This window comes from Streptomyces spectabilis, assembly GCF_008704795.1.
GTDB classification, from domain to species: domain Bacteria; phylum Actinomycetota; class Actinomycetes; order Streptomycetales; family Streptomycetaceae; genus Streptomyces; species Streptomyces spectabilis.
Genome location: NZ_CP023690.1, coordinates 8,794,140 through 8,908,847, shown reverse-complemented (window position 1 = coordinate 8,908,847; position 114,708 = coordinate 8,794,140). Strand labels below are relative to the sequence as shown.

Here is a 114,708-nt window from a genome sequence, read left to right as displayed (position 1 = left end):
CGCGCGCACCACGCGACACCCGGGAACTCTCAGTCACGCAGCGCGTTGAAGCGCCCCTGGTGGTACAGCAGCGGGCGGCCCGCCCCCGCGGGATCGCCGACGACCGCCTCCGCGAGGACGACCCGGTGGTCCCCCGCGGGCACCCGGGCGACCACGCGGCACACCAGCCACGCGAGGACGCCGTCGAGCACGGGCACGCCGTGCGGCCCGTCGAACCAGCGCGTGGACGGGCCGAACCGGTCGGCGCCGCTGCGCGCGAACGTCGCGGCGAGCTCTTCCTGGTGCTCGCCGAGGATGTGGACGCCGACGTGCTCGGCCCGGGATATCGCGGGCCAGCTGGAGGCGCCGGTGCCGATGCCGAACGAGATCATGGGCGGCTCGGCGGAGACCGAGGTGAGCGAGGTGGCGGTGAAGCCGACCGGTCCCGAGCCCCGCGCGGTGATCACGGCCACCGCGGCCGCGTGCCGCCGGAAGACGGAGCGCAGCAGGTCGGGAGTGGCGAGCTGAGGGGTGTCGAGGTCGGGCGAGGCCGTCATGGAGTTGTCCTTCTGCAGGAGGTACGAGCGGGTCCGTGGCTGCTCAGCTGGACCAACAGCGCGCACTGGCATGACGGGCGAGGTCCACGTGGACGCGCTCGTAGAGAAGGAGCTCCGGTGGCATGGCAGCAGGCTGTCGATACATGGCCGGTGCAGTCAAGCCCTCGCGGGCGCGGGAAAGATCACTGCGGTGAAGATCACTCAGGCGCACGGGCGCTCCTTCCGGGACCGCGGCCCGCCGCCTCATACGGCCGCCCCGAGCGCCGCGATGACGTCGGCCCTGCGCGGCTGTCCCACCGCGCGCCGCACCACGCGCCCGGCGCGGTCGAGGACGAGCACCGTGGGCGTCTTGAGGACGCGCAGTTCCCGGACGAGTTCCAGGGCGCCCTCGGCGTCGATCTCCACGTGCGCGACGCCCGGCACCATGGCGGCCACATCGGCGAGGACCCTTCGGGTCGCCCGGCAGGGCTGGCAGAAGGCGCTGGAGAACTGCACGAGCGTGGCCCGCTCGCCGAGCGGTTCGCCCAGGTCCCCCGCACCGAGCGTCCGTTCGCTCCCGCGTGCGCGCGCCGCTGTCACCCGCGTCTCCCACCCTTCTCCGTCGCCCGCCCGGGCGCTGTCGCGCCCCCGGCCGGGGGCGCACATACCTCATTCCCCTCAGCGCGCGCGGGCGCTCAAAGATTCCGACGTGACGAGAATCTCCCGCACTACGGGCACTAGCGCTGGCCAGTCGCTCGTTCTTCGGGCACGATCTGCGGAGCCGTATACCTACGGATCCGTAACTTGGTTACCTGCCAAAGGCCCTCTCCTCTGGCAGTGATGAAGGGCCTCCCCACCCATGGCAGAACTCGTGTACCGACCGATCGTCGGCGTCGCCAAGACCTTCTTCAAGGCACTGGACCTGAAGATCGACTGCAAGGGTTCCGAGAACATTCCGCGCACGGGTGGCGCGGTCCTCGTCAGCAATCACATCAGCTATCTCGACTTCGTCTTCAACGGCCTGGCGGCGCTGCCGCAGAAGCGCCTGGTGCGCTTCATGGCGAAGGAGTCGGTGTTCCGCCACAAGATCTCCGGTCCGCTGATGCGCGGCATGAAGCACATTCCCGTGGACCGCAAGCAGGGCGACCAGGCCTATGCCCACGCCCTGGACTCGCTCCGCTCGGGGGAGATCATCGGCGTCTTCCCCGAGGCGACGATCTCTCAGTCGTTCACCCTGAAGTCCTTCAAGACGGGCGCGGCGCGCCTGGCCCAGGAGGCGGGCGTCCCGCTGATCCCGATGGCGGTGTGGGGCACGCAGCGGGTCTGGACGAAGGGCCACCCTCGCAATTTCAAGCGCCAGCACCTGCCGGTGACCATCCGGGTCGGCGAGCGCGTGGAGGCGCCGAAGGACCAGTACGCGGGCGCGATCACCCGGCGTCTGCGCGAGTGCTGCCAGGAGCTGCTCGAAGCCGCGCAGCGCGCCTACCCCAGCCGCCCCAAGGGCCCGGACGACACCTGGTGGCTCCCCGCCCACCTCGGCGGCACGGCCCCGACCCCGGCGCAGGTCCGCGCGGCCGAGGCGCACTGACACCGCGAGCCCGGGCCCCGGGGGGGCCGAGCCGACTAGCCCACCGGCTCGTGGACGACGATCCGCGAGCCGGGGCTGAACTTCTCCAGGAGCTCGACCAGTTCCGCGGCCGCCGCGTCGAGGCCGGCGTGCGGGCCCATGCCTTCGAGCAGGAAGACCGCGTTGACGGTCCGCTCGGTGAGGCGGGTGCGCGGGCCCTGCCGCCAGTTCCAGCGGCGGCAGGTCACGCCCTCGTCGTCGCACCAGACGATTTCCCCCGCGTCGGGGTGCTCGACGGCCGGCTCGCCCCCGGCCGTGGTGACGAAGTCCTCGTCCCCGGTGGCGCGGACGAGCCGCATGCCGCCCTTGATGTGGTCCAGGTCCTCGCCGCCGACGGGGATCAGATGGGCCACGCTGATCGCGTTGTAGACGTCGACCAGCGTGTTGATCCGGGGCAGCCCGGCGTCGGTCAGGGCCCGCTTCGCCAGGGCCTCGGCGGAGTTGCGGGTGCGCGAGGGCTTGGCGCCGAAGGCCGTGTAGGCGGCGCGCCAGTCCACCATGTGCGGGTCTTCGTGCGGGGCGCGGCCGTCGAGGCGCGCGGCGAGGCGCCGTGCCGCGTCGTCCAGGAGGGCCGACGTGCCGTCGGAGCTGGGGCCGTTCACGAGGTCGTACGCCTCGATGGCGATGTGGGTGAAGCCGGGCGCGAGCGTCCGCACCTCGTCGGACACGGTGAGCGTGAGCGTCATGATCTGCCTTGGGTCGCGGACATCATCAGCGGAAGTACAGCATAAAGCACTGCCGAGTACATCGCACTGAACTTTGGCGCACGGTAGGTCTACGGCAGCCCCCAGGCCGGTTCGGTCGCGTTGCCCGGCACGTCACGGGGCCCTGGCGCCGGGCGGGCGCCCTTCGGGGTGACCAGGGCCGTCTGCCCGCGCCGCAACGGCACGCTGATCACGTCGCTCCCCCGGTACGGCAGGTGCCGTCCCCGCTCGTCGCGTACGTCGATCTCCCCGGCGATGCCGTGCCGAAGGCGCAGCGGTTCCCCGGCCTCGCCGCGCACCCGGATCCACTCCGTGCGCCCGGCGCGCCGCGAGGCGTCGACGAGGAACGCGCCCTGGGTGCGGACCTGTTGGAGGCTCACGTCCCGCCAGCCTTCGGACACCGCGGGGAAGACCTTCACCACTCCCCCATGGCTCTGCGTCACCATGTCGAGCAGGGAACGGGCCGCCGCGACGGGGCTCTCCAGGGCGAAGTTGGAGCCCTCGCGGTACATGGTGTTGGGCGTGAGGGCGCAGTTGTCGGTGACGTTGCCGTCCACGAAGAACCGCAGGTGCCGCAGGGCCCGCTCCGGCTCGCCGAAGAGCGTCTCCATGGAGGCGGCCGCCGCGTAGCTGTAGCCGTGCCAGCGGTCCTGTCGGCCGGCCCAGTGGTCGAAGCTGCGCCGGTCGAGGCCTTCTTGCAGGGGGTGGAGCCACAGCAGGTGGGAGAAGTGGCGGTGCGAGTCGGCGAGCGGGACCCCGGCGCCGATCATGACCCCGTTCTGATCCCGGTGGTACGGGACCAGGCGGTCGCGGATGTCCCGCCACCGCTGCTCGTCCGGGTCCCGCAGGCGCAGCCGCCGCACGGAGTCGAGCAGAGCGGTGACGCCCCACCGCAGCAGCGAGAGGTCGTAGGTGCAGTCGGCCGCGTTGGCGTACTCGGGCGAGCGGGTCTCGGGCAGGTGCAGTCTGCCGTCGGAGCCCTCGGTGAGGTGCCGCGCGTAGTAGCGGACCGCCTTGGCCAGGACCGGCCGGATGACGTGCCGCAGGACGTCGTCGTCCATGTGGTGGCGGTAGCTGACCCACGCGTTGTGCAGGGCCCAGACGAGATTGCCCGTGTGGTCGTTGGGGCTCACGCCGGGCACGCCGACGTAGCGCGGTCCGGAGCGCAGCCGCCAGTCGCCGGGGTGGCACAGCGCGTAGGTCTCGCCGTCGCGCAGCTCCGGGCGGACGTTGGTCTCCAGGTTCGCGTGGTCGCGGGCGAACGTCGGTGTGACGGCGTCGAGTTCGCGGTGGTTGGAGCCGTCGGCAAGCGGATACGTCACCTGGACGTTGGTGTTCCACCAGATGCTCGTCCAGTTGTTGCCCCGCTCCGGGAACCACGGTCCGAAGACCGGTGTGACGGGCCCGTCGGCGCGGGTCGCGCACGCCAGCTTGTAGAGCTGGATCCAGTAGAAGCGCTGGAGCTTCTTGTCGGGCACGGACACGAAGCTGCGCCGGTGGAAGGCGTGCCACCAGCGACGGTGGCGGGCCACGGCAGCCTCGGCCGAGCCGTCCAGCGCCTTGTCGACGGTCCGGAGCGCCCGCTGCCGGCCGGTGGAGTCCGGGTGTCCGTACGCGATGGTGGCCGCGAGGAGGCGTCGGGTGCCGGAGCGCCGCTCGCGCCAGGCCGTGGTGTAGCCGCCGCCCGCGTGCAGCGGCTGCTCGACGAGGCCGGGGCCGGTGGCGGGGTCGGGGTTGGCGGTGTAGTCGGGCGGGACCCGGACGGTGCGGGTGGTGCGCGAGGGCAGCGCGGTGAAGCCCCACGCCGTCGCCTCCTCGCCCGCGCTCGGCTCGGTCGAGACCAGCAGGACGTCCTCGTGGCTGAGGATCAGGGCGGAGAAGGCGACGCTGCCGCGGGTGGTGGTGACGGTGCCGGCGAGTTCGGCGTCGTCCAGGTCGAGGCGCCAGTCGACGCCGGTGACCGTCCCGGCGAAGGTGAGCGTCAGGAACCCGACGCCGAGCCGGGAGTAGCCGATCGCGGCCTCCCACTGGCCGCGCTGGTCCTGTACGTGGGAGTGGTTGACCATGAAGCGCAGGACGTTGCCCTCGCCGGGCTCGGCGTACACGTGGGCGGCGAGGAAGCCGTTGCCGAGGAACGGCCCCTCCTGCCAGCCGCGCGGGAGCCTCTTCCACACCATGGCGGCGTCCCGCAGGAGCGCGCCGTGCGCGTCCGCGCGGGGCGCCCCCGCGGGTGCGGCCCAGGCGACGGGCGAGCCCGCCGCGACGAGGGCTCCGGAGGCGCCTGCGACGAAGGCGCGCCGTGAGATGGGGGTCATGGCGTGGGCCTCTCCAACAGCGGTGCGGACGGGGTGAGTTGGCGTACCGCAGCATCGGGGTCGCGCCGTGCCGCGTCAAGCGATCCGACAGGAATAGATCGGATGACTCACCACCCTGTGTGCCGCACACACCTCTCAGAGAAGCTCGATCGCCATGGATCCGGCCACCACATCCGATGTTTCGGTCACGTGCCGGGCGGCAGCTCCTCCGGCAGCCTCTCCCAGAGGTAGGCGCGGTCGGGGGCCGACTTCAGGACCTCCAGCATCACCGGGTTCGGCTCGGCGTACAGCGTCGGGTAGTCGACCTCGCCGGCGGCCGCGTCCACCGGGAAGGCGAGCCGCTCGCCGCCGAGGGAGAACCGCGCGTCCACACCGGGCTTGTTGCCCCGCGCGTCCTGGCGGTGCCAGGCCCCGTCGAGGCGCACGGCGACGAGGCCGTGGAGCGCGAAGGCGCTGTCGTCGTCGTGAAGGAGCCGCTGGTAGCACAGGGCCGTGGGGATGTCCTCGGCGCGCAGCAGCGCGGTGAGGGCGTGCGCCTTGGCGTGGCAGATGCCGGTGCGCCGTTCGAGGACGTCGGAGGCGCGCCACGTCACGCGCGGATCCCCGGCGTCGGCGGAGTGCGGGATGGTGTCGCGGACGAACTCATAGGCCGCGCGGGCGTATACGTATGAGTCGGCGCTGGTCTCGGCCAGGCGCGCGGCGGTCTCCCGGACCACGGGGTGCGTGTGATCGATGGCCTCGTCCGCCGCGAGATAGGCGGAAAGATCTGGGTTCTCCTGGATCAGCTCCATGGGCCGCGAGCATAGGAAAGCGGCCGATCGCGAGTCAATGACTTTTCGATCGACCGCATACCCATGCGTACTCAAGGATGGCTGTGCCGGGTGGCCCCGCTGCGGAGAGGGGCGCGGCTAGCGCGCCATCTCCTCCTTCAGGGCCGCCACGAAGGCGTCGACGTCGTCCTCCGTGGTGTCGAAGGCGCACATCCAGCGGACGTCGCCCGCGGCCTCGTCCCAGAAGTAGAAGCGGAACCGCTTCTGCAGGCGCTCGCTGACGTCGTGCGGCAGGCGCGCGAAGACGGCGTTGGCCTGCACGGGGTAGAGGATCTCCACACCGTGCACCGCGCGGACGCCCTCGGCCAGGCGCTGGGCCATCTCGTTGGCGTGCCGGGCGTTGCGCAGCCACAGGTCCTTGGTGAGCAGCGCCTCGAACTGCACCGAGACGAAGCGCATCTTGGAGGCGAGCTGCATGGACAGCTTGCGCAGGTGCTTCATGTGGCGCACCGCGTCGCGGTTGAGGACGACGACGGCCTCACCGAACAGCGCGCCGTTCTTCGTGCCGCCCAGCGAGAGGATGTCGACGCCGACGGCGTTCGTGAACGTGCGCATCGGCACGTCGAGCGAGGCGGCCGCGTTGGCCAGGCGGGCGCCGTCGACGTGCACCAGCATGCCGAGCCCGTGGGCGTGTTCGACGATCGCGCGTATCTCGTCCACCGAGTACAGGGTGCCCAGTTCGGTGTTCTGCGCGAGCGAGACCACCTGCGGCATCGCGCGGTGCTCGTCCTCCCAGCCGAACGCCTGCCGGTCGATCAGCTCGGGGGTGAGCTTGCCGTCCGGCGTCGGCACGGTGAGCAGCTTCAGACCGCCCATGCGCTCGGGGGCGCCGCCCTCGTCCACGTTGATGTGCGCGCTCTCCGCACAGATCACCGCGCCCCAGCGGTCGGTGACCGCCTGCAGGGCGACGACGTTGGCACCGGTGCCGTTGAAGACCGGGAACGCCTCGGCGCCCGCGCCGAAGTGGCCGCGGATGACCTGCTGGAGGTGGTCGGTGTACTCGTCCTCGCCGTAGGCGACCTGGTGGCCGCCGTTGGCGAGCGCGAGCGCGGCCATGACCTCCGGGTGGGCGCCCGCGTAGTTGTCGCTCGCGAAGCCGCGGACGCCGGGGTCGTGATGCCGCCTGGCGTCGGTCTTCGGAGGGTTCACGGCTTCTCGGTCAGCCACAGACGTTTCCCGTTCACATCCGATGCGGGTCGCTCCCAGACGCCGGCGATGGCCTCGGCCAGCTCCTTGACGTCGGTGAAGCCCGCGAACTTCGCGTTGGGGCGCTCCGCGCGCATCGCGTCGTGCACCAGCGCCTTCACGATCAGGATGGCAGCCGCGGCGCGCGGGCCCTCCTCGCCCCCCTCCTTGCGGAAGGCGTCGCCGAGCGCGAGCGTCCAGGCCTCGGCCGCGGCCTTCGCCGCCGCGTACGCCGCGTTGCCCGCGGTCGGCTTGCTGGCGCCCGCGGCGCTGATCAGCAGGTAGCGGCCGTTGCCGCCGCGCTGGAGGCCGCCCTGGAAGGCGAGCGACGTGTGCTGCACCGTACGGATCAGGAGGTCTTCGAGGACGTCCCAGTCGCCGAGGTCGGTGTCGGCGAAGGAGGAGCTGCCGCGCCAGCCGCCGACGAGGTGCACCAGGCCGTCGATGCGGCCGTACTCCTTCTCCGTGCGGTCGGCCCAGGCGCGGGCGGCGCCGAGGTCGAGCAGGTCCACCGTGTCACCGGTGACCGTGGCGCCGCCGTGCGCGTAGCGCGCCGCGTCCACGGCCTCCGCGAGGCGCGAGGCGTCGGCGTCGGATGCGACCACGGTCGCCCCGGCCTCCGCGAGGCGCAGCAGGGTGGCCCGCCCTGCGGGCCCAGCGGCCCCCGCCACCGCGATCACGGCTCCGTCGAGTGCGGACATGGCCCTCGCCTCCTTGTTACGGCCGCTCACGCGGCCACCGTCTCGGCGCCGGACTCAGCGGTGATCCCCTTGGTGGAGGCGATCACGTGCTTGAGCTTCTTGGAGAGCGCCTCATAGAACATGCTGAGCGGAAATTCGTCGGGAAGCACGTCGTCGACCAGTTTGCGCGGCGGGAGCGACGTGTCCAAGGCCTCCGGGCCCTTGGCCCAGCGCGAGCCGGGGTGCGGGGCGAGATAGGAGGAAACCAGCTGGTAGCCGGCCAGCCAGTGCACGAGCTTGGGCCGGTCGATGCCGTCGCGGTAGAGCTTCTCGATCTCCGCGCAGAGCTGGTTGGTGATCTCCGGGGCGCGCCGCCAGTCGATCTTCAGCTTGTTGTCGGTCCAGCGGACGACGTCGTGCTTGTGCAGGTACGCGAAGAGCAGCTGGCCGCCGACGCCGTCGTAGTTGCGCACGCGGTCGCCGGTGACCGGGAAGCGGAACATCCGGTCGAAGAGCACCGCGTACTGCACGTCACGGGCCTGGGGCACGCCCTCGGCCTCCAGCTTCACGGCCTCCTTGAAGGCGGTGAGGTCACACCGCAGCTCCTCCAGGCCGTACATCCAGAACGGCTGCCGCTGCTTGATCATGAAGGGGTCGAAGGGCAGGTCGCCGTGGCTGTGGGTGCGGTCGTGGACCATGTCCCACAGGACGAACGCCTCCTGGCAGCGGGCCTGGTCGGCGACCATGGCGCGAATGTCGTCCGGCAGCTCGATGCCGAGGATGTCCACGGCGGCCTCGGTGACCCGGCGGAAGCGGGCGGCCTCGCGGTCGCAGAAGATGCCGCCCCAGGTGAAGCGCTCGGGGGCCTCGCGCACGGCGATCGTCTCCGGGAAGAGCACCGCCGAGTTCGTGTCGTACCCGGCCGTGAAGTCCTCGAAGGTGATGCCGCAGAACAGCGGGTTGTCGTAGCGCGTGCGCTCGAGCTCGGCGAGCCACTCGGGCCACACCATGCGCAGCACGACCGCTTCGAAGTTGCGGTCCGGGTTGCCGTTCTGCGTGTACATGGGGAAGACCACGAGGTGCTGCAGGCCGTGCTCGCGCCGGGCCGCCGGGTGGAAGGCGAGCAGCGAGTCGAGGAAGTCCGGCACCCGGAAGCCGTCGTCGGCCCACTTCCGCAGGTCGGCCACCAGCGCCGTGAGGTACGCGGCGTCGTGGGCGAGCAGCGGGGCCAGCTCCTCGACCGCGGCTATGAGGCGGTCGACCGCCTGCCCGGCGTCGGCCTTCGACGGCGCGTCCTCGCGCTCGAAGTCGATCGAGCCGTCCTTGGACTGCCAGGGCCTGATCCGCTCGACGGCACCCTTGAGCACCGGCCAGGCCGGGTGGTCCACCACACGTCCGTCACGGGAAGCCCCAGGGCTGTCCGCCGCCGTCCGCACAAGAATTTCCGTCATGTCCCATCCTCCACGGGAGAACCTCGCGTATGAGCAGCGTATGTGTGTGAGCTTCTCCGTTACAAGAGGGGATCCGGGAAATTATCCTGCCCACCCTCCGCTGGGCCGCTGTTTTTCCTGTCGATCGACGACGGGCTGGCCGCCTCCTCCACTGTTTCCCGCTCCGGGCGGGCGGACACCCCCCGCCCCGGGCGACCCACGCCCACGAGGAGGGGGCACCGGCCCGCGCAAGACCGCACCCTTGCCCCGAAGGCAAAATTCGCGAGTACGGCCACGCACCAGAGGTCCGTACCCCGGAAAACGCGCCGGGAATGCGCGGAGAAATGCGGAGGCAAGGAGAGCGGCGCACCACGGAACACCCCGCCGCCCGGGAATCAACCGGCACCCTCCACACCCCTCCGAGCACCACCCTAATCGGCATCACCCCAGCTCAGCGACCACATCCCACCTCGTATACAGGCGCTACGAATCCGAACCTTTCACCCCTCCAATTGTTCGTCACACCATGATCAGCGCGCTTTTCAGCCGCATTCCCCACGCCTGGCCCCTGGCTCGAATCGCCTTCTCCCTCCCGCCCCGAAAGGCCGCTAACGTGCCCGGGCGCGGGGGCAGTCCAGGAGGGGATCAGCGGAATGTTCTATGCCTTGTTCAGGTGCGTCGTCCTGATACCGGTGCTGCGGTGGCTGTTCCGGCCGCGCGTCGAGGGGCTCGCCAACGTCCCGGCCCGCGGCGCGGCGATCGTGGCGGGGAACCACCAGTCGTTCTGCGACCAGTTCCTGCTGGGCGTGACGCTGCGGCGGCGCATCAACTTCCTTGCCAAGAAGGAGTACTTCACGGGCAAGGGCCTGCGGGGCCGCCTCGCCGCCGCGTTCTTCCGGGGCATCGGCGCGATCCCCGTGGACCGGTCGGGCAACGGCGCCGGGCAGGCCGGCGTCGAGGCCGGGCTCGGCGTGCTCGACCAGGGCGGTGTGCTCGGCATCTTCCCCGAGGGCACGCGCTCGCACGACGGACGCCTCTACAAGGGCAAGGTGGGCGTCGCGGCGATGGCGCTGCGGTCCGGCGCGCCCGTGATCCCGTGCGCCATGATCGGCACGTTCGAGGCCCAGCCCGCGGGCCGCCGGGTGCCGAGCATCGTGCCGATCACCCTGCGCTTCGGCAGGCCGCTCGACTTCTCCAAGTACGCGGGCATGGAGGACCAGCGCGCCGCGCTGCGGGCCGCCACGGACGAGATCATGTACGCGATCCTGGAGCTCTCGGGCCAGGAGTACGTCGACACGTACGCCATGGAGGCCAAGGCGGCGGCCCAGGCCCAGGAGCTGGCGCGCCGCACCCGCAGGCGGGCGGGTCAACCCCCGGCCGACGCGCCCACCCACGGGTGAGACGGCTCGCGGTTCCGGTGTCCGCGGCGGTAGGACGGGCCGGGTCAGCCGTCCCCGCCGCAGGGAGCGCCGAACCGTTGAGCACCCGCGCCGTTCTAGTCGCCGCCGTCATCACCGGACTCATCCTGGGCATCGTGGGCACCAGACCGGATGATTCCACTCCGCCCCGCAGGGACGGTCCCGTCGTGGAAGCGGGCGATTAGGCTGCGGCCGAGCCGCGCGGTCCCCTGCCTCCGCACCGCGCGGAGCCGAGCCGCCGTCGACGGAAGCGAGTGACCTTGAACTTCCTCACCATCGGGCATCGCGGTGTCATGGGCACCGAACCCGAGAACACCTTGCGGTCGTTCGTCGCCGCCCAGGCCGCGGGCCTGGACGTCATCGAACTGGACCTGCACCTCAGCAAGGACGGCGCCCTCGTCGTCATGCACGACGCCGACGTGCGCCGCACCACCGACGGCTCCGGGCCCATCGCCGAGAAGACCCTCGCCGAGCTGCGCGAGCTCGACGCGGGTCTTGGCGAGCGGATCCCCGTCTTCGAGGAGGTCCTCGACGCCGTCCGGGCACCGCTGCAGGCCGAGATCAAGGACGTGGCGGCCGCGCGCGCCCTCGCCGACGTCATGCACGCGCGGGACCTGGTCGGCCGGGTGGAGGTGCTCTCCTTCCACGACGAGGCGATCGCCGAGATCGCCCGGCTCGTCCCCGGCGTGCGCACCGCGCTCGTCGCCAGCCGCTACGGCGTGGACGTGGTGCAGCGCGCCACCGCGGTCGGCGCCGCCACGCTGGTCCTGAACATCCGCCGGCTGACCCTGGAGATCGTCGAGCACGCGCGCAAGGCCGATCTCAGGGTCATCGGCTGGGTCGTGAACACCCAGGACGATCTGCGCCTGGTGCGCGCGCTCCAGCTCGACGGCGCGACGACGGACTACCCGGACATCAAACGGACGGGACGTTTCACCGCCTGAGGGCCCCGGCGGCGGTCCGTTTCAGCCGATCTGCTTCACCAAGAGCTCGAACTGCAGGTCGTCGCGCTGCGGAATGCCAAAGCGCTCGTCGCCGTACGGGAAGGGGCTCATCTTTCCCGTACGGCGGTAGCCGCGCCGCTCGTACCAGGCGATGAGTTCGTCCCGTACGGAGATCACGGTCATGTGCATCTCACGGGCGCCCCACGTGGTCCGCGCGGTCCGCTCCGCCTCCGCCATGATCGCCTTGCCCAGGCCCGCGCCCTGGAGCGCCGGGCTGACGGCGAACATCCCGAAGTAGACGTGGTCCCCGCGGTGTTCGAGCTGGCAGCAGGCCACGATGCGGCCCTCGCGCTCCACGGCGAGCAGCTTGCTGTCCGGCGAGGCGATGACCTCGACGACGCCCTCGGGGTCGGTGCGCCGGCCGTCGAGGATGTCCGCCTCGGTGGTCCACCCGGCACGGCTGTCGTCACCGCGGTACGCCGACTCGATCAGCCCGACCAGGGCGTCCACGTCGGCTTCGGTGGCGTCCCGGAAGGTGAGGTCGCCGTGCGTGCTCGGGTGCGGGGCGGTCGCCATGTGAGCGTGTCTCCGATTCTGCCGGTGCTGTGCTGGTGTCACGTGGGGAACTCTTGAGCCCTCGCACGCACCGCCGAGCGTAACCCGGGGCTAAGGTGCGGCCGCATGGTGCACGTACTCAGCAGCAGAATCCTCCTGCGCCCCACCGACCCGGAGCGCTCACGGACCTTCTACGGCACGGACCTCGGCCTCGCCGTCCACCGCGAGTTCGGCACGGGGCCCGAACGCGGCACGGTGTACTTCCTCGGCGGGGGCTTCCTCGAGGTCTCCGGCCGCTCCGCGGAACCGCCGTCACCCGGCCTCCAGTTGTGGCTCCAGGTCGCGGACGCGGACGCCGCGCACGAGGACCTCGCCGCGCGCGGCGTGGAGATCCTCCGGCCGCCGGTCAAGGAGCCCTGGGGCCTCGTCGAGATGTGGATCGCCGACCCGGACGGCGTGCGCATCGCGGTGGTGGAGGTCCCGGAGGACCATCCGCTGCGCTATCGCCCCTAGGGGCCGTCAGCCGCGCGGGAGCCCGAGCCGTCCCTCCAGCTGGCCGAGCAGCTCGCCCAGGAGCGTCCCGAGGCGCTCCTGGCCGTCGCCCGCGAGGCCCGCGAGCACCGTCGTCTCGTACGCCAGCTGGTCGGGCAGGACCGCGTCGACGAGGTCGCGGCCCGCGTCGGTGAGGCGGACGTGCGTGACGCGGCGGTCGCGCGTGTCGGGGCGGCGGTCGATCAGGGCGCGCTCCTGGAGCTGCTTGAGGCGCTTGGTGACCGCCGCGCCCGAGGAGAAGGTCTCGCGGGCCAGCTCGCCGGGGGTCAGCTCGTGGCCGGTGCGGCGCAGGGCGCCGAGCAGGTCGAACTCCGGGCGGGTCAGGCCCGCCCGGCGCAGCGGGGCGTCCTCCGCCTGCTGGAGGAGGGCCGCACAGCGGTTGATGCGGCCGATGATCTCCATCGGCGCGGTGTCGACGCCCGGATGCACCTGCTGCCACTGGCGCACCACCGCGGCCACCGTGTCGCCCGCACCCGCCCGGCCGTACCCACTCGTCATCCCCGCGCCCACTCCTCGTGCTCATGCCGCCGGTGTCACGGCCGCGCGCCCTCGGCGGGCAGCGGCCCACCACGTACCGTAGCCGCGAGCGTACGGTGCCCGGCGCGCTCGGCGTCGGCCACCCGGCGGGCGGGGAGCTCGCGCTGCCACCACTCGCCCGCGGCCGTGTCGTGGGCGGCGCGCAGGGCGACGAGGCTCGCGGTCAGACGGCGCCGGGCCCGGGGCAGGTCGGGTGCGGGCCCGGACAGGGCGCGTTCGGCGTGGGCGCGGGCCCGCTCCGCGGCGGCCAGGGCGTGCTCGATGTGGTCGGCGGCCCTCCGGTTGGTGACGGCCACGGCGGCGACGAGGCCGAGCAGCGCGCCGAGCAGGGTGTCCACGACGCGGTCGGCGATCAGCGCGCCGGGGTCCTGGAAGCGGCCGAACTCGGTGACGAGCAGCGCCATCGGTGTCACGCACACACAGCCGAGCCAGTAGTTGCGGGAGATGAGCGCCTCCGCGCCGAAGGCGCAGAGCAGCCCGCACACGATCAGCGCGGCGTGGCCGTGGTGCGCGAGCGGCACGAGCGCGGCGAAGGCGACCACGCCCACGACGTTGCCGACGACGCGCTGCACACCGCGGCTCCAGGTCAGGGTGACGTTGGCCTGGTAGAGGGACGCGGCGGTGACCAGCGCCCAGTAGGGGCGGCCGACTCCGAGGGCGAGCGCCGCGTACCCGGCGAGGGCGCAGCCCACGCCGGTGCGCAGCGCGACGGGCAGCAGCGGCGACCCGGGCGCGAGCCGCCGCCACAGCGGCAGCGCGGCCTCGGCCGCCTCGGCCCGTTCCAGCGAAGGGTGCGGGGCCGCGGCGCCGGCGCCCGGGACGGTTCCCGTGCCGCGCAGCGCCCCTGCCAGGGCCCGCAGCCGCGCGGGATCACCGGCCGCGGGCGCGGCGAGGGTTCCCTCGGCCCTCGCCGCGAGGCGGTGCAGCGCGGCCCGGGTCGGATCGGTGCGGGTGGCGTGCAGGGACTGCCAGGCGGCGTGGACGGCGTCCGTGGCGGCGGCACGGGCCCGGTCGGCCGCGGATCCGCCCGCGTCGGCCGCAACGACGTCCGCGTACGCGGCGGCCGCGCGCAGGGCCCGGGCGGTGGCGCGCCGCTCCGGGCCGTGCGGGCGCAGCGGCGCGGGCGCCATGCCGACGAGCCAGGCCACGGCCCCGGCGCCGAGCGTCAGGGCGAGATGGCCGGGCACCTGGCCCGGGTGCTGCGGTGCGAACAGGCTCGCGGAGCTGACGAAGGTGAGGATCAGATGGCCGGGCGGGCCGATGCGGGTGGCGTCGCAGAGCGCCTTCTGGGCGGCGGCGAGCAGCGCGCCCACCGCCACGAGCACCACCGCGCCGGGCGCGAGCGCCGCGGTGGTCAGGGCGACCGCCACGCTCGCGGCCATCCCCACGACGACCCAGGCGAGGGCGCGGGCCCGCGCGGCGTACGGCAGTTGGTGGGCGTACAGGGCGCAGAGGGACCCGGCCATCGTGTACATCACGAGGTCCAGGCGGCCGAGGGCGAGCAGCGTCAGATGCGGGATCGCCATGGCGACGAGGACGCTCGTCGCGGGCTTGAACCAGATGTCCGACGGCTTGCCGAGGCGCAGCACACCGGCGAGCGGCAGCCGACGGGCGTGCGCGCGCAGCGAGGGGCGGGACGGGGTGCGGGGCGGAGGGCTGCTCATGACAGAGAAGGTTAGCAAGTGTTTTACCTGCAAACTATTCTGTGGAATATATGGCTCGAGCCCCTCCCGCTCCCCCGTCGCGCTCCCGCCGTACACCCGTGCGCTCCCGTACGCCGCCCTCGCGCCGGGCATCGACTCGTCATCGGCGTCGACCGTCGATCGAGTCGATCGAGGAGGTGCCCGGTGCACGGACCCGGTTCGGCGAGCTGGCTGCTCGTGTCGCTCTGCGCGGCGAGCGGCACCTACTGCCTGCTGCGGATGCGCAGCCGCGTCGAGGAGCAGCGCCGCGCGGCGGGCGGCGAGGCGCTCATGGGCTTCGGCATGGCCCTGATGGCCGTCCCCGCCGCCGCACTGTCCCCTCCCCGGGGTGCGTGGTTCGCGTACGCGGCGGTGTTCGCGGCCATCGGGCTGCGCGCGGCCTGGACGACGCGGCGCTCCGCCCACCACGCCCACCACCTGGTGGGCGCGGCCGCGATGGTCTACATGTCGGCGGCGATGCTCGCCGCCCCGGGCGGCGGCCACGGCGACACGGGCGTCCCCGCGCTGACCGGCGCCCTGCTGCTGTACTTCACCGCGCACGTGCTCGCCTCGGGCGCGCGGCTCGCGCCGGTGGGGGCGGTGGTGACCCCGGAGGCCGGTGTCATCCGCTGGGCGGACCGGCCGGAGCTGGCCCTGGTGTGCCGTCTGGCGATGAGCATGGGCATGATCGCCATGCTCCTGACCCTGTGAGCGCGGCCCGCACGCCGCGGGGGCGCCCCTGAACCCGCGGCCCCGGTCGTGGCGTACGTCACTTCACGGCGGGGGTCCATACCCTCACACGGCATGCCCCTCATAGGGTTGACCCATGATGGTCCCCGTCGCGCTGTTGCTGCTCGGCGCGCTGACCGCCGTCGTCGCCCCCCGGATGCTCGCGCGAGCGGACTGGCCGGAGCGCGAACCGGTGGTCGCGCTGTGGGCTTGGCAGTGCGTGGTGGCGGGCGTGCTGCTCTGCTGCGCCCTGTCGATGACGTTCAGCGCGGCCGCCGCCTGGCAGGCCGTGCGCGGACAGCTCTTCGCGCCCGCGCCGCACGACGTGGTCGAGGCGTACGCGCTCGGGCCGACGCCCTGGGCCACGGTGACAGCGGTGGCGCTCGCCTGCGGCGGCGTCTGGACGGCCGTGATGCTCACGCGCGAGATCGCCCGGGCCCGGGCCCGGCGGGCCAAGCGGCGGGCCGAACTGGTCGTGCGCGCCCCGCTGTTGCCCGGCGAGGAGCCCGGCGCCGACCGGCTCGTCGTCCTGGAGGGCGAGCGCCCCGACGCCTGGTGGCTGCCCGGCACGGCGCCCCAACTGGTCATCACCACCGCTGCGTTGCGCCGCCTGAAGGGCCGTCAGCTCGACGCGGTGCTCGCCCACGAGCAGGGCCACGCCGAGGCCCGGCACGACTGGCTGCTGCACTGCTCCGGCGCGCTCGCCGCGGGCTTCCCGCAGGTGCCGGTGTTCGCCGCGTTCCGCGGCGAGATGCACCGGCTCGTGGAGCTGGCCGCCGACGACGTGGCCTCGCGCCGCTTCGGGCGCCTGACCATCGCCCTCGCCCTCGTCGAACTCAACGAGGACCGGGGCGTGTTCGGGCCCTGCCCGACCCCGCAGGCACATGTGCCGGCCCGGGTGCACCGGCTGCTCGCCGCCCGCCCCCGGCTCACCGCGGGGCGCCGGCTGCGGCTGACCGCGGCGGCCGCGCTCGTGCCCGTCGTACCGCTCCTGGTGGCGTTCGTCCCGGCGCTGCGCGCGCTCGGTTAGGTGTCACCGCGGGGCATCGGTCAGGATCGACCCATGGATTCCGCGCCTCCCCCGACGCCTTCCCCGCCGTCCCGCACCACCCGTGCGGCGGTGCTGCTCGCGCTCCCCTCGCTGCTGCTGATCGTCCTGGTGTCCGCCGAATGGCAGCCACTGCTCACCCTGGACGACGACATCGCGCGGACCACGCACCGCTGGGCGGTGGCCCACCGGGACCTCACCCACGTCGCCCGCGTCCTCACGGACTGGGTGTGGGACCCGTGGACGATGCGCGTCCTGTGCACGGCCGTCGTGCTGTGGCTCGCCGTGCGGCGGGCCCGGTGGCTCGCCCTGTGGCTCGCGGCGACCTGTCTGGTGGGCACGCTGCTGCAGCAGGCCCTGAAGGCGGCGGTCGGCCGGGAGCGCCCGGTCTGGCCGGATCCGGTGGACTCCGCGCACTACGCGGCCTTCCCCTCCGGGCACGCGCTGACCGCGACCGTCGTGTGCGGCCTCCTGTTGTGGCTGCTCCGCCGGTACGGCGTGGGGGCGGCGCTGTGGCGCACCGCCGTCGCCGTGGCCGTGGTGTCCGTCGTCGGCGTCGGCCTCACCCGGGTGTGGCTGGGTGTCCACTGGGCATCGGACGTCGTGGCGGGCTGGCTGCTCGGCGCCTTGATCGTCACCGTGGCGATCGCGCTCTTCGACCGCTACGCACCCGCCGTAGAGCTCCGGGCGACGGACGGAAGGGCCGCCCGCAGCCGCCGGTGACCGCGCGCCGGGCCCGTGCACGGCGCGGTGCTTGACCCGGCGCCGGACGGTCCCGGAGGATCGCGGCATGGCGATCAAGGCCGTGCTGTTCGACTTCTCCGGGACGCTGTTCCGCGTCGAGTCCACCGCGTCCTGGCTGCGGGCCGCGCTGACCGCGCGCGGGGTCGCGCTGCCGCCGGACGAGGAGGCGCGGCTCGCCCTGGCCCTCGACCGCGCGGGTGCGCTGCCGGGCGGCTCACCGACCCCGGACGCCCCCGGGCACCTGGCGGACCTGGTCGCGCGCCGCGACGAGAGCGCGGAGCTGCACCGCGCCGCGTACACCGGCCTCGCCCGGACCGTGCCGCTGCCCGACCCCGGCCTGTACGACGCGCTCTACGACCGGCACATGACACCGGAGGCCTGGCAGCCCTACCCCGACGCGCTCGACGTCCTGCGGAGCCTGCGGGGGCGCGGGGTGCGCGTCGGCGTCGTGAGCAACATCGGCTGGAACCCGCGGCCCGTCTTCCGCGCGCACGGCCTCGACCCGTACGTGAACGCCTATGTGCTGTCCTACGAGCACGGCGTCCAGAAGCCCGACCCGCGCCTCTTCGCACACGGCTGCGACGCCCTTGCCGTCGACCCCGCGGACACCCTGATGGTCGGCGACGACCGGCGCGCGGACGGCGGCGCGGCCGCGCTCGGCTGCGCCGTGCACTTCGTGCCCCACCTGCCGGTGTCCCGGCGCCCCGACGCCCTGCGCCCGGTCCTGGCCCTGGCAGCCGTCGGGGGCACCGCGGGCCCGGCGTGAGCGCACGGCCCGCACGCTAGGACTCGTAGTTCTCCACCTGCGCGACGGGACGCACCCGGACCGCGTCCGGATCGCCGCCGAACTCCTCCTTGGCCCGGCGCCTGCGCAGCAGGTCCCAGCACTGGTCGAGTTCCCGCTCCAGATCGCCCAGGCGGGCCCGCTCCGTGGCCTCGTCGATCGCCCCGGACGCGAGCGATTCCCGGAGGGTCTTCTCGGCGTCGACCATCTCCGTGATCCGCGCCAGAATCTGCTGTTGGTCCATGTTCAAGCGCCTCCTCGACCCCCCCGGCCCCACTGTAAGGAGACAGAGCCGGATCGGCGAGGAGAGAAGGGAAGAACGGGGTGAACGGGGACAGCAAGGGGGATGAGGGGGAAATGCGGAGGAAGAGGATGGCCGCGACGGCCGAACGCCGGGCATGCCCGAAGGCAGGCAACACTCCCCCGCGGTGTTGCCTGCCCCAGGCAGCCCCGGCCCATGTCGGCCCGGGCCGGGATGCCCTGAGTATATTGGCTGTGAGCCAGTCAACGCAGGAGTTACAGGATGTCCCCGCGTAGCCCATCGGTCAATGAAGAGTTGCGACGGCGTTCCCGCGAGCGGCTTCTGCAAGCCACGGTGGACCTGGTGGGCGAGCACGGATACGAGGCGACGACGCTCGCGGACATCGCCGACCGCGCCGGCTCCGCGCGCGGCCTCGTGTCGTACTACTTCCCGGGAAAGCGCCAGCTCCTGCAGTCGGCCGTGCACCGCCTGATGCATCTGACCCTCCAGGAGGCCCTGGACCGGGAGCCGCGCACCGAGGACGGGGACGAACTCCTGGCCCGCGCCGTCGACGCGATCCTCGGCCTCGCCCGGGACCGGCCGGTCCTGATGCGCACGCACATGGCGGGCATCCTCCAGGCCGACGGGTTCGTGCAGTGCCCCGAGCAGCAGCGCCTCGCGTTCCTGCTGCGCGACGCCATGGTCCGGTACGGCTCGCCGGACGTGGAGACGGACTACCCGATGCTGCGCGCCCTGCTCATGGGCGCGGTGTTCGCGCTGCTCATCCCGGGCGCGCCGATGCCCTTCGAGCGGCTGCGCGCGGAGCTCTTCCAGCGCTACGGACTCGACTGGAAGCTCGGCGTCCCGCCGGGCGAGAAACCGCCCGACGGGACGTTCTAGACCGCGCTCCGGCGCGACGGCCCAGTGCCGGTCAGCGCCGGTCAGTGCCGGTCAGTGCTTGTTGAAGTACTCCGGCTGCGTCTGCACGTTGAGCTCGCGCAGCCGCACGCGCTTGGCCGGGTCCGTGCGCTTGTCGTTGAGCTTCAGCACGTCGAAGCCCTTGACCATGTCGTTCGAGTAGATGTGGCCGTTGTAGTAGTACGCCGACCACGAGCCGCCGCCGACGAGCTGGTCCGCGGAGAGCGGGCCGCGCTCGAAGTAGGCGATCTCCTTGGGCTTGGCCGAGTTGGTGAAGTCCCATACGGAGACGCCGCCCTGGTACCAGGCCTGGACCATGAGGTCCTTGCCCTTGACCGGGATCAGCGAGCCGTTGTGGGCCACGCAGTTCTCGGTGTCCGCCTGGTGGCGCGGGATCTTGTAGTAGCTCTTGAAGACGAGCTTGCGCTTGTCGCCCCAGCCCTTGATCTCGTAGATGCCGTCGGCGCCGCGGTTCGGCCCGATCTCGGCGTTGCAGGTGGCGCCGCCGCCACCGCCGAGCTCGTCGGTGAAGACGACCTTGTCGGCGTCCTGGTTGAAGGTCGCCGAGTGCCAGAACGCGAAGTTCACGTTGTCCTGGACGCGGTCGATGACCTTGGGACGTTCGGGGTCCTTGATGGAGAACAGGATCCCGTCACCCATGCAGGCGCCCGCGGCGAGGTCCTCCGACGGCAGCACGGTGATGTCGTGGCAGCCGGTGGTCTTGGAGACGCCCGGGTTGGTGGGCGAGCCCGGGTTGCCGCCGCCGTCCGGGCCCTCGCCCGGGAACAGGACGGGGAAGCCGACGACCGCCGCCTTCTGCGGCGCCTTGCGCGGCACCTTGATCACGGAGATGCCGTCGTGCGGCGGCTGGCAGTCGGGGAACGCCGCGCTCGGCGAGTACGAGGAGACGTAGACGTAGACGTTGCGGCGCTCGGGCACCAGCGTGTGGGTGTGGGAGCCGCACGCGGTCTCGACGGCGGCGACGTAGCGCGGATTGCGCTTGTCGCTGATGTCGAAGACCTTCATGCCCTCCCAGGAGGACTTCTCCGTGGCGGGCTGCGTGGTGCTGGCGCAGGAGCTGTCGCTGCGCGAGGAGTCGGTCGACAGGAACAGCAGGTCACCGGAGACCGAGACGTCGTTCTGGGAACCCGGGCAGAGCACCTGCGCGACGGTCTCGGGCTTCTTCGGGTTGCTGATGTCGAAGATGCGGAAGCCGTCGTAGTTCCCCGCGAAGGCGTACTTCCCCTGGAAGGCGAGGTCCGAGTTGGTGCCCGGCAGCGCGTCCTTGGGGATGTTGCCGAGGTGCTCGATGTTGTCGGAGTGGACTATCTCGTCGGGCGCGGGGATCTTTCCGTCCGCTATGGCCCGCTTGGTGTCGGCGGCATCGGACTTCGACACCTTCTTCGGCGCCTTGGGCGCGTCGCCGGGGTCGGGCGTCGCCGCCGCCGGGACCGCGGTGAGCAGCGCGGCGAGGAGCCCGGCGGCCGCCGTGGCGACTCCCAGGCGTCTGCGCCGGGTTCGGGGTTCGTTCAGCAGAGTCACTGCGTCCTCCCTTGTGGCCGTTCAGGAGTGAACGGTGCACGGACACCCGCAGTATCGTGCTCCTCATGTACAAATCAACAGATGGAAACACGGTCGTGATGAACACTTCCGATCACTGATGCTCATCGGCGTGCTAGGACGGACCCAACTGACCCGCGCGTCCCAGGAGGTTGCCGTGCCCCACCGCCGTACGCCCGCCGCCCGTACGACCGTTGCCCGCGCCTCCGCCGCGACCGCGCTCCTCGCGGCCGCCACCCTCGCCCTGGGCGCCTGCGACTCCGACTCGGCATCGGGTCCGAAGGCCAAGTCCGGTTCCTCGTCCGGGCCTTCGGTGATCGCTCCGGGCAAGCCCGGGGAGACGGCCGCGACCCTCTCGGCCGAGGAGGCGGCGAAGGAGAGAACCGACGACGACAGCCCGAACTCGGCGGACTTCGACTACGTCGAGAAGATGATCCCGCACCACGCCCAGGCCCTGGAGATGACCCGACTCGTGCCGAAGCGGGCGAAGTCGACGAAGGTGAAGCGGCTCGCCGACCGCATCACGGCCGCCCAGAAGCCGGAGATCGGCGCCATGGAGCGGTGGTTGAAGAGCCAGGGCAAGAAGGCGGAGAAGCGCGGGCACGGCGCTCACCACGACCACGCGGGGATGCCGGGGATGGCCACGCCCGCGCAGCTCGAGCAGTTGCGCGCGGCCAAGGGCGAGGCGTTCGACGAACTGTTCCTGAAGCTGATGATCACGCACCACTCGGGGGCCGTCACCATGGCCACGGACGCGCTCTCGGAGGGCAACAACCTCCTGGTCGAGGAGATGGCCAACGACGTCGTGGCGCAGCAGACGGCCGAGATCAACCGGATGCGCGGCATGGGCTGAGCCCCCACCGGCCCGCCCGCCCCTACCGGCCCGTCCGCCTCGACCGGCCCGCGCGGTCCGGCCGCCGCGCCTAGCGGCGGCGGTGACGCGGCGACAGATGCCCCGCGTCCCGCGCCCCCGCGATCAGGCGCAGGGACTTGCGGCGGCTGTGCCCCGTCGCGCACATCACCGCGAGCACCGGGTCCCGCCCCTCGTCGCGTGCCGTGCGGTACGCCTCGACGGCGGCCTGGCGCACGGTGTCGCCCCGCTGCTCGGCGGGCCGGGCCCGGTGGGCGGCGGCCGCCTCGTCCGCGAGCGCGCCGCGGCAGGAGGCGTCGGCGGGACCGTACTGCTGGGCGACGCCCCGGCAGACGTCCGCCAGCGGGCCCTCGATGCGGTCGGCGAGCGCGACCAGATCGGGCAGCGGCAGCGGCGGCCGCGCCCTCAGGTCCTCGATCGCGACGCGGCCCTCGCAGACGGCCGCGAGCACGTCGACGTGGGCGCCGTCGAGGTCGAGGCGGACGTGGAGCAGGGACGCGGGCTCGCTGCCCGGCCTGCGGGCATCGAGCCGGCCGTCGGTGCTGGTGATCAGCTGGAGCGTGTCGGCCGAGGGGTCCGCGGCCCACCGCGGCGCCTCGTCGTACGCCATGGGGTCCAGCGGCTCCTGCGGGGCCGGAGGCCACTCCTCCAGCGGGTCCGCACCGGGCCATCCGGCCCCCTCGGCCACACGCGGGTAATGATCACTCTCGTCGAAAAATGAGCTTTCCAGCACAGCGGCACGGTAGCCCTACAGTCACACTCCGCCAGGGCGGCACGCACGCGGCGGGCGGCAGGGCACCCTGTCAGCGGCACGGGCCGACGCGTCCGGCGGACGGCCGCCCGCGGCCCTCGGCGGCCCTCCCGCGGCACGTCCTTCCCCTCCCCCTTTGCCCGTACCGGTGCGATGCTGAAGCCAGCCAGGCATCAGGGCGTCCCGGGGACACCTCGCGGAAGGAGCTCCGCCGTGCACGTCGCCGTCGTGGGATCGGGTCCGAGTGGGGTCTACACCGCGCAGAGCCTGGTCCAGCAGGACCGCGTGCCCGGTGTGCGGGTCGACGTGCTCGACCGGCTGCCGTGCCCGTACGGCCTGGTGCGCTACGGCGTGGCGCCCGACCACGAGAAGATCAAGTCCCTGCAGACGACGCTGCGCACGATCCTGGAGCACGAGCGCGTGCGGTTCGTCGGGGGCGTGGAGATCGGCCCCGGCGCGGTGGCCCCGGCCCGGCTGCTCGACTGCTACCACGCGGTGGTGTACTGCGTGGGCGCCGCCACCGACCGCAGGCTCGGGGTGCCCGGCGAGGACCTGCCCGGCAGCCACTCGGCGACGGAGTTCGTGTCCTGGTACAGCGCCCACCCGGACGTGGCGGTGAACGGCTCGGGGCCGCCGGACCGCTTCGTGCGGGACGTGGCCTCGGCCGTCGTCATCGGCGTCGGGAACGTCGCGGTGGACGTGGCGCGGATGCTGGCGCGCGGCGTCGCGGAGCTGTCGCCCACCGACATGCCGCACGAGGCGCTCGGCGTCCTCGCCGCGAGCCGGGTGCGCGAGGTCCACATGGTGGGGCGGCGCGGGCCCTCGCAGGCGCGCTTCACCACGAAGGAGCTGCGGGAGCTCGGCTCCCTTCCGGACACCGAAGTGCTCGTGGATCCAGAGGAGTTGGCCCTCGACCCCGCCTACGCCGACCCCTCGGGCCTGCCCGCGGCGAGCCGTCGCAACGTGGACGTCCTGCGCGGCTGGGCCGAGCGGCCCGCGCGCGGGCTCCCGCGCCGGATCCGGCTGCGGTTCTTCCTGCGGCCGGTGGAGCTGACCGAGGCGGCGGGCCGGGTCGGCGGCGTGCGGTTCGAACGGACGCTGCCGGACGGGCACGGCGGCGTGAGCGGCGCCGGCACGTACGAGGAGATCGGGGCGCAGCTCGTGCTGCGGTCGGTCGGCTACCGCGGGGTGCCGATCGAGGGCCTGCCGTTCGACACGTCCAGCGGCACGGTGCCGCACGCGGCGGGGCGGGTGCTGCGCGACGGCGCCGTGTCCAGCGGCGAGTACGTCGCGGGCTGGATCAAGCGCGGGCCGACGGGAGTGATCGGCACGAACCGGCCGTGCGCCAAGGAGACGGCGCTCTCCCTGCTCGACGACGCGCCCGCTCTCGCGCTCAGGACGGTGGCGGACGAGCCGCTCGCGGCGCTGCGGGCGGCGGGCGCCGAGCCCGTCGAGTGGCCCGGGTGGCTGGCGATCGAGCAGGCGGAGGCGAGGCTGGGGCGGCTGCTCGGGCGCGGCGGGCCGGTGAAGATCCCCGACTGGGCCGGGCTCCGCGCGGCGGCGGCCGAGAGCGGGGAGCGCCCCCAGCCGCAGCCCTGATCGGCCTGCGGCCTCGCCCTCACCGTCGTCGGCGCACACGGACGGGCTCTCGCCCGGGCCGGGTCAGCCGTCGTGCGCCGAGCGGTCCGCCTGGAGTGCCGCCGCGGCCAGGACGCTGTCCAGGAGGCCGGGGAACAGGGCGTCCAGGTCGGCGCGGCGCAGCGCGTTGAGCTTGGCGGTGCCGCGGTAGCCCTGCTGGATCACGCCCGCCTCCCGCAGCACGCGGAAGTGGTGCGTGCAGGTGGACTTCGTGACCGGCAGGTCGAAGTGCGAGCAGGAGAGTCCCGCGTCGTCCCGGGCCAGCTCGCGGACCACGAGCAGGCGCAGCGGATCGGACAGGGCGTGCAGCACGCCTTCGAGGCGGATCTCGTCACGCGCCGGGTGCGCGAGCACCCGCGAGCTCGGGGCGGCGGTCGTCATGGCGGCTCCACTGGGGCGGGGCGTGCGCGGCTGCGGGGGCGCGCCGCCGAGCTGTGTACGCGGTGCGTACAGGACGCCTCCATTGTACGAGAGGCATCGTAGTTTGACATTCTCCGTACTACGGTGCCTATCGTACGAGCGGCAGGGGACGTCCGGAGCGGCCTGTGGCGCTCCCTGCCCCGTTCCACTCGCCGCCCCCCGAAGGGAGCACGCCGTGAGCGCGCTGTTCGAGCCCTACACCCTGCGGAACCTGACCATCCCCAACCGCGTCTGGATGGCGCCGATGTGCCAGTACTCCGCCGAGGCCACCGGCCCTGCCGCGGGGGTCGCCACGGACTGGCACCTGGCCCACTACGCGGCGCGCGCCACGGGCGGCACGGGGCTGCTCCTCACCGAGGCCACCGCCGTCAGCCCCGAGGGCCGCATCAGCCCCTGGGACCTCGGCATCTGGAACGACACCCAGGTCGCGGCGCTTCGCCGGATCACCGACTTCGTCAAGGGCCAGCACGCGGTGCCCGGCATCCAGCTCGCGCACGCGGGGCGCAAGGCGGCCACGGACGCCACCTGGCGCGGCGGCGCACCCCTCGCCCCGGACGCGGGCGGCTGGCAGCCGGTCGCCCCGAGCGCGGTGGCCTTCGACGAGCGCCACCCCGTCCCCACCGAGCTGGCGGAGGCCGACATCCGGCGGATCGTCGGCGAGTTCGCGGACGCGGCGCGGCGCGCCCTGGACGCGGGCTTCGACGTCGCGGAGATCCACGGCGCGCACGGCTATCTGATCGGCGAGTTCCTCTCCCCGCACAGCAACCGGCGCACCGACTTCTACGGCGGCGACTTCGCGGGCCGCACCCGCTTCGCCCTGGAGGTCGTCGACGCCGTGCGCGCGGTGTGGCCCGAGGACAAGCCGCTGTTCTTCCGTGTCTCGGCCACCGACTGGCTGCCGGACGGCGCGCCTGGCTGGACCGCGGACGACACCGTCCGGCTCGCGCCGCTGCTCAAGGACCACGGCGTGGACCTCCTGGACGTCTCCAGCGGCGGCAACGCCCCGGGCGTGCGCATCCCCACCGGGCCCAACTACCAGGTCCCCTTCGCCACCCGGGTGAAGACGGAGACGGAGCTGCCCGTCGCGGCGGTGGGACTGATCACCGAGGCCGCGCAGGCCGAGAAGATCCTCGCCAACGGCGAGGCCGACGCGATCCTGCTCGGCCGGGAGCTGCTGCGCAATCCGTCGTTCGCCCGTCAGGCCGCCCGTGAGCTGGGCGCCGACGTGCACGTGCCGAACCAGTACCTGCGCTCCGTCTGAACATCTGAACAGGCGAGCGCCGCCGGGAGGAAGCCCTCCCGGCGGCGCTCGGCGGCTACCGGTCCGGTCAGGTGCCCGGCTTGCGGCCGTAGACGAAGACGTCGTCGCCCTTGCGCAGCATGTTCCAGTACTTCACGGCGTCCTTCTTCGTCATGTTGACGCAGCCGTGCGAGCCCGGCGGGGACCAGACGCTGATGCCCACCGAGTGGAAGGCCTGGCCGCCGTCGAAGAACTGGCTGTACGGCATGGGCACGTGGTACAGGCTCGACACGTGGTCGATGTCCCGCCAGTAGACCTTCTTCAGGCCGGTGCGGGTCTCGTGGCCGTTGCGGCCGGTGCGCACCGGGACGGGGCCGTACTTGAGCTGCTTGCCGTCCTGGATCCAGCTGAGCTGGAGCGTCAGGTCGACGCAGGCGATGCGGCCCTTGTTGGTCGGGCACTTGCCCGCCTTGTTCGGGTTGTCGCCCACCTTCTTCTGCTTGTTCATCAGGTCCATCACGCCCCAGGTGACGGCGCCCGCGTAACCCGCGTTCGGGGTGATCTTGTGCTTGGTCTGGAAGGCCTTGATGGCCTTGCAGTCGGCGGCCGACTGCTTGCCGTCCACCGGGCGGCCGAGGAACTTCTCGACCTGCTTCTGGTACGGCCCGGTCTGCGTCGAGCACGACGCGGCCTGTGCGGTGCCGGTGCCCATCACGATCGCGAGCGGGGCCACCATTCCGGCGATCCCCAGTGCGACGGCTCCTCGTCTGACTGTCTCCCCCACGGCTGCGCGCTCCTTCTTGGTACGTATGGCGAATTCCCCCTGGTAGACAGCGCGCGGCCCAGGTTCGTTGTAGGGGGAATTGACACAGGTCTGTAACAGCGGCCGGGTGGCGGCGGGCCCGGCCGTGGAGGGCCGGACCCGCCGCCCCGCCTCACGTCCCCGGGTCGCAGCAGCCGTCCCTGCGCATGAGCCGGCCCACCGCCGACCAGTCGGTGTCGCGCGGGGTGCGCCGGGCCGCCGACGCGAAGGCGTCCACCAGCTCCTCGGTCTCGTACGGCGTGCCGCCGCGCAGCACCCCGACTGTGCGCACCAGCGTGGCGAAGTCGGTGAACGGGTCGCCGTCGACGATCGTCAGGTCGGCGACGCGGCCCCGCTCGACGGTGCCGAGGTCCTTGTCGAGGCCGAAGAGCCGGGCGGGCAGGACCGTCGCCGTGCGCAGCGCCTCGACCGGCGAGAGCCCGCCCCGGTGCAGCGCGCGCAGACCCATGTGCAGGGCCAGGCCGACGGGTACGAGCGGCTGGTCCGTGCCGAGCGCCACGAGTCCGCCCGCGGCGAGGATCCGCCGGTAGACGTCGGTCTCCGTGCGCAGCGTGGCGAGCTGGGCGGCGGTCGGCGGCGTCGCGGCCTGCTTGCGGACGCTCTCCACGTCCCACGGCGGCATCACCGCCGTGACCCGGGGGTCGTCGGCGAGCGAGGGATCGGCGCCGATCAGGGGCACGGACGTGAACGGCGTCGCGACGAGCGCGAAGGCCGCGCCGCGCGCGGTGTAGATCTCGGTGACGTCGTCGTAGGCGCGGCCCGACGCGGTGATGGCGTGCCCGAACTCGGCCCGCTGGGTGGCCTGCAAATGGCTCGTCAGGTCCTGGCCCGTCTGGATGCCCGGTGACAGGAAGTGGCTGCCGCTGCGCACGCCGAGCCGCTCGTGGGCGAACCGCGCCGCCTCCTCCATGATCCAGCTCGGCGCGCGTACGTACGTCTTGACGAAGTCCCAGTCGAGTTGCTCGGCCCGCTCCAGGGAGCGTCTGAGCCCCGCCCGGGTGCGGTGGGCGCGCCCCATGCTGTACGCGACGCGGCCGCCGTCCAGGAGTTCGCCCGTGGTCAGCAGGCGCGGCCCGGCGAGCTGTCCGGTGGCCACCGCCTCGCGGATGCGGGCCTGTTCGTGGGCGAAGCCGCCGAGGGAGACGGCGGTGGTGATGCCGTACGTGAGCTGACCCGCCGTCTGCCGTCCGCCGTACGTGCTCTGCCAGGGGTGGGTGTGCGTGTCCCACAGGCCGGGGAGCACGGTGCGGTCGGAGGCGTCGATCCTGCGCTCGGCCGTCCGCGCGGCCCGGTGCGGCGCGACCTCGGTGACACGGCCCCGGCGCACCACGATGTCGACGTCCTCGCGCACGGTGGTGCCGGTGCCGTCCCACAGCCGTCCGGCGTGCACCACGGTGTCGGCGGGGGCGGGGCGGCGCTGGTCGAGCGGGACCCGCACGGTGCGGGCCCGGCCGCCGTCGACGCCGATGAGGCGCAGGCGGGCGCCCGACAGATAGAGCAGGGTCGTGGAGTCGCCCGACCAGGTGGGGTGGTCGGCGGGCTCGGTGGTGAGGGTGCGGAGCTTGCCGCGCGGGGTGCCGTCGGCCGCCACGGGCAGCAGGCACAGGGCGGATTCGACGATCACGGCGAGCCAGCGCCCGTCAGGCGACCAGACGGGCCCGGAGTCGTAGCGGTCGGCGATGGAGGTGTGCGGCGCGACCGGGTGGAGGCGGGCGGTGCCGCCGGCGGTGTCGACGACGCGGACGAGGTTGTAGCCCTCGCGGAAGCGCAGGTTGAGCCGGTTGCGGTCGCAGAACGCGAGGTGGCGGCCGTCGGGCGACCAGCTGGGGCGGCCGGGGAGGCCACCGCCGCCCAGCGGCTCCGCGAGGACCCGTTCGGTGCCCGTGTCCAGGTCGCGGACGACGAGCCGCCCGGTCAGGTCGAGGCAGGCGAGCCGCTTGCCGTCGGGCGAGAGCGCCGGGTGTACCCGGCCGCCGGTGGCAAGGGTGGTCTCGGCGCCGCTGTCCAGGTCGTGCCGGTAGACGCCGAGCAGTCCGTCGCGGTCGTCGGCGTACACCAGGGAGCGGCCGTCGCGCGCCCACGACGGGCCGAGCAGATAGCGGGTGGGCGCGGCCCTGCGCAGACGGCGCGGCGCCTCGCCGCCCGACGTGCCCGCGAGCCACAGCGAGTTCAGGGCGGCGAACGCGATGTGCCGGCCGTCCGGCGAGAGGGCGGGCAGGTGGATGCCCCGCACCGGGCGCACCCGGTCCTCGCCGAGGTCGTACTCCTTGACCCGGTAGCGGGGCCGGTCCACGGGCAGGACGCCCTCGAAGGGGAGCGGCCGCGGAGTGCCGGGGGCGTCGGGGCGCACGAGGGTGAAGCGGCCGTCGACGGTGAGCAGCAGGTCGCCGTCCTTCGTCCAGCGGGGCGGGACGGGTGCGATGTCGCCGGGGACGTCGACGGGCGCGCCGTCCACGACGAGCGCACAGGAGCCGTTCGGGGCCGCCGTGGTCCGCAGATAGGCGAGGCGGCGGCCGTCCGGGGCCGGGGCCGGGGTCATCACCTGGGCGTTCGCGGTCTCGGTGTGCTCGACGCGCACCGGTCCCGGGCCCCGGGCGGGTACGGCGGCGACCGTGCGCGCTTCGAGGGTGACACCGGTGGGGCCGGTGACGCCCTTGGCCCGGACGAAGAGGATGCGTTCGCCGTCCGGGGTCCACGCGGGGTCGAAGTCCTCCCAGCGGCCGTCCTGGAGGGGGCCTTCCTGGCCCGGCACGCCCGTGACCCGGGTCAGCTCGCCGGTGCGCAGGTCGAGGACGTGCACGCGGTAGGCGCTGCCCGCCACCGGGTCGCCACCCCGCTCGGAGGCGAAGGCGATCCTGGTGCCGTCGGGTGACCAGGCCGGGCCCCGGTCGTCCCAGGGCCCGTCGGTGCGCCGCCGCAGGTCCGTGCCGTCGGCGCGCAGGGTCCAGATGTGGAAGCCGCCGCCGCGGTAGGCGCAGAACGCGATGTGCTCGCCGTCCGGCGCGTACACCGGCCGGTTGGGTTCGAGCCCGGCCGGGGTGAGCGGCACGGCCTCGCCGCCGGTGCGCGGGGCGGACCACAGGACGTTCTGCACCTCGGCGATCAGCCGGTCGCCCGCGGGCGAGAGGGTCGCCGAGCCGTTGGTGGCGCGGGTGAACGACAGGGGAACCCCGGTGGCGGGGCGGGCCGCGGCGGGCGCGGGGGCCACGACGCCCGCCGCGCCCGTGGCCGCGACGCCTGCCGCGCCCGCGACGACGAGCAGTTGACGGCGTGTCAGGGAGACCGGGAGGAGGGGTGAGGAAGACAACGAGTCAGTGTGACTGTCACGGTCCATGACACAGCACACTCGCGCACCGCGGAGCCCTGGGCAACACCGCCTTCACGCACCGTCACCCTCGTATCAGGGCACAGGAGTCACCCGGAGAGAGCGCCTCGGGGCCTGGACGTCACGGCGGGCGTGCACCCGGCGAAACTCGGTTCGTGCCGCGCGCCTCATCTGCCACGATCGGCGGCATGCTTCCCGGCACCGCCCCTGGTCAGCCCACCGCCGCCGACGTCCGCGACCTCGTGCGCGAGGCGCTGCCGCGCGAGCGCGACCTGTCCGTCGCACCCGTGGACGAGGGGGGAGAGCACTCCACCTGGTGGGTCGGCGGCCGGTACGTGCTGCGGATCGCTCCGGACGCGGACGCGTCGGCACGACAGCGGCGCGAGCTGGCCCTGCGGGACGCGCTGCGCCCGTTGCTGTCCGTGGAGGTGCCCGCGAGCGCCGCGTCCGGCTCCTGGGCGCAGGGGCGCGCGTACACCGTCGACGTACGGCTGCCGGGCGTTTCGGCGGAGCGGCGCCCGGTGGGGCCGGAGGGCGAGCGGGACCTGGCGCGGCTGCTCCGGGTGTTGCGCACGGCCACCGCTCCCCCGCTGCCCACGGCGGCGCCGCGCACGCCGGACGCGCTCGGGGCGGCGGCCGGGCGCGCCCTGGCCCGGCTCGCCGCCGACGGCGAGATCCCCGGCGGGCTCGCCGTCGGCGCCACGGCGGACCCCGCTCCCGCCGCCTCCACCGCACTCCTGCACAACGACCTCAAGGGTGAGCATCTGCTGGTGAGCGCGGCGGGCCGGGTGAGCGGCGTGCTCGACTGGGCGGACGCCGTCGTGGGCGACCCCGCCGAGGACGTCGCCGGGCTCGCCCTGTCCGTCGGCGCCGCGGCGGCCGCGCGGGTGGCCGCAGCGGCCGGACACGCGCGGGACGTGGCCGAGCGCGGGCTGTTCCTGGCCCGCTGCGACACCGCGGTCCGGCTCGCCGACCGGCTGTACGGGGACGACGACAGCCCGGTGCCCCTGCTGCGGGCCCAGCTGGCGCGCGCCTGGGAGCGGTGAGCGCGGCCCCGACAGGCCCTCGCCGCACACCGAGCCGCTACGCCACCCACGTAACTCCCCTGCCGCCCTAGGGACTTCCCTAGGTGCCGCACCGAAGCGGCGGCCACGCCGGGGCTCCTATCCTGGTCGCCCTTGCCATGCGTCACTGCTGTGCACGCGTCACGTCCTTCGCCGGCGTCACGCGTCACGGCTCACGCCCCGCAGCGACCCCGGGAGGCGTTGTGCGCTACGTCATCGAGGTGTACCGGTCGCACGACGGGGTGTGCGGGAACGTCGTGTGCGAGACCGCGGAGAACTCCGAGCATCCCGACAGTCCGCCGCGGCCGTTCCACGGCTGGCTGGAACTGCTCTCCCTGCTCGAACCGCCGCTGCCGGAGGCCTTCGCCCTGGGGGACGCGGCGCCCGACGACACGCCGTAGTCCACCGGCCCGCCGGGCGCCCCACATGGCCACGGATCCGGGCATTTGGCTTGTGCACCGGGTGTGTTGGCCACCATCGTGGGGTCCATGGCCATGTGTTCGGCACGGGTCGCCCACTCCCACAGGCCCCCCGTGGCCGCTGCCGGTGCCCGGGGGCGGCGATGACACTTGAGGACGCTGCGCACGACCTCCGCCACCCCGCCGTGCCCGACATTGCCTTCTGCGGGCGCGCCCCCGAACTCGCCGCGCTGCGGGCCGACTTCGCCGCCGCCGTCGCGGGCACCCCGCGCCTGGTGCTGCTCGAAGGCCCCGGCGGCATCGGCAAGACGACCCTGGTGCGCCGGTTCCTCGACACGGTGGACGACGGCACGTGCGTGCTGCACGCGAGCGGCGAGGAGAACGAGAGCGCGCTGCCGTGCGGCGTCCTCGCCCAGCTCGTCGGGCAGAGCCCGCTGCCGGTGCCGGACACTCTGGCGGGCCTCCTGGTGCGCACCCCGCAGTCGCTGCACGCCAACCTGCCGCCGCTCTCCGCCGGTTTCGGGCTCATCGACCTGCTCAGCGAGGTGCAGAGCAAGGGCCCCGTCGTCCTCGTCGTCGACGACGCGCACTGGGCCGACCCCGAATCGCTGAACGCGCTGACGTTCGCGCTGCGCCGGCTGCGGCACGACCGGGTCCTCGCCGTCGTCGCCCTGCGCGACCCGCACGTCCCCGAACTGCCCGAGGGCCTGCGCAGACTGCTCACCGACGCGCGCACGCGACGGCTCGCCCTCGACGGGCTCAGCCCGGACGAACTCGCCGCGCTCAGTGACCGGTTGGGCGTGGCCCGGCTGCCGCACTCGGCGTCCCTGCGGCTGCACACCCACACCCACGGCAACCCGCTGCACGCCCGTGCGCTGCTCGACCAGGTGCCGTCGGCCGTGCTGCTCGACGTCACGACACCGCTGCCCGCGCCGCGTTCGTACGCCATGCTGGTGCTCGCCAACCTCGCCGGGTGCGGGACGCAGGCCCAGCGCCTGGTGCAGGCGGTCAGCGTGCTCGGGCTCTCCTGCCGATTACAGGTCGCCGCGCGCCTCGCCAAGGTCGCGCAGCCGCTGCCCGCCCTGGAGCGGGCCGTCAAGGCGGGGCTGCTGCGCGAGACGCACGGCGGGGCCTCCGCGCCACAGATCTGCTTCCCGCACCCGCTGGTGCACGCGGCCGTCTACCAGGACATCGGGCCCGCCCAGCGCGCGGCCCTGCACACCCGGGCCGCCGCTTTGGTCGCCGACGAGTACTCGAAGCTCCGCCACCGCGTGCTCGCCGCCACGGGGCCCGACGAACAGCTCGCCGCCGCGCTCGCCGCCTGCGCGCGCCGCGAGGCGGCCACCGGCCAGTGGGCCGTCGCCGGAACCCATCTGCGGCACGCCTCACGGGTGGCGACCAGCTCCCGGGAGCGGGACCGGCTCGCCGTGGAGGCTGTCGAGGCGCTGCTGCTCGACGGCCGCGTCCAGGAGGCCGCCGAGCTGGCCACCGGCCTTCCGGAGTCCGCGGACCCGGCCCTTCGCGGCTACGTCCGCGGCTATGTGGCCCGCGTCCAGGGCCGTACGCAGGCGGCGTGGACGCTGCTCGTCGACGCCTGGGAGCAGTGCGACCAGGAGCGCGAGCCCGCCCTCGCGGCGCGCGCGGCCGAGCAGTTGAGCTACGCGGCCGTGATGTGCGGGCAGGCCGCGTCGGCGGCGCGGTGGGCCGAGCGCGCCCAGCGGCTCTCCACCGCGCAGGGGCCGAGCCGGATGCTGCGCTTCAACCACCTCATCGCGCTCGGCCTCAGCGGCCGCGCCAAGGAGGGCATCGCGCTCGCCGCGGACCTGCCGGACCCGATGATCGTGCCGCTCAAGAGCACCGACCTGCTGCTCGCGCGGGGCGAGCTGCGGCTGTGGTCGGACGATCTGCACGGGGCGCGCCACGACCTGCGCGGCGCCGTCGCCAACTGCCGTGCGACGACGGTTCCGCTGCGGCTCCTGTCCACCTCGGCGCTCGCCCAGACCCTGCACCGGCTCGGCGAGTGGGACGAGGCGCTGATCCACGCCGAGTCCGCGGCCTCCATCGCCGACGACGCCGACCAGTGGTGGCTGAAGCCCGTCACGCACGGCGTGGCCGCGCAGATCCTCGCCGCCCGCGGCGCCTTCGGCCGGGCGGCGGAACACCTGCGCACGGCGGGCGAGGGGCCCGGCGGCGCGGAGACTCCCGTGGCGTACGCGTACGGGGTGTGCGCCCAGGGCCACTGCGCCGACGCGCGCGGCGAACCCCGGGCGGTCGTGGAGGCGCTGCGTCCGCTGCTCGGCTTCGCCGAGCAGGACGGGGTCAACGAACCCGGCGTGGTGGACTGGCAGCCGCTGCTCGTCGACGCCCTCGTCCAACTCGGGGAGCTCGACGAGGCGGAGGCGGTGCTCGGCCCCTACGAGGAGCTGGCGCGGGCCCGCGGACGGCACTCGGCGCTCGCCGCGGCCGCGCGGATCCGCGGCAATCTGCTGGCCGCACGGCGCGAGCCGCAGCGCGCCCAGGCGGCGTACGTCCGGGCGCAGGACCACGCGGCGCAGGCCCCGCTGCCGTTCGTCCGGGCCCGGGTGGCGCTCGACCACGGCGCGTTCCTGCGCCGCATCGGCCGCCGGTCCCTGGCCATCGCCCAGCTACAGGCGGCGCACACGGTCATGACCGAGCTCGGGGCGCTGCCCTACCAGGCCCGGTGCGTGCGCGAACTCAGCGCGTGCGGCCGGGCGGCCCCGCCGCTGCCCACCGACGAGCGGGCGCGCGAGGGCGCCGACGACAGCCTCGACGGGGCGCTCACCCCGCAGGAGCTCGCGGTGGCGCGGCTCGCCGCGCAGGGCCTCACCAACCGCCAGATCGCCACATCCCTCGCGCTGAGCGTCAAGACCATCGAGTACCACCTGGGCCATACCTACGCCAAACTCGGCATCACCTCGCGCATCGGCCTGGTCCAGCGGCTCGGCCCCCAGGAGCGGTCGTCACCCTCGGCGGGCTGACGGGCGCCGGGCGCCCCGCCGCGCGCGAGGGCACACCGGGGTAAACCCCGGCACGCTCCCGGAGGCGCGCGGCCGCCCGGGCCCGTACGTTCGTGCCCGACGGCAGGGCGTCGGCCAGACCCCTGGAGGTGGCTCGATGGCTTCGTTCACGTGCGCGGCGGCCGGTGCCGAACGGCCCACGCTGCGCCTGCGGCTGCTCGGCGGCTTTCTCCTCACCCGTGAGGGCACGGCGAGCGGCGACGACCGCGGCACCGACGGGGACCTCGCGTGCTGTTGCGGCTGGGGCGGCGAACCGGTGGAGGTGCCCACCAGCGGGCAGCAGGTCCTCGCGCGGCTCGCCCTGTGCGGCACGGCCACGCGCTCCACGCTCGCGGGCATGCTGTGGCCGGACGCCACCGAGGCGCGGGCCCGCGCCAGTCTGCGCACCGCCATGTGGCGTCTGAACGGCGCGGGTTCGGCCCTCTCGGACGCGCGCGGCGGCGCCCTCGCGCTCAGCCGCAAGGTGCGCGTCGACATCCAGGACTTCACCGCGACCGCGCGCCAGGTCCTCGCGGGGGCGCCGGTGCGGCCGCGCTCGGCGTACGAAGTGCTGCTCTGCGGCGGCGAGTTGCTGCCCGGCTGGCAGCAGGACTGGGTGGCCTTCGAGCGGGAGCGCCTGCACCAGCTGCGGCTGCACGCCTTGGAGGCGCTGTCGGAGCGGCTCGTGGCGATGCGCGCCTACGGCCCGGCCCTGGAAGCGGCCCTGGAGAGCACCCGCATCGACCCGCTGCGGGAGAGCGCCCATCGCGCGGTGGTCTCCGTGCACCTCGCGGAGCACAATCTGACCGAGGCGGTACGGCAGTACGAGACGTTCCGCGGACTGCTGCGCGGCGAACTCGGCGTCGAGCCGTCCGGGATGTTCGCGGAAATGCTGCGGCACGCGATGGTGTGAGGCGGCGGTGTGACGCCGCGGTGACGCCCGCACGTCACGATGGACCTGCCTCGTCCAGGATGCGGGGAGAAGGGGGAACTCCCCTGGTTGAGCGAAGCGCCGGCCGACCGGCCGCCACCTCGGTGGCGCGCTCACGCCCTGGACGGGGCTTTCCCGCGCCCGTGGCCGCCGGGAGCCGGACATGTGGAGGGGCTGAACCACCCCCCGCGTGGCTCAGCCCCCGCTCCCTGCGAACCCGCCGCACCGGCGGGCACGTCCCTCACCCGGCCCCGGTCCCCCGCAGCCCCTCGATCGCCCGCTCCACCGGCCGGTGCGGCAGACCCGTCCTGCGGCACAGCTCGTCCCGCGGCACGTCGTGCAGGACGTCCGCCACGGCCCGGCCCTCCAGGTCCGCGATCTCCTGGACGTAGGCCTGGACGCGGCCGACCACGTCGGACGCCAGCGGGCGGGCGCCGGCCGTGCCGCGCGGCACGGGGCCGCCGCGCGACCCGAGGGTGCCCGGCCAGCGCTCCTGTTCCAGCCACGTCGTCCACACGCCGCGCCCCACCAGGCGCTCGGCGGCGTCCTCCGCCGGGGAGCCGTCCTCGATCACTCCGGGGTCGGCCGCGTCCGCCTCGATGAGCAGTCGGCAGGAGGCGGCCAGCATGGGCGGCGACGCGACCCGCGCGGGCGGCCCGTCGGTCAGGGTGCACAGCGCGGCGACGTCCGGGTGGCCCGGCAGATGCGGGGCGAGCCGCCGCACGACCTCGTCCAGGCGCCGCAGATCGGGCTTGTGGTCGAGCAGCATCGCGTGCGCGCCGACGACACCGAGGAACGGATCCACGCGCTGCGAGTCCAGCATCGGGAACAACTGCTGGTCCGAGATGAGGTCGATGCCCTGGCGCAGTCCGGAGAGCGCCGCCTCGCGGGCGAGGCCCAGCTCCTCGTCGACGGGGCTCCAGCCGGTGCCGAGCGGCGCCATCTCCACGGTGGCGTGCTGCGGCTGGGCGCCGCGCGGGCCGTTGCTGACGAACACGAGAGTGGTCCAGCCCTCGGACACCCACAGCGCCTGGGCCAGCGGAAGCCCCTCGCCGGACGGCTTGCGCAGCCGGAGCCGGTAGCCGCCGGGGGCCAGCGGGCCGCTCCACGCCGACCAGCCCTGCTGCTCGTCGACGCGCCAGCCGACCTCGCCGCCGTCCACGGCCGCGCCGCTCTCCGCGGTGAGCTGCAGGGCGTACGGGTCGAGCCGCGAGGCGCGGCGCAGATTGCGGAGCAGCACCATCAAGCTGGGCGCGCCCGTCCGGTGCGTGGACTCCCGGCTCCAGCGGAGCGCGGCGGCCCGGTGCTCGTCGTGGGTGGTGGCGGTCCGCCGGACGGGCACCGGGGCCGGGACCCGGGGCAGCGGCAGGCGCTCCGTGAACGCCTCGCCGCCGACCTCGACGAACCGGGTGGCGACGGCGCCCGCGAAGCGCTGCTCGATGCGGTAGATGCCGGGCGTCACGGTCGTCTCGATGGTGCCCATGCCGTGCGCGACCTCGTGCAGCGCCTCGTCGGTGACGGTGACCAGGACGGACGGCGTGTCGGGGATGACGACGAACGGCACCTCGGGGCGCGGCGTGCCGGAAGCCGGGTCAGAACTGGACACCGTGGCCACCTCCGCTGACGACCTCGAAGAATCCGCCGTCCCTGAAGTCCGGCGCGGCCGGGCTCTCCGGCACGACCTTGTACAGGCCGGGCACGAGCGGCTCGACGTGGTCGGCCCCGCCGGCCCCCGCGGCCCCGTCGACGTACAGCCTGCGCGGCTCGCTCATGTCGCGCCCGCGCAGCTCCACCCAGCCGCGGAAGCCCGCGGGGAAGCGCAGCGTCACCGGGTAGGAGCCGATGCCCTGGAGGCCTTCCGCGAAGACGATGGGCGTGCTGGTCTCGCGCAGGAACCGGGCCTCCTGCGGGACGAGTTGCTGGGAGGTGCGGTCCCGCACGTGGCGGCGCACGTAGTCGATGAGGCTGTCGGAGGTGACCTTGCCCTCGGACGTGACGGTGCCGCCGCCCGCCCCGCGCAGGCCCTCGATCAGCGCGCTGGTGAAGTGCCCGCGGGACCGGTTCGGGTCGGGCGCCTGCTGTTCGTAGGCCGGGTCGCCGAGCGACGTCGCGTACCCGGCGAGGCACTCGACCTTGTCGGGCGCCTCGATGGTGTCCGTGAACGGCGGGCCGAAGGCGGCGACGCCGCCGAAGCGGGTGCGGCAGCAGTCGGCGAAGAAGACGATCTCGTGGAACGGCGACGCCGACTCGTACCAGGACAGGTAGGGACGCACGGCGATGTGGTTGCCGAGCAGATCGATCGCCGCGTTGGCCATGAGCAGCGCGGCGTCGCCGCCGAACGGTGCGATGCCGTGGCCCGCGAGGAAGAGGTACAGGCGCGTGTCGGCCCAGTTGCCGCCCTCGTCGACGGCTCTGCGGACCGCTCGGTGGGCCAGGTACAGGGCCCGGTTGACGTTCTCGCGGGTCGGCACCGCGGTCATCACGTCGGCCTCGCGCTCGTCGCGCTCGGTGGCCGTGACCAGGGCGATGTTGGTCGCCGGTACGTTGCCGCCGGTCGGGTCCACCAGCCAGTCGCGGAACCGGCCCGCGTCGCCGCGGGCGCCGCGCAGGTCGCTGATCGCCGGATAGCGGTTGATGCCGACGACCACCGCGTAGTGCAGGTCGTTCATCGAGTTTTCCCCCTGATGGAGCTGTCCCCCCGGCCGCGCGGCCGTCAGTCTGCGAGCATCCGGGCCAGGCTGGCCAGGACCTCCGGGTCGTCGTCGAATCCGGCGTGGCTGCGGGCGCCGGAGGTGAGGCCCGGGCCGCCGTCCACCGGCGACCACACGGTGCGGGTGGCGTCCGCGCGCAGGAAGGCCCGCAGGTCCCGCGCGTCCGCGCCGCCGGTGTCGTCCTCGGCCGTGAACCAGCGCTGCATGCCCGCGAGGGGCGACACCGCGGTCTCCCCCTCCGGGCCGCGCTCCAGGACGCCGGAGACGAAGTAGAGCAGGGAGCGCGGGTACAGGAAGGGCACCAGCTGGTCGGCGCGTTCGGCCGCGTCGGTCATGGTGAACATCCGCAGCCTGTCGAAGAGTTCGGTCTGGCGGCGCACCATCCCCGCCAGGTGGCCGACGGTGCAGGCGGGCGCGAGGAGGACGACGTCCTGGACGCGGAAGTCCTCGGGCAGCGGGTCGTCGGCGTCGGCCCGCCTGCGGGCCAGGTCCGTGAGGAGGTTGCCGATGAAGACGGCGCCCGCGCTGTGCCCGACCAGGGTCACCCGGGGCCTGCTCCCGGAGGCGAGCAACCGGCCGAAGCGGTCCAGGAAGTAGTGTCCGGCGCGGGGTTCGGCGGCGGCCGCGAAGGTGTCCGCGGTCTGCCGCTTCATCGCGTCCCAGACGGCCGCCCCGACGTTGGCGAGGTAGAACTCGCGGAGTATCTCCTCGACGACGGTCGGGTACAGGCCGTGGTCGGTGCGGTGGCGGAAGCGGGCGACGACGGCGGAGACGACGCGCACCGTCTTGCGCACCAGGAGCGCGGAGGTGACCACGGCCCGGCGGTTCTCCGCGTCGGCGGTCTCCGCCGCGAGTTCGGCCACCGTGTCGGGGGACATGAGAGTGGCGACCGCCGCGCGCCCCCCGTCGATGTCGCGCGCGGCGGTCGTCGCGGGAGCCGAGCGCAGGACGGAGCCCACGATCTCCCGGTTGCGCTCGGCGAGTTCGGTGTCCGCCGCGAGGTCGGCGGTGATGCGCACCCGCTCGGCCTCGCTCATGGCGGGGACCTCGGCGGGTGGCGTGAGGCGCGCGTACGGCTCCTGCCCGGTGCGCAGCAGGGCCAGTTCACGGGCGACGGCCCGCGTCGACGGGGCGGTGAAGCCGCCGAGCGCGCGGCTGCCCGGCTGCGGGAAGACGACGCCGGAGGCGAAGCGCACGACCCGGTTCAGGAGGGTCTGGAAGACGCCCTCGCTGAGGATCTGCGGCAGATTGCCGCGCAGCACCTCAAGGAGCCCGCTGCTCCAGACGAAGAACACCGGCTCGGCGCCCGCGGCCTCGTAGACCGGGGCGAGCCGCTCGGCCGTCACGAAGCCGAGCGCGTCGTCGACGAGCCCGCCGTGGAAGTGCAGGACGACCCGCGGCCGGTCCTTCAGGCGCGCGACGAGCGCGTCGATGTCGTCGGTGGTGGTCGAGGCGAGCCGCCCGCTCGTCCCGCTGTGGACACAGTGCCTGCGGGCTTGGTGCATGGCGAGAACCTCCGGACCGCCCGGAGCTCACCGCAGCCGTCTGCGGCGCCCCTCAGCTCCTGGCAGCAGCCACCGTAGGCCGCCGAGCGGCGGCTCGGCATCGGGGACGGGCCCAGGGATTACCCCGGGGTGCGGCGTCCACGGGGGCGCCGCTGTCAGAACTCGGCCCGAGCGAAGGGCTTCTCGCCGTTCTGGGCCTGCTGGGCGCGCTCGGCGAGCATGCGGGTCAGGACGTTGAGGTCGCCCGGATCCAGCGAGGAGCTGCCGGCGCGGTGCACGACCCAGGTGACGACCGTGCCGACGCGCGCGCCCGCTTCCGCCTCCGAAGCGTTCACGATCTTCTTCCGGTATGCCATGCTCTCGTCTCCCACGGGCTCGATCGACATGGGTTCGTAGGCGCCCGTGTTGCGGTTCTGGTCCTCGCGCGCGGCCTTGAACCGCGCGGCGGCGTGCTCCGCCGTGTCGTAGGTCTCCACCGCGAAGTAGGCGCCGTCGGACGGCTCCATCTCGTGGCGCACCGTGCCGCTGAACAGCACCCCCGTGCAGGACGATCCGCAGTCGTCGTCGATGGCGCCCTTCTTGACGTCCGGCGGGTCCGTGATGACCCAGCCGCCGGGCAGGGTGCCGGAGTCCGGCAGGATCGCGTTGACGTCCGAGGCGTTCTTCAGCGCGGTGACCCGCTTGCCGTCAGAGCCCTGCGGCCCGCCTCCGTCATCGTCCGTGAGGCTCTGGAGCACGGTGCGGAAGCCGAGCACCAGCAGGACGGCGAGGACGACGCCGATGCCGGTGAGGGCAATGAGCACGCCCCGTGTGCGGGGCAGCTCGACGGGGCCGATGACGATGGTGCTGTGGTTGGCGCTGCCGCCGATGGTGATCTGCTGGTGAACGGTCGGCGGGGCGGCGGGCGGCGGCGGCACGTCCGGCTCCAGGGCGGCCTGGAGCCTGCGGGCGAGCTCCGGATCCTCTTCGAGCAGCGCGGTAAGGCGGGCGCGGACGTCGTCGGCCGCGCCCTCGGGCCTCGGTTCGGCGTCGAGACGGCGCAGCGCGCCGCGCCCCTCATCGGACCCTTCGAGGCGGCCCCGGACCAGCTCTCGGACTTCGTCCACCACCGCGGTTCCCGCACCGGAGGCGACCCCCGTCGTCATGGCGGTGACGGCCATGCTCGCCAGCTCTGCTAAGGACATGCGCACAGTTTGGCGCGTGCATGCAGAAACTGTCAGGGCTTCGGGCCCCCTCCGGCCCGCGCCGTTCCACGTCCGTCACTCCCTCGCTCCCTTACTCCATCCACTGCGCCTCGTAGGCCGCGTACGTCCCGTCGTGGGTGGCCAGGTGCACGAACTGGTCGACGTACTCCTTGAACTCCTCGTCCCCGCGCGGCAGCGCGTAGGCCTTCTCGGCGAAGGTGAAGGGCTTGTCCGGGTGGACCGAGCACAGTTCGGGGTGGAGCCTCGCCTGGTAGCGGGTCTCGCTCGCGTCCGTCATCATCACGTCCGCGCGTCCGTCGACGATCTCCTGGAAGATCGTGGTGTTGTCCGGGTGGACGGTGATCGTGGCCCGCTTGATGCGGTCGCGGGCGAACTGCTCGTTCGTGCCGCCGGGGTTGACGATCACCCGGGTGCCCGGCCGGTCGATCCGGTCCAGGGTGTCGTACGTGTCCTTGTCCGCGCAGCGCGTGATCGGGGTCTTGCCGTCCTCGCGGGTCGGCTCGCTGAAGTACGTCTTGCGGGCGCGCGGCAGGGTGATGGAGACGCCGCCGACGGCGATGTCGCAGCGGCGGTCGGCCACGTCGTCGACAATCTCCTTCCAGGTGGTGGCGGTGAACTTCGGCTTGGCGTCGAGGGACTTGGCCAGGTCCCGCGCCATGTCGATGTCGATGCCGCGGTAGCCGCCGTCGGCCTCGCGGTGCGTGAAGGGGCGGTAGTCGCCGGTGGTGCACACGCGAAGGACGCCCCGCTTCGGCACGGAGTCCAGGAGGCTGCCCTTGTCCCGGCCCTTGCCGTGCGCGGTGCCGTGGCCGCCGGGCGCGGCGGGCGCGGCCGCGGTCACGGCGAGCAGACAGACCAGGGCGGACAGGGTGGCGGCACGCTTCATGGCGGTCGGTTCCTCTCGTACGGGCGACGCTGGCCGGAACTCTCGCGGACAGGCTCTCAGGGGGTGAGCGGCGGCAGGTGGACCGCCGTCAGGTCCGGGCCCGCGCCGTTGTCGTACGCGTCCTCGTCGAAGGGGTAGAGGGGCCGCTCCACACGGTGGTGGCCGAGCCGCTCGAGGTCCTGGTCGACGCCGCCGGGCGTGAGCGCGAGGAGCCAGTCGGCGGCCATGTCGTACAGCTCCGGCTCCAGATAGCCGATCTTCACGACGACCAGGTCGTACGTCCTCGGGTCGATCCCGAGGCCGCCATCGGCCGGGCCGAGGAAGTCGGCGAGGGTGTGGAACGGCTTGCGGTGCGCGACGAGGATCAGGGTGAGCCCGCCGACGCGGACCGCCGCCATGTCGACGCCCCGGTCGTAGGCGCCGCCCTCGGCCCGGTCCTTCTGGTCGGTGGCGCGCTGCAACGCCTCGACGGTGCCGGTGAGTTCGTACGGTCCGCCGTGGCCCGCGTCGACCTTGCCGCCGACGGACAGCGTCACCTCGGCGCCGACGCCCGCCGCGAAGCACCGGGCGACGGCGGCGGGGTCGGTGATGCCGGGGTGCACGGCGGTGACGCGCCCCGAGCGGATCTCGTCGTTGGCCAGGAGCCGGGCCAGCATGTACGCGAGGTCGCCCGCGCCGCCCGCGGTGGGGTTGTCACCGGAGTCGCTGATGAGGAAGGGCCGCCTGGCCGAGGCCACCGCCTTCTCGATGCACTCGTCGGCGCTGCCGGTCGGCCCGACGAAGGCGAAGTCGCGCCGCGCCTCCCAGTAGCGGCGGGCGAGCCGCCCGGCCTCGGCCGCGGCCCGTCCGGCGTCGTCGCCGGTGACGACGACGGCGGCCCGGCAGCGCGGCTCGTCGGCCCAGGCGTAGCCGACCCACAGGGCCGCGTCGAGGATGCCGGGCAGCTTCTCGACGGCGGCGAGCGAGGCGTACAGGGACTTGGCGGGTTCCAGGCGCGTGCTCGTCTTCTCGCCCGGAAGGAGCACCGGCACCTGCACCCAGGCGCGGTGCGGCCGCCTGCCCTCGCGCAGACAGCGCACCAGGTTGCGGGCGGCGCGCTCGCGGGTCTCCCAGGCGTCCTCGTGCGGGGCGAGGCGGTGCGCGGTGAGCAGGTCGACGGGCTCGGCGAAGCGGCGCGAGACGTTGCCGTGCAGGTCCATGGCCGCGGAGATCATGGGGCGCCGCCGGCCGTCCGGGGTGCCCACGAAGTCCAGGGCCGCGCGCACCGCCTCGGTCAGGTCGGCCTCGGCGTCGGTGAGGCCGACGACGCTCATGGCGCCGTGGATGTCGTACACGAGCCCGTCGAGCGGGCCCGCCCCCCGGACGCGGGTGACGAGTTCGTCCTTGAGGGTCAGATACGACTCGGCCTCCACGGGACCGCCGGGCAGGGACGTGGCGTGCAGCAGCGGCACCCACTCGACGGGGCCGCCGAGGCAGGTGAGGTCGCTGTCCGCGCGGGTCCACGCGTAGCGGTCGAGGAGCTCCTGGCCCCGGGTCTGGCGGAAGTCTCCGGTGGTGGAGCGGTGCGGACAGAACGTGGAGGACTCGATGCCGATGCCGCCGATGCCGATGCGCAGCGGGCGGCCGGTGACGGGCTCGGTCCTTGTCATGGTCAGGCACTCTCTTCCTGGCGGAGGGCGGACTGCTCGCGCGGTGGTGCGCCCGGCTCCCGGGGCGGCGCGGCCAGGTGCTCGCGCAGGGCGGTGAGGCCCGCGCCGAGCAGGCCCGCGTCGGGCCCCGTCACCGTGGTGGTGATCTCCAGGTCTGCCGTGGCGAGCGGCAGACAGCGTTCGTACAGGACACCGCGCACGGCGGCGACCAGGGGCTCGGCGGTGGCGAGCACGCCGCCGAGCGCCACGGCCTGCGGGTTGAAGAAGTTCACGACGACGGACAGGACCGTGCCGATGTGGCGGCCCGCGGTGCGCACGAGGGTCGTGGCGCGGGGGTCGCCGTCGGCGACGAGCCGCAGGAGTTCGCCGGTGGACCCCACCTCGACGCCCTGCGCGGCGAGCTCGCGGATCAGCGCGGCGCCGCTGGCGACGGTCTCCAGACAGCCGATGTTGCCGCAGCTGCACGGGCGTTCGCCCGCCGCCTCGATGCGGACGTGGCTGATGTCCCCGGCCGCGCCGTTGGCGCCGTCGTGCGGGCGGCCCGCCGCGATGACGCCGCTGCCGATGCCGCGGCCCGCCTTGACCACGACGAGGTGGTCGAGTTCGGGCCGGGCCGCGCGGTGTTCGCCGACGGCCATCATCGTGGCGTCGTTCTCGACGGTCACGGGCATGCCGAGGCGGTCGGCGAGGGCGTCCCGCAGCGGGTAGCGGTGCCAGCCGGGCATCCGCGAGGGGCTGAGCACACAGCCCTCGCCGGGGCGGACGGGGCCGGGGAAGGCGACGCCGAGGGCGCGCACGGTGCGGCCCGCCGCGCGCTGCCGGGCGGCGAGTTCGGCCACGCGGTCGCACAGCCAGTCGACGACGGGTTCGGGCCCCGCCGTGATGTCGTGCGGCAGGTCCACCGGGTCCAGGACGCCGCCGCCGAGGTCGACGGCGCCGAGCCGGGCGTGGTGGCTGCCGAGGTCGGCGGCCAGCGCGACACCGCCCTGGGTGCGCACCCGAAGGAGCCGGGGGCGGCGTCCGCCCCGCGACGCCCCCTCGCCGGACTCGGTGAGCACGCCCGCGGCCACCAGCTCCTGCACGCGCAGCGAGACGGTGGACGGGGCGAGGCCCAGCTCCCGTACGAGATCGGCCCGCGACGTGGCCGCGCCCGACGACACCAGATGCACGATGTGCTGCGCCGATCCGGGCTCGCCGTGTGCGCCGCTTGCCATATCGCCCCCGTACGTTCGACGAGTTGTTTCGGATGCCGACCGAACACTAGGGCTCAACAAAGGAAGTTGACCAGTACTTCGAAGAAATGGCCACAGGGCCCCGACTTTTCGCAGTCTTTGCCGAACGAAGCTCTTGACTTGCTTTTCGCCTCAGGCCTAGCGTGCGGCCCTCCCACCGCTCACCCGTGCGGACCCGGTCCCGGCAGCTCCTGGAGGCTCCCGAACCATGCGTGCACTGAAGGCGGCCGCGGCCGCGGGCCTCGCGCTCGCGGCCCTCACCGGCTGCACCCGCGAAGGCGGCCGCGTCGACATGGGCCCGACCGGCGGCACCCCGGTCGAGGGCGGCACCGCCACCATGGCCCTGCCCCCGGCCGCGACACCCAACTGGATCTTCCCGATCGGCGCGCCCGGCTACGGCGCCTCGTACAACTACGGCATCCAGAGCCTGCTCTTCATGCCGGTGTACGACGCCGTGCAGGACCGGCGGAAGGGCGAGCTGACCACGCACGGCCCGAGCACCCTGGGCCTCGAGCCGACGTACAGCGAAGGCAACAGGACCGTCACCGTGCCGCTGCGCAAGGGCGTGAAGTGGTCCGACGGCACCCCGGTCACGGCCCGCGACCTGGAGTTCTGGTTCAACCTCGTCAAGGCCAACAAGGCCTCCTGGGGCAACTACTCGGTCGGCACCATGCCCGACAACGTCAAGCGCTTCGAGACGCTCGACGACCACACCGTGCGGCTGCGCCTGAGCCGCGCGTACAACCCGGACTGGTTCACCGCCAACCAGCTCACCCTGATGCGGGCGCTGCCCCAGCACGCCTGGAGCGCCACGTCCGACGGCGGCGAGGTCGGCGACTTCGACCGCACGAAGAAGGGCGCCAAGGCGGTCTTCGCCCGCCTCACCCGGCATGCCAAGAGCCTCGGCTCCTACGGCGGCGACCCGCTGTGGAAGACCGTCAACGGCCCCTGGAAGCTGGCCGGGTGGCGCGACAACGGCCAGGTCACCATCGTGCCGAACGAGAAGTTCACCGGCCCGCGGTCCCAGCGCCCGCACCTGGACAAGGTCGTCTTCAAACCCTTCACCACCGCCGACTCCGAGTACAACGTGCTGCGCTCCGGAGGCGTCGACTACGGCTACATCCCGCCGTCGGTGATGGCGCAGAAGGAGAAGTTCGAGGACAAGGGCTACCGCGTCGACCCCTGGGAGGGCTGGGCGGCCACGTACATCGTCTACAACTTCAACTCCACGCACGCGGGCCCGCTGCTGCGCCGGCTCTACATACGGCAGGCCATGCAGCACCTCGTCGACCAGAAGGCGATGAGCGAGGTCATCTGGCAGGGCAGCGCCACGCCGACGCTCGGCCCGGTGCCCGTCACGCCGAAGAGCCAGTACCTGTCGCCCGCCATGGAGCGCAACCAGTACCCGTTCTCCGTGGCCAGGGCCAAGGCGCTGCTCGAAGCCCACGGCTGGCGGACCGGCGACGGCACCGCGCGCTGCGAACGCCCCGGCACGGGCCCCGACGAGTGCGGCGCGGGCATCGCGAAGGACACCCCGCTGAAGCTGACGCTCCTGTCCCAGTCCGGCTCCACGGAGACCACGAACATGATGCAGGAGCTCAAGTCGTCCCTGTCCAAGGCGGGCATCGAGCTGACGGTACGTCAGCAGCCGCTCAACTCGGTCCTCGGCAACTCCGTGCCGTGCACGGCCAAGGACCCCGGCTGCGACTGGGACATGTCCTTCTTCGGCACGGCGGGCAGCTGGTACTACCCGCTCAACCCCAGCGGCGAGCAGCTCTTCTCCACCGGCGCCTCCGCCAACTTCGGCAACTACAGCGACAAGAGGGCCGACCGGATCATCCGGGCCGTGCAGTACGCGCCGGACATGAAGGCCGTGCACGCCTACGGCGAGTACCTCGCCGAGCAACTGCCGGTCATGTGGATGCCCAACCCCGCCTACCAGGTGTCGGTGATCCGCAACGACCTGCGGGGCGTCGGGCAGAACCCGACGGTCACGTTCGCGCCGCAGGACTGGTACTACGTCAAGAAGGCCCCGCGGGGCGAGAAGGGCGGGGCCAAGTGACCGCGTTCCTGCTCAAGCGCTTCCTCCAGGCGCTCGTCGTGCTCTTCCTGGTCTCGATCATCGTGTTCGCGCTGCTGCACCAGCTCCCCGGCGGCCCCGCACGCGCCATCCTCGGCCCCAAGGGCACGCCCCAGCAGATCCAGGACTTCAACCACCAGCAGGGCTACGACCGCTCCCTGCCCACGCAGTACGGCATGTACCTCAAGCGCCTGCTCACCGGCGACCTGGGCGACTCCTACAAGCTCAACTCGCCCGTCTTCGAGCTGCTCAAGCAGCGGCTGCCCAAGACACTGCTCCTGACGGTCCTGTCCACCGCGCTCGCGGTCGTCATCGCCGTGCCCCTTGGGCTGCTCCAGGCGGTGCGGCGCGGCAAGGCGTCCGACTACGCGCTCACCGGCCTGGCGTTCCTGCTGTACGCCACGCCGGTGTTCTTCCTCGGCCTCGTCATGATCATCGTGTTCGCGCAGGTCCTGCCGGTCCTCCCGGCCGAGGCGCCGCAGGGCGAGTCGATCGGCGATCTGCTCGGGGACTTCACGGGCCTGGTGCTCCCGGTGGTGACGATGGCGTTCGGCATCGTGGCGATGTTCAGCCGCTACATGCGCTCGGCCGTCCTCGACAACCTCACCGAGGACTACGTCCGCACGGCCATGGCCAAGGGGCAGTCGAGCCGCCGCGTGCTCGTCCGGCACGTCCTGCGCAACGCCCTGATCCCGCTGGCCACCCTCCTCGGCCTGTATCTGCCGACGCTGTTCAGCGGGGCTCTCGTCGTCGAGTCGATGTTCAACTACCCGGGCATGGGGCTGCTGTTCTGGAACGCCGCCCAGGGCTCGGACTTCCCCGTGCTGCTCGGCGTGACGCTCGTCGTCGGCATCGCCACCGTCGTCGGCTCCCTGCTCACCGACATCCTGTACGCCGTCCTCGACCCCCGGATTCGGAGCGTGGCATGACCACCACGACGGCCCCTGTCCCGGCTCCCGGGACCGCGCCGGGCCACGAGGAGGCCGCGCTCGCGACGCCCTCGCTCGCCCGCCGCACCCTGCGCGTGTTCACCGGCAACAAGCTCGCCCTCACCGGCGTGGTCGTCCTGGCGCTGCTCCTCGCCTTCAGCTACCTCGGCCCGCTCCTGTACGACACCGAGCAGGTCCACACCGACCTGTCGCAGGCCAACCTCTCCCCCGGCACCGACGGGCACCTGCTCGGCACCACCGACCTCGGCTACGACATGGTGGGCCGCCTCATGGTCGCCGGGCGGACCTCGCTGGAGATCGGCCTCGCCGCGGGGCTCCTCGCGACGCTCTTCGGGACCGTGTACGGAGCGGTGTCCGGCTACTTCGGCGGCTGGGTGGACGCCGCGATGATGCGGATCACCGACGCGGCGCTCGCCATCCCCGCGATGTTCCTGCTCGTCGTGGTCGCCGCGATCATCACGCCGAGCAAGGGCGTGCTCGTCCTCGTCATCGCGGCCGTCGCCTGGCTCTCCCCGGCCCGCCTCGTGCGCGGCGAGGCGCTGTCGCTGCGCGACCGGGAGTACGTCCAGGCCATGCGGATGATGGGCGGCGGTGGCGCGCGGGCGGTCTTCAAGCACATCGTGCCGAACGCGATCGGCACCGTCATCGTCAACTGCACCTTCCAGATCGCCGACGCCATCCTCTACGTCAGCTATCTGGCGTTCCTCGGCCTGAGCATCCCGCCGCCCTCGGCCGACTGGGGCTCGATGCTGTCCGCCGGGATCACGTACACGCAGAACGGCTACTGGTGGCTGATCTTCCCGCCGGGCATCGCGATCGTGCTGGTCGTCGCCGCGTTCAATTTCATCGGTGACGGGCTGCGGGACGCCTTCGAAGTACGGCTGCGGAAGTAGGGACTCGACGACATGGCTCACGCTCTGCCCCACGACACCTCCGCGCCGCGGTCCACGGACGGGCCGCTGCTGCGCATCGAGGACCTGCGCGTCGACATCGAGGCGCGCGACCGCACCGTGCACGCCCTCGACGGCGTCTCGCTCGACGTCTCGCCCGGCGAATCCCTGGGCATCGTCGGCGAGTCGGGCTGCGGCAAGACGATGACCGCGCTGAGCGTCCTCGGGCTGCTGCCGCCCGGCGGCCGGATCACCGGCGGCCGCGTCCTGTTCGCGGGCCACGACCTGGCCGCCGCGCCCGCGCCCGTGCTCCAGGACATCCGCGGGAACACCATCGGGATGATCTTCCAGGACCCGCTGACCTCGCTCAACCCCACCATGACGATCGGCGCGCAGATCGCCGAGCCGCTGCTCCTGCACCGCCCGGGCATCGGCCGCAAGGAGGCGTGGACACGCGCCGAGGAGATGCTGCGCCTGGTCGGCATGGGCCGGCCGTCCGAGCGCGTGAAGGCCTATCCGCACCAGCTGTCCGGCGGCATGCGCCAGCGCGTGGCGATCGCCATGGCCCTGGTGTGCGAGCCGAAGCTCCTGATCGCCGACGAGCCGACGACGGCGCTCGACGTGACGACGCAGGCCCAGATCCTGGAGCTGGTGGACGATCTGCGCCGGACGCTCGGCATGGCGATGATCCTCGTCACCCACGACCTGGGTGTCATCGCGAGCCGGGTGGACCGCGTCGCGGTGATGTACGCGGGCAAGGTCGCCGAAGAGTCCGACGTGCGGGGCCTGTTCGCCCGCCCCCGGCACCGCTACACCGAGGCGCTGTTCGCGGCCCTGCCCGAGCGGGCCGCCGACAGCGGCACGGAGCTGCACACCATCCCCGGCCTGCCGCCGAGCCTGACGACCCGCCTCACGGGCTGCCGCTTCGCCCCGCGCTGCGCCTTCGCGACGGACGCGTGCCACGAGCGCGAACCGGAGCCGGTGGACGACGAACTCCAGGGCCCGGAGCACCGGTTCGCCTGCTTCCACCCCGTGCCGCACGACGCCGAGGCGTCCGAGGACGAGCTGGTCACACCGCCTCCGGCCGTGGCCGCCGAGCCGGGCGGCGTCCTGCTGGAACTCGACGCGCTCACCAAGGAGTTCCCCCTCCCCGGCGGCGCGTTCGCCCGGCGCCGGGGCACGGTCAGCGCGGTCGGCGGCGTGTCCCTGACCCTGCGCAGAGGCGAGACGTACGGCATGGTCGGCGAGTCCGGGTGCGGCAAGACGACGCTCGGCCGGATCGTCGCGGGGCTTGAGGAGCCGACGGCCGGGGCGGTCCGCTTCGACGGCCGCGACCTCGCCGCCCTGTCCCGCGCGGAGCGGCGCGCGCACCGGCGCCGCGTCCAGCTGATGTTCCAGGACTCGACGGCCGCCATGGACCCGCGCATGCGCGTCGGCGAGATCCTGCGCGAACCGCTCGTCATCCAGCGCGTCGGCGGCCGCGCCGACCAGGAGAAGCTGGTGGGCGAGCTGCTCGACGCGGTCGGCCTGCCGCGCGGCGCCGTGCACCGCTACCCGCACGAGTTCTCCGGCGGCCAGCGCCAGCGCCTCGGCCTGGCCCGCGCGCTCACGCTCTCCCCCGACCTGGTCGTCGCCGACGAACCGGTCTCCGCCCTCGACGTCTCCGTGCAGGCGCAGATCCTCAACCTGATGCGGGACCTGCAGCGCGAGCGCGGCCTGACCTATCTGTTCATCTCCCACGACCTGGCGGTGATCCGGCACCTCGCCGACACCGTCGGCGTCATGTACCTGGGCAAGCTGGTGGAGTCGGGACCCGCGGCGCGCGTGTACGCCCACCCGCTGCACCCCTATACGCGCGGCCTGCTCGACACCGTGAACGTCCCCGACCCGAGCGCCGCCACCGCCGCCCGCTCCCCGCTGACCGGCGAGACCCCGTCGGCCGCCGCACCCCCGTCCGGCTGCCGCTTCCGCACCCGCTGCCCGCTCGCCCAGGACGTCTGCGCGACCGTGGAGCCACCGGTCACCACACCGAACGGCGCGGACCATCGGGTCGCCTGTCACTTCCCTCTTACCGCGCCTCGGCTAGCGTCGACGGTATGAACGAGGCAGCGAGTACGGGGGCGGGCGCGGGGGGCGGCGGTGCGACGGGCCTGGCGGCGGCCCTCGCGCGCGGGCCACTCGTGCTCGACGGAGGACTGTCCAACCAGCTGGCCGCCGCCGGGCACGACCTGTCCGACGACCTGTGGTCGGCGCGGCTGCTCGCCGAGCGCCCGGACGCGGTGCGGGCGGCGCACCGCGCGTACTACGAGGCGGGCGCGGACGTCGTCATCACCGCGAGCTACCAGGCCACCTTCGAGGGCTTCGCACGGCACGGCATCGACGCCGTCAGCACGGCCGAGCTGCTCCGGCTGAGCGTGACGCTGGCCCGCGAGGCCGCCGCCCTCAGCGGCGCGCCCCGCCCCCTGTGGGTCGCCGCGTCGGCGGGTCCGTACGGGGCGATGCTCGCCGACGGCTCGGAGTACCGCGGTGGCTACGGCCTGAGCGTGGCCGCCCTCGAGCGCTTCCACCGGCCCCGTCTGGAAGTGCTCTGCGACGCCGCGCCCGACGTCCTCGCCCTGGAGACGGTCCCGGACACCGACGAGGCCCGTGCGCTGCTCCGCGCGGTCCGCGGCCTCGGCGTGCCCGCCTGGCTCTCGTACAGCGTCTCCGGCACCCGCACGCGCGCGGGCCAGCCCCTGGCCGAGGCCTTCGCCCTGGCGGCGGACGTGGACGAGATCCTCGCCGTGGGCGTCAACTGCTGCGACCCGCGCGACGCGGACGCCGCCGTGTCCCTGGCCGCACGTGTCACCGGGAAGCCGGTGGTGGTCTACCCCAACTCCGGCGAGACCTGGAACGCCGCGACGCGCTCCTGGCAGGGCCCGTCCCGCTTCACCGCCGCGCAGGTGGCGACGTGGCGCGCGGCGGGGGCGCGGCTGATCGGAGGCTGCTGCCGAGTGGGCCCGCAGGCGATCGCGGAGGTCGCGGAGCGGCTGCGCGGGCCCGGCGCCTGAGGACCGGCGCGGAGCCCGGATCGGAACGGCGCGCCCCCCTGGGCGTGCGATGCGCGCCGGGGGCCCTTAAAACCGCTCTGACCAGCACGGACACGCCGTCCGGGGGTGATTGTCAGTGCCCGGGTGCAGACTGATCCGTACCTGAGACAACGACGTCCGGAAAGGTGCGTGGCATGGCTGACGTCCTGCTCACCATCGGCACCCGCAAAGGCCTCTTCATCGCCCGCCGCTCCGGCGGCGCGTGGCGGTTCGACGACGCCCCGTACTTCAACGCCCAGGCGATCTATTCGATCGCGATCGACACCCGCGCCCCCACGCCGCGTCTCCTGGTCGGCGGCGACAGCTCCCACTGGGGCCCGTCGGTGTTCCACTCCGACGACCTGGGCCGCACCTGGACCGAGCCGTCACGGCCCGCGGTGAGGTTTCCCCAGGACACCGGCGCCTCCCTGAAGCGGGTGTGGCAGCTCCACCCCGCCGCCGCGGAGCCGGACGTGGTGTACGCGGGCACGGAGCCCGCCGCCCTCTACCGCTCGGAGGACCGCGGCGAGAGCTTCTCCCTCGTCCGTCCGCTGTGGGAGCATCCGACGCGCTCGCAGTGGCAGCCGGGAGGCGGCGGCGAGGGCCTGCACACGATCCTGACGGACGCCCGCGACAAGGACGCGGTGACGGTCGCGGTGTCGGCGGCGGGCGTGTTCCGCACCCGGGACGGCGGCGCGACCTGGGCGCCGTCGAACGCGGGCGTGTCGGCCGTGTTCATGCCCGACCCGAACCCGGAGTTCGGCCAGTGCGTGCACAAGGTGACCAAGGACGCGGCCGACCCGGACCGGCTCTATCTCCAGAACCACTGGGGGGTGTACCGCAGCGACGACGGGGGCGCCCACTGGACCGACATCGGCGAGGGCCTGCCGTCGGACTTCGGCTTCGCGGCGGTCGCGCACCCGCACCGGGCCGACACCGCGTACGTCTTCCCGATCACCGCGGACGCGGACCGCGTCCCCGCGGGCCACCGCTGTCGCGTCTACCGCACCCAGGACGCGGGCAAGACCTGGGAGCCGCTCAGCGCGGGCCTGCCCCAGGGCGACCACTACGGCACGGTGCTGCGGGATGCCATGTGCACCGACGGCGCCGACCCGGCGGGCCTGTACTTCGGCAACCGCAACGGCGAGGTGTACGCGTCGGCGGACGACGGCGACACCTGGCAGGAACTCATCACGCACCTCCCGGACGTGCTGTGCGTCCGCGCTGCCGTACTCACGTGACGAGGGGCTCCCCAAGAGCACCGCTGCGCCCATACTGGCGGCATGCGCAAGTCGGCCGCGGCGATGGGCAGTTCGGTGTTCATGGCGCTCGCCCCGGGCACGGTGGCCGGGCTCGTGCCGTGGTGGCTCACGCGGTGGCAGGCCGGGCACTGGTGGCTGCCGGTGCGGGTGCTCGGCGGGGTCGCGCTCGCGGCCGGTGCGGCGGTGCTCGTCCACGCCTTCGTGCGGTTCGTGACCGAGGGCCTGGGCACCCCGGCGCCGGTGGCACCGACCGAGCACCTGGTCGTGGGCGGCCTGTACCGGCACGTGCGCAATCCGATGTACGTCGCCGTGGTGGCCGCCATCGCCGGGCAGGGGCTGCTCCTCGCCCGGCCGGTCCTGCTGGGCTACGCCCTGGTCGCGGGCGCGGTCATGGCCGCCTTCGCCAGGTGGTACGAGGAGCCCGCCCTGCTGCGCGCCCACGGCACGGCGTACGAGCGCTACCGCGGGGCCGTCCCCGGCTGGCTGCCGCGGCCGCGGCCCTGGCGGGGCTGACGGCCGGGCCGGGGCCGACGCGCGGGGCCCCGGCCGGGGGCGCGGACCATCGGGTGAACGGGCCCGCGTGTACGGCAGTAGAGTGACGCTCCGTGGCACCACGACCCTTGCATGAAATCGTCGAAGCCGGCTGGGCCAAGGCCCTGGAGCCGGTGGCCGAACAGATCGCCTCCATGGGCGACTTCCTGCGCGCGGAGATCGGCGCGGGACGTACCTATCTCCCCTCGGGGCCGAATGTGCTGCGCGCCTTCCAGCAGCCGTTCGACGAGGTGCGCGTCCTGATCGTCGGCCAGGACCCCTACCCCACCCCCGGACACGCGGTGGGCCTGTCGTTCTCGGTGGCGCCGGACGTCAGACCGCTGCCGGGCAGCCTGATCAACATCTATCGGGAGCTGAACGCCGACCTGGGTCTGCCCCAGCCGTCCAACGGCGATCTGACACCGTGGACCCAGCAGGGCGTGCTGCTGCTCAACAGGGCGCTCACGACGGCCCCGCGCAAGCCGGGTGCGCACCGCGGGAAGGGCTGGGAAGAGGTCACCGAGCAGGCCATCCGGGCCCTCGCGGCGCGCGGCCGCCCGCTGGTGTCGATCCTGTGGGGGCGCGACGCGCGCAATCTGCGGCCGCTGCTCGGCCAGTTGCCGTCGGTGGAGTCCTCGCACCCGTCGCCGATGTCGGCGGACCGCGGCTTTTTCGGCTCGCGCCCGTTCAGCCGGGCCAACGACCTGCTGGTGCGCCAGGGCGCGCAACCGGTGGACTGGCGGCTGCCGTGACGGCCGCCCCCGGCGCGGGGACGGGGGCGAGCGCCGTCCTCGGCGTGGACTCGGGCGGCTCCGGCCTGCGCGTGGCGCTCGGCGTCGCGGACGGGTCGCGCCGCCCGGCGCCGAGGAGTTCCGAGGAGCCGGTGCGGACGGGGCCGCGCGGGATCGACGCCGCGCACCTGCTTCAGCAACTGGAGCCGATGGCACGGGAGTTGCTGGCCGAGGCGCCCGACGGGACCCGGCTGACGGCCGTCGCGGTGGGCGCGGCCGGGATGGCGTCGCTCGGCGAGGACCTGCGCGACCGGCTGCCGTCGGCGCTCGCGGAGCTGTTCGGGGTGCGCCGGGTGGCGCTCGCCGCCGACGCGGTCACCGCGTACGCGGGCGCGCTCGGCCAGCGGCCCGGCGTGGTGGTCGCCGCGGGCACCGGCCTGATCGCGACGGGCACGGACCTGACGGCGTGGCGGCGCGCCGACGGCTGGGGCCATCTGCTCGGCGACTGCGGCGGCGGCGCGTGGATCGGGCGGGCGGGCCTGGAGGCGGCGCTCCGGTCCTTCGACGGGCGGCGCGGCGGCTCGGCCGCGCTGCGGGCGTGCGCCGAGGCCAGGTTCGGCGCACCCCTGTCCGGTCTCCCGGGGCTGCTGTATCCGCGGCCCGACCGGCCCGCGGTGCTCGCCTCGTTCGCCCCCGACGTGGGCCGGTGCGCGGCGGACGGCGACCCGGTGGCGGTCGGCGTCCTGCGGGCGGCGGCCGGGCACATCGCCGACGCGGCGGCCGCCGCGTGCCCGGCCTCCGGGGAGTGCGAAGTCGCCCTCACGGGTGGCCTGCTGAAGCTCGGTGACGTCCTCCTCGCCCCCTTGGAGGCGGAACTGACGGAGCGTCTTCCGCACGCCCGCCGCGTCCCCGCCGCGGGCGACCCGCTGGACGGCGCCGTCCGCATCGCCGCCGACCTCGCCGACGGCAGGTTCAAGCTGCCGCACGATCCTCACCTGTTGCACGTGACGACACGTGCGTGAGTGCGCGCGCAGGGCAACGCTCACGCGGCTGAGCACGTGACCGGTGAGCAGGTGTCGTGCGCGCGGCGACGGGTCTCGTTCCGGGCCCGGCGACCGCGTCCGCGCGACCCTGCGTGAGGCAACCGGAAGGGTGACGTCCGCACAATCCGACAAACCGGCACGACAAAGCGGACTAATGCCTCTGACCTGCACCCTCCCCGAACAGGGAAGCCCCACAAGCCAGTAGCATGCGGCGCCATGAGCTCCCCCACTGGGCCCGCATCCGGCCTGCCTGTACGAATGCCGCGCCCCCGCCAGCCGGGCCGGCACCGACGCCCGGAGCCCGTCGCGGCTCCCGAGGGCGCGCCCGCGCTCGTCCTCGCCGTACCCGGCGTCCCCAGCACCACCGCGCGCGGCCTCGCCGACGAGGCCGCCAGCATCGCGCGCTCCGAGCTGCCCGGCCTGGACGTGCGCATCGGCTATGTCGACGGGGAGGACACCGACTCCGCGGAGTTCCCCACGCTCCGGGCCGTACTCGCGCACACCGCGGCCCAGCGCGTCGCCCGCTACGAGCAGGCGCTGGCCGCGGGCGTCGAGGCCAAGGAGCCCGAGGGCCCCGACGCCGTGGTCGTACCGCTGCTCGCGGGCCCCGACGGCGCGCTGCTGCACCGGGTCCAGCAGGACCTGGTGGACAGCCGCGCCGCCGTCGAGCTGACCGACGTGCTCGGCCCGCACCCGCTGCTCGCGGAGGCGCTGCACGTGCGCCTGTCCGAGGCCGGTCTGGCCCGCGCCGACCGCGCCCGCCTGTTCACGGTGGCCACCGCGGCGGACGGCATCGTCCTCGCCGCGGTCGGCGGCGAGGAGGCCGTGCAGGCCGCCGGGATCACCGGCATGCTGCTCGCGGCGCGCCTCGCGGTGCCGGTGATGGCGGCGGCCCTGGACGTGGAGGGCTCCGTCGCTGCGACCGCCCAGCAGCTGCGCGGCTCGGGCTCGCACCAGCTCGCGCTCGCCCCCTACCTGATCGGCCCCGAGGTCGACGCGAGCCTGCTCGAAGCGGCGGCCAGGGACGCGGGCTGCGCCGTCGCCGAGCCGCTCGGCGCCTACCCGGCGATCGGCAAGCTGGCCCTGTCGAAGTACACGACGGCGCTGGGCATCGCCCCGCAGCCGTCGGGCGCGCCGGTGCGCTGACGCCCGGACGTCCCTCATGCCGATGGGCCCACCCCCTGTCCTGGGGGCGGGCCCATCGGCGTATGCGCGTATCCGGGAATGCGGCGGGACTCAGCCGAAGACCACGCAGGAGGCCGCGGGGACGGCCACGGCGCCCGCGCGGCGCGGCAGCCCGGTGTCCGGGTCGACGGCGAACCAGGTGACGTCGCCGGAGCGCTCGTTGGCCGCGTACAGGAAGCGTCCGGAGGGGTCGAGGGCCAGGTCGCGCGGCCAGTGGCCGTCGCACGGCACGGTGGCCGTGAGGCGCGCGGTGTCGCCCCGCGGGTCGAGGGCGAAGACGGACAGGACGTCCTCGCCGCGCGTGGCCGTCCACAGGAAGCGGCCGTCGGGCGCGACGACGATCGCGGAGGGGTAGGCGTCGCCGTCCGGCGCCCCGGCGAGGACCGGTGTCTCGGTCAGCGGCTTGAGGGTGCCGTCGGCGGCGTCCCAGGCGCAGACGGTGAGCGTGGGCGCCAGCTCGTTGAGGACGTACGCGTACCCGCCGCGCGGGTGGAAGGCCAGATGGCGGGGCCCGGAGCCGGGCCGGAGCGCGACCTCGTGGTGCAGGGAGAGCCGTCCGTCGGTGCCGAGGGCGCACACGCGCACGGAGTCGGTGCCGAGGTCGACGCTCACCACCCAGCGGCCGCTCGGGTCGGCGAGGACCTGGTGGGCGTGCGGGGCCTGCTGGCGCTGCGGGTGGGGGCCCGAGCCCTCGTGGCGCAGGACGTCCGCCGGGGCGGGGGCGAGGCTTCCGTCGGCGTTGACGGGGACGGCGGTGAGGCTGCCGGAGCCGTAGTTGGCGGCGATGACGTGGCCGTCGTGCAGCGTGAGGTGCGTGGGCGCGTCGCCCCGCACCGGCACGGGCCGGGCGAGCAGCTCGGGCCGGTCCCCGGCACGGAAGGCGGCGAGGGCGCCGTCGGAGGTCTCGCTCACCGCGTACAGGGTGTCCCCGCCGGGCGCGAGCGCGAGGTACGAGGGGTCGGCGACGGCGTCCGTGGCCGCGAGCACGGTCAGCGCCCCGCTGTCGGGGTCGAACGCCGCGCTGACGACGCCGGGCCCGCCCGCCGCCGTGAAGGACCCGACGTATGCCCGCCGTACCTGCCTGTCGCCCACTGCTCGCCCCTCTCTCCGCGCCGGTGCCGCACCTCGTGCTCACCGCGTCGCGTCCCCAAGCCGGCCCGCGCCGAACGGCGCGCGTGGGGCCGACGGTAGCAGGTGGTCTGGACCAATAGGGGGTGGATCGCACCCCGGCCGCCAGGAATCCTCTACCAGCCGGTAACCAAAAGTCCGCCTGCCCTCCACCCCTCACCGTGACCATGACACACGCGGCCACGGCGCCGCGTCGGAACCACTGGGTCGACGGCACGGAACCGTCGGCCGCCAGAGCACAACAGCAGAGGGGAAACCGGAATGGGACGGCACGGCGTGCGTCAGCGGATCAGTACGGCAGCGGTGGTCATAGCGGTGGGCCTGGGGGCGACGGCGACGTCCGTCTCCTCGGCGCACGCGGCGCCGGGCACCTCCGTCGGCGGCGCTCCCGTCGGCGCGGCGCAGGCCCGGGCGGCCGACGTCGACTACGCCACCTGGCAGCGCGACGTGCGCGCCGTCGTCGACCGGGCCCTGCCGTACGTGAAGCAGCGCACCGCGGGCGCGGCCGGGCAGAAGCTCGCGGTCGTCTTCGACGTGGACAACACCACCCTGGAGACGGACTTCCACCCCTGGTGGCAGCTGCCGACCCCGGCCGTGAAGCCCTCCCTCGAACTCGCCGACTACGCCGCGTCGCGCGGCGTCTCCGTGTTCTTCGTGACCGCGCGGCCCGGCATCATCAAGAGCGTCACCGAGGCGAACCTGAAGGCCCGGGGCTACCCCGTCAACGGCCTCTACGTGCGCGCGCTTCCCGACCTCTTCGACGAGGTCAGCGCCTACAAGACGCGCAGCCGCGCCGGCCTCGAGGCCAAGGGCTACACGATCATCGCGAACGTCGGCAACCGCCCGTCCGACCTCGTGGGCGGCCACGCGGAGCGCACCTTCAAGCTCCCCGACTACGACGGCCAGCTCTCCTGACGTCCCCACCGCGACACGCCCCTGTGCCCCCTGCCCCCGACCCGAAGGAACCCGAGGAGCCTCTCGTGGAGACCTCCCGCAGAACCCGCGCCGCGTCCGCGTCCCTCGCCCTCACCCTCGCCGCCCTCACCGCGCTGACCGCCGCCCCCACCGCGGGGGCCGCCACGGCGCTGCCCGGGGTCACACCCCGCGCCGAGACCCCCGTGCTGTACGACGACGAGGCGGGCGGCAACGCCGACGCCGACGACCCGGCCATCTGGCGCGATCCGGCCGCCCCGGAGCGCAGCCTCGTGATCGCCACCGCGAAGGAGGGCGGTCTGCGGGTCTACGACCTGGACGCCCGCGAGGTGCAGTCGGTCCCCGCGCCCGCGTCGCCGGGCCCCGGCGACGCGCCGGGCCGCTTCAACAACGTCGACCTGGTGCACGGGATCGGCCTCGGCTCGGGCCGCGCCGACGTCGCGGTGACCAGCGACCGCGGCACCGACCGGCTGCGGATCTACCGCGTCGACCGCGACCGCCCCGGCGGTCCCCTCACCGACGTCACCGACCCGGCCGCGCCCCGGGTGTTCTCCGCCTCCCAGGACGAGGTCAACGAGCAGCGCACCGCCTACGGCCTCGCGACCTGGAAGGACCGTGCGACGGGCCGCTCGTACGCCGTGGTCAGCCGGCGCGAGCGCACCGCCCTCGCGCTGCTCGAACTGACCGCGGGGCCGGGGGGCACGGTGGGCTACCGCAAGGTCCGCACCCTCGACCTGCCCGCCGCCTTCCGCCTGCCCGACGGCACGTCCTGGTCCCCCTGCGCGGAGCCGGGCGAAGGACCGCAGGTCGAGGGCATGGTGGTGGACCCCGCGAGCGGCACGCTCTTCGCGGGCCAGGAGGACGTCGGCATCTGGCGGCTGCGCGCCGACCTGACCGGCACGCCCCGGCTCCAGGAGAAGGTGCGCGAGTACGGCGTACCGGGCACGTACGACGAGCAGACCGAGGAGTGCGTGCCGGGCGCCGACCCCGGCTACGGCGGCACGCGTCTGTCGGCGGACGTCGAAGGCCTCACGCTGCTCACCGAGCGGGACGGCGACGGCCATCTGCTGGCCTCCAGCCAGGGCGACGACACCTTCGCCGCCTTCGACCGCGAGGCGTCCGACGGCCACGAGTACGAGGGCGGCTTCCGGGTGACGGCCGCGCCGGGCGGCCCCGACGGCTCCGAGGAGTGCGACGGGGCGGCCGTGCTCAACGCGCCGCTGGGCCGCAAGTACCCGCACGGCCTGCTGGTCGTCCAGGACGGCCACGCCACGCCGGAGGACGGCGAGCGCGGCGCCACCGGCTTCAAGTTCGTCGACCTCAGGGACGTCCTGGACGCGCTCGACCCCTGACGGCGTGCCCGGCTCCCGTGCCGGGCGGGCTCACCCGCCGCTCAGCCGCGCCCGGCCGGGGGCCTGGAGCGGTTCGGCGAGCTGCGCCAGGGCCTGCTCCAGGCCGTGCACGTGGGCGAGCGCGCCTTCGACCACCCCTGAGTGGGCCGGGGCCGCGGCGTCGGGCCTGCGCCCCGTCGCGGCCTCGGGCGCGGTCAGCGCCTCCACGGCGGCCTCCACGCGCCAGCACGCCGCGGTGAGGCGGTCGTCGTGCGAGGCCTCCGCGTCGGCGGCGATCGAGGCGAGGCCGCGGACCTCGCGCGCGCAGTCGTCGAGGAGGGCCAGGACCCGTCGCGCCCGCTCCTTGCGGGCGAGCAGCGGGTTGAGCGGGTGCAGCAGCGGGGCTAGCGAGAGCCGCACCCGGCCGAGCAGCGCCTCGAGCTCGGCGACGTGCGGGGCCGGGTCGGCGTCCGCCGTGCCGCGCAGCCGGGCGGCGGCCTCGGCGGTGCAGGCGTGGACACAGCGCAGCGCCCGCTGGATCCACCCGTCGGTGACGGCGTGGGTGGTGACGGGCAGCACAAGCAGGACCGCGAGCGCGGCGCCGAGGGCACCGACGGCGGTCTCGCCGACCCGCAGGGCGAGCAGCGCCGGATCGAGCACGCCGAGGAGCCCGTAGAGCATGCTCGCCATCACGGTCACCGCCAGCATCATCCACGTGTACGAGACGGCGGCGGTGTAGAAGATCCCGAAGACGCAGACGGCCACGATGACGGCGGCGGCGACCGGCTCCGTGTGCAGCGGCACGGCCAGGACGAAGCCGAGCGCGATCCCGATCGCGGTGCCCAGGAACCGCCGGAAGCCGCGCACCAGCGTCTCGCCGCGCGAGGTGGTGTTCACGAACACCCACCAGGTGGCACCGACCGCCCAGTACCAGCGCTCCTGCGACAGCATCTGCCCCAGGGCGAGCGCGAAGGCCGCGCCCGCGGTGGCCTGAATCGCCTGCCGGGTGGTCGTCCGGGCGAGCCCGGTGGCCGCGAGGGGCGCCGGCGCCGCCGCGGGCGGGAGGCCGCGCTCGTAGCACCAGACGCCGAACCGGACGGCGGCGGCCGCGCACACGGACAGCAGGATGGCCGCGAACAGCTCGGGCAGCTGGCCGGTCCGCGCGTGCAGGAACTGCGCCGCGAAGAACATCATGAACGCGAACACGCCGAGCGAGTGCCCGCGCGGGCCCCACCGGCGCGCGTACACGCCGAGGCCCGTCACCGCGAGGAAGGCCGCGTCCCGCACCAGCGGGTAGTCGTGCAGCGCGGCCGCGAGAGCGAGCACCGGGAGGCCGACGACGGGCAGCAGCGCCGTGGTCCCGGCCTGGCCGCGCACGGTCGGGTCCAGGACGGTGAAGAGCGCGAGCAGCGCGGCGAGGCCGCCGATGATGGCCGCGACGAGCGAGTGCCCGACGAGGCCGCACAGGGCGACGGCCGCTCCGATGCCGAGCACGGCCCGGCTCGCGCTGCGCAGCCGCAGCAGTCCCGGATCCGGCGCGACGAAGGCTCTCTTCAGCACCTGCGTGTCCGCTCCTTCCCGCACCCGCGCGCCTCCGCGCGGATACGCCCGCATGAAAAAGGCGCCGCGGGATCCGCAGCGCCATCGACCGGTACATCACATCATCAACAGGCCCGTTGGCTCAACCTGGCCTTGATCCACTGAGCCATTGGCATACTTTGACGTCCTCATATTCGGCCGTGAACAGGCCATCGGGCCAGCGTGTCCGCAGGTCAGCGGGGCTTTCCCGGTACCGGCACGGCGTACGGCAGCACCGTGACGGCCACCGACGGCAGGCCTTCCAGGGCGTGGGCCAGGCGTTCTCCGCCGCCGCGGTGCAGCAGCCGGCCGAGGGTGGTGCGGTAGGCGCGGTGCGGGATGAGCAGGGTCAGCGCGGTGTCGCCGTCGGCCGTGGTCCCGGCCGCGTGGTCGATGAGGGCCCGCTCCAGGCGCCGGTCCTGGCAGTCGACGAGTTCCAGCGGCACGTCCGTCGCCCGGCTCTCCGCCCAGCGTGCCGCGAGGCGTCGCGCGCGCGGGCCGTCGACGGCGACGTGCACGGCCCGCACCTCGTCGGGACGGATCTCGTGCGCGTACCGCAGCGCCTGGAAGACGGCCGGGTCGAAGGCGTCCACCAGGATCTGCACCACGTGCCGCCGCCAGCGCGGCCGGTCGCCCTCCTCGGCGGGCGGCAGCGCCGCCAGGGCCGCGGCCTCGGCGCGGTACTCGCGGTTGATGCGGATGAGCACCCACACGCCGAGCGGGAAGACCACGACGACCAGCCAGGCGCCCTCGGTGAACTTGGTGACGGCGAAGACCAGCACGACGGCCGCCGAGACCACGGCGGCGGTCGCGTTGACGGCGATCTTCCAGAGCCGCCCCGCCTCCCGTCGCCGCAGGTGGTACGCGGTGAGACCGGATCCGGCCATGGTGAAGGCGGTGAACACGCCGATCGCGTAGAGCGCGACCAGCTTGTCCACATTGGCGTCGGTCACGAGCAGCAGGGCCAGGGAGACCGCCGCCAGGCAGATGATGCCGTTGGAGAAGACGAGCCGGTGGCCGCGCCGGGTGAGCTGCCGGGGCAGGAAGCGGTCCTCGGCGACGAAGCTCGCCAGATAGGGGAAGCCGGTGAACGGCGTGTTCGCCCCGGTGTAGAGGATCAGGGCGGTGGCCAGCTGGACGAAGACGAGTCCGGCGGTCCCGGCCCAGCCACCGCCGAAGACGAGGTGCGCCTCCTGCGCGATCACCGTGGGCGTGCCGTCGGTGTAGGGCAGCGCGTGGGTGAGGTGCGCGAGCCAGGAGATCCCGAGCACGAGGACGCCGAGCACACAGCTCATCGTGACCAGGGTGCGGCGGGCGTTGGCGCCCTGGGGCTCGCGGAACACGGAGATGCCGTTCGAGATCGCCTCGAGCCCGGTGAGCGAGGAGCCGCCGTTGGCGAAGGCGCGCAACACCATGAACAGCGAGGCCCCGTACAGCCAGCCGTCCCCCGTCTCGCCCAGCGGCACCGCGCCCGCCGCGCGCACGTCGGCGTGCGGCAGCTCACCGAGCGCCCAGCGGACGAGCCCGACCACGAGCAACAGACCGACCGCCGCCATGAACAGGTACGCGGGCACGGCGAAGACCCGCCCCGCTTCCCTGAGCCCGCGCAGATTGCCGTACGCGAGCAGCAGGATCATCCCGACGCTGAACGGCACCTGGAGGTGGTCCAGGCCCGTCCAGCCGTCGCCGACCAGGTGCGCGAGCGAGATGAGCGCGTTGGTGCCCGCCGACACCTGCACGGCGACGGTGACCACGTAGTCGACGAGCAGGGCGACGGCCGCGATCTGCGCGACGTCGGGCCCGAAGTTCTCCCGGGCCACGACGTACGAGCCGCCCGCGCGCGTGTAGATCATGACGACGTCGCAGTAGCAGAGCGTCAACAGGACGAGGATCAGCAGGATCGCCCCGGTCACCGGCATCAGCAGGGTGAACGCGGCGACGCCGACGACGGGAACGAGGACGCGCAGTATCTCCTCGCTGCCGTACGCCGACGAGCTGACGCAGTCCGAGGCAAGTACGCCGAGCGCGGTGCGGTTGTCGAGCTTCTCCTTGCGGATGCGCGCAGTGACCAGAGGCGGACCGAGCAGCAGCCGCTTCAGGCGGTACGGGACGGGTTCCGGGACGCCCGCGGGGCGGTCGGTCGTGGCCATGGCTCCATGACACCGGTGCCCGGCGCGGAAGCCGAGGGGCCACCCCGGCCAAGAGCCGATCGGCGTACCGGACCGCGTGCGGCGCCCGACGGGCGTCCTGATGCGCGGCGCTGCCGCTCCACTGGGCCATTGGTACAGTCGGCCGCGATCAATCCGCGTACCGGGGAGGCCAAGGGCCCGTGGCCGTCGACGAGCTGGACACCCGCATCCTGCGGCTGCTCCTGGAGCAGCCGCGTACCAGCGTGCGGGAGTACGCGCGCGTGCTCGGCATCGCGCGCGGGACGCTCCAGGCCCGCCTGGACCGCATGGAACGCGACGGGGTGATCACGGGGACGGGACCCTCGCTGTCCCCCGCCGCCCTGGGCCACCCGGTCCTCGCCTTCGTGCACATCGAGGTCACGCAGGGGCATCTGGACGAGGTCGGGGACGCCCTGGCCGCGGTCCCGGAGATCATCGAGGCCTTCTCGATCACCGGTGGCGGCGATCTGCTGACCCGGGTGGCCGCCCGCGACAACGGGCACCTGGAGGACGTGATCCAGCGGCTGATCCAGCTGCCGGGCGTGGTGCGCACCCGGACGGAGATGGCGCTGCGCGAACGCGTTCCGCACCGGCTCCTGCCGCTCGTGGAGTCGGTGGGCAGGGCGGCCGCCGAGGAGTCCCGGAGAAAGTGACGGCGGCCACTTCGGCTTGATCACGCTCTTGGCATGCTGGGGGCATGAGCGCCTTGAACGACACCTCGGTCATCTTCGATCTCGACGGCACGCTCGTGGACAGCGAGCCCAACTACTTCGAGGCGGGACGGCAACTGCTCGCCGAGCAGGGCGTCACGGACTTCACCTGGCAGGACCACGAGACGTACGTGGGCATCTCCACGCAGGAGACCCTGGCCCGCTGGAAGGAGCTGTACGGTCTGAGCGCGCCGCTCCCCGAGCTGCTCGCGGACAAGAACCGGCGCTATCTGGAGCTGGCCCGCACGTCCACGCGCGTCTACCCGCAGATGGCGGCGTTCGTGGAGCTGCTGCACGAGGCGGGGGTGCCGATGGCCGTGGCCTCGGGCTCCTCGCGCGCCGCGATCGAGGCGATTCTGGCGGGAACGGGCCTGGACGCGTACCTGAAGACGTTTGTGTCGGCCGACCAGGTCGCCCGCGGCAAGCCCGCGCCGGACGTCTTCCTGGCCGCCGCTGAGCTGCTCGGGACCGGGCCCGAGCGCTGTGTGGTCCTGGAGGACGCGGTGCCGGGGGCCCTGGCCGCCAAGGCCGCGGGCATGCGGTGCGTCGCGATTCCCTACGTCCCCGCGCAGGCGGACGATCCGGCGTTCGCCGCGGCGGACCTCCTGGTGCGGGGCGGGCAGGCGGAGTTCTCGGCCCGGGCCGTGGTGGACTGGCTGGCTGGACGCTAGGGCCGGTGGACGTGCGCCCCGAAAGGGGCGCGGGGAACTGCGCGCCCAGCCACGACGGACCGAAAGGCGAACCACGGCCCGTCGCGGCAATCCCACCTCGTGCTACCGGTGGCGGAACTCCGGCGGGCGCTTCTCCACGAACGCCCCCATCCCTTCCTTCTGGTCCGCGACGGCGAACACCGCGTGGAACAGCCTGCGTTCGAAGCGGACGCCTTCCGTGAGGGTGGTCTCGAAGGCGCGGTTCACGGCCTCCTTGGCCATCATCGCGACGGGGAGCGACATGCCCGCCACGGTCTCGGCGACCGCCAGGGCCTCGGCGAGCAGGTCCTCCGCGGGGACGATCCGGGAGACGAGCCCGGCGCGTTCGGCCTCGGCGGCGTCCATGGTGCGGCCGGTCAGACACAGCTCCATGGCCTTGGCCTTGCCGACGGCGCGGGTCAGGCGCTGGGAGCCGCCGATGCCGGGGATCACGCCCAGCTTGATCTCGGGCTGGCCGAACACCGCGGTGTCGGAGGCGAGCAGGACGTCGCAGAGCATGGCGAGTTCGCAGCCGCCGCCGAGGGCGTAGCCGGACACGGCGGCGACCGTCGGCGTGCGCAGCTGGGCGAGCCGGTCCCACGCCGTGAACCAGTCGCTGAGGTACATGTCCATGTACCCGTGCGGGCGCATCTCCTTGATGTCGGCGCCCGCGGCGAAGGCCCTGGCGGACCCGGTCAGGACGATGCAGCCGATGTCCGGGGACCGGTCGAGCTCCTCCGCCGCCGCGACGACCTCCCGCATGACCTGGAGGTTGAGGGCGTTGAGCGCCTTGGGCCGGTTGAGGGTGAGCAGGGCGGTGCGCGGGGCGGCGGCCCGGTCGACGAGGATGGTCTCGTAGGCGTCGGTGCGGGTCTCGGCGGGGTCACTCATGCGCCTGTCCTTCCGGATTCCTGAGGGGCTCGTTCCTGAGGGTCTCGACGATCCCGGAGAAGTCCTGTTCGGCTCCGGGCCCTTGGGCGAAGCCCCGGTACATCTCCGCGGCGCGCAGGCCGAGTTCGGCGCGCACCTCGCCCGCGCGGATAGCGGCGGCGGCGAGGCCCAGGTCCTTGGCCATCAGGGGGGCGGCGAAGCCGGGGCGGTAGTCGCGGTTGGCGGGCGAGCCGGGGACCGGGCCCGGCACGGGGCAGTTGGTGGTGAGCGCCCAGCACTGGCCGGACGCCGTGGACGCCACGTCGTACAGGGCCTGGTGGGACAGGCCGAGGCTCTCGCCGAGGACGAAGGCCTCGCTCACGGCGATCATCGAGATGCCGAGGATCATGTTGTTGCAGATCTTCGCGGCCTGCCCGGCGCCCGCGGGCCCGCAGTGCACGGTCTTCTTGCCCATCGCGGACAGCAGCGGCTCGGCTCGGGCGACGTCCGTGTCGGCGCCGCCGGCCATGAAGGTGAGCGTGCCCGCTTCCGCGCCCATGACGCCGCCGGAGACCGGGGCGTCGACGGCGGCGTGCCCCGCGGCGGCGGCCGCCGCGTGCGCGGCGCGGGCGTCGGCTACGTCGATCGTGGAGCAGTCCACGAACAGCGTGCCGGGGCGGGCCGCGGCGAGCAGGCCCTCCTCCTCGTAGAGGGCGAGGACGTGACGGCCCGCGGGGAGCATGGTGAGGACGACGTCCGCGTCCGCCGCGGCGGCCACCGCCGAGGGGGCGGCCTCGACCCCCGCGGCGACGGCGGCGTCGAGCGCCCGAGGCACCAGGTCGTGGCCCACGACGCGGTGTCCGGCCCGGACGAGGTTGGCGGCCATCGGACCGCCCATGTGGCCGAGGCCCACGAAGGCGACGACGCCGCACGGCCGGTCCTGTGCGCTGGGGTTCACCACGGTTCCTCCTGTGCCGGGCCGCCGGCGCCGAGCGCGAGGTCGCGCGCGCCGAGCGGCAGGAAGTAGCGGTCCACGTCGGCGCCGGTGACGTCGGCGAGCGCGGCCGGGGACCAGCGCGGGGCGCGGTCCTTGTCGATGACCTGGGCGCGGATGCCCTCCACCAGGTCGGCGGAGCCGAGGGCCGCGCAGGAGACGCGGTACTCCTGCTCCAGGACCCGCTCCAGGGGGCCGAGCCGCCGGGCCTCGCGCAGCGCCCTGAGGGTGACCTTGAGGGCGGTGGGCGACTTCCCGAGCAGGGTCTCGGCGGCCTCCTTCGCGGCCGGGGAGCCGTGCGCCTGGAGCCGGTCGACGATCTCCTCGACGGTCGCGGCCGGGTAGCAGGCGTCGATCCACTCCCGCTGCCCGGCGAGCGATCCGGCCGGTGCCTCGGTCACGTACCGGGCGAGGACGTCGCGCACCGGCTCTGCCGCGAGGTCCGCGACGAGGCGCGGCAGGTCGGCGGCCGGGACGAAGTGGTCGGCGAGTCCGCACGTCAGCGCGTCCCGCGCGCCCACCGGCTCGCCGGTGAGGGCCAGGTGGGTGCCGAGTTCGCCGGGCGCGAGACCGAGCAGGTAGGTGCCGCCGACGTCGGGGACGAAGCCGATGCCGGTCTCGGGCATGGCGATCCGGGAGCGCTCGGTGACGACGCGGACGCTGCCGTGCGCGGAGACCCCGACGCCGCCGCCCATCACGATGCCGTCCATCACGGCGACGTACGGCTTGGGGTAGCGGGCGATGCGGGCGTTCAGGCGGTACTCGTCGCGCCAGAAGTCCGCCGACGCGCCGCCGCCGGTGCGCGCGTCCTCGTGGATCTGCCGGATGTCGCCGCCCGCGCACAGGCCGCGTTCGCCCGCGCCGGTGAGGACGACGGTCTCGACGGCCGGGTCCGCCGCCCAGGCGGTCAGCGCCTCGTCGACGGCGCGGACCATGGCGTGGGTGAGGGCGTTCAGGGCGCGCGGCCGGTTGAGGGTGATGTGGCCGGCGCGCCCCTCGGTGCGGATCAGGACGGGCTCCTCGGTCATCGCAGCGCTCCCGTGAGGCCGCGGGCCACGATCAGACGCATGATCTCGTTGGTTCCTTCCAGGATGCGGTGGACGCGCAGGTCGCGGACGAGCTTCTCGATGCCGTACTCCGTCAGATAGCCGTAGCCGCCGTGGAGTTGGAGGGCGCGGTCGGCGACGGAGTGGCCGGTGTCGGTGGCGAACCGCTTGGCCATGGCGCACAGCTGCGGTGCCTGCGGGTCGCGCTGGTCGAGGGCCTGCGCGGCCTGCCGGACCAGGGCGCGGGCCGCCGCGAGCTCGGTCGCCATGTCGGCGAGCTCGAAGCGCAGCGCCTGGGCGTCGAGCAGCGGGGCCCCGAACGCCTCCCGGTCCGCGAGGTGGACGAGGCTGCGGTCGAGGGCGCTGCGGGCACCGCCGAGGGAGCAGGCGGCGATGCCGAGGCGGCCGCCGTTCAGGGCGTTCATGGCGATGCGGAAGCCGTCGCCCTCGGCGCCGAGCAGCCGGTCGGCGGGCACGCGCACGCCGTCGAGGACGACCTGCCGGGTGGGCTGCGCGTTCCAGCCCATCTTCTTCTCGTTCGCGCCGAAGGACAGGCCGGGGTCGTCGCGTTCGACGACGAACGCGGACACGCCCTCGGATCCGCCGCCGCCGGTGCGGGCCATCACCACGTACACGTGGGAGGCGCCCGCGCCGGAGATGAACTGCTTGACGCCGGTGAGGACGTACGCGTCGCCGTCGCGCTCGGCGCGGGTGCTCAGGGCGGCCGCGTCGGAGCCCGCGCCCGGCTCGGTGAGGCAGTAGCTGCCGAGCCGGTCCATGGAGGTCAGCGGCCCCAGCCAGCGGGCGCGCTGGGCCCGGTCGCCGTAGTGGTCGATCATCCAGGCGACCATGTTGTGGATGGACAGATAGCCGGCGACGGAGGGGCAGCCGGAGGCGAGCGCCTCGAAGACGAGGACGCCGTCGGACCGGGTGAGGCCCGAGCCGCCCGCGGCCTCGTCGACGTACACGCCGCCGAGCCCGAGGTCCGCGGCCTTGCGCAGCACGTCGACCGGGAAGTGCTTCTCCTGGTCCCAGGTGACGGCGTGGGGGGCGAGGTGTTCCTCGGCGAAGTCGAGGGTGGTCTCGACGAGCGCGAGCTGGTCCGCGGTGAGCAAGGTGGTGGTCGTGGCGGCGGTGGGGGTCGCGGTCTTCATCGGGCCGCTCACGCCGTCGTCGGGATCGTGAAGCTCGCGCCGTCCTTCGCCCCCGAGGGCCAGCGCGAGGTGACGGTCTTGGTGCGGGTGTAGAAGCGGATGGCGTCCGGGCCGTGCTGGTTGAGGTCGCCGAATCCGGAGCGCTTCCAGCCGCCGAAGGTGTGGTACGCGACGGGGACCGGGATGGGCACGTTGACGCCGACCATGCCGGTGTCCACGCGCCGGGTGAAGTCGCGGGCCGTCCCGCCGTCGCGGGTGAAGAGCGCGACGCCGTTGCCGTAGGGGTGCTCGGTGGGCAGCCGCAGCGCCTCTTCGTAGTCGGCTGCCCGTACGACGGACAGGACGGGGCCGAAGATCTCCTCCTGGTAGATCCGCATGTCCGGGGTGACGCGGTCGAAGAGGGACGCGCCCGCGAAGAACCCGCGCTCGTGGCCGGGCAGGGTGAAGTCGCGCCCGTCGACGACGAGTTCGGCGCCCTCCTCGACGCCGAGGTCGACGTAGGAGCGGACGCGGTCGACGGCGTCGCGGCCGACCAGCGGCCCGAAGTCGGCCTCGGGGTCGTCGGAGCGGCCGATGCGCAGGGCTCCGACGCGCGCCTTGATGCGAGCGACGAGGGCGTCGGCGGTGGCCTCGCCGACCGGGACCGCCACGGAGATCGCCATGCAGCGCTCGCCCGCGGAGCCGTAGCCCGCGCCGATCAGCGCGTCGACGGCCTGGTCGAGGTCCGCGTCCGGCATCACGATCAGGTGGTTCTTGGCGCCGCCGAAGCACTGGGCGCGCTTGCCGTGGGCGGCGGCGGTGGCGTACACGTGCGCGGCGATCGGCGTGGAGCCGACGAAGCCGAGCGCCTTGACGCGCGGGTCTTCCAGGAGCGTGTCGACGGACTCCTTGCCGCCGTTGAGGACGTTCAGGACGCCGGGCGGCAGGCCCGCTTCGAGGAACAGCTCGGCGAGGCGCAGCGGTACGGACGGGGCGCGCTCGGACGGCTTGAGAATGAAGGCGTTGCCGCACGCCAGCGCGGGTGCGGCCTTCCAGAGCGGGATCATCGCGGGGAAGTTGAAGGGCGTGATCCCGGCGACGACGCCGAGGGGGCGGCGCAGCGAGTGCACGTCGATGCCGGTCCCGGCGTTGTCGGTGAACTCGCCCTTGAGCAGGTGCGGGATGCCCGCGGCGAACTCCACGACCTCCAGGCCGCGCTGGAGGTCGCCGTGCGCGTCGGCGACGGTCTTGCCGTGCTCGGCCGACAACAGGCGGGCCAGGGAGTCGCGTTCGCCCTCGACGAGCTGGAGGAACCGGAGCAGGACGCGGGCGCGGCGCTGCGGGTTCCACTCGCCCCAGGCGGGCTGCGCCTCGGCGGCGTTCGCGATCGCCGCCTCGGTGTCCGCGCGGTGCGCGAGGGGGACGCGCGCCTGGACGTCGCCGGTGTTGGGGTCGTACACGTCGGCGTGCTTTCCCGAGGTTCCCGGGGTGTGCTCGCCGCCGACGAGATGGGTCAGTTCACGGACCATGGGGGCCTGCTTCTTTCGTCAGGTGTGGTCCGGGGACGGCAGGGCCGGGCCGCGCGCCTCCGCGGGCACGCGGAACGGCCTTCAGACAGCGGGGGTCACCGCTCGCAGGTCCGGAATTCCAGGGTCGCGGGTGCGCACCGGGGCCATGCGTGTCTGCTCCATCCTCGTGGACAACACGGAACACCCCACGGCCGGTATCCTGACTCCCGGATCAGCGCGCGCTCCCCCGCCTTCCCAACGGACTTCTCCGTCAGTGGCGTTCGAACCTCCACGGGAACGCGCTCCCCGGTCACAGTGGCGGGACCGTGCCGGATTCACACCGGCTTCCCTGCACCGCGGGCCTTGGTCACGACGATATACTTGGACGTCCTAGTAAGTCCACAGAGGCCAACCCCTGCCCCACCCCTGTCGCCCCCTCGGCGGCCGCCGTGTCCCCGCACGGCGGCCGCCCGTCACCCGGCCGCTAGGCGCCGAGTTCCTCGCGTACGACGCCGGGGAGCCCGGCCACCGCGGCCGCGAGCCGCTCCCGGTCCGCTCCGCCGCCCTGCGCCACCTCGTCCGAGCCGCCGCCGCGTCCGCCGAGCAGCCGCTTGACCAGGGCGGAGGCCGACAGACCCGCTGTCCTTGCCGCTTCGTTCACGGCCACGGCGAGGACCGGCTTGGCGCCGGAGAGAGTCACGGCGGCCACGCCGGGGCGCTCGGCGCGCAGCCGTCCGCGCACTTCGACGGCCAGGGCCCGCGCGGCGCCCGCGTCGCCGTCCGTCGTCGCGGTGGCCACGTACGCGCCCGCCACCTCGACGGCCTGCCCGGCGAGTTCGGCGGCGCGGGCGGCACGGGCCGACTGCCGAAGGCGCTCGTTCTCCCGGTCCGCGGCCTTGAGCCGGTCGAGCAACGCGGCGACCCGGTCGGGGAGTTCGGCGCGCGGCGCCTGCACCTGCTCGGCGATCCGGGCGACCAGGTCGCGCTCGCGCGCGAGATAGCCGAAGCCCTCGACGCCGACCGCGGCCTCCAGGCGCCGCATGCCCGCGCCCACCGACGACTCGGCGGTCAGGGCGACCACGCCGACCTGGGACGCGTGCTCGACGTGGGTGCCGCCGCACAGCTCGCGCGACCAGGCACCGCCGATCTCGACCACCCGGACCCGCTCGCCGTACGTCTCGTCGAACAGCGCCAGCGCGCCGAGCTCCTTGGCCTCGGGCAGCGTCATCCAGCGCACGCCGACGGGCAGGTCGCGGCGGAGCGCCCGGTTGGCGGCCTCCTCGACCTCGCTGCGGACGGTGGCGGAGAGGCCCCCGCGCCAGGGGAAGTCGAGCCGCAGATAGCCGGGGCGGTTGTAGGAGCCGGACTGCAGGGCGGTCGGGCCGAGGATCTCGCGCAGGGCGGCGTGCAGCACGTGGGTGCCCGAGTGGGCCTGGCGCGCACCGAGCCGCCACTCGGGGTCGACGGCGGCGTGCACGCGACCGCCGACGGCCAACTCACCTGCGGTGACCCTGATCTGATGGGCCACCAGGCCGGGCAGCGGCCGCTGCACATCGAGCACATCGGCTTCGAGGGACGCACCGGAGAGCCGTCCGGCGTCGCTGTCCTGCCCACCGGACTCGGCGTAGAACGGCGTGCGGTCGAGGACGGCGGTGACGATCTCGCCGGCGCGGGCGAGGGGCACGGGGCCGGCCGGGCCCATGAGCGCGAGGACGCGGGAGTCCGTCGCCAGGGTGTCCCAGGCACGCCAGTCGGTCGGCCCGTGCTCGTCGAGGACGGCGCGCAGGGCCGAGGTGTCGATTGCGGACCCGGACTTGCGGGCGCGGGCGTCGGCGCGGGCCCGCTCGCGCTGCTCGCGCATGAGGGCCGTGAAGCCCTCGCGGTCGACCTCGACGCCCTGCTCGGCGGCCATCTCCAGGGTGAGGTCGATGGGAAAGCCGTAGGTGTCGTGCAGCAGGAAGGCCTTGGCGCCGGGCAGTTGGCGGCCGCCGTCGGCCTTGACCCGGGTGACGGCGGTGTCCAGGACCGTGGTGCCCTGCTTGAGGGTGGCGCGGAAGGCGTCCTCCTCGCCCTGGGCCTGGTCGGCGATGCGCGCGTAGGCGTCGGCGACCTCGGGGTAGCTCGGCGCCATCCGGTCGCGGGCGACGGCCAGCAGGTCCGCGAGGGCCGGGTCGCCGTGGCCGAGCTGGCGCATGGAGCGCACGGCGCGGCGCAGGATGCGGCGCAGGACGTAGCCGCGGCCCTCGTTGCCGGGCGCGGTGCCGTCGGCGAGCAGCATCAGGGCGGTGCGGACGTGGTCGGCGACGACGCGAAGGCGCACGTCCTGGGCGGCGTCGGCGCCGTAGCGCACCCCGGCGAGTTCGGCGGCGCGGTCGAGGACGGGCCGGGTCTCGTCGATCTCGTACAGATTGTCGACGCCCTGGAGCAGGGTGGCCATGCGCTCCAGGCCCATGCCGGTGTCGATGTTGCGGCGCGGGAGTTCGCCGAGGATCGGGTAGCCGGTCTTGCCGGTGCCCTCGCCGCGCTCGTACTGCATGAAGACGAGGTTCCAGAACTCCATGTACCGGTCCTCGTCGACGGCCGGGCCGCCCGCGCGGCCGAGCGCGGGACCCCGGTCGTAGTACAGCTCCGAGCAGGGGCCGCAGGGTCCGGGCACGCCCATGGACCAGAAGTTGTCCTCGTCGCCTCGGGCCACGATGCGCTCGTCGGGCAGGTCGGCGACGCGCCGCCACAGGCCGCGCGACTCGTCGTCGGAGTGGTGGACGGTCACCCAGATCTTCGCCGGGTCGAGCCCGTAGCCGCCGTCGGCGACGGAGCGGGTGCTCAGGTCCCAGGCGAAGGTGATGGCCTCTTCCTTGAAGTAGTCGCCGAAGGAGAAGTTGCCGTTCATCTGGAAGAACGAGCCGTGCCGGGTGGTCTTGCCGACCTCCTCGATGTCGAGGGTGCGCACGCACTTCTGCACGCTGGTGGCGCGCGGCCAGGGCGGTGCGACCTCGCCCGTCAGATACGGCTTGAACGGCACCATGCCCGCGTTGACGAACAGGAGCGTCGGGTCGGGCGTCGGCAGCGGGGCGCTGGGCACCACGGTGTGGCCCCGCTCGGCGAAGAAGTCGAGGAAGCGGGTGCGGATGTCGGCGGTGCGCAAGGCGTGCTCCGGCGGGGGTTCAGTGGTTACAGGGACGGTAGGACGGCGGCGGCACGCGCCGGGTGGCCGGGGCCGAGGAAGACGGCGGTGCCGTACCCGTCGGGCGCGGGGTGGGTGACCTGCCGCCAGCCGAGCCGCTCGTAGAAGCGGACGGTGGCGTCGGCCCGCACGGACGTGAGCAGCCAGCAGCGGGCGTCGGGCGCGTCGCGCGTGACCGCTTCGAGGAGCGTACGGCCGAGTCCGCGGCCGTGCGCGGCGGGCGAGACGGCGAGTTCGTCGACCTCCGTGCCGCCGCACAGCCACGCGGCGGCGCGCTCGGCGCCGAGCGCGGCGGTGACGCGCGGGTAGGAGCGGGTGCCGGGCAGCGGGGTGCTCGACGTCCAGGCCGTGGCGAAGCCGAGCACCCGCTCGCCGTCGAGGGCCACCGCGCCCGCGAAGCCGGGCCGCTGCACGTCGCCCGCGAGGCGCGTGAGGTAGCCGTCGGCCTCGGCGGGCTCCGCGTGCCAGGGCGGCTCGGCGAACGCGGCGGCGTAGACCGCGCGGATGCCGTCGCGGTGGGCGAGCAGCGCGGGGCCGGCGAGGCGGTGCACGACGGCGGCCATCAGGCGGCCCTCGCGAAGGCGCCGACGGGGTGCAGCGCGGCGTACTCAAGGGGCGCCGACGGGTCGATGGACACGTCCAGGGGCGCGGGTTCGGCGCCCGCGCGCACCAGGAGGTCGCCCACCGCGGCGATCATCGCGCCGTTGTCGGTGCACAGGCCGAGCGGCGGGACGCGCAGGGTGATCCCCGCGGCCCGGCAGCGCTCCTCGGCCAAAGACCGCACCCGGGAGTTGGCGGCGACGCCGCCGACGACCACGAGGGTGCCCACGCCGTGCGCGGCGCAGGCCGCGACCGCCTTGCGGGTGAGGACGTCGGCGACGGCCTCCTGGAGTGCGGCGGCCCCGTCGGCGACTGGCAGTTCGCCGCCCCGGTGGCTCTCGGCCCAGCGGGCCGCGGCGGTCTTGAGGCCGGAGAAGGAGAAGGCGTACGGGTCGTCGCGCGGCCCGGTCAGCGGGCGCGGGAAGGCGACCGCGTCCGGGGAGCCCTCGCGGGCCGCGCGGTCGACGGCCGGGCCGCCCGGGTAGGGCAGGCCGAAGACGCGGGCCACCTTGTCGAAGCACTCCCCCGCCGCGTCGTCCAGGGTGTCGCCCAGGTGCGCGATCGGGTCGCGGGCGAGGTCGCGCACGAGCAGCAGCGAGGTGTGGCCGCCGGACACGATGAGGACCACGCACGGGTCGGGCAGCGGGCCGTGCTCCAGGGTGTCGGCGGCGACGTGCCCGGCCAGGTGGTGCACGCCGTACAGCGGCACGTCGAGCGCGTACGCGAGGCCCTTCGCCCCGGCGAGGCCGACCTGGAGGGCGCCGGACAGGCCGGGCCCCGTCGTCACGGCGACGGCGCCGATGTCGCCGAGCCGCAGCCCCGCTCGGTCGAGGGCGCGGCGGACCACCGGGTTCAGCGCGTGCACGTGGGCGCGGGCGGCGATCTCGGGGACGACGCCGCCGAAGCGGGCGTGCTCGTCCATGCTGGACGCGACGGCGTGCCCGAGCAGCCGTCCGCCCTGTACGAGACCTGCCCCGGTCTCGTCGCAAGAAGACTCGATCCCCAGAACGATCCGAGGGGGTGCCATGCGTGTACTCCCGCTTCCTCCGCGTGCCGACCGGCCCGGCTACTGCCTGTCCATAGTAATTGCAAGCGATGTGCAATAAGGCGCGACGGCCAGCCGGTGACCTCGTGAACCCTGGAAGCGGCCCGCTCCCACATGCAGGTCGCGGACGAGCCGGTCGTCGCGGGCTGTCCGCGCGAAGTGCGGATCCGGCGGCACCCGAGTCCTGACGTGCGAAGGCCGGTGACCCGGGGTCTTCCCCGGGCCACCGGCCGTGCCGTGCTCAGCGGGCGCTCGCCCCGAGGGCCTCTTCCACGAGTCCGCGCGCGTACTGCGGCGACAGGCCGTCCGGCCGGAACAGGATGCGGAAGAGCAGCGGCGCGACCACGTGGTCCATGACGGCCTCGCGCTCCGGCAGCGGCCGCTCGCCGCGCTCGGCGGCGCGGGCCAGGAGCAGGTCGATGTGCTCGGCGGAGTAGTCGGAACAGCGGCTCGCGTTGCCGCTCCCGGGGTCGCCGAGGAGCGCGTCGCGCAGATAGGCCCGGCCCGGCGCCGACGACATCTCCTCCAGGAAGTGCTCGGTCCACGCCGTCAGGTCGGCGCGGAAGCCGCCGTGGTCCGCGGGGTCCGCCTCGGGCCTGAGGCGCTCGACCGCGACGTCCGACAGGAGCTCCTGGAGGTCGCCCCAGCGGCGGTAGACGGTGGACGGCGTGACCCCGGCCCGCGCCGCGACCAGCGGGACGGTCAGGGCCGCGCGGCCCCGCTCCGCCTCGAGCTCGCGCACGGCGGCGTGCACGGACGCCTGCACCCGGGCGCTGCGCCCCCCGGGTCGGGCCATGGGCCTGGGACTCATGCCGTTCACCTTAACGCGAATTCCTAGCTTCTACGGGGACGGAAGGGCCGCCTCCGCCCTCCCCAGGGCGGAGGCCACCCTTCCCGGGGCGATGGCCCCCGCGTCCGGGCGCGTCATCTCGTACGCCCGCCCGGCGCGCAGCAGCGTCCGCTCGGCGCGCGGGCGACCGACGAGCTGCATGCCGATGGGCAGCCCGGCGCCGTCGCGGCCGACGGGCACGGTCAGCGCGGGAAGGCCGGTGATGTTGGCGGGTGCGGACAGGCGGACGTAGGCGTCCGACACGCTCTCCACGGTGCCGTCGGGCCACTCCACGGTGTGCTGCCCGGTGCGGGCGGCGGTCAGCGGCACGGTGGGAGCGGCGATGACGTCGACCTCCTCCAGGAGCCGCGCCCACTCCTGGCTCATCAGGGTGCGGGCGCGCCGCGCCCGCAGGTAGTCGCCCGCGTGGAACAGCTCTCCCGCTTCGAGGAGGACCCGGATGTCGTCCCCGTAGAGCTCGGGCGCGGTGCGCAGCGTCCGCTCGTGGTTCGCGCTGGCCTCGGGGACCATCAGGCCCCACTGGACCGCCTGGATGTAGCGGGTCATCGGGATCCGCACGTCGACGAGTTCGGCTCCCAGGTCACGGAGGCGCTCGACGGCGTCGCGCACGGCCGCTTCGACGTCGGGGGTGACGCGGTCGAAGTAGTAGTTGGCGGGGACGCCGACCCGAAGGCCCGTCAGATCCCCTTCCACGTACGGGAGTTCCGCGCCACCGGTCAGGGCGGGGAGCACGAGCGCGGCGTCCTGGACCGTGCGCGTGATCGGGCCGACGTGGTCGAGGGACCAGGACAGGGCGGTCACTCCCTGCGTGGGCACCAGGCCGTACGTGGGCTTCAGGCCGACCACTCCGTTGAGCGCGGCGGGGACCCTGATGGAGCCGCCGGTGTCGGTGCCGATCGAGAAGAGCGCGGTCCCGGCCGCGACGGCGACGGCCGAGCCGCCGCTCGACCCGCCCGCGACCCGCTCGGCGTCCCAGGCGTTGCGGGTCTGGGGCGTCGTCAGGCCGTAGGCGAACTCGTGCGTGTGGGCCTTGCCCAGGAGCACGGCGCCCGCGGCCGCGAGCCGGGCGGCGACGGTGCTGTCGGCGTCCGCCACATGGCCGTCGCGCACGCGTGAACTGGCGCTCGTGGACTGCCCCTTGACGTCGATGAGGTCCTTCAGGGCGAACGGGACGCCGTGCAGGGGGCCGTGCGCGCGCCCGGCGGTGCGCTCGCGCTCCGCCCGCTCGGCGGCGCGGCGGGCGGCTTCGGGCCGCACGGCCACATAGGCGTTGAGCCCCGGCTCCACCTCCGCGACGCGGTCCAGGACGGACGCGGTCAGCTCGACCGGGGACAGCTCGCCCGTGGCGATCGCGGCTGCCGCGGCGGCGACGGTCAGCTCATAGGGTCGCATCGCGCACCTCCACTCCGACGGCGGCGGGCGCCACGTCGGTGAGGTCGAGCTCGCGCAGGGTCGCGACGACGGCGTGGATGTGCGCGGCGGTGGCGGCCACGGCGCCGAGGCGCTCGTCGGCCAGGGGCAGCCCGGCGCGCCGGGCCCAGCGGGCCGCGTCGGGTGGGTCGAGGTCGAGGGGGGTCATGGGCCTGTCCTTCCAGTCGGAACAGCAAAAGCTAAGGGTTTGCTTTAGCCCACCCTAGGGGCTAGCCTCCACTAAACGCAAAGGCATTGCTTTAAGCCCGCCGGACGCCGCGCGCCTCCGGCAGCCCTTCGAGACACGGAGCACTCCATGACCCACCGCCCCGCCCCCACCTGGACCGTCGGGAACGTCGCCGTGCACCGCGTCGACGAGATCGACTTCCCGCCTGAGACGGGCGCCTGGCTCCTGCCCGACGCCACCCCGGACACCGTGGCCCGGACACCGTGGCTCACCCCGGACTTCGCCGACGACGAGGGCGTGCTGCGCGCGTCCAGCCACAGCTTCGCGTTCACCGTCGACGGTCGGCGGATCCTCGTCGACACGGGCATCGGCAACGGCAAGGAGCGCGCGCTGCCCGCCTGGAACGACCTGGACACCGACTACCTCGACCGGCTCACCGCCGCCGGATTTCCGCCCGACTCCGTCGACCTGGTGATCCTCACGCATCTGCACGCCGACCACGTCGGCTGGAACACCCGCCTGGACAGCGGGAGTTGGGTGCCGACCTTCCCCAACGCCCGCTACCTCACCACCCGTACGGAGTGGGACCACTGGGCGGCCGCGGACATGGAGGAGTCCCGGCGCCAGCTGTTCCGGGACTCGGTGCACCCCGTCCACGAGGCGGGGCTGCTCGACTTCGCGGACATCACGGAAGGGCCCGTCGCGCTCGGCCCCGGCCTGCGCCTCCTCCCGGCCCCCGGCCACACCCCCGGCCAGGTCGCCGTCGAGCTGGGCGACGGCGACGCCACCGCGCTGATCACCGGGGACGCCGTCCACCACCCCGTCCAGCTGGCACACCCGGAGATCTCCAGCTGCGTGGACATCGACCCCGCCCTCGCCCGCAGGACCCGCCGCACCCTGCTCGGCTCGGCCGCGGACAGCGGCGCACTCCTGCTCGGCACCCACTTCGCCCCGCCGACCGGGGGCCGGGTCACCGCCGAAGGGGACGGCTGGCGGCTCGGCGTCTGACGCGTCGACAGTTTCATGTTGGACCAGACCTATTGACGAAAGGTCTATACCTACTTACCGTCTGCCGCATCACTTCCCATCCGCAGCAAGGCCTCCCCGAGGGAGCACGCCATGATCGGTCGGACGGTACGTCTGTTGGGAGCGGCCCTGGCGCTGGCCTTCGCCGCACAGTTGCCCGCCGCGGCGGCGCCGGACGCGCCGGCGACATCGCGGGACGACACCTGCGCGGTCAAGTCCCGGCCCGCGGGCAAGGTGCTCCAGGGTTACTGGGAGAACTGGGACGGCGCCTCGAACGGGGTCCACCCGCCCTTCGGCTGGACCCCGATCACCGACTCCCGCATGGGCGCCCACGGCTACAACGTGATCAACGCCGCCTTCCCGGTGATCCGCTCCGACGGCACGGTGCTGTGGGAGGACGGCATGGACGCCACCGTGAAGGTGGCGACCCCGGCGGAGATGTGCCAGGCCAAGGCCAACGGCGCCACGATCCTCATGTCGATCGGCGGCGCGGCGGCCGGGATCGACCTGAGTTCGAGCGCGGTGGCCGACCGCTTCGTGCAGACGATCGTGCCGATCCTGAAGAAGTACAACTTCGACGGGATCGACATCGACATCGAGACCGGCCTCGTCGGCAGCGGCAACATCAACCAGCTGTCGCCGTCCCAGTCCAACCTCATCCGCATCATCGACGGCGTGCTCGCCCAGATGCCGCCCAACTTCGGCCTGACGATGGCCCCGGAGACGGCGTACGTCACCGGCGGCAGCGTGGTGTACGGCTCGATCTGGGGAGCGTACCTGCCGATCGTCAAGAAGTACGCGGACAACGGCCGCCTGTGGTGGCTGAACATGCAGTACTACAACGGCAGCATGTACGGCTGCTCCGGCGACTCCTACTCCGCGGGCACCGTCCAGGGCTTCGTCGCCCAGACCGACTGCCTCAACAAGGGCCTGAACATCCAGGGCACCACCGTCAAGGTCCCCTACGACAAGCAGGTGCCGGGCCTGCCCGCGCAGCCGGGCGCGGGCGGCGGGCACATGTCACCGAGCCTGGTCTCCCAGGCCTGGAACCACTACAACGGCGCCCTCAAGGGCCTGATGACCTGGTCCATCAACTGGGACGGCTCCCGGAACTGGACGTTCGGCGACAACGTCAAGCGCCTCCAGGGGCGTTGAGCCCGGCCGCCCGACGACCCCCCACCGACGTCCTCCGCCCGGCGGCAGCCACCGGGCGGAGGACGTCGTCCGTGCCGGGCCCGGCCGGATCGCACCGCACCGGCCCCGCCCCCTTGCCCGGGCCCCGTCCCTCTGCTTGACTCCGCCCGCCGACAGGCCACCCCCACTCGCGGAGGACCCCATGGACCTCACCCGCAGACGTCTGCTGTCCGCGCTCGCGGCCGCCGGGCTGCTGAGCGTCGTGCCCTCGCGGCAGGCGGACGCGGCGGACCGGGACCGCCTCGTCGCCAACGTGGTGGCCGTGTTCGCCGGGACCGCGGAGTCCAACGGCAGGGCCGAGACACGAACCAAGCTCGACGCCGTCGAGCGCACCGCGCGGGCGAACCTGAAGGCGCTCGACGACGCGGGACCGGACGAGCTGTTCGACGGCCTCGCGCTCGGCGCCGACGAGGCCAATCTCAACACCGCCTTCCGCAAGCTGTACGAGATCGCCCTCGCCACCCGCGCGCCCGGGCTCCCCTCCCCCGACCTGTACGAGAACACCGCCGTGCAGCGCCGCGTCGTCGACGGCCTGGTGTGGCTGCGCGAGCGGTACTACGGCGACCAGGCCAAGGGCTACTACGGCAACTGGTTCCACTGGGAGATCGGGATCTCCCAGCACATCAGCAGGACGCTGACGCTCCTCGCCGACGCGGTCCGCGCCCACCGCCCCGAGCTGATCCGCGCGTACGTCGCCTCCATGGACGCGTACCTGCGCAACGGCGTCGGCGGGGACGTGAACCTCGACTCCCGGTTCCACACCGGGGCCAACCTCGCGGACATCACCACCAACCGCGTCCTCCAGGGCGTCCTGCTCGCCGACGACGCGCGCGTGCGCAAGGCGCTCACCGACCAGCTGACGGTGTTCGCGACCATCGACCCGTACGACCTCAAGCACGGGGTGACGGACGGGTACTACGCCGACGGATCGTTCATCCAGCACTCCTCCGTCGCCTATACGGGCTCGTACGGGAAGGGCCTCCTCAGCCGGGTGGTGCAGACCCTGAAGTTCCTCGACGGAACAGGGTTCGCGCACGGCGAGGAGCTGGTGCCGGTCGTGCTGCGGTGGGTGCGCGACGGCTTCGCGCCGGTGATCTTCGAAGGCTGGATGATGGAGATCGTCAAGGGCCGGGCGGTGTCCCGCACCGACAGCGGCTACACCGACGTGGGCGTGGTCGTCGAAGCCGTCGTCGACCTGGCGTCGCTCGCGCGCGGCGAGGACGCGCGCGCCCTGCGGAGCTATGTGAAACACGTGCGGCAGTCGTCCCGCGTCGCCCTCGACCCGAGCCGGTTCGTCTCCCCCGTCAGCGTCGTGCGGTACGCCGACATCGTGCGCGACGCGTCCGTCCCGGCCGCGGACCTCAACCCCGCCGCGCGGTGCGTCGCCTTCAACGCCATGGACAGGACCGTGCACCGCAGGCCCGGCTACGCCTTCGCGCTCGCCCGCAGCTCGGACCGGATCAGCAAGTACGAGTACATGAACGGGGAGAACCTGCTGCCCTGGTTCCAGGGCGACGGAGCGCACTATCTGTATCTGTCCGGGCAGGACCAGACGGGCGCCTTCGGGGTCGACTACTTCACCACCGTCTCGCCGTACGGACTCGCCGGGGTCACGGCCCCGGTGCAGACGCGCCGCTCCGTGCCCGAGCTGTACGGGAAGCCGTACTACGACAACCCGTCCCACCCGTTGCGCTTCACCTCGTCCTCCGAGTCGCAGAACACCTACGTCTACTTCCCGCGCGGCACCCACCCGTTCTCGGGCGGTGCCGTCCTCGGCGCGTACGGCGCCGCCGGGATGGTGCAGTCGAGCGATGTCGCCCACCGCGACCGGGCTGTGCTCCCGGACGACTTCGTGACGTACCGCAACGCCTCCGCCACCAAGTCGTGGTTCCTGTTCGACGAGGAGGTCGTCGTGCTCGCGGCGGACGTCGCGGACGCCGCCGGACGAGCGGTGACCACGACCCTCGACACGCGGATCGCCGCGCCGGGCGACCGCGTGGTCCTCACCGGGGCGCTGCGCGACGGGCGGTCCTGGAGCGGCACGGGGGTCGGCCGCCTCGCCTGGCTGCGCTGGGCCGACGCCTCGCGGGGCGGCGCGGTCGGCTACGCCTTCCTCGACACGCCCCCGGTGCGCGTCGCCCTGGACGACGTGACGCGCAGCCGCCGTGTCGTCAGGACGGCGAACCCGGACACGCCCGTGACCCGCCGCGTGTTCGCCGTGGGGGTCGAGCAGCAGGCCGGTGCCGCCCCGGCGCGGTTCGCGTACGCGCTGCTGCCGCACGCGACCGAGGCGCGGCTGCGGTCCTACGAGTCCGTCGCGGTCCTCGCCAACTCCCGGCGCCTGCAAGCGGTCACGCACCGCGGGCTCGGTCTGACGGCCCTCAACGCCTTCACGGACGGCCGCCACGACGTGGGGCGCCTGCGCGTGGACGGGCCCGCCTCGGTCCTCGTACGGCGGGGACGCGGCGACGGGCGCACCTCCGTCGCCGTCTCCGATCCGACCATGGGCAGGGACACCGTCGGCGTCCTGCTGCGCGGCCGCCCGCTGCGCGTCGTCGAGGCGGACGACGGGGTGCGCGTACGGGCCGTGCCCGGCGGCACCCGGATCGACGTCAGGACGCGCCACGCGTACGGCCGCAGCTTCACGGTCGCCCTGCGCGCCTGAGAAGCCCGCGCCCCCTTGAGAAATTCCCGGCACGGCCGCACCGTCGTGTACACCCGCAAATTCCGTGTGCACCCCATGAACTGTGCGCCCCGTGACCGTGGAGGACGAATGGCGACGGAGAAGTCGACGAACCGGCGCGGCGTGGCGGTGGTCGCCGCCCTGATGCTGGGCGCGTTCGCCTTCAACACCACCGAGAACTTACCGATCGGCATCCTGCAGCTGATGGCGGACGACCTGGACCGGTCCCTTTCCGCCATCGGACTCCTCGTGTCCGGGTACGGCCTGACCGTCGCCCTGGTCTCGGTGCCGATCGCGAAGCTGACCCGCTCCGTGCCGCGCCGCCTGGTCCTGTGCGCGCTGCTCGCCGCGCTGCTCCTGGCGAGCGTCGTGTCCGCCCTGGTCTCGTCCTACTGGGTCCTGATGGCCGCCCGGCTCGTGACGGCGGTGGCCCAGGCGCTGTTCTGGGCGGTGATGGGGCCCGTCGCGGTGGGGCTCTTCCCGCCGCAGGTGCGGGGCCGCGTCATCGGGGCGCTGTCGGTGGGCGGTTCGGCCGCGCTCGTCCTCGGCGTGCCCGGCGGCACCTGGCTGGGCCAGCACACGAGCTGGCAGGTGCCCTTCCTGGTGGTGGGGGCGCTCGCCGTCCCCTCGTTCCTCGTCATCGCCACCGCCCTGCCGACCTCGCGCCCGGAGGAGGGGCACGCCGCCCACGGGGTGAGGCCCGACAAGCGCCGCTTCGTGGTCGTCCTGAGCGTCACAGCCCTCACGGTCACCGGGGTCTTCACCGGGTACACGTACATCTCCCGGTTCCTCGTGGACGAGAGCGGGTTCTCGGAGTCCTCCGTCAGTACGCTGCTGCTCGTCCTCGGCGTCACCGGCATCGTCGGCGTCACGGTCTACGGGCGGCTCCTGGACCGCTTCCCGCGCGCGACGCTCACGCTGCCGGTGGCCACGCAGGCGGCGGCGCTGCTCGGCCTGTACGCTGCGGGCGGTTCGCGGGCGGTCGCCACCGTGATGATCGTGTTCCTCGGCGCGTCGCTCGGCCCGATCTTCATGGCCACGCAGAGCCAGGTCATGTACGTCGCCCCGGGGCGCACCGAGACGGCCATCGCGGCGAACAGCGCCGCGTACAACTCCGGGGTGGCCGCGGGCGCCCTCGCGGGCGGTCTGCTGCTTCCCCTCCTCGGTGTCCGGGGCACCTTCCTCGTCGGCGGCCTGATGACGCTGGCCGCGCTCGGGCTGCTCCTGGAGGAGCACCTCCCGGGCCGCGGGGAGCGGCGGCCCGGCGCGCCCGCGGCGGCACCGGCCCCCGAGGACGCGGGCGCGCGGCCCTGAACGCCCGGGGCCCGGGAGCGGTGTGCGCCGCCCCCGGGCCCGGTGCCGCCCTCAGGCTCCCGCCGGTACCCGCCGGTCCCAGCCGTCGCGGTGGATCGGCACCCGCGTGCCGGTGAGCGACGCGCCCGTGCCGCCCCGCCGCACGGCCACGACCTCGGCGGCGATGGACAGCGCGGTCTCCTCGGGGGTGCGTGCGCCGAGGTCGAGGCCGATCGGCGAGTGCAGCAGCGCCAGTTCGGCCTCCGTGACGCCCGCCGCGCGCAGTCGGCGCATGCGGTCGTCATGGGTGCGCCGCGACCCCATCGCGCCGACGAACGCGACGGGCAGGCGCAGGGCCACCTCCAGGACGGGCACGTCGAACTTGGCGTCGTGCGTGAGCACGCACACCACCGTGCGGGCGTCCGTCACGGTGCTCCGCAGATAGCGGTGCGGCCAGTCCACGACCACCTCGTCGGCCTCGGGGAAGCGCGCCCGGGTGGCGAAGACGGGCCGGGCGTCGCACACCGTCACATGGTGGCCGAGCAGCTTGCCGGTGCGGACCAGGGCCGCCGCGAAGTCCACCGCGCCGAACACGATCATGCGCGGCGGGGGCATGATCACCTCGACGAGCAGCGTCACCCCGCCCGGGCAGCGCGAGCCGTCCTCGGACAGCTCGACGGTGCCGGTGCGGCCGGCGTCGAGTAGGGCGCGGGCCTCCGCCACCGCCGTGCGGTCCAGGTCCCGGCCGCCGCCGATGCCGCCCGCTGACGTGCCGTCGGCGCGCACGAGCAGGGCGCGGCCGAGCAGTCCTGCCGGGCCCCGGGCCACCCGGACCAGTGCCGTCGGCTCGCCGTCGCGGACCCGGGCGAGCGCCTCCGCCGCGACCGCGCGGTCCGGGGAGTCGGCGGCGTACGGCGTGACCAGGATCTGGAGGGTGCCGCCGCAGGTGAGGCCGACGGCGAAGGCGTCCTCGTCGCTGTAGCCGAACTCCTCCACCACGGCCTCGCCGTCCTGGAGCGCGCGCAGGCACAGGTCGTACACCGCTCCCTCGACGCAGCCGCCGGAGACCGAGCCGACGGCGGTGCCCTCGCTGTCGACGGCGAGGGCGGCGCCGGGCCCGCGCGGGGCGCTGCCGCCGACGGCCACCACGGTGGCGACGGCGAAGGCGCGGCCCCCGTCGGTCAAGGGTCGCAGCTCGTCGGCGAGGTCAAGCACGGCCGGCCCCGGCCGCGGTGAGCACCCGGTCCGGCCGGATCGGCAGGTCCCGGTGGCGCACTCCGGTCGCGTGCCACACGGCGTTGGCGATCGCCGCCGCCACGCCCACGATCCCGATCTCGCCGACGCCCTTGATGCCGACGGGGTCGTCCTCGTCCACGTCCTCGACCCAGTCCGCCTCGATGTGCGGTACGTCGGCGTGCGCGGCGTAGTGGTAGCCCGCCAGGTCGGCGCCCACGTGGGTGCCCGACGCGGCGTCCCGTCCTGCCTCCTCGTGCAGGGCCATCGACAGGCCCCACGTCATGCCGCCGACCAACTGGCTGCGCGCGGTCAGCGGGTTGACGATCCGGCCCGCCGCGAACATGCCGAGCATCCTGCGGACCCGTACCTCCCCGGTGGTGACGTCCACGGCGACCTCGGCGAACTGCGCGCCGTAGGAGTGCCGTTCCTTCTTGGTGAGGGCCGCGAGCACGTCGCTGGTGTCGGAGCGCGCCGTGAGGCCCTCCGGCGGTACGGCGCCGCCGAGCGCGAGGCGCTCCCGCAGCTCGCGCGCCGCCAGGGACACGGCCCAGCCCCAGGAGCGCGTGCCCATGGAGCCGCCCGCGAGCCAGGCCGGGCCGAAGTCGCTGTCCGCGATGCGCACCCGCACCCGGTCGAGGGGCACCTCCAGGGCGTCCGCGGCGATCTGGGTCAGCGCGGTCCGGGCGCCGGTGCCGACGTCCGCCGCGGTGATCCGCACGGTGAAGGTGCCGTCGGGCTCCGCCGTCACGGCCGCCGTGGACGGGGAGGCGCCGACGAAGAACGTGGCCGCGGCCGTGCCGGTGCCGATCAGCCAGCGCCCGTCGCGGCGCGTGCCCGGGCGCGGGTCGCGCTCCGCCCAGCCGAAGCGCCGGGCGCCCTCACGGAAGCAGGCGACGAGGTTGCGGCTGCCGAAGGGCAGTCCGGAGACCGGGCCGACGGCGGGTTCGTTGCGCGCGCGCAGCGCGATCGGGTCGACGCCGCACTTCTCGGCCAGCTCGTCCAGGGCGCACTCCAGGGCGAACGAGCCGGGGGCCTCGCCCGGCGCGCGCATGAACGTGGGCGTGGGCACGTCCAGGGGCACCACGCGGCTGACGGAGTGGTGGGCGTCGGCCGCGTACAGCACGCGTCCGAACGCGGCGCTCGCCTCGACGAACTCGGAGAGCGTCGACGTCGCGCTGTGCCCCTCGTGCCCGAGGGCCCGCAGCCGCCCGTCGGGGTCCGCGCCGAGCCGTACGCGCTGGCTCGTCGCGCTGCGGTAGCCGACCACCGAGAACATCTGCCGCCGGGTCAGGACGACGCGGACGGGCCGGTCGAGGACGGTCGCTGCCAGCGCGGCCGCCACCTGGTGCGGCCGCAGGCCCTTGCAGCCGAAGGCGCCCCCGACGTGCTCGGACCTGACCCGCACCGAGCCGATGTCGAGCGAGAAGAGGCGGGCCAGTTCCTCGGCGATCCAGCGGCTGCCCTGGTTGGAGTCGACGACTTCGAGCCGGCCGCCCTCCCAGCGGGCGGTCGCCGCGTGCGGCTCCATCGGGTTGTGGTGCTCTTCCGGCGTGGTGTACCGCTCGTCCACCACGACGGCGGACGCGGCGAGTTCGGCCTCCAGGTCGCCCTTGACGGCCTCGTTGGGCCCGCCGAGCACACTCTGCGGCGTGTAGGCGTCCGCGTGCCCCGCGTGGAACGCGATGTCGTGCGGCTCCTCGGCGTAGCGCACGCCCAGCGTCTCGGCGGCCTCGCGCGCCTGCTCCGAGGTCTCGGCGACGACGAGGGCGACCGGCCAGCCCGCGTACGGCACGCGGTCGTCCTGGAAGAGCCCGACGACGGGGTCGGGCGGCCCGAGCGTGCCCACGTACCCGGCGTCCACGCGCGGCGCGTTGCCGTGGTGCAGGACCGCGAGGACGCCGGGCAGCCGGAGGACCGGCTCCGCGTCCACGCCGATGACGCGGCCCCGGGCCACGGTCGACAGGACGAGCCAGCCGTGGGCGAGTTCGTCGAACGGCAGCTCGGCGGCGAAGCGGGCGGCCCCGGTGACCTTGTCGAAGCCCTCGACGCGGGTGTGGCCGGTGCCGACGGCTCCGGTGCCCGCCGTGGCGCGGGTCGCGGTGGTCATCGGCCCGCCTCCGCGGCGAGTTCGGTCAGGACGGCGACGACGAGGTTGTGCATCAAGGTCACCTTGTATCCGTTGTGGGGCAGGGGCTCTGCGGCCGCGAGTTCGGCGTCCGCCGCGGCGGCGAAGGCCTCGGCGCTCGCCGGTCCGCCGGTCAGCGCCCGCTCGGCGGCGTGCGCCCGCCAGGGCCGGGACGCGACGGCGCCGAAGGCGAGCCGCACCTCGTGGACGAGGCCGTCCCGCACGTCGAGCGCGGCGGCGAGCGAGCCGATCGCGAAGGCGTACGAGGCGCGTTCGCGCACCTTGCGGTAGCGGGAGTGCGCGGCGACGGGGGCGGGCGGCAGCGTGACGCCCGTGATCAGGGCGCCGGTCGGCAGGGCGGTCTCCTCGTGCGGCGTGTCCGCCACGGGCAGGTAGAAGTCCGCGAGCGGCATCTCGCCCGGCCCGTCCAGGGTTTCGTACGAGACGACCGCGTCGAAGGCGGCGAGCGCGACGCCCAGGTCCGAGGGGTGCACCGCGACGCAGTGCTCGGTGGCGCCGAGGATGGCGTGGTTGCGGTGCTCGCCGCGGAGGGCGGGGCAGCCGCTGCCGGGCGTCCGCTTGTTGCAGGGCTGCGCCAGGTCGGTGAAGTAGGCGCAGCGGGTGCGCTGCAGGAGGTTGCCGCCGACCGTGGCCATGTTCCGCAGCTGGCCGGAGGCACCGGCGAGCACGGCCTGGCTCAACGCCGGGTACTTGCGTCGCACTTGGGGGTGGGCGGCGAGGTCGCTGTTGCTGACGGTGGCGCCGATCCGCAGGCCGCCTTCGGCGGTCGGCTCGATCCCGCCGAGCGGCAGTCCGGTGACGTCCACGAGGCGCTCCGGGCGCTCCACGCCCGCCTTCATGAGGTCGACGAGGTTGGTGCCGCCCGCGAGGAAGCGCGTGCCGCCGTCGGCGCCGTGCAGGGCGACGGCCCCGGTGACGTCCGGGGCGCGCAGATAGCCGAACTCCCTCATGCCACGGCCTCCTTGTCGGCGTCGACGCCCTCGGCGGGGGCGGCCGTCGGCTCGGCCCCGGCCGTCCGCGCCGCGCGCTCGACGGCCCGCACGATGGACACATAGGCGCCGCACCGGCACAGATTGCCGCTCATCCGCTCCCGGATCTCCTCGGGGGTCAGCGGCGGCACGGCCGCGTCGGGCCGTACGTCGGCGGTGACGGCGCTCGGCCAGCCCGCCGCGTGTTCGTCGAGCACCGCGAGGGCCGAACAGATCTGGCCGGGCGTGCAGTACCCGCACTGGAAGCCGTCGAGGTCGAGGAAGGCCTGCTGCACCGGGTGCAGTCGGCCGTCCTGCGCCACGCCCTCGATGGTGGTGATCTCGCGCCCTTCCGCGGCCACCGCGAGCTGCAGGCAGGAGACGGTGCGGCGGCCCTCGACCAGCACGGTGCAGGCGCCGCACTGGCCTTGGTCGCAGCCCTTCTTGGTGCCGGTCAGGTCGAGGCGCTCGCGCAGCACGTCGAGCAGCGTGGCGCGGTGGTCGACGGGCAGCGCGTGCTTCTCGCCATTGACGGTGAGCGTGATGACACTGGACGTCGCGGAGGGTGTCGAAGCGGGTGGAGCCATGGTCAAGCCTTCTTTCGCGTACGCGGTGGTGGCGCGCGCTCGCGGCCGGGGCGTGCCCCGGCCGACGGGACGTGCTTGAGCTGGTGTGGCCTGCGTGGAACGTGGTGCGTGGGCGGCGGGCCGATCCTCGGCCCGGTCGAGCGGAAGGGCGGGCGCGGGCGGCGGACGGAAGGAGGGCGTACATCCAGCCACTCTGCCGCTATGGTGAGCACAAGCGGACAGCTGTCCGTTGCCTCCGAACCTAACGGACAGCTGTCCGCTTAGCAAGGGCTGTCCCCACGGCAGTCCCGGACGGCCGGGATCCCGGAAGGACGAGGGGTGCACGAGAGGAAGAACGTGCCACTGCGCTCGGACGCGCAGCGCAATCGCGCCCGCATCCTGGAGGTGGCGCTCACGGAGCTGACACGGGCGGCGGACACCCCGCTCAGCGCGATCGCGAAGAAGGCGGGCGTCGGACAGGGCACCTTCTACCGCAACTTCCCGAGCCGCGAGGCGCTCGTCCTGGAGGTGTACCGCTACGAGGTGGAGCAAGTCGCCGAGACGGCGGCCCAGTTGCTGGAGACGCACCCTCCCGACCAGGCCCTGCGGGAGTGGATGAGCCGCCTCGCCCGGTACTCGATGACGAAGGCCGGTCTGGCGCAGGCGATGGGCAAGGCCACCGCGTACGGCAGCTTCGCCGCCCTCGGCCACGGCCCGCTCACCTCCGCCGTCGGCCTGCTCCTGGCCGCCAACGACGCGGCGGGCACCATCCGTCCGGGCCTGACCCCCGACGACTTCATGCTCGCCATCGCGGGGCTTTGGCACATCGATCCGGACAGCGACTGGCAGGCGCGCGTGGACCAGCTCCTCGACATCGTCATGGACGGCCTGCGCGCGGGGGCACCGGGCCGCTGAGGGATTCCCCCGGCAGGGCCCGCCCACTACCCCAGGAAGCTCAGCCGCACCTGGCGGTCGGGGTTGTCCTTGTTCGTGTCGACCAGGCAGACGGACTGCCAGGTGCCGAGCTCCAGGCTGCCGCCGAGCACGGGGAGCGTGGCGTGCGGGGCCACCAGGGCGGGCAGGACGTGGTCGCGGCCGTGCCCCGGGCTGCCGTGGCGGTGCTGCCAGCGGTCGTCGGCCGGAAGCAGGGTGTGCAGCGCGGCGAGCAGATCCCTGTCGCTGCCCGCGCCGGTCTCCAGAATCGCGACCCCGGCAGTGGCGTGCGGGACGAAGACGTTGAGGAGGCCGTCGCGGCCGCGGGCCGCCTCGCGCAGGAAGCTCGCGCACTCGTGGGTGAGGTCGACGACCGTCTCGTCCGAGCCGGTCGCGACGTGCAGGATGCGGGTGGTGAAGGCGTCGGGCATGCCTCCCATCCTGCACCAGCGCCCGGCCCGCCGCGGGGCGCCACGTGCGGCGCGGTGACCACGGGCCGGGTCCCCGCGCCGGAGCGGCCACGCCGCCGGGTGCGGGGCGGCCCGGTCGACCTGTCGCCGGACACCCCGCGGAGTTTCCACCAGGTGGTACGGCACGTCCGGTCCGCGAGACGCCATTGACCGTGTGCGGCCGAGATCGCTACGTTCGGCGGCATGTTGCGTTCAGCTCTGCTCACTTCGCGCGGTCACATCGACCTGCTGCGGGTGGCCTCCTCCGCGTGTCGCCGCGGCTGCTGACGCCTTCTCACCTCGCCTTCCCGCGCACGCACCGTCCGCCGTCGACCCATTCGTCGTCGTCCTGTCCGCCGGGTCGCCCTGTCCGCCAGGTCGTCCCGTCCGCCGGGGCACCCCGTCCGCCAGGTCGCCGCTTTCTCCTCGACCGCGTGACGGCGTGTCGCGCCCCCGCCGTGCCCTGACGCGCTCCGCCCCCGCTCCCCGCCGCTGCCCCGCGCCGCGCTGAGCCGGGTCACGGGGCCGCGCCGCGCCGCCACGCCCCGACCCTCCCCGCCCTGGAGCGCCATGAGCATCAGTCACGCCCCGCCGCCCCCGACACCCGACATATCCGGAACAGCCCCGCACGAGAGCGCGGCGTCCGGCTCCGGGGCCGCGCCCGACCTCGTCGCCCTCGTCCCCTCCTCCGCCCGCCGCGCCCGCGTCCCCCGCTGGCTGCGCCGCACCACCGGGCCCGTGCTCCTGCTCGCGCTCTGGCAACTCCTCAGCGCGACCGGGGCGTTGAGCCCCGACACGCTCGCCCCGCCGGGAACCATCGCCCGGGTCGCGGGCGACCTCGTCGAGGACGGATCGCTGACCTCGGCCATGGGGGTCTCCCTCCAGCGCGTCGCGATCGGCCTGCTGCTCGGCACGGCGATCGGGACCGGGCTCGCGCTGGTCTCCGGGCTCTTCCGGATCGGCGAGGACCTCGTGGACGCGAGCGTGCAGATGCTGCGGACCGTGCCGTTCGTCGGCCTGATCCCGCTGTTCATCATCTGGTTCGGGATCGGCGAGACCCCGAAGATCGCCATCATCACGCTCGGCGTCTCCTTCCCGCTGTATCTGAACGTGTACGCGGGCATCCGGGGCGTCGACGCCCAGCTCATCGAGGCGGGTGAGTCCCTTGGGCTCTCCCGGTGGGGGCTCGTGCGGCACGTGATCCTGCCGGGCGCCCTGCCCGGTGCCATGACGGGCCTGCGCTACTCGCTCGGCATCGCCTGGCTCGCCCTGGTCTTCGCCGAGCAGATCAACGCCGACGCAGGCATCGGCTTCCTCATGGTCCAGGCCCGGGACTTCCTGCGGACCGACGTGATCGTCGTCTGCCTGATCGTCTACGCCTTCCTCGGCCTCCTCGCCGACTTCGTGGTCCGCACACTCGAAAGGCTGCTGCTGCAATGGCGACCGACGTTCACCGGCCGGTGACCCCCGGCGTGCCCGCGCCCTCCGCCGTCCGCGTCGAGGGCCTCACCCGCACCTTCGACGGCCGCCCCGTCATCGACGGCCTGCGCCTGGACGTGCGGCCCGGCGAGTTCGTGGCGCTGCTCGGCCGCAGCGGCTGCGGCAAGTCCACGCTGCTGCGGGTCCTCGCCGGGCTCGACCGGGACATCGAGGGCACCGTCCTCGTGCCGCGCCGCAAGGCCGTGGCGTTCCAGGCGCCGCGCCTCATGCCCTGGAAGCGGGTGTGGCGCAACGTGCTGCTCGGCCTGCCCGGCAGGCCGGAGCGGGCCGTCGCCGAGCGCGCCCTGACCGAGGTCGGGCTCGGCCACCGCTCCCACGCCTGGCCCAAGACGCTGTCCGGCGGCGAGGCCCAGCGCGCCTCGCTGGCCCGCGCGCTCGTGCGCGAGCCCGACCTGCTGCTCCTCGACGAGCCGTTCGGCGCCCTGGACGCGCTGACCCGGGTCACGGCCCAGCGCCTCGTCGCCGAGCTGTGGCAGCGGCGCGGCTGCGCCGTCCTGCTCGTCACCCACGACGTGGAGGAGGCGGTGCTGCTCGCCGACCGCGTCCTCGTCATGGACGAGGGCGTCATCGCGCACGAACAGCCGGTCGGCCTGGAGCGGCCGCGCGACATCGCCGACCCCCGGTTCGCCGCGCTGCGCGCCTCCCTCCTGGAGCGCCTCGGCGTCGACGCCCGTTCCTCGGTGGCCGCCTGACCGCCCGTCACCAGGGCCGCGCCCGTCCGCCGCACCGTCCCCTTCCCTGCCGCTTCGGCCGCGCCGCCCCGGCGCTGTCCTCGCGACGTACTCGTAGAACGGACCCCTGCCCATGCGAAGCCGACGCCTCGCCCCCGCCCTGCTCCTTCCCCTGGCGCTGGCCCTCGCCGCCTGCTCCGGGTCGTCATCCGCGCGTTCGTCGACCGGGGGCCTCGGCGGGGGCACCACGGACGGCAAGGGGTCGCTGACCCTCAACGTCGGTGACCAGAGAGGAGGTTCGGAGGCCGTCCTGCGCGCCGCCGGGGAGCTGGACGACCTCACGTACAAGATCAAATGGTCGACGTTCACCTCGGGCCCGCCGCTCCTCGAAGCCGTCAACGCCAAGGCCGTGGACCTCGGCGCGGTCGGCAACACGCCGCCGGTGTTCGCGGCGGGCGCGGGCTCGAAGATCACCGTGGTGGCCGCGAGCCACGGCACGGCGCACGGCGAGGCCGTCGTCGTGCCGAAGGACTCGGGCCTGAGGCGCACGGCCGACCTCAAGGGCCGGTCCGTGGCCGTGGCCCAGGGGTCGTCCGCGCACTACCAGTTGATCGCCTCCCTCAAGAAGGCCGGACTCTCCGTCAAGGACGTCCACGTCAAGTACCTCCAGCCCGCCGACGCGCTCGCCGCGTTCACCGGCGGCAAGGTGGACGCCTGGGCGGTGTGGGACCCGTACACCTCGCAGGTCCTGCGCGCCGGCAAGGGGCGGATCCTCACCGACGGCGAGGGCCTCGTCAACGGCCTCAGCTTCCAGGTGGCCGCGCCCGGCGCGCTCGAGGACGAGAAGAAGGCCGCCGCCGTCGCCGACTACCTCAAGCGCCTGCGCAAGGCACAGGACTGGGTCTTCGAGCACCCCGAGGAGTGGGCGAAGGTCTGGGCGAAGGACACGGGCCTGCCGTACGAGGTCGCCCTCGACTCGGTGAAGCGCTCGCAGGGCACGCGCGTCCCGGTCGCCGTCGACCGCAACGTCATCACGACCGAGCAGGCCATCGTCGACACCTTCGCCGACCTGAAGCTCATCCCGCGCCGCGTCGACTTCCGCGACTTCACCGACACCCGCTTCAACGGTTCGCTGCCGCCCTCGACCACCGAGCCCCGCACGTACAAGGAGTCCTGACCATGACCGTCCACCTCAACTGGTTCCTGCCGACCGGCGGCGACGGCCGCACCCTCGTCGACCGGCACGCCTACACCGACGGCGGCATCACCCGCTCCCGCGTCACCCCGGTGAGCGGCGTCCGGGCCCCCGACATCGAGTACCTGGCCCAGATCGCCAAGGCCGCCGAGCAGCTCGGCTTCGAGGCCGTGCTCACGCCGACCGGCACCTGGTGCGAGGACGCCTGGCTGACCACGGTCGCGCTCGCCCAACACACCGAGCGCCTGAAGTTCCTGGTCGCGTTCCGGCCGGGGGTCCTCTCCCCCGTGCTCGCCGCGCAGATGGCGGCGACGTACCAGCGCATCACGCGCGGCCGGCTGCTCCTGAACGTGGTGACCGGCGGCGACTCGACCGAACAGCGGCGCTTCGGCGACCACTTGGACCACGACCGCCGCTACGCCCGCACCGACGAGTTCCTCTCGGTGGTGCGCGGGGTGTGGAGCGGCAGGCCGTACGACTTCGACGGTACGCACTACCAGGTCGAGGGCGGGCTCACCGCGCTGCCGCCGGACCCGCTGCCGGAGATCTTCTTCGGCGGCTCGTCGGCCGCGGCGGGCCCGGTCGCGGCGCGCCACAGCGATGTCTATCTGACCTGGGGCGAGCCGCCCGAGCAGGTGAAACAGAAGATCGACTGGATCCGTGGTCTCGCGGCGGCGGAGGGGCGCACGGTCCGCTTCGGCATCCGCCTGCACACCATCTCCCGCGACTCGCCGAAGGAGGCGTGGGCCACCGCGCACCGCCTGCTCGACGACCTCGACGCGGACACCGTGGCCGCCGCGCAGGAGGCGCTCGGCCGCAGCGAGTCCGTGGGCCAGCAGCGCATGCTCGCGCTGCACGGCGGCTCCCGCGACGACCTGGTGGTGGCGCCCAACCTGTGGGCGGGCGTCGGCCTGGTGCGCGGCGGCGCGGGCACCGCGCTCGTGGGCAGCCACGCGGAGGTCGCCGACCGCATCGAGGAGTACCACGCGCTCGGCGTCGAGCACTTCGTTCTCTCCGGCTATCCGCATCTGGAGGAGGCGTACTGGTTCGGCGAGGGCGTCATCCCCGACCTGGCGGCGCGCGGCCTGCTCCCCCGCGTCCCCGCCTCGCCCCTGGCGGCGGTCCCGGCCGTGAACGGCCGCCCGGCGTCGGCGCCGGGCGGGGCGCCGCTCCTGGTGTCCGGGGGCCGCTGACCCGCGGCGGAGGTGCTGCCGGGTCAGTCGCGCAGGGCGCGGAGGACCCGGTACTGCTCCTTCTTGGCCTCGAAGGTGCCCTCGTGGACGGCGACGGTCCGCGGCACGGTCTACCTCCTGGGGGGCGGTGACGATCTCCGGTCCGTCGTACGGGAAGATCCAGGCCCCGGCCAGAGTTAGTAGAAACGTGAACGACATCGGGGTGCGAGACGCGGGCGTGACGGACGTCGACGTGGTGGTCGTGGGCGCGGGGCAGGCGGGCCTGTCCAGCGCCCACCACCTGCGGCGCCGAGGGTTCGAGCCGGAGCGGGACTTCGTGGTGCTCGACCACGCGCCCCGGCCGGGCGGCGCCTGGCAGTTCCGGTGGCCGTCACTGACGTACGGCAAGGTGCACGGGATGCACGCGCTGCCGGGCATGGAGCTGACCGGCGCCGACCCCGCGCGCCCGTCGTCGGAGGTCATCGGCGAGTACTTCACCGCCTACGAGCGCCGCTTCGACCTGCGGGTGCGGCGCCCCGTCGACGTGCGCCGCGTCAGCGAGGCGGACGGCGGCCGACTCCTCGTCGAGACCTCTGCGGGTACGTGGTCGACGCGCGCGCTGATCAACGCGACCGGCACCTGGGACAAGCCGTTCTGGCCGCGCTACCCGGGGCAGGAGACCTTCCTCGGCCGGCAGCTGCACACGGCCGTCTACCCCGGCCCCGAGGCCTTCCGCGGGCAGCGCGTCGTCGTCGTGGGCGGCGGCGCCTCCGGCACCCAGCATCTGATGGAGATCGCCCCGTACGCCGCCGAAACCTGGTGGGTGACGCGGCGGCCGCCCGTGTTCGCCGATGGCCCCTTCGACGAGGGGCGCGGGCGCGCCGCCGTCGCCCTGGTCGAGGACCGGGTCCGCCGGGGCCTGCCGCCGCTGAGCGTGGTGTCGGTCACCGGGCTCGCCGTCACGGACGCGGTGCGCGAGGCCCGCGCCGACGGGGTGCTCGACCGCCTGCCGATGTTCGACCGGATCACGCCGACGGGCGTGGAGTGGGACGACGGGCGCGCCGTCGAGGCCGACGTCATCCTGTGGGCGACCGGGTTCCGCGCGGCGGTCGACCACCTGGCGCCGCTCCGGCTGCGCGAGCCGGGCGGCGGCATCCGCATGGACGGCACGCGGGCGGCCGCCGATCCGCGCGTGCACCTCGTCGGCTACGGCTCGTCGGCCAGCACCATCGGCGCGAACCGCGCGGGGCGCGCGGCGGTGCGGGACATCGTGCGGCTCCTCGAGCGGGAGCCGGTGCCCGCCTGAGCCGCGCTCAGGCGTGCGAGGGGGTCGGCGGCCGGTGTCCGTGCGGGTCGCCGGGCGGGACCGCGAGCGCGTCGCTCAGCCGCAGGGCGACGTCGAACGAGTCGGCCACGCCCGCCAGGCGCAGCACCTTGCGATGGAAGGGGTCTTCCAGAACGACGGTGAGCCGCAGCTCCCTGCGCCGCGTCGCGGCCAGCGCCTGGCAGAGCAGCGAGAGGCCGCCGCAGTCCAGGAACGTCACGTCGCTCAGGTCCAGGATCACGTCGTGGCGGCAGGTGAGGGTCAGCTCGGCCAGGCTGCCGGTGAGCCGCTCGGTGGCGTGGATGTCCAGCTCTCCCCAGAAGGTGATGACCAACCGCCCCCGCCGCACGTGGGAGCGGAGGCCGAAGGGAAGGCTGTCGTCGTGCATCGTTCCCCCTCGTGGCGCCCTTGAGCGCGGATCCGGGGTGTGGTGGCCCTCGGTCTCCTGGCCATGGACGAACGGCCTGGAGCGGGGACCGGCCACATCGATAGCGGTCTGTGCGGTGAGCCGGCGCCACCGGGGGCACGGGCGGCGCGGTGGTGCCTATGGCATACCCGACAGGCGCAAGATAATGCAACTCCCCTGCATTAAACCTGGGTTGGCCGAGATGGCCGAGCCCCGGCGCGTACGGCCGCGCCGGGGACCGGTGGAATCATGGCGTCCGCCGCGGGGGCGGGTGCGATCCGCCAGGTCAGTGCCCGATGCCGCGCGCGGGTCAGTGCCCGCCGCTCGCCCGGAAGCCGCGCGGCACCAGCCACACGACGAGCACGGCGACCGCCGTCACGATGCCGACACTGACGTACGCCGTGGTCGTCAGGGCGGACTCGAACGCCGCGCGGGCCGCGTCCAGGAGACGGGTGCCCGCCGCACCGCCCAGCGTCTCGGCGGTCTCGACGGCGCCGCCGATGGACTCCCGCGCCCCGGTGGGGCGGCCGTCCATGTGCCCGGCGTAGGCGCTGGCGTGCAGCGAGCCGAGGAGCGCGACACCGAGCCCGATGCCGAGTTCGTACGCGGTCTCCGACACGGCACCGGCCTGGCCCGCGCGTTCGGCGGGGACGGCGGACACGAGGACGGCGGCGGACGCGGTGACGGCGAGTCCGTCGCCGAGGCCGAGCGCGACGAACACCACGGCCACCACGCCGTACGGCGTGGGTTCCGGCGACAGGGCGAGCACCAGGAAGCCGACGATGAGGCCGCCGAGGCCGAGCGCCATCACGGCCCGTACGCCGCAGCGCTCCATGAGCCAGGGCGTGATCAGCGAGCCGACGAGCATGGCGCCGGCCGCGGGCAGTGTCCGCAGCCCGGCGCCGAACGGCGAGTACCCGTGGACGTACTGGAGCCAGAGCGACATCAGGAACAGGGCCGCGCCGATCGCGAGCATGGCGAGGAAGATCGCGAGCGCCGCGGCCGTGAACGCGCGGCGGGTGAACAGGCGCACGTCCAGGAGCGGCTCCGCGAGCGTCAGTTGGCGCCGGGTGAACACCGCGAGGAGCAGCAGGCCGAGGGCCAGGATGGCCAGGTCGCCGACGGCGAGGCCGCCCTTGGCGACGTGCTTGATGCCCCAGGCGAGCGCGATCACGCCGACGACGGAGAGCGCGGCGCCGGGCCAGTCGAGGGGGCCGTTGCCCGCGCTGCGGAACTCGGGGAGCAGCCTGACGCCCGCGACCACGGTCACCACGACGACGGGCACGTTCACCCAGAACGCCGCCGACCAGCCGTGCGACTCCACGAGCAGCCCGCCGACGAGCGGGCCGACGGCGGCTCCCGCGCCCGCGACCGCGGCCCAGATGCCGATGGCGAGGGTCCGTTCGCGCGGGTCGGTGAAGACGCTGCGGATGAGCGAGAGCGTCGACGGCATGACCATCGCGCCGCCGATGCCGAGCAGCACGCGCCCGGCGATGAGTTGCGCGGGCGTCGCGGCGGTCGCGGCGACGACGGAGGCGAGGCCGAACAGCACGAAGCCGATCAGGAAGAGCCGTTTGCGTCCGAAACGGTCGCTGACCGCGCCGGAGGTCACGAGCAGACCGCCGAGGACGAGGCCGTAGATGTCGATGATCCACAGCTGTTGCACGGCGGTCGGCCGCATGTCGTCGATCAGTGACGGCAGCGCCACGTTGAGGATGGTGGCGTCCATGGCCACCAGGAGCAGGCTGGCGCACAGCACAGCGAGTGCGGCCCAACGTCCCGGAGCGGGCGTCGGGCGGCTTTCCGCGGCGGGGCCTGAGGAGTTCAGGTCACGGGCCACGGGATATCTCATCCCTTCGGGGCCCCGCGCACGCGTGAGGCGGGCGGGGCAGGCGTGGTTCGAGCGCCGGTGTGGCGCTCGTAGCCGAGTATGACCTATTCACCTGAAAGCCGCATTTATGGGGGTGTGCGATAAGCAGGGGTGCTCGCTCGCAGCAGATCCAGCTGTTGGACTTCTGTCCCGGCGCCGCCGACCGTGGAAGGACACGACAGCGGCCGCACGAAGCGTCAGCGGCACCGCACTTCACCGCACTTCACGGGAGCCAAGCCCATGAACAGCCATGTCCTCATCGCGGGCGCGGGCATCGGCGGCCTCACCGCCGCCCTGAGCCTGCACGCCGCCGGGATCGACGCCACCGTCGTCGACAGCGTCCGCGAGATACGGCCGCTCGGCGTCGGCATCAACATCCAGCCGCAGGCTGTGGGGGTCCTCACCGAGCTGGGCCTGGGCGACGCCCTCGCCGCCGTCGCCATCCCGACCGCCGAGCACCGGTACGCCGACTCGCGGGACGAGCTGATGTTCACGGATCCGCGGGGGCTCGCGCGCGGCTACCGGCGGCCGCAGTACTCCGTGCACCGCGGCGAGTTGCAGATGCTGCTGCTCGACGCCGTGCGCGAGCGGCTCGGCGCGGAGGCGGTACGTACCGGCGTCCGAGTAGAACGCTTTATCCAGAGCGAGGAGGAGGTCCGCGTCCGGGTCACCGACCGGGCCACGGACGCCGCATCGGTCCTGAGCACCGGGCTGCTGGTCGGCGCGGACGGGCTGCACTCGGCGGTGCGGGCCGCGCTCCACCCCGAGCAGGGCCCGGTGCTGTGGTCGGGGGTGCGGATGTGGCGGGGCGTCCTGGAGACCGAGCGCTTCCTCACGGGCCGCTCGGCGGTCATCGCCACGGACGGCCCGCGCCCCGACGGCAGACACGGCGCGCAGTTCCTGGCATACCCGATCTCGCGCCCCGCCGACGACCGCGGCCGGTCGCTGCTCAACTGGGTGGCCCTGGTGACCGAGGCCGAGCCGGGGCCGCTGGACCCGGCGGCCGCCGACTGGAACGCCCCGGCGCGCCCCGAGGACGTCCTGCCCCACTTCGAGGGCTGGCGGATCGGCGGCCGACTCGTCCACGACCTGGTCACCGGCAGCGCGCTGGTCCTGCGCTACCCGATGGTGGACCGCGATCCGCTGCCGCGCTGGGGCGAGGGCCGGGTGACGCTGCTCGGGGACGCCGCGCACCCCATGTACCCCGTGGGTGCCAACGGCGCGACGCAGGCGATCATCGACGCGGGCGTCCTCGCCGACCACCTGGCCGCCGCCGACGACCCGCGCGCGGCCCTGACCGCGTACGAGACGGAGCGCGGGGAGGCCACGGCGCGCATCGTGCGGGCCAGTCGCCGCATGCACGAGTCCGCGCACTCCGGGGCGGGCGCCATCGACGCCATCACCTCGGCCTTCCGCGCGGCTACGGGCGGCTGACCCGCCGCTCGCGCGCGTCGAGCGTCTGCGAGAGCTGGTCCTGGGAGAGGGCGACGACGTCGAGGAGACGGCCCTCGACCCGCACGCGCCCGATGCTGTTGATGATCCACAGACCGGTCCGGCTGCGCGGCAGCCAGCCGTCCTTGGCGGGGTAGCTCGTGCCGGGGTCGGCGATGGTGTGCACGCCGCCCTCTATCTGCTCCCTGTCGAGGGTGCTCATCAGGTGCAGCTGGTACGTCCGTGAGGGGCCACAGCGCGGTGGCGGGCTCGTTCGCGCTCTCCCGGATCATCGGGGTGACCAGGCCGGTCTCGCGCTCAGTCAGCGGCCGCGGCCCCGGCCGCCCCGGCGGACACGCTCAGCCGCCGACGGCGCCGACGTCGCTGGTCTCATACGCTGTGCCCCGGTTTCGGCAGGTACAGGGTGTACAGGAGCTTGTTCGGCACCACCGGCGGAGTGCCCTGGAGCACGCCCGTCGTCGCGTTGTCGACGAGGCCGCGCTTCACCTGCGCCGGGGTGTCCGCGGGGCGGAAGGCGAGGTGCAGGGCGGCCGCTCCCGCCACGTGGGCGGTCGCCATGGACGTCCCGCTGATGGTGTTGGTCGAGGTGTCGCTGTCCTTCCAGGCCGACGGGATCTGCACTCCGGGCGCGAAGAGGGACACGCACTGGCCGTGGTTGGACGAGGAGGCACGGCGGTCCGCGCGGTCGCTCGCGCCGACGGTGACGGCCTCGGGCAGCCGCGCGGGCGAGGTGGAGCAGGCGCCCGTGGACGAGCCCGCGCTGCCCGCCGACACCGCGTACGTGACACCGGAGCGGATCGAGTTGCGCACGGCGTTGTCGAGGACGTCGCTGGCCTGGCCGCCGATGCTCATGTTCGCCACGGCGGGCCTCGCCTTCTGGCCGGTCACCCAGTCGACGCCCGCGACGACACCTGCCGTGGTGGCCGAGCCCTGGCAGTTCAGGACCCGCACGGCCACCACCCTGGCCTGCTTGGCGACGCCGTAGGTCCGGCCGGCGGCGATGCCGCCGACGTGGGTGCCGTGGCCGTGGCAGTCGTTGCCGTTCTGCCCGTCGCCCACGGTGTCGACGCCGACCGAGGCCCGCCCGCCGAACTCCTGGTGCGTGGTGCGCAGCCCGGTGTCGATGACGTACACGCGGACATCGGGAGCGGTGGTGCGGTACGTGTACGTGCCGGACAGCGGAAGAAGGCGCTGATCGATCCGGTCGAGGCCCCACGGGGCGTTCGGCTGCGTCTCGTCGATGGCCCTCTCGTCGAGGTCCTTCGCGTCGAGGCGTACCCGCGTGTCCTGGCGGACGTAGGCGACCCGCGAGTCGGCGGACACGCGCTCGGCCCGTGCCCGGCTCATCGTCGCGGAGAAGCCGTGCAGGGCGGCCCGGTACACGTGCCCGAGCCGCGCTCCGCCGGACCGCTCGACGAGGTCGCGCGCCACACCGGGCACGGCGCGCGCCCTCGTGTCCTTCAGGACCACGATCCAGCCGTCCGGCACGGCCGCCTCCCCGGCACCGGCGAGACGCAGGTCCCCCGCCGCCGGTCCGCCGCGCGGAGCGGCCCCGGTGGCGGGCGCGGCACCGAGCTGGAGGCCCCCGGCGAGCGTCGCGGCGGACAGGACGGCGGCCGCACGGCGGCGCGTGGTTCTCTTCATGATCATGCACCTGAACCTTTCGTGGGGGGACGTCAGGGCGTCAGGGCGTCAGGGCGTCAGGGCGTCAGGGCGTCAGGGCGTCAGGAGCAGGTACCGGCAGGCCGCTTGCGTGTCACGACCTCGCTGATGCCGGTGGTCGCGTCGATCCACACCACCTGGCTGCCGGGCCCGGCGGCGGCGGACAGCTGCTCGCCGCGGTTGCAGGAGACACGGCCCTTGCGCGTGGCCGGGTCCTTCGGGTCGCCGCTGGCGGCGAACTGCCAGAGCTTGGCCAGCGTCTCGTTGCGCCACGTCGTGTCGGGCAGCCGGGCGCCGACGGTCACCGCCTCGTCGGAGGCCGTCAGGTCGTACGCGTTCAGCGCGCCGGGCGCGTCCTCGGGGGTGAGGTCGACGAGGTGCGAGCCGTCGATGTCCGCGCGGCGCAGGGAGGTCGTCCCGTCGCCCTGGACGGCGTCGCGCAGCCAGAAGACGTGCGTGCCGGTGACGGCCGTCGGGCCGAGGCCGGTACTGCCCGGCACCTGCTCGACCACCGTGCTCTCGCCGGTGGCGACGTCGACGAGCCGCGTGGTGTACGCGTACTCGGCGCGCACCCGGCGCCGTTCCTGGTAGGCGACCTTGCCGTCGCTCACGGACGGGAAGTAGGAGCGGTGGTAGGTGCCGCCGCCGAAGCTGACCTTGTTCGCCGGGTCCTTCAGGCTCAGATAGGTCACGCCCTGCCGGCCGCCGTGGTTGTAGTGCGAGAACGTCACGACGTCGCCGTCGATGTCCACGGCGTCGGCGACGCCCCGGCTGTTGTGCCAGAGCTTCTTGACCGGGCCGCCCGCGAGCGGCCGGGCGAGTACGTCCACGCCGGTGGGCCCGTGCGCCTGCCACACCACCGTCTTGCCGTCGGTGGCCGGATTGACGTGGTAGCGGCCGTCGTTGGGGCTCATCAGCTTGGGCTGGCCGCTGCCGTCCGCGCGTCCGGCCCACACCGAGTACGGCTCGGAGCCCGCCTCGTTCGACCGGGACGCGGTCCACCAGGCGCCGCCCGAACCGAGGCGGGTGTCATGGGTGTTGACCCGGTCGAGCAGCGTGTCGGAGTCCACGCCGAGGGCCAGCTCCCAGCCGGGCACGATGCCGTGGGCGTTGAAGGCGCGGTGCAGGGCCTTCAGTTGCCCCGCGTCGGCGTTCAGGTCCCCGGCGGCGGCGAGCACCGCGGCCCGGCCCTCGATGAAGCCGTCGAGCGGGGTCAGGTACTGGGCGAGCGCCCGGTACACGATCTTGTCGGCGAGGGTGTCGCCGAGGTCCTCGCGGGCGTCCCAGAGCGCCCCGGCGAAGATGGTGGAGTTGAGGTGCACGCCGCCGTTGTCGGTGCCGAAGCCGACGCCGAGGAAGTGCTTGGCGGTGTTCCGGCCGTCGTTCAGATCGCGGAAGGCGCAGTCACGCGGGGACCTGGTGCGGCACAGGCGGTCGCCGACCAGGCCCGAGTCGGGGTCGGCGGTGGGGACGCCGTACGCGCCCGTCTCGATGGCGTTGCCGAAGTAGTCGGCGATCGCCTCGTTCAGGGCGCCGGACTGCCCCGCGTACACCAGGGCCGCGGTGTGCTCGACGACGCCGTGGGTCATCTCGTGGCCGACGACGTCCAGGCCCGCGGACAGCGGCCGGTACTCCTCGTCGCCGTTGCCGTACACCATCTTCTCGCCGTCCCAGAAGGCGTTGACGTACGGGTGTCCGCCGTTCACCACGCCCACCAGGGAGTTGACGGTCATGCCGTGCCCGTCGAGGCTGACGCGGCCGTGCTTGTCCTTGAAGTAGTCGAAGACCCGCGCGCCGCCCCAGTGCGCGTCCACCGCGCCCGCGTCGGTCGCGTCCTTGCCGAAGGCGGTGGTCGGCGAGCCGAACTCCTGGATGCCCGGCGGCCACTGGCCGATCACCTCGCCGACGGACGTGTCGCGCGCGTCCCAGGTGGACAGGGTGCGGCCCCAGCCCTCGTCGTCCGGTATGCGGGTGGTGTCGCGCAGCACGTACTGCCCGCGCCAGGTGTCGCGCTCCACGTCCAGGGCGACGGACTCGCCGTCCAGCTTGACGCCGGAGCCCCGCTCGCGCGGCTCCGCCCGCACCCGTGCGGCGGGGCGCGCCGCGGGTGCCCGGCCCGTCGCGTGCGGTCCCGTGCCGCTCCCGAACGTCTTGATACCGCTGTACTGGAGGACGGGGTACCCGGCGCGCGCGTCGACGTAGACCTCGCGCAGCACGGGTTCGCCGGTGGCCGGGTCGGTACCGCGGACGGTGACGTGCCGGGTGAGGACGCCCTCCCCCTTCGGCAGCACGACGAGGCCGCGGGCGGTGCCCTTGAGGGGCAGCTCGCCGTCGTCGGCCTCGTCGGCCCCGGCCTTGCGGGTGAAGTTCTTCGTGGTCAGGTCCGTGAGCACGCTGTCGACGGCCCGCTCGACGGCGACCTCCGCGCTGACCTCGGCGGCCGTGCCGGTCCGCAGCCCGGTGAAGTACTTGCCGGAGGTGCCGGTGACGACGCGTTCGCCGCCCTCGTGCTCCATCCGCACGACGTACTGGCCGCCCAGGACGGCCACGCCCCGGTGCTTCTGCTGGAGCCGTACGGTCTCCTGGCCGCCCGGCGCCGTGGTGGTCCGCGCGGACTTCAGGTCGCGGCCGGGCTCGGCGATGCGGTAGCGGCTCTCCTTCTGCTCCAGGTGCGCGCGGGCGGCGTCCGCCGCGCTCGTCGCCCGCGGCGCCTTCTCCCTGATGCCGTCCACCAGGGACGGGGTCTTCGTCTCTTGCCCCGGGATGACCTCGCCGGGGCTCGGCGGCGGCACCTTCCCGCCGGGCGCCGCCTCGGCGGGGGCCGTCGAAACGACGAGTGCGGCGGCGCTGATCAGCGCCGCCGCACCGGATAAGCCACCCCGCCGCGCTCTGGATCTCCTGGCTCTCCTGGCCCTCGCCACGCGGGCGCCGCGCTTGCGCATCCTTCGCCATCCCCCTCGTCGGCCGGACCGGCGGCGTGGGCGCCGCCAGGAGAGCCATGGAAGCGACGATGCGACGAGCCATCAATGGGGCACGGGGTCGCGAAGACGACTTCCGGCCTACCTGAATCCACCTCCCCCGCCGGTCATTGGTTCCTGTTGAACTCCGCCACGTTGCGCTGCTGCTCCTCGTAGTTCGCGGTGAACCGGGTGTCCCCCGGCTTGACCGTCACGAAGTACAGCCAGTCCCCGGGCGTCGGGTTCGTCGCGGCGCGCATCGCGGCCTCGCCGGGGTTGCCGATCGGGGTGGGCGGCAGGCCCATGCGGGCGTAGGTGTTGTAGGGGCTCTTGAGCTTGGTGTCACGCGTGGTGGTCTTGAGCGTGGAGCGGTCGAGGGCGTAGTTGATCGTGGAGTCCATCTGCAGCGGCATGCCCCGGTCGAGGCGGTTGTAGATGACGCGGGCGACCTTGCCCATCTCCTCCTGGGAGCCCGCCTCGGCCTCGATCATGCTGGCGATGGTGACGGTCTGGTAGACGTTCACCGCGTTCCGGTCGGCGCCCGCGGTGACGTGGCCGCCGCTGAACTTCTTGTTCGCGGTGTCCACCATGTACGACAGGACGGACGCCGGGGTCGACTGGGAGCTGATGGGGTAGGTGGCCGGGAAGAGATAGCCCTCGGGGTTGCCGCCCGCGTCGCCGGGGAGCTTGAGGCCCGCTCCGTCGACGGCCTTCTTCGTGGTGCCCTTGGAGAGCTTCAGGGCCGCGTCGACGGCTTCGTACACCTGGCCGGCGCGCCAGCCCTCGGGGATCGTCAGCGTCCTGGGCCGCGCTGGTTCGTCGTCGTCCGGGAGGAGCAGCGGGACCGCCACGGCGGTGGCCGCCGCGACGGCTCCGGTCGCGATCAGGGCGATCCGGCCCCGGCTCGTCAGCCGGACCGCTCCGCGTTTCGTGCCCCGTGGCGGGGTGGTGGAGTGCATGCGGGCACGGTAACCCGCCTTTTGTCATATTTCCGGCATATCTCTGCTTCCTCCTCCATCTCGCTACGTCTCCGCGCCCCGCCCGCGCCCCGTCCACGCCCCGCTACGTCGCAGGCTCGAGGCGGGCGTCCCTGCGGACGAGGGCGGCGTAGCGCCCGTCCCGTTCGAGCAGTTCCTCGTGGGTGCCGCGCTCCACGGCGCGCCCGCCGTCGAGGACCACGATCTGGTCGGCGCCGCGCACGGTGGACAGGCGGTGGGCGATGGTGAGCGTCGTCCTGTTGGCCGACAGGGCGTCGATGGCCTGCTGCACGGCGTGTTCCGTACGGGTGTCGAGGGCGCTGGTGGCCTCGTCCAGGATCAGTACGGGCGGGTCGCGCAGGATCGTGCGGGCGATGGCGAGGCGCTGCTTCTCGCCGCCGGAGAAGCGGTGGCCGCGCTCGCCGACGACGGTGTCGTACCCGTCGGGCAGGGCCGCGACGTGGTCGTGGATCTGGGCGGCCCGCGCCGCCTCGTGCAGCTCCTCGTCGGTGGCGTCCGGCTTGGCGAAGCGGAGGTTGTCCGCGACCGAGGCGTGGAAGAGGTACGTCTCCTGGGAGACGACTCCGACGGCGCGCGCGAGGGTGTCGAAGTCCAGGTCGCGCACGTCGACGCCGTCGAGCGTGACGCGCCCGCCCGTCACGTCGTACAGGCGCGGCACCAGATAGCTGAGCGTGGACTTGCCGGAGCCCGTCGGGCCGACGACGGCGAGGCTGCCGCCCGCGGGCACGGTGATGTCGATGCCTTCGAGGACGGGTGCGCCCTGTGGGTCGTAGCGGAACTCCACGTCCTCGAAACGGACCTCGCCCTTGACGCTGGCCAGGCGCACGGGGCGGTCGCGCTCGGTGATGTCGATGGGCAGGTCCAGATACTCGAAGATGCGCTGGAACAGCGCGAGCGAGGTCTGGATCTGCACCCCGGTCGAGAGCAGGCTGACCGTCGGCCGGAACAGGCCCTGCTGGAGCGAGACGAAGGCGACGAGCGTGCCGATCGAGACGGTGGGCCCGCCCGCCTGGAAGGCGAGGCCCGCGCTCCAGTAGAGGACGGCGGGCATCGCGGCCATGACGATGGTGATCACGGCCATGCGCCAGCGCCCGGCCATGTTGGAGCGCACCTCCAGGCTCACGAGCTCGGCGGACTCGTCGGCGAAGGAGCGCGTCAGCGAGTCGGCGCGGCCCATCGTGCGGCCGAGCAGGATGCCGCTGACGGAGAGGGACTCGGTGACCGTGGCGGCCATCGCGGCCATCTGCTTCTGCCGCTCGGTGGCGATCTTCTTACGCTCGCGGCCGACACGGCGGCTGATCCACGCGAACAGCGGGAGCAGCAGCAGGGAGACGACGGTCAGGCGCCAGTCGAGGGCGAGCATGGCGACGACCGTCGCGATGACGCTCGTCAGGTTCGAGACGAGGGAGGTCGCCGTGGAGGTGACGGTCGCCTGCATGCCGCCGATGTCGTTGGCGATGCGGGACTGGACCTCGCCGGTGCGGGTGCGGGTGAAGAAGGCGAGGGACATGCGCTGGAGGCGGCCGTACACGGCCGTCCGCAGATCGTGCATGACCTGCTGGCCGACGGTCGTGGAGATCAGCGTCTGCAGGACGCCGAGGACGCTGGTGACGACCGCGCCGAGGATCATGCCGAGGGCGAGCAGGCTCAGAAGGCCGGTGCGGCCCTGCGGGATCGCGGTGTCGAGGATCTCCTTGAGGAGGAAGGGGGTCACCACGGAGACCAGGGACGCGGCGCACACCAGCAGGCCGACGAGGGCGAGGCGGGCGCGGTACGGGCGGAAGAGGCGCAGGATGCGGCGCAGCTGACGGGGCTCTTCCGGCTCGCCGGAGGCCGGGCTCCGCGCGGGTTCTTCGTGAGGCATGGGCTCCTACGGGACATTGCGGGACGTCGGCGGCGGTGCGCCGACGGGGACGGGACGCGCCCACGAGCACGTGGCGCGTTCGGCGGGGACGCCGGTGGCGCGCCGACGGGGACGCCGGGCACGGCTGACGCCTCGGCGTGGGCGCCGGGCGCGGATGGCGCTTCGGCGCGATCGCCGGGCGCGGGTGGCGCGCCGACGCGGGCGACCTTGAGAGCATAGCTCACTGTTACCTACACTCACAATGAACCAGGTCCTGTACTGTTTCGGCATGAGCACATCGGACACCGACGGACTCCTCGCCGAGCAGCTGCTGCGGCTGACCCGTCGGCTGCACCGCATCCAGAAGCGCCATCTGGAGCCCATCGGCATCACGCCCGCGCAGTCCCGCCTGCTGCGCACCCTCGCGCACTACGAGACGCCGCCGCGGATGGCCGACCTCGCCCAGCGCCTCGAAGTCGTGCCGCGCGCCGTCACCAGCCTGGTCGACGCCCTGGAGGCGAGCGGCCGGGTGCGCCGCGCCCCGGACCCGACCAACCGGCGGGTCATCCGCATCGAGCTCACCGACGGCGGCCACGAGGCCCTGCGGGAGCTGCGCGGCGCGCGCCGGGCCGCCGCCGAGGACATCCTGGCTCCACTGGACACCGCCCAGCGCACCCAGCTGGGCGGGCTGCTCGACGCGCTGTTCGAGGCGCCGGAGAGCCGCCCCTGCTGACATCCGGGCCGGTGCGCCGCAGCTGACCGGCCGTGGCCGGTGGGCAGCCGCCGCCGACGACGCCGAGGAGAGGCCATGCCCCTGCTGGAGCCCGATCCCGAAGCCCTGCGCCCCGCCCCGACCGGGCGCGCGCCGTCACCCGACCGGGTCCCGGAGGAGCGGGCGGGCGGCACCCCGGAGCCGCTGCGCGGCGACCTCGTCGCGCTGCTCGGCGCCGACAAGGTCCTCACCCACGTCTCCGACCTCGTGCGGTACGCGTCGGACGCGAGCCCCTACCGCTTCCTGCCGCGCGTGGTGGTCGTCGCCGAGGACGTCGACGACGTGTCCACCGTCCTGTCGTACGCCCACGGCAAGGGCCGCGAGGTCGTCTTCCGCGCGGCCGGCACCTCGCTCAACGGGCAGGCACAGGGCGAGGACATCCTCGTCGACGTACGCAAGCACTGGGCGGGGGTCGAGGTGCTCGACGGCGGGGAGCGGGCGCGGATCGGCCCCGGCACGACGGTGGTGCGCGCGAACGCCGCGCTCGCGCGCCACGGACGCGTCCTCGGCCCGGACCCGGCGAGCGCGATCGCCTGCACCGTCGGCGGCGTGGTGGCGAACAACGCCTCCGGCATGACGGCGGGCACCACCCGCAACTCGTACCGCACGGTGGCGTCCCTGTCCTTCGTCCTGCCGTCCGGCACGGCCGTCGACACCGCGGAGCCGGACGCCGACGCGCTGCTGGCGCACGCCGAACCGGCCCTGTGCGCGGGCCTGCTCGCCATCAAGCGCGAGATCGAGGCCGATGCCGGGCTCACGGCCCGCATCCGGGCCAAGTACGAGATCAAGAACACCAACGGCTACCGCCTGGACGCGTTCCTCGACGGCGCGACGCCCGTGCAGATCCTGCGCGGCCTCATGGTCGGCTCCGAGGGCACCTTCGGGTTCATCTCCGAGGTCGTCTTCGACACGCTGCCCCTCGACCGGTGCGTGTCGAGCGCGCTGCTCTTCTTCCCCACGCTGCCCGCCGCCGCGGCCGCCGTGCCGCTGTTCAACGACGCGGGGGCGCGGGCCGTGGAGCTGATGGACGGCAACACGCTGCGCGCGTCCGTGCGCGTGCCGGGCGTCCCGGCCGACTGGGCAGACCTCGCCAAGGACACGGCGGCGCTCCTGGTGGAGTTCCGCGCCCCGGACGAGACGGGCCGGGAGGCCTGCGAGAGGGCGGCCGCCGAGGTCATGGGGCGCCTCGAACTCGTCGCCCCCGTCGCCTCGGTGACGAACGCGTTCACCCGGGACCCGGGGGTGATCGCCGGCTACTGGAAGGCCCGCAAGGCGTTCGTGACGGCCGTGGGCGGCTCTCGTCCCCCCGGGACCACGCTCATCACCGAGGACTTCGCGGTGCCGCCCGCGCGCCTCGCGGAGGCCTGCGAGGCGCTGCTCGGCCTGCAGACCCGGCACGGCTTCGACGCGGCCGTCGCCGGGCACGCCGCGCACGGCAATCTGCACTTCCTGCTCGCCTTCGACGCGGCGCGGCCCTCGGACGTGGAGCGGTACGCCGCGTTCATGGACGACTTCTGCCGTCTCACGGTGGAGCGCTTCGACGGCTCCTTGAAGGCCGAGCACGCCACGGGCCGCAACATCGCGCCGTTCCTGGAGCTCGAATGGGGCCCGAAGGCAACGGAGTTGATGTGGCGCACCAAGCAGGTCATCGACCCGGACGGCGTGCTTGCGCCCCGCGTCGTCCTGGACCGTGACCCCAAGGCGCATCTGCGGGGCCTGAAGACGATCCCCAAGGTGGAACTGATCGCCGACCCCTGCATCGAGTGCGGCTTCTGCGAACCGACCTGCCCCAGCGAGGACCTGACGACCACGCCGCGCCAGCGCATCGTGCTGCGCCGGGAGATGATGCGCCAGAGCCCGGGCTCCGACGTCGAGGACGGCCTCGTCGCGGCATACGGGTACGACGCGGTCGACACCTGCGCGGGCGACTCGACGTGCAAGCTGGCCTGCCCCGTCGGCATCGACACCGGCGCCCTGATGAAGTCCTTCCGGCACGCCCGCCACTCGCCGCGCGAGGAGCGGGTCGCGGCGCTCACCGCGCGCAGGTTCCAGCAGGTCGAGGCCTCCGCACGGCTCGCGCTCGGCGCCGCCGCGACACTCCGCTCGGTGGTCGGCGAGCGGACCGGCGACCGGCTCCTGACCGCCGTGACCCGCGCCGCCCGCAAGGCCGTGCGCCCCGATCTGGTGCCCGAGTGGCTGCCCCGGCTCCCGGGCGCGGCCGCCCGGCGCCTGCCCCGCACCGCGCGCGTGGGCGCCGCCGCCGTGTACTACCCGGCGTGCGTGAACCGCATCTTCGCCGGGCCCGGCGACGTGCCCCTGGCGCAGGCCGTCGTCGCCGTGTCGGCACGCGCGGGCAGGCCCGTGTGGATTCCGGACGACGTGGCCGGTACGTGCTGCGCGACGATCTGGCACTCCAAGGGCTACGAGGCCGGGAACCGCGTGATGGCCAACCGCGTCGTCAAGGCCGCCTGGGGCTGGACGGCGGGCGGCGCGCTGCCGCTCGTCGTGGACGCCTCGTCCTGCGCGCTCGGCATCGCGCACGAGGTGGTGCCGTATCTGACGGCCGACAACCGCGCCCTGCACGAGGAGCTGACCGTCGTCGACTCCGTCGTCTGGGCCGCCGAGGAGCTGCTGCCCCGCCTGACCGTACGGCGCACCGTGGGCTCCGCCGTGCTCCACCCCACCTGCTCCATGCGGCACCTGGGCGACGAGCCACAGCTGCGGGCCGTCGCCGAGGCCTGCGCGGACGAGGTGGTCGTCCCCGACGACGCGGGCTGCTGCGCCTTCGCCGGGGACCGGGGCATGCTGCACCCTGAGCTGAGCGAGTCCGCGACCCGCGCGGAGGCGGCGGAGGTCGCCTCCAGGGCCTACGACGCGTACCTCTCGGCCAACCGGATGTGCGAGGTGGGCATGGAGCAGGCCACGGGCCGGGCGTACCGCTCGGTCCTGCTGGACCTGGAGCGGGCGACGCGGCCCTGACCTCCGCCCGCCGGGCTCCGGCGGGCGGGGAGAAAAGTCCAAGCCCTCGGCCACCGCGGTCTCTTGCGTCCCGTGCGCACCGCCATCAAGGTGGGCCCCGCCCAGTGACATGGCACTGTGACGACGGAGGTCCGATGCACGACGAGAACGCGACACCGGCACCTGACGAATCCACCGACGGTCACTCCCGGCGCGCGGTCCTGCGCACGGCCGGCATCGCGGGGGCCGGGCTCGGGCTCGGCACGTTCGCGGGCGGCGGCACCGCCCGGGCGGGTACGCGCGAGGCCACGGACGGGCCCGCCGCCGCGCCCGCGCCCGCCCGCAAGGGCAAGACCATGATCGGCGTCCCCTTCGAGGGGCGGTCCACCGTCCGCGTCGGCATCATCGGCCTCGGCAACCGCGGCGGCGGCATGATCGACCTGTTCCTCGCGCAGCCGGGCGTCCGGGTCGTCGCGCTGTGCGACCCGGCCAAGGACAAGGTCGCGGCGGCCGCGAAGAAGGTCGTCGCCGCGGGCCAGCCGGCCCCCGCGACGTACACCAACGGGGACAACGACTTCGAGAAGCTCTGCGCGCGCGGCGACGTCGACTTCGTGTACGTGGCGACGCCGTGGGACTGGCACTTCGAGATGGCCAAGGCGGCCATGCTGAACGGCAAGCACGTCGGTGTCGAGTGTCCGCTCGCGCTGCGCGTGGACCACCTGTGGGAACTCGTCGACCTGTCCGAACGCACCCGCAGACACTGCATGCAGCTGGAGAACTGCTGCTACGGCAAGAACGAGATGCGCGTGCTGCGCATGGCGCACGCGGGCAAGTTCGGCGACCTGCTGCACGCGGCCGGCGCCTACAACCACGACCTGCGCCAGCTGATGTTCGACCCCAACTACTACGAGGGCCCGTGGCGCCGCCTGTGGCACACCCGGCTGCGCGGCGACCTGTACCCGAACCACGGCTTCGGGCCCACCGCCAACTACATGGACGTCAACCGCGGCGACCGCGCCACGCACATCTCCAGCTTCGGCACGCCCGCCCTCGGCCTCGCCGAGTACCGCAGGGCGCACATGCCGCCGGGCGACCCGAGCTGGAAGGAGACGTACATCGAGAGCGACCGGACCATCAGCCTGGTGCAGACGGCCAAGGGCCGGGTCATCCGCCTGGAGCACGACGTCTCGACCCCGCACCCCTACAGCCGCGTCAACAGCCTCGGCGGCACCAGGGGCGTCTTCGAGGACTACCCGGCCCGCGTCTACATCGAGCCGGACCACACGGACGACCGGTGGGGCGACTTCTCCAAGTACGCGGCGGAGTTCGACCACTGGCTGTGGAAGGAACACGCCAACCCGCCCGGCGGGCACGGCGGCATGGACTACCTCCTGGTGTTCCGCCTGATGCAGTGCATGCGGCTCGGTCTCGTCCCCGACTTCGACGTCTACGACGGGGCGACGTGGACCGCGCCGGTACCGCTGAGCCACGCCTCCATCAAGGCGAAGGGCGCCCCGCAGGAGATCCCGGACTTCACCCGGGGCCTGTGGCGGAAGGCGCGCCCGGGGATCGACTCGGAGAAGCCGAAGGAGTCATGAGCAAGGCCCGGTGCTCGTGAGGGGCGGCGGCTCTCAGGCCTTGAGGGCCGCCCTGTCCCCCATCACCACCACCGGGTGCCGCCGCGGATCCAGGGTGCGCAGCAGGTACTCCATGCCGGACTTCGACAGGCTCACACAGCCCGACGTGCCGCTGCCGTGGTCCATGTGCAGCCAGATGCTGCCGCCCTTGGACTGGCCCTGCGGGCGCGTCGGGTCGTTCGGCGGGGTACCCTTGACGCGATTGTAGTCGATCGCGATGACGTAGTCGAAGTCGTGCCAGTGCGTCTTGGGCCAGTAGTGCGGGGCCTGGAGGGACGCGGTCCGCGTGTACGGGAGCCGCGCGCCGGGGTCGGCGACGACTCCGCCCGCGTCGCTGAGCGTGAACACGCCCACCGGGCTGCGCTTGTCGCCCTCGCGGTGGTCCGGGGTCCAGCCCTTCTTGCCGTTGTGGGCGGGCCAGCTCCGCGTCTTCTTCCAGGTGGCGCCCGCCTTGGAGTAGAGGACGACCGTGGCCTTCGCCGAGTCCTCGCCCTCGCCGTAGACGGCGACGACCTGGCGGGCTTCCTTCGGGATGCGGGACCGCAGGCGGTCGCCGACGCCGGGGATGCGCTCGGGGTCGGCGGCGGTCCTGGCCGCGCCGCGGTCACCGCCGTGCGCGGAGTGCGCCGCGTCGCCTCCGTCGCCCCCGTCGTCGCCCGAGCCGCCGCAGGACGTCAGGACGACTGAGCAGGCGGCGGCCGCGGCCGCCGTTCGCACCACACCGGCTATACGCATGCGCTCCATGGTCGCACCGGGTTCCGGGGCGCCCCGCCGTCGCCCCCGCCCGGTCCGCAGGAATGGCCGACTCTTTGCCGGACACCGGAAAATCGTTTGCTTCGGGCCACCGTGCGAGGCGAACCTTGCACGGTTTGTTACCGCGTTCGTCGCGCCCCGCGTCACGTCCTTCGTCACGCCGCCCGGGAGGCCGTGCGTCGTGCCCTGTGCCGTCTCGTTGGCCGCGTCACGTGTCAGTTCACCGCCACAGTTCATCGCCACAGTTCACCGCCACGCGTACCGCACCGAAGCTGGGATCCCATGCACATTCGCGATCTTCCGTATGCCGACCCGGGCGAACCCGACGCCCGCTCCGGCCCTCGCTTCCTGCTGTGGCTCGGCCGGAACCAGCTGAGCGGCCAGCTGAAGTCGCTGGGCTGGGGGCTGCTGCACTTCCTCGGAATCGCCGCGCTGCCCTACATGGTCGGCCTCGCCGTGCAGGCGGTGATCGACGGCTCGGGCACGCGCCTCGCCCTGGCCGGCGGCGTCATCCTGCTCGCGGGGGTCGCCATCGCGGGCGGCGACACGATGCTCCACCGCACCGCCGTCACCAACTGGATCACCGCGGCGGCCCGTGTGCAGCAGCTCCTCGCCCGCAGGACCGCACGGCTCGGCGCGGCCCTCACCCGGCGGGTCGCCGCCGGTGAGGTCGTCGCGGTGTCCACCGGCGACGTGGAGAAGATCGGCTGGTTCGTGGAGGCCCTGTCGCGCTTCGCGGCGGCGGCCGTGACCGTCCTCGTCGTGTGCGTGGGCCTGGTCGTCTACCAGCCCGCGCTCGGCGTCATCGTCGCCATCGGCATCCCGGTGCTCGCGATCGCCGTACTGCCGCTCCTTCCGCGCGCCACCCGCCGCGCCGACCACCAGCGCGAGAAGGCCGGACGGGCCACCGAGCTGGCCTCGGACACCGTCGCGGGCCTGCGGGTGCTGCGCGGCATCGGCGGCGAGGAGCTCTTCCTGGAGCGCTACCGCCTCGCCTCGCAGGAGGTGCGGGCCGCCGCCGTGCGCAGTGCGCGGATGTGGGCGGTGATCTCCGCCATCCAGGTCCTGCTGCCCGGCCTGCTGCTGATCGGCCTCGTCTGGCACGGCGTGCACCTGGCCCGCGAGGGCCGCGTCACGGTCGGCGAACTCGTCACCGTCTACAGCGCGGTGATGTTGCTCAACTACCCGCTGCGGCACTTCGAGGAGATCGCCATGGCGTACTCCTTCTCGCGGCCCTCCGCGAAGCGGGCGGCCC

Annotated in this window: 97 protein-coding genes and 1 riboswitch (1 of these 98 cut by a window edge); of the genes, 46 read left to right on the top strand and 51 right to left on the bottom strand. The window is 73.8% G+C overall.

Annotated features, from left to right (window positions below):
- Positions 1–29: 29 nt before the first annotated feature.
- Together CP982_RS37775 and CP982_RS37770 are read right to left on the bottom strand one after the other, a co-directional pair.
- Positions 30–536 carry a flavin reductase family protein gene (locus CP982_RS37775; RefSeq protein ID WP_150514606.1) on the bottom strand — a complete coding sequence of 169 codons (507 nt, stop codon included), beginning with the start codon at positions 534–536 and terminating at the stop codon, positions 30–32.
- A gap of 243 nt (positions 537–779) precedes the next feature.
- Complete coding sequence (locus CP982_RS37770; protein ID WP_229879195.1) at positions 780–1,115, bottom strand: thioredoxin family protein; 336 nt, start codon at positions 1,113–1,115, stop codon at positions 780–782.
- 259 nt (positions 1,116–1,374) lie between these two features.
- Between CP982_RS37770 and CP982_RS37765 the strand changes: the two genes are divergently transcribed.
- On the top strand, positions 1,375–2,103 hold the full coding sequence (locus CP982_RS37765; RefSeq protein WP_150514604.1) for a lysophospholipid acyltransferase family protein: 729 nt from the start codon (positions 1,375–1,377) through the stop codon (positions 2,101–2,103).
- A 35-nt stretch (positions 2,104–2,138) separates the two neighbouring features.
- Here the strand turns inward: CP982_RS37765 and CP982_RS37760 are convergent, their stop codons facing one another.
- From CP982_RS37760 to CP982_RS37735, 6 genes are all read right to left on the bottom strand, one after another.
- On the bottom strand, positions 2,139–2,828 hold the full coding sequence (locus CP982_RS37760; RefSeq protein ID WP_150514603.1) for a B3/B4 domain-containing protein: 690 nt from the start codon (positions 2,826–2,828) through the stop codon (positions 2,139–2,141).
- Between the two features lie 89 nt (positions 2,829–2,917).
- Positions 2,918–5,161: a glycosyl hydrolase family 95 catalytic domain-containing protein gene (locus CP982_RS37755; RefSeq protein ID WP_150514602.1), complete on the bottom strand. Its 2,244-nt coding sequence runs from the start codon at positions 5,159–5,161 to the stop codon at positions 2,918–2,920.
- A 185-nt stretch (positions 5,162–5,346) separates the two neighbouring features.
- Entirely contained in the window at positions 5,347–5,952 is a 606-nt protein-coding gene (locus CP982_RS37750; protein WP_150514601.1) for a transglutaminase-like domain-containing protein, read from the bottom strand.
- Between the two features lie 117 nt (positions 5,953–6,069).
- On the bottom strand, positions 6,070–7,140 hold the full coding sequence (locus CP982_RS37745; RefSeq protein ID WP_150514600.1) for a threonine aldolase family protein: 1,071 nt from the start codon (positions 7,138–7,140) through the stop codon (positions 6,070–6,072).
- Entirely contained in the window at positions 7,137–7,877 is a 741-nt protein-coding gene (locus CP982_RS37740) for an SDR family NAD(P)-dependent oxidoreductase (RefSeq protein ID WP_170316576.1), read from the bottom strand. Before CP982_RS37740 ends, CP982_RS37745 begins: the two co-directional genes overlap by 4 nt.
- A gap of 26 nt (positions 7,878–7,903) precedes the next feature.
- Positions 7,904–9,307, bottom strand: coding sequence for a DUF6421 family protein (locus CP982_RS37735; RefSeq protein ID WP_150514598.1), 1,404 nt, complete (start codon positions 9,305–9,307; stop codon positions 7,904–7,906).
- A 632-nt stretch (positions 9,308–9,939) separates the two neighbouring features.
- Here CP982_RS37735 and CP982_RS37730 point away from each other — a divergent pair.
- Entirely contained in the window at positions 9,940–10,686 is a 747-nt protein-coding gene (locus CP982_RS37730) for a lysophospholipid acyltransferase family protein (RefSeq protein ID WP_150514597.1), read from the top strand.
- 278 nt (positions 10,687–10,964) lie between these two features.
- A complete protein-coding gene (locus CP982_RS37725) occupies positions 10,965–11,648 on the top strand; it encodes a glycerophosphodiester phosphodiesterase (RefSeq protein WP_150515926.1) in 684 nt (227 codons plus the stop codon).
- A gap of 21 nt (positions 11,649–11,669) precedes the next feature.
- On the opposite strand, the gene CP982_RS37720 is transcribed toward CP982_RS37725, so the two are convergent.
- Positions 11,670–12,224: a GNAT family N-acetyltransferase gene (locus CP982_RS37720; protein WP_150514596.1), complete on the bottom strand. Its 555-nt coding sequence runs from the start codon at positions 12,222–12,224 to the stop codon at positions 11,670–11,672.
- A gap of 105 nt (positions 12,225–12,329) precedes the next feature.
- Here CP982_RS37720 and CP982_RS37715 point away from each other — a divergent pair, with 105 nt between their 5' ends.
- Positions 12,330–12,716, top strand: coding sequence for a VOC family protein (locus tag CP982_RS37715; RefSeq protein WP_150514595.1), 387 nt, complete (start codon positions 12,330–12,332; stop codon positions 12,714–12,716).
- A 6-nt stretch (positions 12,717–12,722) separates the two neighbouring features.
- On the opposite strand, the gene CP982_RS37710 is transcribed toward CP982_RS37715, so the two are convergent.
- Both CP982_RS37710 and CP982_RS37705 read right to left on the bottom strand, forming a co-directional pair.
- On the bottom strand, positions 12,723–13,253 hold the full coding sequence (locus tag CP982_RS37710) for a MarR family winged helix-turn-helix transcriptional regulator (RefSeq protein ID WP_150514594.1): 531 nt from the start codon (positions 13,251–13,253) through the stop codon (positions 12,723–12,725).
- 35 nt (positions 13,254–13,288) lie between these two features.
- Positions 13,289–14,956 (bottom strand): FUSC family protein, encoded by a 1,668-nt coding sequence (locus CP982_RS37705; protein ID WP_150514593.1) that lies wholly within the window; start codon positions 14,954–14,956, stop codon positions 13,289–13,291.
- Positions 14,957–15,139: 183 nt separating this feature from the next.
- Between CP982_RS37705 and CP982_RS37700 the strand changes: the two genes are divergently transcribed.
- The 4 genes from CP982_RS37700 (at position 15,140) to CP982_RS37685 (ending at position 18,261) form a co-directional block, all read left to right on the top strand.
- Positions 15,140–15,685: a DUF5134 domain-containing protein gene (locus CP982_RS37700; protein ID WP_150514592.1), complete on the top strand. Its 546-nt coding sequence runs from the start codon at positions 15,140–15,142 to the stop codon at positions 15,683–15,685.
- Between the two features lie 115 nt (positions 15,686–15,800).
- A complete protein-coding gene (locus tag CP982_RS37695; RefSeq protein WP_150514591.1) occupies positions 15,801–16,733 on the top strand; it encodes a M56 family metallopeptidase in 933 nt (310 codons plus the stop codon).
- A 33-nt stretch (positions 16,734–16,766) separates the two neighbouring features.
- Positions 16,767–17,474 carry a phosphatase PAP2 family protein gene (locus CP982_RS37690; RefSeq protein WP_150514590.1) on the top strand — a complete coding sequence of 236 codons (708 nt, stop codon included), beginning with the start codon at positions 16,767–16,769 and terminating at the stop codon, positions 17,472–17,474.
- 67 nt (positions 17,475–17,541) lie between these two features.
- Positions 17,542–18,261 carry an HAD family hydrolase gene (locus CP982_RS37685; RefSeq protein WP_150514589.1) on the top strand — a complete coding sequence of 240 codons (720 nt, stop codon included), beginning with the start codon at positions 17,542–17,544 and terminating at the stop codon, positions 18,259–18,261.
- 16 nt (positions 18,262–18,277) lie between these two features.
- Here CP982_RS37685 and CP982_RS37680 read toward each other — a convergent pair whose 3' ends face one another.
- Positions 18,278–18,523 (bottom strand): DUF2630 family protein, encoded by a 246-nt coding sequence (locus CP982_RS37680; protein WP_144322518.1) that lies wholly within the window; start codon positions 18,521–18,523, stop codon positions 18,278–18,280.
- 279 nt (positions 18,524–18,802) lie between these two features.
- On the opposite strand from CP982_RS37680, the gene CP982_RS37675 reads away from it, so the two are divergent.
- A complete protein-coding gene (locus CP982_RS37675; protein ID WP_150514588.1) occupies positions 18,803–19,420 on the top strand; it encodes a TetR/AcrR family transcriptional regulator in 618 nt (205 codons plus the stop codon).
- 51 nt (positions 19,421–19,471) lie between these two features.
- Here the strand turns inward: CP982_RS37675 and CP982_RS37670 are convergent, their stop codons facing one another.
- Entirely contained in the window at positions 19,472–20,980 is a 1,509-nt protein-coding gene (locus CP982_RS37670; RefSeq protein WP_150514587.1) for an LVIVD repeat-containing protein, read from the bottom strand.
- A gap of 175 nt (positions 20,981–21,155) precedes the next feature.
- Here CP982_RS37670 and CP982_RS37665 point away from each other — a divergent pair, with 175 nt between their 5' ends.
- On the top strand, positions 21,156–21,851 hold the full coding sequence (locus tag CP982_RS37665) for a DUF305 domain-containing protein (protein ID WP_229879190.1): 696 nt from the start codon (positions 21,156–21,158) through the stop codon (positions 21,849–21,851).
- Positions 21,852–21,921: 70 nt separating this feature from the next.
- On the opposite strand, the gene CP982_RS37660 is transcribed toward CP982_RS37665, so the two are convergent.
- On the bottom strand, positions 21,922–22,479 hold the full coding sequence (locus tag CP982_RS37660; protein WP_221514741.1) for a DUF6214 family protein: 558 nt from the start codon (positions 22,477–22,479) through the stop codon (positions 21,922–21,924).
- A gap of 294 nt (positions 22,480–22,773) precedes the next feature.
- On the opposite strand from CP982_RS37660, the gene CP982_RS37655 reads away from it, so the two are divergent.
- The gene (locus tag CP982_RS37655) at positions 22,774–24,219 is read left to right on the top strand and encodes an FAD-dependent oxidoreductase (RefSeq protein ID WP_150514585.1); all 1,446 of its coding nucleotides are present in this window, start codon (positions 22,774–22,776) and stop codon (positions 24,217–24,219) included.
- A 63-nt stretch (positions 24,220–24,282) separates the two neighbouring features.
- On the opposite strand, the gene CP982_RS37650 is transcribed toward CP982_RS37655, so the two are convergent.
- Positions 24,283–24,639: an ArsR/SmtB family transcription factor gene (locus CP982_RS37650; protein WP_150514584.1), complete on the bottom strand. Its 357-nt coding sequence runs from the start codon at positions 24,637–24,639 to the stop codon at positions 24,283–24,285.
- A gap of 214 nt (positions 24,640–24,853) precedes the next feature.
- Between CP982_RS37650 and CP982_RS37645 the strand changes: the two genes are divergently transcribed.
- Positions 24,854–25,939, top strand: a complete 1,086-nt coding sequence (locus CP982_RS37645; RefSeq protein WP_150514583.1) for an NADH:flavin oxidoreductase/NADH oxidase — start codon at positions 24,854–24,856, stop codon at positions 25,937–25,939.
- 67 nt (positions 25,940–26,006) lie between these two features.
- Here CP982_RS37645 and CP982_RS37640 read toward each other — a convergent pair whose 3' ends face one another.
- The gene (locus CP982_RS37640; RefSeq protein WP_150514582.1) at positions 26,007–26,702 is read right to left on the bottom strand and encodes a L,D-transpeptidase family protein; all 696 of its coding nucleotides are present in this window, start codon (positions 26,700–26,702) and stop codon (positions 26,007–26,009) included.
- Between the two features lie 151 nt (positions 26,703–26,853).
- Positions 26,854–30,075, bottom strand: coding sequence for an amidohydrolase family protein (locus CP982_RS37635; RefSeq protein WP_150514581.1), 3,222 nt, complete (start codon positions 30,073–30,075; stop codon positions 26,854–26,856).
- A 179-nt stretch (positions 30,076–30,254) separates the two neighbouring features.
- Between CP982_RS37635 and CP982_RS37630 the strand changes: the two genes are divergently transcribed.
- From CP982_RS37630 to CP982_RS37615, 4 genes are all read left to right on the top strand, one after another.
- Positions 30,255–31,112: an aminoglycoside phosphotransferase family protein gene (locus CP982_RS37630; protein ID WP_150514580.1), complete on the top strand. Its 858-nt coding sequence runs from the start codon at positions 30,255–30,257 to the stop codon at positions 31,110–31,112.
- A gap of 221 nt (positions 31,113–31,333) precedes the next feature.
- Complete coding sequence (locus CP982_RS37625) at positions 31,334–31,531, top strand: hypothetical protein (RefSeq protein WP_150514579.1); 198 nt, start codon at positions 31,334–31,336, stop codon at positions 31,529–31,531.
- Between the two features lie 161 nt (positions 31,532–31,692).
- Positions 31,693–34,548: a helix-turn-helix transcriptional regulator gene (locus CP982_RS37620; protein ID WP_150514578.1), complete on the top strand. Its 2,856-nt coding sequence runs from the start codon at positions 31,693–31,695 to the stop codon at positions 34,546–34,548.
- 136 nt (positions 34,549–34,684) lie between these two features.
- On the top strand, positions 34,685–35,479 hold the full coding sequence (locus CP982_RS37615) for an AfsR/SARP family transcriptional regulator (RefSeq protein WP_150514577.1): 795 nt from the start codon (positions 34,685–34,687) through the stop codon (positions 35,477–35,479).
- Positions 35,480–35,738: 259 nt separating this feature from the next.
- Here CP982_RS37615 and CP982_RS37610 read toward each other — a convergent pair whose 3' ends face one another.
- From CP982_RS37610 to CP982_RS37580, 7 genes are all read right to left on the bottom strand, one after another.
- Positions 35,739–37,103: a hypothetical protein gene (locus CP982_RS37610; RefSeq protein WP_150514576.1), complete on the bottom strand. Its 1,365-nt coding sequence runs from the start codon at positions 37,101–37,103 to the stop codon at positions 35,739–35,741.
- Positions 37,090–38,166 (bottom strand): caspase family protein, encoded by a 1,077-nt coding sequence (locus CP982_RS37605; RefSeq protein ID WP_150514575.1) that lies wholly within the window; start codon positions 38,164–38,166, stop codon positions 37,090–37,092. Before CP982_RS37605 ends, CP982_RS37610 begins: the two co-directional genes overlap by 14 nt.
- A gap of 44 nt (positions 38,167–38,210) precedes the next feature.
- Positions 38,211–39,713, bottom strand: a complete 1,503-nt coding sequence (locus CP982_RS37600) for a hypothetical protein (protein WP_150514574.1) — start codon at positions 39,711–39,713, stop codon at positions 38,211–38,213.
- Between the two features lie 155 nt (positions 39,714–39,868).
- Positions 39,869–40,897, bottom strand: coding sequence for a hypothetical protein (locus CP982_RS37595; RefSeq protein WP_150514573.1), 1,029 nt, complete (start codon positions 40,895–40,897; stop codon positions 39,869–39,871).
- 91 nt (positions 40,898–40,988) lie between these two features.
- Complete coding sequence (locus CP982_RS37590; protein WP_150514572.1) at positions 40,989–41,804, bottom strand: transporter substrate-binding domain-containing protein; 816 nt, start codon at positions 41,802–41,804, stop codon at positions 40,989–40,991.
- A gap of 56 nt (positions 41,805–41,860) precedes the next feature.
- A complete protein-coding gene (locus CP982_RS37585; RefSeq protein ID WP_150514571.1) occupies positions 41,861–43,453 on the bottom strand; it encodes a M81 family metallopeptidase in 1,593 nt (530 codons plus the stop codon).
- Between the two features lie 2 nt (positions 43,454–43,455).
- Positions 43,456–44,667, bottom strand: a complete 1,212-nt coding sequence (locus tag CP982_RS37580; protein ID WP_150514570.1) for an ROK family transcriptional regulator — start codon at positions 44,665–44,667, stop codon at positions 43,456–43,458.
- Positions 44,668–44,893: 226 nt separating this feature from the next.
- Here CP982_RS37580 and CP982_RS37575 point away from each other — a divergent pair, with 226 nt between their 5' ends.
- The 10 genes from CP982_RS37575 (at position 44,894) to CP982_RS37530 (ending at position 56,386) form a co-directional block, all read left to right on the top strand.
- Positions 44,894–46,747 carry a peptide ABC transporter substrate-binding protein gene (locus CP982_RS37575; RefSeq protein WP_150514569.1) on the top strand — a complete coding sequence of 618 codons (1,854 nt, stop codon included), beginning with the start codon at positions 44,894–44,896 and terminating at the stop codon, positions 46,745–46,747.
- On the top strand, positions 46,744–47,694 hold the full coding sequence (locus tag CP982_RS37570; protein ID WP_150514568.1) for an ABC transporter permease: 951 nt from the start codon (positions 46,744–46,746) through the stop codon (positions 47,692–47,694). The genes CP982_RS37575 and CP982_RS37570 overlap by 4 nt, the downstream gene beginning before the upstream one ends.
- Complete coding sequence (locus CP982_RS37565; RefSeq protein WP_150514567.1) at positions 47,691–48,608, top strand: ABC transporter permease; 918 nt, start codon at positions 47,691–47,693, stop codon at positions 48,606–48,608. Before CP982_RS37570 ends, CP982_RS37565 begins: the two co-directional genes overlap by 4 nt.
- A 12-nt stretch (positions 48,609–48,620) precedes the next feature.
- Positions 48,621–50,705, top strand: coding sequence for an ABC transporter ATP-binding protein (locus CP982_RS37560; protein WP_150514566.1), 2,085 nt, complete (start codon positions 48,621–48,623; stop codon positions 50,703–50,705).
- Positions 50,702–51,655, top strand: coding sequence for a homocysteine S-methyltransferase (mmuM, locus tag CP982_RS37555; RefSeq protein ID WP_150514565.1), 954 nt, complete (start codon positions 50,702–50,704; stop codon positions 51,653–51,655). The genes CP982_RS37560 and mmuM overlap by 4 nt, the downstream gene beginning before the upstream one ends.
- Positions 51,656–51,828: 173 nt before the next feature.
- On the top strand, positions 51,829–52,914 hold the full coding sequence (locus CP982_RS37550) for a WD40/YVTN/BNR-like repeat-containing protein (RefSeq protein WP_150514564.1): 1,086 nt from the start codon (positions 51,829–51,831) through the stop codon (positions 52,912–52,914).
- 42 nt (positions 52,915–52,956) lie between these two features.
- On the top strand, positions 52,957–53,448 hold the full coding sequence (locus CP982_RS37545; protein WP_150514563.1) for a methyltransferase family protein: 492 nt from the start codon (positions 52,957–52,959) through the stop codon (positions 53,446–53,448).
- Positions 53,449–53,540: 92 nt separating this feature from the next.
- Positions 53,541–54,218, top strand: a complete 678-nt coding sequence (locus tag CP982_RS37540) for a uracil-DNA glycosylase (protein ID WP_150514562.1) — start codon at positions 53,541–53,543, stop codon at positions 54,216–54,218.
- The gene (locus CP982_RS37535; protein WP_150514561.1) at positions 54,215–55,219 is read left to right on the top strand and encodes an N-acetylglucosamine kinase; all 1,005 of its coding nucleotides are present in this window, start codon (positions 54,215–54,217) and stop codon (positions 55,217–55,219) included. The genes CP982_RS37540 and CP982_RS37535 overlap by 4 nt, the downstream gene beginning before the upstream one ends.
- 237 nt (positions 55,220–55,456) lie before the next feature.
- A complete protein-coding gene (locus CP982_RS37530) occupies positions 55,457–56,386 on the top strand; it encodes a sirohydrochlorin chelatase (RefSeq protein WP_150514560.1) in 930 nt (309 codons plus the stop codon).
- A 90-nt stretch (positions 56,387–56,476) separates the two neighbouring features.
- Here CP982_RS37530 and CP982_RS37525 read toward each other — a convergent pair whose 3' ends face one another.
- Positions 56,477–57,517 carry a lactonase family protein gene (locus CP982_RS37525; protein WP_150514559.1) on the bottom strand — a complete coding sequence of 347 codons (1,041 nt, stop codon included), beginning with the start codon at positions 57,515–57,517 and terminating at the stop codon, positions 56,477–56,479.
- 297 nt (positions 57,518–57,814) lie between these two features.
- Here CP982_RS37525 and CP982_RS37520 point away from each other — a divergent pair, with 297 nt between their 5' ends.
- Both CP982_RS37520 and CP982_RS37515 read left to right on the top strand, forming a co-directional pair.
- Positions 57,815–58,468, top strand: coding sequence for an HAD family acid phosphatase (locus CP982_RS37520; protein ID WP_150514558.1), 654 nt, complete (start codon positions 57,815–57,817; stop codon positions 58,466–58,468).
- Between the two features lie 65 nt (positions 58,469–58,533).
- Positions 58,534–59,838: a phytase gene (locus tag CP982_RS37515; RefSeq protein ID WP_150514557.1), complete on the top strand. Its 1,305-nt coding sequence runs from the start codon at positions 58,534–58,536 to the stop codon at positions 59,836–59,838.
- 30 nt (positions 59,839–59,868) lie between these two features.
- Here the strand turns inward: CP982_RS37515 and CP982_RS37510 are convergent, their stop codons facing one another.
- Together CP982_RS37510 and CP982_RS37505 are read right to left on the bottom strand one after the other, a co-directional pair.
- The gene (locus tag CP982_RS37510; protein ID WP_150514556.1) at positions 59,869–61,377 is read right to left on the bottom strand and encodes an FUSC family protein; all 1,509 of its coding nucleotides are present in this window, start codon (positions 61,375–61,377) and stop codon (positions 59,869–59,871) included.
- 212 nt (positions 61,378–61,589) lie between these two features.
- Positions 61,590–63,545: an APC family permease gene (locus CP982_RS37505; protein WP_150514555.1), complete on the bottom strand. Its 1,956-nt coding sequence runs from the start codon at positions 63,543–63,545 to the stop codon at positions 61,590–61,592.
- Between the two features lie 179 nt (positions 63,546–63,724).
- On the opposite strand from CP982_RS37505, the gene CP982_RS37500 reads away from it, so the two are divergent.
- Both CP982_RS37500 and CP982_RS37495 read left to right on the top strand, forming a co-directional pair.
- Complete coding sequence (locus tag CP982_RS37500) at positions 63,725–64,216, top strand: Lrp/AsnC family transcriptional regulator (RefSeq protein ID WP_150514554.1); 492 nt, start codon at positions 63,725–63,727, stop codon at positions 64,214–64,216.
- A 44-nt stretch (positions 64,217–64,260) separates the two neighbouring features.
- Complete coding sequence (locus tag CP982_RS37495; protein ID WP_150514553.1) at positions 64,261–64,944, top strand: HAD family hydrolase; 684 nt, start codon at positions 64,261–64,263, stop codon at positions 64,942–64,944.
- 102 nt (positions 64,945–65,046) lie between these two features.
- On the opposite strand, the gene CP982_RS37490 is transcribed toward CP982_RS37495, so the two are convergent.
- The 11 genes from CP982_RS37490 to CP982_RS37440 all read right to left on the bottom strand — a co-directional run bounded on the left by CP982_RS37490 (position 65,047) and on the right by CP982_RS37440 (position 77,771).
- The gene (locus CP982_RS37490; protein ID WP_150514552.1) at positions 65,047–65,853 is read right to left on the bottom strand and encodes an enoyl-CoA hydratase; all 807 of its coding nucleotides are present in this window, start codon (positions 65,851–65,853) and stop codon (positions 65,047–65,049) included.
- Complete coding sequence (gene mmsB / locus CP982_RS37485; RefSeq protein WP_268255501.1) at positions 65,846–66,793, bottom strand: 3-hydroxyisobutyrate dehydrogenase; 948 nt, start codon at positions 66,791–66,793, stop codon at positions 65,846–65,848. Before mmsB ends, CP982_RS37490 begins: the two co-directional genes overlap by 8 nt.
- Entirely contained in the window at positions 66,787–67,854 is a 1,068-nt protein-coding gene (locus CP982_RS37480; RefSeq protein WP_150514551.1) for an enoyl-CoA hydratase/isomerase family protein, read from the bottom strand. The genes mmsB and CP982_RS37480 overlap by 7 nt, the downstream gene beginning before the upstream one ends.
- A complete protein-coding gene (locus tag CP982_RS37475; RefSeq protein ID WP_150514550.1) occupies positions 67,851–69,026 on the bottom strand; it encodes an acyl-CoA dehydrogenase family protein in 1,176 nt (391 codons plus the stop codon). Before CP982_RS37475 ends, CP982_RS37480 begins: the two co-directional genes overlap by 4 nt.
- Before the next feature lie 8 nt (positions 69,027–69,034).
- Positions 69,035–70,534: a CoA-acylating methylmalonate-semialdehyde dehydrogenase gene (locus CP982_RS37470; protein WP_150514549.1), complete on the bottom strand. Its 1,500-nt coding sequence runs from the start codon at positions 70,532–70,534 to the stop codon at positions 69,035–69,037.
- A 172-nt stretch (positions 70,535–70,706) separates the two neighbouring features.
- Positions 70,707–70,887: riboswitch (cobalamin riboswitch) on the bottom strand.
- Positions 70,888–70,997: 110 nt separating this feature from the next.
- Positions 70,998–73,658, bottom strand: a complete 2,661-nt coding sequence (gene alaS, locus CP982_RS37465) for an alanine--tRNA ligase (protein WP_150514548.1) — start codon at positions 73,656–73,658, stop codon at positions 70,998–71,000.
- Between the two features lie 26 nt (positions 73,659–73,684).
- Positions 73,685–74,260 carry a GNAT family N-acetyltransferase gene (locus tag CP982_RS37460; protein WP_150514547.1) on the bottom strand — a complete coding sequence of 192 codons (576 nt, stop codon included), beginning with the start codon at positions 74,258–74,260 and terminating at the stop codon, positions 73,685–73,687.
- Positions 74,260–75,324, bottom strand: a complete 1,065-nt coding sequence (gene tsaD, locus CP982_RS37455) for a tRNA (adenosine(37)-N6)-threonylcarbamoyltransferase complex transferase subunit TsaD (RefSeq protein ID WP_150514546.1) — start codon at positions 75,322–75,324, stop codon at positions 74,260–74,262. Before tsaD ends, CP982_RS37460 begins: the two co-directional genes overlap by 1 nt.
- 259 nt (positions 75,325–75,583) lie before the next feature.
- Positions 75,584–76,153: a TetR/AcrR family transcriptional regulator gene (locus CP982_RS37450; protein ID WP_150514545.1), complete on the bottom strand. Its 570-nt coding sequence runs from the start codon at positions 76,151–76,153 to the stop codon at positions 75,584–75,586.
- 30 nt (positions 76,154–76,183) lie between these two features.
- A complete protein-coding gene (locus CP982_RS37445; RefSeq protein WP_150514544.1) occupies positions 76,184–77,584 on the bottom strand; it encodes an amidase in 1,401 nt (466 codons plus the stop codon).
- On the bottom strand, positions 77,571–77,771 hold the full coding sequence (locus CP982_RS37440) for a hypothetical protein (protein WP_150514543.1): 201 nt from the start codon (positions 77,769–77,771) through the stop codon (positions 77,571–77,573). The genes CP982_RS37445 and CP982_RS37440 overlap by 14 nt, the downstream gene beginning before the upstream one ends.
- Positions 77,772–77,918: 147 nt before the next feature.
- Between CP982_RS37440 and CP982_RS37435 the strand changes: the two genes are divergently transcribed.
- The 4 genes from CP982_RS37435 to CP982_RS37420 all read left to right on the top strand — a co-directional run bounded on the left by CP982_RS37435 (position 77,919) and on the right by CP982_RS37420 (position 84,006).
- Positions 77,919–78,797 carry an MBL fold metallo-hydrolase gene (locus CP982_RS37435; RefSeq protein WP_150514542.1) on the top strand — a complete coding sequence of 293 codons (879 nt, stop codon included), beginning with the start codon at positions 77,919–77,921 and terminating at the stop codon, positions 78,795–78,797.
- A gap of 111 nt (positions 78,798–78,908) precedes the next feature.
- Positions 78,909–79,970 carry a chitinase gene (locus CP982_RS37430; RefSeq protein ID WP_150514541.1) on the top strand — a complete coding sequence of 354 codons (1,062 nt, stop codon included), beginning with the start codon at positions 78,909–78,911 and terminating at the stop codon, positions 79,968–79,970.
- 181 nt (positions 79,971–80,151) lie between these two features.
- A complete protein-coding gene (locus CP982_RS37425; RefSeq protein ID WP_150514540.1) occupies positions 80,152–82,674 on the top strand; it encodes a polysaccharide lyase family 8 super-sandwich domain-containing protein in 2,523 nt (840 codons plus the stop codon).
- 108 nt (positions 82,675–82,782) lie between these two features.
- Entirely contained in the window at positions 82,783–84,006 is a 1,224-nt protein-coding gene (locus tag CP982_RS37420) for an MFS transporter (protein ID WP_229879187.1), read from the top strand.
- 51 nt (positions 84,007–84,057) lie between these two features.
- On the opposite strand, the gene CP982_RS37415 is transcribed toward CP982_RS37420, so the two are convergent.
- The 4 genes from CP982_RS37415 to CP982_RS37400 are packed head-to-tail and all read right to left on the bottom strand — an operon-like array spanning position 84,058 to position 88,922.
- The gene (locus CP982_RS37415; protein WP_150514539.1) at positions 84,058–85,200 is read right to left on the bottom strand and encodes an XdhC family protein; all 1,143 of its coding nucleotides are present in this window, start codon (positions 85,198–85,200) and stop codon (positions 84,058–84,060) included.
- Positions 85,193–87,328, bottom strand: coding sequence for a xanthine dehydrogenase family protein molybdopterin-binding subunit (locus CP982_RS37410; protein WP_150514538.1), 2,136 nt, complete (start codon positions 87,326–87,328; stop codon positions 85,193–85,195). The genes CP982_RS37415 and CP982_RS37410 overlap by 8 nt, the downstream gene beginning before the upstream one ends.
- Positions 87,325–88,317 carry an FAD binding domain-containing protein gene (locus tag CP982_RS37405; RefSeq protein ID WP_150514537.1) on the bottom strand — a complete coding sequence of 331 codons (993 nt, stop codon included), beginning with the start codon at positions 88,315–88,317 and terminating at the stop codon, positions 87,325–87,327. The genes CP982_RS37410 and CP982_RS37405 overlap by 4 nt, the downstream gene beginning before the upstream one ends.
- Positions 88,314–88,922, bottom strand: coding sequence for a (2Fe-2S)-binding protein (locus CP982_RS37400; protein ID WP_150514536.1), 609 nt, complete (start codon positions 88,920–88,922; stop codon positions 88,314–88,316). The genes CP982_RS37405 and CP982_RS37400 overlap by 4 nt, the downstream gene beginning before the upstream one ends.
- A 318-nt stretch (positions 88,923–89,240) precedes the next feature.
- Here CP982_RS37400 and CP982_RS37395 point away from each other — a divergent pair, with 318 nt between their 5' ends.
- The gene (locus CP982_RS37395; protein ID WP_150514535.1) at positions 89,241–89,816 is read left to right on the top strand and encodes a TetR/AcrR family transcriptional regulator; all 576 of its coding nucleotides are present in this window, start codon (positions 89,241–89,243) and stop codon (positions 89,814–89,816) included.
- A gap of 26 nt (positions 89,817–89,842) precedes the next feature.
- On the opposite strand, the gene CP982_RS37390 is transcribed toward CP982_RS37395, so the two are convergent.
- Positions 89,843–90,265: a secondary thiamine-phosphate synthase enzyme YjbQ gene (locus CP982_RS37390; RefSeq protein ID WP_150514534.1), complete on the bottom strand. Its 423-nt coding sequence runs from the start codon at positions 90,263–90,265 to the stop codon at positions 89,843–89,845.
- A gap of 222 nt (positions 90,266–90,487) precedes the next feature.
- Here CP982_RS37390 and CP982_RS43305 point away from each other — a divergent pair, with 222 nt between their 5' ends.
- The 6 genes from CP982_RS43305 to CP982_RS37365 all read left to right on the top strand — a co-directional run bounded on the left by CP982_RS43305 (position 90,488) and on the right by CP982_RS37365 (position 96,127).
- Complete coding sequence (locus CP982_RS43305) at positions 90,488–90,571, top strand: putative leader peptide (protein ID WP_350892797.1); 84 nt, start codon at positions 90,488–90,490, stop codon at positions 90,569–90,571.
- 282 nt (positions 90,572–90,853) lie between these two features.
- Positions 90,854–91,747 carry an ABC transporter permease gene (locus CP982_RS37385; protein ID WP_150514533.1) on the top strand — a complete coding sequence of 298 codons (894 nt, stop codon included), beginning with the start codon at positions 90,854–90,856 and terminating at the stop codon, positions 91,745–91,747.
- Positions 91,720–92,475 (top strand): ABC transporter ATP-binding protein, encoded by a 756-nt coding sequence (locus CP982_RS37380; RefSeq protein WP_150514532.1) that lies wholly within the window; start codon positions 91,720–91,722, stop codon positions 92,473–92,475. Before CP982_RS37385 ends, CP982_RS37380 begins: the two co-directional genes overlap by 28 nt.
- 112 nt (positions 92,476–92,587) lie before the next feature.
- Positions 92,588–93,631 carry an ABC transporter substrate-binding protein gene (locus tag CP982_RS37375; RefSeq protein WP_150514531.1) on the top strand — a complete coding sequence of 348 codons (1,044 nt, stop codon included), beginning with the start codon at positions 92,588–92,590 and terminating at the stop codon, positions 93,629–93,631.
- Between the two features lie 2 nt (positions 93,632–93,633).
- Positions 93,634–94,842 carry an LLM class flavin-dependent oxidoreductase gene (locus CP982_RS37370; RefSeq protein ID WP_150514530.1) on the top strand — a complete coding sequence of 403 codons (1,209 nt, stop codon included), beginning with the start codon at positions 93,634–93,636 and terminating at the stop codon, positions 94,840–94,842.
- Between the two features lie 187 nt (positions 94,843–95,029).
- Positions 95,030–96,127, top strand: a complete 1,098-nt coding sequence (locus tag CP982_RS37365; RefSeq protein ID WP_184924921.1) for an NAD(P)-binding domain-containing protein — start codon at positions 95,030–95,032, stop codon at positions 96,125–96,127.
- A 7-nt stretch (positions 96,128–96,134) separates the two neighbouring features.
- On the opposite strand, the gene CP982_RS37360 is transcribed toward CP982_RS37365, so the two are convergent.
- Together CP982_RS37360 and CP982_RS37355 are read right to left on the bottom strand one after the other, a co-directional pair.
- Positions 96,135–96,533, bottom strand: a complete 399-nt coding sequence (locus CP982_RS37360; RefSeq protein ID WP_150514529.1) for an STAS domain-containing protein — start codon at positions 96,531–96,533, stop codon at positions 96,135–96,137.
- A gap of 328 nt (positions 96,534–96,861) precedes the next feature.
- Positions 96,862–98,391, bottom strand: a complete 1,530-nt coding sequence (locus tag CP982_RS37355) for an MFS transporter (protein WP_229879183.1) — start codon at positions 98,389–98,391, stop codon at positions 96,862–96,864.
- A 270-nt stretch (positions 98,392–98,661) separates the two neighbouring features.
- On the opposite strand from CP982_RS37355, the gene CP982_RS37350 reads away from it, so the two are divergent.
- The gene (locus tag CP982_RS37350; RefSeq protein WP_150514527.1) at positions 98,662–99,855 is read left to right on the top strand and encodes an FAD-dependent monooxygenase; all 1,194 of its coding nucleotides are present in this window, start codon (positions 98,662–98,664) and stop codon (positions 99,853–99,855) included.
- On the opposite strand, the gene CP982_RS37345 is transcribed toward CP982_RS37350, so the two are convergent.
- The 5 genes from CP982_RS37345 to CP982_RS37325 all read right to left on the bottom strand — a co-directional run bounded on the left by CP982_RS37345 (position 99,842) and on the right by CP982_RS37325 (position 107,354).
- Entirely contained in the window at positions 99,842–100,075 is a 234-nt protein-coding gene (locus tag CP982_RS37345; RefSeq protein ID WP_150514526.1) for a hypothetical protein, read from the bottom strand. The two genes, CP982_RS37350 and CP982_RS37345, sit on opposite strands and share 14 nt — an antisense overlap.
- 167 nt (positions 100,076–100,242) lie before the next feature.
- Entirely contained in the window at positions 100,243–101,523 is a 1,281-nt protein-coding gene (locus CP982_RS37340; protein ID WP_150514525.1) for a S8 family peptidase, read from the bottom strand.
- 74 nt (positions 101,524–101,597) lie between these two features.
- Entirely contained in the window at positions 101,598–104,327 is a 2,730-nt protein-coding gene (locus CP982_RS37335) for a M4 family metallopeptidase (protein WP_443744626.1), read from the bottom strand.
- A gap of 293 nt (positions 104,328–104,620) precedes the next feature.
- Positions 104,621–105,451, bottom strand: coding sequence for an endolytic transglycosylase MltG (mltG, locus tag CP982_RS37330; RefSeq protein WP_150514523.1), 831 nt, complete (start codon positions 105,449–105,451; stop codon positions 104,621–104,623).
- Between the two features lie 103 nt (positions 105,452–105,554).
- Positions 105,555–107,354: an ABC transporter ATP-binding protein gene (locus CP982_RS37325; protein ID WP_150514522.1), complete on the bottom strand. Its 1,800-nt coding sequence runs from the start codon at positions 107,352–107,354 to the stop codon at positions 105,555–105,557.
- A gap of 268 nt (positions 107,355–107,622) precedes the next feature.
- Here CP982_RS37325 and CP982_RS37320 point away from each other — a divergent pair, with 268 nt between their 5' ends.
- The 3 genes from CP982_RS37320 to CP982_RS37310 all read left to right on the top strand — a co-directional run bounded on the left by CP982_RS37320 (position 107,623) and on the right by CP982_RS37310 (position 112,661).
- On the top strand, positions 107,623–108,066 hold the full coding sequence (locus CP982_RS37320) for a MarR family winged helix-turn-helix transcriptional regulator (protein WP_150514521.1): 444 nt from the start codon (positions 107,623–107,625) through the stop codon (positions 108,064–108,066).
- Positions 108,067–108,141: 75 nt separating this feature from the next.
- Entirely contained in the window at positions 108,142–111,084 is a 2,943-nt protein-coding gene (locus CP982_RS37315) for an FAD-binding and (Fe-S)-binding domain-containing protein (protein WP_150514520.1), read from the top strand.
- A 134-nt stretch (positions 111,085–111,218) separates the two neighbouring features.
- The gene (locus tag CP982_RS37310) at positions 111,219–112,661 is read left to right on the top strand and encodes a Gfo/Idh/MocA family protein (protein WP_150514519.1); all 1,443 of its coding nucleotides are present in this window, start codon (positions 111,219–111,221) and stop codon (positions 112,659–112,661) included.
- A gap of 33 nt (positions 112,662–112,694) precedes the next feature.
- Here the strand turns inward: CP982_RS37310 and CP982_RS37305 are convergent, their stop codons facing one another.
- Positions 112,695–113,435, bottom strand: a complete 741-nt coding sequence (locus CP982_RS37305) for a L,D-transpeptidase family protein (protein ID WP_150514518.1) — start codon at positions 113,433–113,435, stop codon at positions 112,695–112,697.
- A 300-nt stretch (positions 113,436–113,735) separates the two neighbouring features.
- Between CP982_RS37305 and CP982_RS37300 the strand changes: the two genes are divergently transcribed.
- A protein-coding gene (locus CP982_RS37300) for an ABC transporter transmembrane domain-containing protein (RefSeq protein WP_150514517.1) crosses the window boundary here: on the top strand, positions 113,736–114,708 show its 5' portion. It continues 923 nt past the right edge of the window; the window shows 973 of its 1,896 coding nt (coding positions 1–973); it begins with the start codon at positions 113,736–113,738; its stop codon lies beyond the right edge, outside the window.

Coding starts and splice junctions, on each gene's coding strand:
- CP982_RS37775 (WP_150514606.1), bottom strand. CDS start 536: ATGACGGCCTCGCCCGACCTCGACACCCCTCAGCTCGCCACTCCCGAC.
- CP982_RS37765 (WP_150514604.1), top strand. CDS start 1,375: ATGGCAGAACTCGTGTACCGACCGATCGTCGGCGTCGCCAAGACCTTC.
- CP982_RS37760 (WP_150514603.1), bottom strand. CDS start 2,828: ATGACGCTCACGCTCACCGTGTCCGACGAGGTGCGGACGCTCGCGCCC.
- CP982_RS37755 (WP_150514602.1), bottom strand. CDS start 5,161: ATGACCCCCATCTCACGGCGCGCCTTCGTCGCAGGCGCCTCCGGAGCC.
- CP982_RS37750 (WP_150514601.1), bottom strand. CDS start 5,952: ATGGAGCTGATCCAGGAGAACCCAGATCTTTCCGCCTATCTCGCGGCG.
- CP982_RS37740 (WP_170316576.1), bottom strand. CDS start 7,877: ATGTCCGCACTCGACGGAGCCGTGATCGCGGTGGCGGGGGCCGCTGGG.
- CP982_RS37735 (WP_150514598.1), bottom strand. CDS start 9,307: ATGACGGAAATTCTTGTGCGGACGGCGGCGGACAGCCCTGGGGCTTCC.
- CP982_RS37730 (WP_150514597.1), top strand. CDS start 9,940: ATGTTCTATGCCTTGTTCAGGTGCGTCGTCCTGATACCGGTGCTGCGG.
- CP982_RS37720 (WP_150514596.1), bottom strand. CDS start 12,224: ATGGCGACCGCCCCGCACCCGAGCACGCACGGCGACCTCACCTTCCGG.
- CP982_RS37715 (WP_150514595.1), top strand. CDS start 12,330: ATGGTGCACGTACTCAGCAGCAGAATCCTCCTGCGCCCCACCGACCCG.
- CP982_RS37710 (WP_150514594.1), bottom strand. CDS start 13,253: ATGACGAGTGGGTACGGCCGGGCGGGTGCGGGCGACACGGTGGCCGCG.
- CP982_RS37705 (WP_150514593.1), bottom strand. CDS start 14,956: ATGAGCAGCCCTCCGCCCCGCACCCCGTCCCGCCCCTCGCTGCGCGCG.
- CP982_RS37695 (WP_150514591.1), top strand. CDS start 15,801: ATGATGGTCCCCGTCGCGCTGTTGCTGCTCGGCGCGCTGACCGCCGTC.
- CP982_RS37690 (WP_150514590.1), top strand. CDS start 16,767: ATGGATTCCGCGCCTCCCCCGACGCCTTCCCCGCCGTCCCGCACCACC.
- CP982_RS37685 (WP_150514589.1), top strand. CDS start 17,542: ATGGCGATCAAGGCCGTGCTGTTCGACTTCTCCGGGACGCTGTTCCGC.
- CP982_RS37680 (WP_144322518.1), bottom strand. CDS start 18,523: ATGGACCAACAGCAGATTCTGGCGCGGATCACGGAGATGGTCGACGCC.
- CP982_RS37675 (WP_150514588.1), top strand. CDS start 18,803: ATGTCCCCGCGTAGCCCATCGGTCAATGAAGAGTTGCGACGGCGTTCC.
- CP982_RS37660 (WP_221514741.1), bottom strand. CDS start 22,479: ATGGCGTACGACGAGGCGCCGCGGTGGGCCGCGGACCCCTCGGCCGAC.
- CP982_RS37655 (WP_150514585.1), top strand. CDS start 22,774: ATGCTGAAGCCAGCCAGGCATCAGGGCGTCCCGGGGACACCTCGCGGA.
- CP982_RS37650 (WP_150514584.1), bottom strand. CDS start 24,639: ATGACGACCGCCGCCCCGAGCTCGCGGGTGCTCGCGCACCCGGCGCGT.
- CP982_RS37635 (WP_150514581.1), bottom strand. CDS start 30,075: ATGGACCGTGACAGTCACACTGACTCGTTGTCTTCCTCACCCCTCCTC.
- CP982_RS37630 (WP_150514580.1), top strand. CDS start 30,255: ATGCTTCCCGGCACCGCCCCTGGTCAGCCCACCGCCGCCGACGTCCGC.
- CP982_RS37620 (WP_150514578.1), top strand. CDS start 31,693: ATGACACTTGAGGACGCTGCGCACGACCTCCGCCACCCCGCCGTGCCC.
- CP982_RS37615 (WP_150514577.1), top strand. CDS start 34,685: ATGGCTTCGTTCACGTGCGCGGCGGCCGGTGCCGAACGGCCCACGCTG.
- CP982_RS37605 (WP_150514575.1), bottom strand. CDS start 38,166: ATGAACGACCTGCACTACGCGGTGGTCGTCGGCATCAACCGCTATCCG.
- CP982_RS37600 (WP_150514574.1), bottom strand. CDS start 39,713: ATGCACCAAGCCCGCAGGCACTGTGTCCACAGCGGGACGAGCGGGCGG.
- CP982_RS37595 (WP_150514573.1), bottom strand. CDS start 40,897: ATGTCCTTAGCAGAGCTGGCGAGCATGGCCGTCACCGCCATGACGACG.
- CP982_RS37590 (WP_150514572.1), bottom strand. CDS start 41,804: ATGAAGCGTGCCGCCACCCTGTCCGCCCTGGTCTGTCTGCTCGCCGTG.
- CP982_RS37585 (WP_150514571.1), bottom strand. CDS start 43,453: ATGACAAGGACCGAGCCCGTCACCGGCCGCCCGCTGCGCATCGGCATC.
- CP982_RS37580 (WP_150514570.1), bottom strand. CDS start 44,667: ATGGCAAGCGGCGCACACGGCGAGCCCGGATCGGCGCAGCACATCGTG.
- CP982_RS37575 (WP_150514569.1), top strand. CDS start 44,894: ATGCGTGCACTGAAGGCGGCCGCGGCCGCGGGCCTCGCGCTCGCGGCC.
- CP982_RS37565 (WP_150514567.1), top strand. CDS start 47,691: ATGACCACCACGACGGCCCCTGTCCCGGCTCCCGGGACCGCGCCGGGC.
- CP982_RS37560 (WP_150514566.1), top strand. CDS start 48,621: ATGGCTCACGCTCTGCCCCACGACACCTCCGCGCCGCGGTCCACGGAC.
- mmuM (WP_150514565.1), top strand. CDS start 50,702: ATGAACGAGGCAGCGAGTACGGGGGCGGGCGCGGGGGGCGGCGGTGCG.
- CP982_RS37550 (WP_150514564.1), top strand. CDS start 51,829: ATGGCTGACGTCCTGCTCACCATCGGCACCCGCAAAGGCCTCTTCATC.
- CP982_RS37545 (WP_150514563.1), top strand. CDS start 52,957: ATGCGCAAGTCGGCCGCGGCGATGGGCAGTTCGGTGTTCATGGCGCTC.
- CP982_RS37530 (WP_150514560.1), top strand. CDS start 55,457: ATGAGCTCCCCCACTGGGCCCGCATCCGGCCTGCCTGTACGAATGCCG.
- CP982_RS37520 (WP_150514558.1), top strand. CDS start 57,815: ATGGGACGGCACGGCGTGCGTCAGCGGATCAGTACGGCAGCGGTGGTC.
- CP982_RS37505 (WP_150514555.1), bottom strand. CDS start 63,545: ATGGCCACGACCGACCGCCCCGCGGGCGTCCCGGAACCCGTCCCGTAC.
- CP982_RS37495 (WP_150514553.1), top strand. CDS start 64,261: ATGAGCGCCTTGAACGACACCTCGGTCATCTTCGATCTCGACGGCACG.
- CP982_RS37490 (WP_150514552.1), bottom strand. CDS start 65,853: ATGAGTGACCCCGCCGAGACCCGCACCGACGCCTACGAGACCATCCTC.
- CP982_RS37480 (WP_150514551.1), bottom strand. CDS start 67,854: ATGACCGAGGAGCCCGTCCTGATCCGCACCGAGGGGCGCGCCGGCCAC.
- CP982_RS37475 (WP_150514550.1), bottom strand. CDS start 69,026: ATGAAGACCGCGACCCCCACCGCCGCCACGACCACCACCTTGCTCACC.
- CP982_RS37470 (WP_150514549.1), bottom strand. CDS start 70,534: ATGGTCCGTGAACTGACCCATCTCGTCGGCGGCGAGCACACCCCGGGA.
- CP982_RS37460 (WP_150514547.1), bottom strand. CDS start 74,260: ATGGCCGCCGTCGTGCACCGCCTCGCCGGCCCCGCGCTGCTCGCCCAC.
- tsaD (WP_150514546.1), bottom strand. CDS start 75,324: ATGGCACCCCCTCGGATCGTTCTGGGGATCGAGTCTTCTTGCGACGAG.
- CP982_RS37450 (WP_150514545.1), bottom strand. CDS start 76,153: ATGAGTCCCAGGCCCATGGCCCGACCCGGGGGGCGCAGCGCCCGGGTG.
- CP982_RS37445 (WP_150514544.1), bottom strand. CDS start 77,584: ATGCGACCCTATGAGCTGACCGTCGCCGCCGCGGCAGCCGCGATCGCC.
- CP982_RS37440 (WP_150514543.1), bottom strand. CDS start 77,771: ATGACCCCCCTCGACCTCGACCCACCCGACGCGGCCCGCTGGGCCCGG.
- CP982_RS37435 (WP_150514542.1), top strand. CDS start 77,919: ATGACCCACCGCCCCGCCCCCACCTGGACCGTCGGGAACGTCGCCGTG.
- CP982_RS37430 (WP_150514541.1), top strand. CDS start 78,909: ATGATCGGTCGGACGGTACGTCTGTTGGGAGCGGCCCTGGCGCTGGCC.
- CP982_RS37425 (WP_150514540.1), top strand. CDS start 80,152: ATGGACCTCACCCGCAGACGTCTGCTGTCCGCGCTCGCGGCCGCCGGG.
- CP982_RS37420 (WP_229879187.1), top strand. CDS start 82,783: ATGGCGACGGAGAAGTCGACGAACCGGCGCGGCGTGGCGGTGGTCGCC.
- CP982_RS37410 (WP_150514538.1), bottom strand. CDS start 87,328: ATGACCACCGCGACCCGCGCCACGGCGGGCACCGGAGCCGTCGGCACC.
- CP982_RS37405 (WP_150514537.1), bottom strand. CDS start 88,317: ATGAGGGAGTTCGGCTATCTGCGCGCCCCGGACGTCACCGGGGCCGTC.
- CP982_RS37400 (WP_150514536.1), bottom strand. CDS start 88,922: ATGGCTCCACCCGCTTCGACACCCTCCGCGACGTCCAGTGTCATCACG.
- CP982_RS37390 (WP_150514534.1), bottom strand. CDS start 90,265: ATGCCCGACGCCTTCACCACCCGCATCCTGCACGTCGCGACCGGCTCG.
- CP982_RS43305 (WP_350892797.1), top strand. CDS start 90,488: ATGTTGCGTTCAGCTCTGCTCACTTCGCGCGGTCACATCGACCTGCTG.
- CP982_RS37385 (WP_150514533.1), top strand. CDS start 90,854: ATGAGCATCAGTCACGCCCCGCCGCCCCCGACACCCGACATATCCGGA.
- CP982_RS37380 (WP_150514532.1), top strand. CDS start 91,720: ATGGCGACCGACGTTCACCGGCCGGTGACCCCCGGCGTGCCCGCGCCC.
- CP982_RS37375 (WP_150514531.1), top strand. CDS start 92,588: ATGCGAAGCCGACGCCTCGCCCCCGCCCTGCTCCTTCCCCTGGCGCTG.
- CP982_RS37370 (WP_150514530.1), top strand. CDS start 93,634: ATGACCGTCCACCTCAACTGGTTCCTGCCGACCGGCGGCGACGGCCGC.
- CP982_RS37360 (WP_150514529.1), bottom strand. CDS start 96,533: ATGCACGACGACAGCCTTCCCTTCGGCCTCCGCTCCCACGTGCGGCGG.
- CP982_RS37350 (WP_150514527.1), top strand. CDS start 98,662: ATGAACAGCCATGTCCTCATCGCGGGCGCGGGCATCGGCGGCCTCACC.
- CP982_RS37345 (WP_150514526.1), bottom strand. CDS start 100,075: ATGAGCACCCTCGACAGGGAGCAGATAGAGGGCGGCGTGCACACCATC.
- CP982_RS37340 (WP_150514525.1), bottom strand. CDS start 101,523: ATGATCATGAAGAGAACCACGCGCCGCCGTGCGGCCGCCGTCCTGTCC.
- mltG (WP_150514523.1), bottom strand. CDS start 105,451: ATGCACTCCACCACCCCGCCACGGGGCACGAAACGCGGAGCGGTCCGG.
- CP982_RS37325 (WP_150514522.1), bottom strand. CDS start 107,354: ATGCCTCACGAAGAACCCGCGCGGAGCCCGGCCTCCGGCGAGCCGGAA.
- CP982_RS37320 (WP_150514521.1), top strand. CDS start 107,623: ATGAGCACATCGGACACCGACGGACTCCTCGCCGAGCAGCTGCTGCGG.
- CP982_RS37315 (WP_150514520.1), top strand. CDS start 108,142: ATGCCCCTGCTGGAGCCCGATCCCGAAGCCCTGCGCCCCGCCCCGACC.
- CP982_RS37310 (WP_150514519.1), top strand. CDS start 111,219: ATGCACGACGAGAACGCGACACCGGCACCTGACGAATCCACCGACGGT.
- CP982_RS37305 (WP_150514518.1), bottom strand. CDS start 113,435: ATGCGTATAGCCGGTGTGGTGCGAACGGCGGCCGCGGCCGCCGCCTGC.